The sequence below is a fragment of the Allobosea sp. FW305-C-101 genome (assembly GCF_058783685.1).
Window position 1 is genome coordinate 838403 of sequence record NZ_JBYSYT010000001.1, and the last position, 113495, is coordinate 951897.

Below are 113495 nucleotides of genomic sequence, written 5' to 3' on the forward strand. Positions count from 1 at the left end.
CTTCGCCTGAGCCGACATCAATCGCATCAGGCTGGAATCCCGCATCGGCGTCAGCGGGTGGTCCTTCATCGAGCTTTCATGCAGCGGCACGGCGCCGACAAAGAGATAGCCTTGGTAGATCGAGCGACCATTGGCCGGAAAGGCCGGGCAGACGATGGCGAGCTTCGCGCCAAGGCGCTCGGCCAGCGCATTCGCCACCGGCCCAATATTGCCCTCGGCGGTCGAGTCGAAGGTCGAGCAGTATTTGAACAGGATCTGGCGCGCGCCGCGCTTGAGCAGCGCCTCGCAGGCTGCAAGCGAATCCGCGACCGCCTCGGCCACCGGATTGGTCCGTGATTTCAGCGCGACGACGACGGCATCGGCTTCAGGCAGGGCGGAGCCGGCCGGCGGCACGCCGATGACCTGGACGGTACGCATGCCCGCCCGGTTCAGCATCAGCGCGACATCGGTCGCGCCCGTCATGTCGTCGGCGATCACGCCCAGCAGCATGCTCATTCTCCCTCACGCTTCTATCGAGCGTCGTTCTAGTGCCTGCCGCCCGTCGAGGCGACCGCCATGGCCGCATCGTGCATGTCCTCCCCGGACATGGAACCCCGGTTTCCGGGCCAAGTCATATCTGCCTAAGGGACAGGCAAACTTGCCTGCGAATTGATGCGGCGCATCATCGACGGCGGGCGCGATCTGAGTCAGATTAGTGCCACAAGGAACGAATTGAGCAGGACGATCCGCGCATGACGCGCCGGGAACGTTCGCCGAAAACCGTCCGGAACGAGGGGAAATCATGAAGCTGTTGAAGGTTGCGATCTCGGCCGCCGCACTTGCGCTCGCGATAGTGCCGGCGCTGGCACAGGCGCCGTCCACCCTGCGGATCGGCCTGCAGGAAGATCCCGACATGCTCGACCCGCACAAGGCGCGCACCTTCGTCGGCCGCATCGTCTTCATGGGCCTGTGCGACCGGCTGGTCGATATCACGCCGGAATTGAAGCTGGTGCCGCGGCTGGCGACGGAATGGAACTTCTCCGCTGACGGCCTGACGCTGACGATGAAGCTGCGCAGCGATGCCAAGTTCCACGATGGCGAAGCCTTCAACGCCGAGGCCGCCAAGGCCAATCTGGAGCGGGCCCGCACCCTGCCCGACTCGCTGCGCAAGGCCGAGCTCGCCTCGGTCGACACCATCGAAGCGCCTGATGCCAACACGCTGGTGATTAAGCTGAAGCGCCCGGACGCGACGCTGCTCTCGCAGCTCACCGACCGCGCCGGCATGATGCTCTCGCCCAAGATCCTGACGGGCGACGTCGGGGCGAAACCGGTCTGCTCCGGCCCTTACAAGTTCGTCGAGCGCGTGCAGAACGACCGGATCGTGCTGGAAAAGTTCAAAGAGCACTGGGAGGCCGACAAGTACAATTTCGACCGCGTGCTCTATCGCTCGATCCCCGATACGACGGTCCGCCTCGCCAACCTGCGCTCCGGCGAGCTCGACATGCTGGAGCGATTGGCGCCGACCGACGTGAAATCGGCCCAATCGGACAAATCGCTCAAGATCGAGAGCATCGCCAATCTCGGCTACCAGGGCATCACCATCAACACCAACCATGGCGAAGCCGCCAACCAGCCGATGGGCAAGGACAAGCGCGTGCGCCAGGCGCTCTCGCTATCGATCGACCGCAAGGTGTTGAGCCAGGTCGTGTTCGAAGGGCTCTATGCGCCGTCGAACCAGCCCTTCAACCCCGGCAACTTCTTCGTCAGCGCCGATCTGCCGGTGCCGGCCCGCGACCTCGCCAAAGCGAAGGCGCTGCTCAAGGAAGCCGGGCAGTCCAAGGTCTCGGTCGAGCTCTTCGTCACCAACAACCCGGTCGACGCCCAGCTCGGGCAGGTGATCCAGGCGATGGCGCAGGAAGCCGGCATCGACATCCAGATCCGCTCGACGGAGTTCGCCAGCCAGTTGCGCGACCAGCAGCAGGGCAAGTTCCAGATGAGCCGCGTCGGCTGGTCCGGCCGCATCGATCCGGACGGCAACATCCACCCCTTCGCCCATTCGAAGGGCAACCAGAACGACGGCAAATACGCCAATGCGGAGGTCGACAAGCTGCTCGACGAGGCCCGCACGATCTACGAGCCGGCCGAGCGCAAGAAGCGCTACGACGCCGCGCAGAAGATCCTGCAGGACGAGCTGCCGATCGTCTATCTCTATAACCAGACGGTGTTCTTCGCGATGCGCTCCAATCTGCAGGGCTTCGCGATCAATCCCGACGGAATCATCCGGCTGGCGGGAATGAAGCGCTCGTGAGGGGAGCTTTCAGCTTCACAACCGCGCCGTCATCCCGGGCGGCCGAAGGTCGACCCGGGATCCATCGTAGAGCGCAGTTCTCTACGATGGATCCCGGAGTTCCGCTTCGCTGCATCCGGGATGACGGAGCAGGTTCGAGCGCACCATGTTCACCCTGATCCTCCGCCGCTTCCTGATCGCGATACCGACGCTCTTCCTGGTATCGCTCTTCGTCTTCGCCCTGCAGCGCGCGCTGCCGGGCGATCCCTTCCTCGTCATCGCAGGCGAGGAACGCGACCCCGAGGTGATCGCGCGGCTGCGCGAGATCTACCGGATGGACGATCCGATCTTCGTCCAGTTCTTCGCCTGGCTCGGGCAGGTCGTACAGGGCGATTTCGGCCGCTCGCTGCGCACCGGCGAGCCGGTGCTCGGGCTCATCCTGCAGAAGCTGCCGGTGACGATCCAGCTCGCCACCGCCTCGATCCTCGTCGCGGTCGCGATCGGCATTCCGATCGGCATCCTGGCGGCGCGGCACAAGGGCACGATCGTCGATTATTCCGCCAGCGCGGCCGCCCTGTCGGGACTGTCGATCCCGAATTTCTGGTTCGGGATCATGCTGATCCTGCTGGTCTCGGTTCACCTGAAATGGCTGCCGTCATCGGGCTATGAATCGATCTTCGAGCACCCCTGGGAGGCGATCAAGCGCCTGATCATGCCGGCCTTTGTCCTTGGCAACGGCCTTGCCGCCTTCCTGATGCGCCATACCCGCTCGGCGATGCTGGAGGTGCTGCGCTCGGACTATGTCCGCACCGCCCGCGCCAAGGGGCTCGACGAGGATACGGTCGTGCACCGCCATGCGCTCCGCAACGCGCTGGTGCCGATCATCACGCTGACCACGCTGCTCTTCGGCGAATTGCTGGCGGGCGCAGTGCTGACCGAGCAGGTCTTCACCATTCCCGGCTTCGGCAAGCTGATCGTCGATGCCGTGTTCAACCGCGACTACGGCGTGGTGCAGGGTGTGGTGCTGTGCACCGCCATCGGCTTCATCCTGATGAACCTGATCGCCGACATCCTCTACATCCTCGTCAACCCGCGCCTGAGGACCGGCTGATGGCATCGCTCGATTCCATCGCCTCCGCCGGCGCATCGGCCGGCTCCAAAGGCCGGCCCGGCGTTCTGGCGCGCCTGATCCGCAACAAGTCCGCGCTGCTCGGCGGCGGGCTCGTCCTGATCTTCGTGCTGATGGCGGTACTCGCGCCGGTGTTGCCATTGGCCGATCCGTTCAAGTCGAACTTCCTCGCCATCCGCAAGCCGCCGTCGGAGCTCTACTGGTTCGGCACGGACGAACTCGGCCGCGACCAGGTCACGCGGCTGTTCTTCGGGGCGCAGGCCTCGCTGCTTGCCGGCATCGTCTCGGTTCTGATCGCGGTCGCGATCGGCCTGCCCTTCGGCCTGCTGGCCGGCTGGTATGGCGGCTGGATCGACATCGTGATCTCGCGCGTCACCGAGGCCTTGCTTGCCTGCCCCTTCCTGATCCTCGCCATCGCCTTTGCCGCCGTGCTCGGCCCGTCGCTGACCAATGCGATGATCGCGATCGGCTTGTCAGCCGTGCCGATCTTCATCCGGCTGATCCGCGGACAGGTGATGAACGTCAAGGCGGAGGATTTCGTCGAGGGCGCGCGGGCAGTCGGCGCGCGCGATCTCAGGCTGATGTTCCGCCATGTCCTGCCCAACACCCTGTCCCCCATCGTGGTGCAGTCGACATTGTTCATGGCGCAGGCGATCATCCTGGAAGCCGCCCTCTCCTTCCTCGGCCTCGGCCAGCAGCCGCCGGCGCCTTCCTGGGGACAGATGCTCAACGTCGCCAAGAACTTCATGGAGCAGGCGCCGTGGATGTCGGTGGCGCCGGGTGTCTGCATCTTCCTCGCCGTGCTCGGCTTCAACCTGCTCGGCGACGGCCTGCGCGACGCGCTCGACCCGAAAGAAAACTAGGCTTCAGGGATACGCCCATGTTCACGACCCGCCCCGAAATCCTCGGCACCTTCGGTGTCGTGACGTCGACCCACTGGCTCGCCACCGCCTCGGGCATGGCGATGCTGGAAAAGGGCGGCAACGCCTTCGACGCCTGCGCCGCCGCCGCCTTCGTGCTGCAGGTGGTGGAGCCGCATCTCGTCGGCCCGGCTGGCGACATGCCAGCCGTGTTCTATTCAGCCGAGACCGGGAAGGTCGAGACACTCTGCGCGCAGGGACCCGCCCCGCAGGCCGCGACCATCGCGGCCTATAAGGCGCTCGGCCTCGACCTGATCCCCGGTTCCGGCCTGCTCGCGACCGTCATCCCCGGCGCCTTCGGCGGCTGGATGACGCTGCTGCGCGACCGTGGCCGGCTCAAGCTGCGCGACGTTCTCGAACCCGCGATCGGCTATTTCGAGAACGGCCACCCGATGCTGCCGCGCGTCTCGGATTCGATCCGGGAGCTGACCGACCTCTTCAGCAATGAATGGGCGACATCGGGCGCGGTCTACCTTCCCGGCGGCAACGTGCCGGAGGCGCGCAAGCTCTTCGCCAACAAGGCCGCGGCCGAGACCTACAAGCGCATCCTCGCCGAGGCTGAAGCCAAGGGCAGCGACCGGCAGGAGCAGATCCAGGGCGCCTATGACGCCTGGTACAAGGGCTTCGTCGCCGAGGCGATGGACCGCTTCTGCCGCACGCAGGAGGTGATGGATTCCTCCGGCCGCCGCAACAAGGGCCTGCTGACCGCGCAGGACATGGCGAATTACAAGCCGACCTATGAGACGCCGACCTCCGTGACCTATCACGACTGGGAGGTCTTCAAGATCGGCCCGTGGGGCCAGGGTCCGGCCTTCCTGCAGACGCTGAAGATCCTCGAAGGCGTCGATCTCGCCGGGATGGGCCCGGCCAGTCCCGAATTCGTCCACCATGTCGTCGAGGCGATGAAGCTCGCCTTCGCCGATCGCGAGGCCTATTACGGCGACCCGGATTTCGTGAAGGTGCCGCTGGCGACCCTGCTCTCCGAGGATTATGCGGCCGGACGGCGCGGGCTGATCGGCGAGCGCGCCTCGCTGGAGCTGCGGCCGGGCGTCGTCTCCGGCTACGAGGCGCAGGTCGCGCATGCGATGAGGGCGCTCGGCGCCATCGCCCAGCCGACCCAGGGCGGCGCTAGCGTCGGCGAGCCGACCATGGCCTCGATGGTCGCGGCCGGCCGCAAGGGCGACACCGTCCATATCGACGTCATCGACAAATGGGGCAACATGATCGCGGCGACGCCCTCGGGCGGCTGGCTGCAATCCTCGCCGGTCATCCCGGAACTCGGCTTCCCGCTGAATTCCCGCGCCCAGATGTTCTGGCTGGAAGAAGGCCTGCCCTCCTCGCTCGCGCCCGGCAAGCGCCCGCGCACGACGCTGACGCCCTCGATCGCCTTCGAGCACGGCAAGCCCCGCCTCGCCTTCGGCACGCCGGGCGGCGACCAGCAGGAGCAGTGGCAGCTCGGCCTGTTCCTGCGCCGCGTCCATCACGGCCTCAACCTGCAGGAGGCGATCGACCTGCCGCTGTTCCACACGCAGCACTTCCCGTCCTCGTTCTATCCGCGCTCGTCGCGGCCGGGCCACATGATGATCGAGGAGAGCATCGGCGCCGCCGCACTCGCCGAGCTGGAGCGCCGCGGGCATGCCGTCGAGAAGGCCCCGGCCTGGACGGTCGGGCGCCTGACTGCGGCAGAACGCGGCGATGACGGCCTCTTGCGCGCCGCCGCGACGCCGCGTCTGATGCAGGCCTATGCCGCCGGCCGATAGAGCGGGGTGCGAAAAAGTGGGAACCGGTTTTTCGCATGAGCCCCGCTCTGAACATTTAGAATTGATGACGATGACTTCGGATCGCCCCGATCCGAAGTCATCGTCATCTTGGGAACTGACCGCATGACCTGGTCCATCGTCGCCCGCGACGCCGCGACCGGCGCCTATGGCGTCGCCGTCTCGACCTGCGCCTTCGCCGTCGGCGCCCGCGTGCCCTATGGCGGCGGGCGGATCGGCGCGATCGCGACGCAGGCCTTCGTCAATCCGCTCTACGGGATCGACGGCCTCAGGCTACTGCAGGAGGGCCGCTCGGCGGTTGAGATCATCGCGACGCTGACGGCAGCCGACGAGGGCCGCGCCCATCGCCAGCTCCATGTCATCGACCGCGACGGCAAGACCGCCTCGCATACGGGCGCGGCCTGCATCGACTGGTGTGGCGCCGTCGATGGGCCGCAGGTCTCGGTCGCCGGCAACATGCTCGCCGGGCCCGAGGTCGTGCAGCAGACCCTGAAGGCCTACATCGCCGCCTCGGCGCTGGATTTCGACGAGCGCCTGCTGGTCGCTCTGGAGGCCGGCGAGAAGGCCGGCGGCGACAAGCGCGGCAAGCAATCCGCTGCGATCCGCGTCTGGGCCGGCGAGCCGGTGCCCAGCCTCGACATCCGCGTCGACGACCACACCGACCCGCTGGCGGAGCTGCGCCGGCTCTGGCGCGTCGCGCATCAGCGCTCGGTGCCGTTCCAGCAGGCCTCGCCCTCGCGCGGGCGCCCGGCCGGCGTCACCGACCGCGCCGAGCTCGACCGGCTCTGCACGGAATACGCAACCGCCTGGAACGCCCGGCACCCGGAGAGCTGACCGGCCAAATGCATTCTCGCCACCTCAGGCGCATGATAGGCTGACGCTTCGTCACCCCATCATGCCGACGAGAAGGGGAATGCGATGGCCGACCCAAGCACCGAAGCCCTCCAGAAGCGCATCGCCACGCTGGAAGCGCAGGTCGCAGCCCTGCTTCAGGCGATCTCAGCGGATCGCGGCGGCAATGTCGTGATCAACGCGCCGGGCTCGCTGACGATCACTTGCGGGATGGGCATCGCGCTGACGGCCGGCAGCGCAATGACGCTGACCTCCGGCGGCAATCTCGCCGTGACCGCGGGCGCCAATGCCACCATGGTGATCGGCAACCGGCTGCGCGTCAGCAGCGGCCATGAAGCCTCGTTCGAAACGCGCAGCTTCAACGTCAGCGCGGCGGTGGGCTGCGATATCGACAGCGGGCAAAACTTCGCCATCACAGCCGGCAAGGAGATGGCGATGAGCGTCGGGGCGGGCATGGCCGTCAGTGTCGGCAAGACGCTTGCGATCGAAAGTGCCGATGCCGCTTCACTGAAAAGCGGCGATGCCAGGCTGAACATGAAGAAGGACGGCAGCGTCCAGCTGCAAGGGCGCGATATCACGCTCAGCGCCTCCGGACGCCTCGAAGCCAAGGCGTCCGGCAATGTCACGATCAAGGGATCGAAGATTCTACAGAACTAGCTCAGGTGAGGCGGCCGCGCGCCGCGACCGGCAGTTCCCCGATCAGCTTGTCGCCGCGCACGGTGATCAGGCGATCGACCATGTTGACGACGACGCAAACATGGTTCGGCACGACGCGCACGACCTCGCCGACGAGCGGGCGCTTGTTCGAGGCGGAGAGGTCGAGGAAGCCATGCTCCTCGGCGAATTGCGCGATCCGCGCTGCCGGATATTCGAGGATATAGCCGTGGCCGTCGAGATTGCCCTTGTCGCTGGTCAGCGTCTTCGAGCCTGAATCGAGGATGCCGCGCTCGGGGCCGGCCCGGCTCACCACCGTCGCATAGACGGTCAGTGCACAATCCTCGAGCGTCGCGACCCCGGCCGCGATCTGCATGCGATCGTTGAAGATCGAGGTGCCCGAGCGGTGCTCGGTCGCGCCCTTGAGCTTGCCCATGTTGGGGATGTTGGGCGAGCCGCCGGTCGAGATGATGTCGGCCTTGAGGCCGGCATCGCGCAGGCCGGCATTGGCGGTGTCGAGGAAGACCTGCGTGCGCTCCCAGCCATCCTCCGGCGGGTACATCAGGAAGCCGGCGAAGCGCAGCCCCGGCGATGCCGCGACCATCTTGGCGAGTTCGACCGCCTCACCGGGTGTCTCGACGCCGGCGCGCTTGCGGCCGGTATCGCATTCGATGACCACTTCCAGGTCACGACCGGCGATCTCGCCCGCAAGCGGCAGGCCGGAGATGGTGACCGGGTTGTCGGCGGCGACGATCATCCGGACGCGGCGCTGGAGGGCGCCGAGGCGGCCGAGCTTCTCCTCGCCGAGGATGTTGTAGCTGATCATGATGTCGTCGATGCCGCCATCCGCCATGACCTCGGCCTCGCCGAGCTTCTGGCAGGTGATGCCGCGCGCGCCCGCCTCGACCTGGAGCCGTGCCAGAACCGGCGATTTATGCGTCTTGATATGCGGGCGGTTGGCGACGCCTGCCGCATCGCAGGCGGCCTGGAGGCGCGCGATATTGGCATCGACCTTGTCGAGGTCGATCACCACGGCGGGCGTGCCGTAAACGCGTGCGATCTCGGCGGCGAGCGGGGTCGCGGCCGGCTGGTCGACGGATTTGGAGGTGGTCGCGGTCACACTCATGGATGCACCTTGATGATGACTTCGATCTCGACGGTCATGCGGTTGGGAAGCGAACCCATGCCGACGGCCGAGCGGGCGTGGCGGCCACGGTCGCCGAGCACGGCGACGAACAGGTCCGAGCAGCCGTTGATGACCTTGGGATGATCGGAGAAATCGGGGGCGGCGTTGACCATGCCGAGCAGCTTGACGACCTCGACCTTGTCGAGCGAGCCGACCGCTTTCTTCATCGCGGCAAGCAGGCCGAGGCCGGTCTGCTTGGCGTGCTCATAGGCCTGCTCGATCGTGACATCGGCGCCGACCTTGCCGGTCGGATAGGTGCCGTCGGCTCGCTTCGGGCCCTGGCCCGAGAGATAGACCATGTCGCCGACCTGCTTGAAGCTGACATAGGTCGCGACCGGCGTCGGCACGTCCGGCAGGATCAGCCCCAGTTCCTTCAGCTTGTCTTCGGCGCTCATGGCGTTCCTCTCCTCAAATCCCGCCGGCATCTCTGGTGCCGGCCTATTCTGTCAGTCGTTCAGCTCGCGGCGCATGTAGCGGGCCGCATCGTCATAGCTTGCAAGCTTGCGATCAAGCGCGGGGTCATGCATCTCGCGAAAACCCTGCAGCCGCCAGAAGCCGGTCGAATCGTTGACTGCGACCAGCGCCAGGCTCGTATAGCCGCTTTCGGCGGCCTGACGGGCGATATCGGCGACGATCGCACCCGCCGCGCCGCTGCCCCGCCCGGAAGGCAGCAGGGCGAGGTCGTGCAGATACCAGTTCGCGACACCCTGCGGGATATCGCCGAGCAGGGAGTTCAGGGTGGGGACGGTGCCTGCCGGCCAGGGATGGCTGACGAGATAGCCCTGAAGCGCCCCGTCTCCCGCCGCCAGCACATGGCAACCCTCGGGCGCCAGACGCAGACGCTCGGCGAAGACCGCCTCGTCCTCGGGGTAGTCCGGGTGCACGACGGCCGCGATTTCCATCACGGCCGTCAGGTCGGCCGGCGCCATGCGGCGCCAGCCCGTTTCGCGTGACATGAAAGCTTACGCCGCGACCTTCGGGAACTTGCTGGTCCGCTTCGGGTGCCACCACTTGCCCTTGAGCACGACGCCTTCGGACACGATCTTGCGGTCGCCGGTCAGGATCTCGCCGACGACGTCCTCGTAGGCGAACTTGCCTTCCTTGACGGTCAGGATCGTCGCGTCGCCGAGCGAGCCGACCTTGAGCGAGCCGTATTCCGGGCGCTTCAGCGCCATGGCGGCGTTCACGGTAGAGGCGGCGATGACGTTGTTCAGGGTCATGCCCATGCAGAGGAACTTCGACATGGTGGTGACCTGGTCATAGGCCGGGCCATCGATGCAGAGCTTGTGCACGTCCGACGAGATCACGTCCGGCTCGAAGCCGTTGGCCAGCATGGCGCGCGTGGTCTTGAAGGAGAACGAGCCCTTGCCGTGGCCGATATCGAAGATGACGCCGCGCTTGCGGGCGGCCAGCACCTCCGGCTTCACCGTGCCCTGCGCAGTGGCCGGGGCGTTCGGGAAGGGGCGGAAGGCGTGGGTCAGCACGTCGCCCGGCCTGAGCATGCCGATGACTTCCTCATAGGACGGCGGCGGATGGTCGATATGGCACATCAGCGGCATGCCGACCTCGTTGGCGACCTGCAGCGCGATGTTCAGCGGCGCAGTGCCCTGCTCGCCCGAGGCATGCAGGCCGACGCGAACCTTGATGCCAACGATGTAATCGCGGTTCTTGTCGGCAACCTCGGCGCAGTCGATCGGGTTCATCAGGCGCAGGTCGCCGCTCTCGCCGACCATGACGCGATGGTCGAAGCCGTAGATGCCGGCATGCGAGACGTGGAGATAGGCGAGGATGCGCGCCTGGCTCTGCTCGATGACGTGCTTGCGGAAGCCCGGCCAGTTGCCGGGGCCGGCCGAACCGGTATCGACCGAGGTGGTGACGCCGGAGACGCGGCAGAACTCGTCGGCATCGATGCCGAGCGAGGTGCCACCCCAGTAGACATGGGTGTGCAGATCGATCAGGCCGGGCGAGACGATATAGCCGGAAACGTCGCGGATCTCCTTGGCGCCCTTCAGGTCCTTGCCGAAGCCGGAGACCTTGCCGTCCGTGAAGGCGACATCGAGGATGCCGTCATGCTTCTGGGAGGGGTCGATGACGCGGCCACCCTTCAGGATGAGATCGTGGGTCACTTTTTTGTCCTTTGGAGGCTGATCAAACCGGGGAGACGGCGCCCTTGCGCTCGACGAGCAGGCCGTAGGCCTGGGGCTCGCGATGCCTGGCGAAGTTGAAGGTGGAGGCCTTATAGCTCTTTCCGAGGTCCATGTCGCAACGGGCGACGACGAGTTCGTCGCCCTCCGTCACGGCCTGCGCGACCACCTCGCCGGTGGGCGCGATGATGCAGGAGCCGCCGATCTGGTCGACACCGGCCTCGAGCCCCGCCTTGGCGACACCGACGACCCAGGTGGCGTTCTGGTAGGCACCGGCCTGCATCACGAGCTGGTTGTGGAAATTGCCGAGCCGGTCATGGTCCGGGGCCGGCGGGTTATGCTTGGGCGTGTTGTAGCCGAGCACGATCAGCTCGACATCCTGCAGGCCCATCGAGCGATAGCTCTCCGGCCAGCGGCGGTCGTTGCAGATCATCATGCCGATATTGGCATCCATCGTCCGCCAGACCGGCCAGCCCAGTTCGCCGGTCTCGAAATAGCGCTTCTCCAGGTTCTGGAAGGGCGCGGCGGGGCGATGCTCGGGATGGCCCGGCAGATGGATCTTACGGTACTTGCCGACGATCGTGCCCGCCTTGTCGACGAGGATCGCGGTGTTGAAGCGGCGCTTGCGGCCCTGCTCGAAGGCAAGCTCGCAATAGCCGAGGTGGAAGCCGACGCCGAGGCGCTTGCTCTCCTCGAAGAGCGGGGCGGTCTCGTTCGAGGGCATGGCACTCTCGAACCAGCTGTCGATCTCGGCTTCGTCGTCGATCCACCAATGCGGGAAGAAGGCGGTGAGCGCCGCTTCCGGATAGACGACGAGATCGGCACCATGGCTCTTGGCCTGCCGCATCAATTCGACCATGCGGGCGACGGCCGAGGCCCGGCTCTCATCACGCTGGATAGGGCCGAGCTGGGCGGCGGCGACGGTCAGGATGCGGGTCACGTCATAGGCTCCGGGTCAGGATCACCCTGCTGGCAAGGCTTTCAAGCACTGAGCCGGCGCGTCAAGCGCCGGCAATGCGGGGCGTGGGTTGTCCCAGCTGCGGGGCAGGCCCTCAGAGGGTCTTGGCGAGCCTTGGATCGAGCGAGTCGCGCAGCCCGTCGCCGAGCAGGTTAACCGCGAGCACGGTGATCGAGAGGAACACCGCCGGGAACAGGATGATATGCGGCCGGACCTGCCAGAGCGCCCTGCCCTCGGCCATGATGTTGCCCCAGGACGGCGTCGCCGGCGGCACGCCCGCGCCGATGAAGGACAGGATCGCCTCGACGATCATGGCGCTGGCGCAGATATAGGTCGCCTGCACGCTCATCGGCGCGAAGGTGTTGGGCAGGATATGCCTGAGGATGATGCGCGGCACGCGCGCGCCGTTGGCGACCGCCGCCTCGACATAGGGCTGCTCGCGCAAGGACAGCACGACGCCGCGCACGAGGCGGGCCACGCGCGGGATCTCCGCGATGGTGATGGCGATGATGACGTTCTGGATCGAGCCGCGGGTCAGTGCCATCAGGGCGATGGCGAGCAGGATCGGCGGGATCGACATCATGCCGTCGATGACGCGCATGATAATGCCGTCGGCCCAGCGCACGAAACCGGCGAAGAGGCCAATGGTGAGCCCGATGATCGAGGACAGGACCGCGACGCTGAAGCCGACGAGCAGCGAAACGCGGGCGCCGTAGACCACGCGCGAATAGACGTCACGGCCGAGCATGTCGGTGCCGAACCAGTAGAGCTCGGACGGCACGCGGGTGCGGCGGGCCGGCGAGATCGCGGTCGGGTCGGTGGTCCAGAGCAATGGCGCGAAGATGCCGATCAGCGCCATCAAGACGAGGAGCCCGCCGCCGATCGCCACCGAAGGATGGCGGCGCAGGTAGCGGCGGAAGCGGGCGGCACGGCTCAGTTCAGCCTTCACCGGTTCAGCGGCTGGTGCCGCAAGGGTCGATTGCGCGGTCAATAGCGGATCCTCGGGTCGACGAGGGTATAGGTCAGGTCGATCAGCAGGTTCACGAGCACGTAGACCAGGCTGAACATCAGCACGACGCCCTGGATGACGGGATAGTCGCGACGCAGGATGGCATCGACGGTGAGCCGGCCGAGGCCGGGAATGGCGAAGACGCTCTCGGTGACGACGGCGCCGCCGATCAAGAGCGCGATGCCGATGCCGATGATGGTGACGATCGGCACGGCCGCGTTCTTGAGCGAATGCAGGAACAGCACGTCCTTCTGCGCCACGCCCTTGGCCTGGGCGGTGCGGACATAGTCCTGCTGCAGCACTTCGAGCATGGTGGCGCGGGTGATGCGGGCAATCAGCGCGATATAGACGAGGCCGAGCGTGACGGCCGGCAGGATGAGGTTCCTGAGCCAGGGCCAGAAGCCCTGCGAGAACGGCGTGTAGCCCTGCACCGGCAGCCAATCGAGCTTGAGCGCGAAGAAATAGGCGAGCAGGTAGCCGACGACGAAGACCGGCACCGAGAAGCCGAGCACGGCGAAGCCCATCGCCGCCTTGTCGATCCAGCTGCCGGCCTTCCAGGCCGCGACAACGCCCATCGGCACGGCGACCACGACGGCGAAGATCAGCGTCAGCACCATCAGCGAGAGCGTCGGCTCGATGCGCTGCCCGATCAGCTGCGTCACCGGCAGGTTGGTGAAGATCGAGGTGCCGAGATCGCCCTGGATGACGCGGAAGGACCATTCGGCGAAGCGCACGAGATAGGGCCGGTCCAGGCCCAGGCTGGCGCGGATGCGCTCGACATCGGCCGGCGACGCCTGGTCACCGGCGATGATCGCGGCAGGATCGCCCGGCGCGATGTAGAGCAGCGAAAACACAAACAGCGCCACGAAGGCCATCACGGGGATGGTCGTAATGATGCGCCTGACGACGAAAGCGAGCATAAGGCAGTCGGACCTCGATCACGGCAAATCCGGGAGCCGCGGCCGGGAATTCTTCCGGGTCGCGGCAAAGCGAGGCAGCAGAGCCGAGCGGGCTCCGCAAAGGCGGAGCGGCTTTGCCGCTCCGCGAAAGGGACTTCAGCCCTTCTTGACGTCCCAGAAGAACGGCAGCGGCCCGCTGACCACGCCGGTGACGTTCTTCCGCCAGGCCTGATAGCTGAGATAGAAGCCGGTCGGCGCGAAGACGACGTTCTCGACCGCCGCCTTGTTGAGCCGCCCCATCGCCGCCTTCTCCTCGGCGAGGTCCTTGGCGTTGAACCAGTTGGTGACCTCGGTCTCGACCGCGGGCACGTCGGGCCAGCCGAACCAGGCCTTCTCGCCATTGGCGCGGATCGCGGTATAGGCGGCCGGATTGATGCAGTCGGCGCCGGCATGCCAGGTGTGGAACATGCTCCAGCCGCCCTGGCCCGGAGGCGTCTTCTGGGCGCGGCGGGAGCCGACCGTGCCCCAGTCGGTGGCGACGAAGTCGACGTTCATGCCGATGCTCTTGAGCAGCGAGGCGGTGACGTCACCCATCGACTTGGTCGCGGCCATGTCCTGCGCGACGACGCAGACCACCGGCTCGCCCTTGTAACCGGCCTCGGCGAGGAGCTTCTTGGCCTCGGCGACATTGCGCTTCTTGAGGATGTCGCCGCCTTCCTCGGTGTAGAGCGGCGTGCCCGGCGTGAAGAAGCCCGGCAGCGGCTTCCAGAGCTTCTCATCGTCGCCGACGACGGCGCGCATGTAGTCTTCCTGGTTCAGCGCCGTCAGCACGGCCTGGCGCACCTTCACGTTGTTGAAGGGCGGGAACAGGTGGTTCATGCGGAAGGCGCCGACATTGCCCAGCGGATCGCCGATATCGACGTTGATATCCTTGTGGCCCTTCAGCACCGGCACGAGGTCGGCGAGCGGGGTTTCCCACCAGTCGACCTCACCGTTCTGGAGCGCGGCGGCGGCGGTCGCCGGATCGGGCATGATCACCCATTCGATCCGGTCGACGAGGATGTTCTTGCCGCCGGCGAGCCAGTCCGCCTTCTCGGAGCGGGGCTTGTAGTCGGCGAATTTCTCGAACACCGCCTTGGCGCCTGGCACCCAGTCGCTGCGCAGGAACTTCATCGGACCCGAGCCGACGAACTCGGTGATCTGCGTGAACGGGTCTGTCTTGGCGATGCGCTCCGGCATCACGAAGGAACAGGGCGCGTTGTTCTTGGCCAGCGCCAGCAGCATCTTCGGGAAGGGCTGCTTCAGCGACCATTTCCAGGTCAACTCATCGACGGGAGCGAGCTCGACCTGAATGGCGCGCAGCATCAGGCCCATCGGATCGCGCGCCGACCAGCGCACGAGGCTCGCCACCACGTCCTTGGAGGTCACCGGCGTGCCGTCATGGAATTTCAGGCCGGAGCGCAGCTTGAAGGTCCAGGTCAGGCCGTCGGAGGAGACCTCCTCGGCCTCGACCATCTGGCGCTGCGGCTGGAACTTCGAATCGATCCCGTAGAGCGTGTCCCAGACCAGCGCCGCGGCGTTGCGGACGACGTATTGCGTTCCCCAGATCGGGTCGAAATTCGCGAGATTGGCCTGCGGCACGAAGCGTAGCGTCTTGGCTGGACTTTGCGCGAGAGCCGGCATCGCCAGCCCACCGGTCGCAGCGGCCATGCCGGCGCCCGTCGCGGATTTCAGAAACGTCCTGCGATCCATCATGCTCTCCCCTGAAGCGGCGCCTCTGAACGGGCTGCCTTGCCGCAAGTTTGGGCAGAAAAAATCCGCCTGACAACACGCAGCAGCACCCGACCGAGGCCGGATCTTCGCCTGCACGGTTCGTGCCAGACGGAACTTTCGGGGGAGAACCCGGTGTTTCGGCTCCCGGACGGGCTTTTTTAGCCCGTTCCGGGAAAAGCGAAAAATATTCGCGGGCTAAATCGGTTTGACCGGTTCATTGACGCGGGCGAAGGGCCGCGCCTGCTCGAAGGCCGCCGCGGCCCGCAGCACGAGCGCATCCTTGCCGAAAGCGCCGACAATCTGGAGCCCGGCGGGCAGGCCCGCCTTGGTCAGCCCGCAAGGCACCGAGACCGCCGGCTGCTCGGTGATGTTGAACGGGTAGGTGAAGGGCGTCCAGCGCGTCCAGTCCTCGCCATAGGCGCCGTGCTCGGGCGTATCGCGCCCGACAGCGAAGGCCGGCAGCGGCAGGGTCGGCGTCAGCAGCAGATCGTATTGCTGGTGGAACTGCGCCATGCGGTAGGCCAGTGCGTTGCGCTGGTTCAGGAGCGCATCGACATAGGCCGAGGCCGGGATGCGCTCGCCCTGCTCCGCCACCGCGACGAGGCCCGGGTCCATCTGCCTGCGCCCGGCCGCATCGATGCTCTTCAAGGCCAGCGCAGCCCCAGAAGACCAGAGCGTCATCAGGATCTCGATTGGATCGTCGAAACCGGGATCGACCTCCTCCACCGTCGCGCCGAGCTCGGTGAAGGCCTGCGCGGCAGCCGCCGTCAGGGCGGCGATCTCGGGATCGACGGTCACATTCTGGCCGAGGCGCGGCGACCAGGCGACGCGCAAGCCCCTCATGCTGCCCTTGAGACCATCGACATAATCCGGCGGGCGATCGAGCAGCGCCGTCATGTCGCGCGCATCGGGCTGGCCGATCGCCTTCATCGCTAGCGCCGTATCCATGACGGTGCGGGTCAGCGGCCCGAGATGAGCTAGGAAGCCCATGACCGAGATCGGCCAGGCCGGGACGCGGCCATAGCTCGGCTTCAGGCCGACGACGCCGGTGAAGGCCGCGGGAATGCGCACGGAGCCCGCCCCGTCGGTGCCGATATGAATGCAGCCGAGATTGAGCGCCGCGCAGACCGCCGCGCCCGAGGAGGAACCGCCCGGCCCCGTGCCGGTGTTCCAGGGATTGCGGGTGATGCCGGTCGCGGGCGAATCGCCGACGCCCTTCCAGCCATATTCCGGCATGGTGGTCTTGCCGAGGAAGACCGTGCCGGCTTCGCGGAGCCGCGCCGTGACGGGGGAATCCTCAGCGAAGGGCGCATCCGACGCGATGGCCGAGCCACGCTGCATCGACCAGCCGGCGACGCCGAGATTGTCCTTGATGGTGACCGGCACGCCATCGAGCGGGCCGATCGCCTCGCCCTTCAGCCAGCGCGCCTGCGAGGCTTCGGCCATGGCGAGCGTGATCGCTTCGTCGCGGACGGCGAAGGCATTGACCTCAGGCTCGAAGCGCTCGATGCGGGCGAGCGTGTCCTTCGCGACCTCGACGGGGGAGAGTTGCTTGCTGGCATAGAGCGGGCCGAGTTCGGCGGCGGAAAGCGTGGCGATCGTCGTCATGCGGAGACCTCTCAGGCGTTGGCGACGCGCCAGGCGGTGGTGAGCAGGATATTGGCGCCGGCGACCATGTCGTCATCGGTGCTGAACTCGGCCGGGTTGTGCGAAAGACCGCCGATCGAGGGAATGAACACCATCGCCGTCGGGCAGAGACGCGCCATCATCTGGGCATCGTGGCCGGCGCCGGAGATCATGCGGCGGATCGGCAGGCCGAATTCGCCGGCGCTACGCTCGACCTCGGCGATCAGTTCCTCGGCGAAGGGCGTTGCCGGGAACCGGGCGAGGTCGCGGAAGGAAATCTCGATGCCGTCGCGCTCGGCGAGCTCGGCACAGAAGGCGCGAACCGCAGCCTCGGCCTGGGCGAGCGGTTGATCGAGCGGATTGCGCAGGTCGAGCGTCATGACCACAGTCTCCGGCACGACATTGACGTTGCCGGGCTGGACGCGGATGACGCCGCTATTGGCGAGCTGGTGCGGGATGGTCTTGGTCAATTCGTTGGCGAAGATGTTGATGCGCGCGGCGGCCAGCCCCGGGTCCTTGCGATAGGCCATCGGCGTCGTGCCGGCATGGCTCGGGCGGCCCTTCAGGGTGAGTTCGAGCCAGCAGATCGCCTGGATGCCGGTGACCGCGCCAAGCCCGCCGCCCTCGTTCTCGAGGACCGGGCCCTGCTCGATATGCATCTCGATATAGGCATGGGCCGGCAGGAAGCCCGGCTTCTCGGCGCCCTCATAGCCGATGCGCTTCAGTTCGGCGCCGAGGCCGACGCCCTCGGAATCGACCTCCCGATGTGCCGCCTCGACGCTCATGCCGCCGGCCCAGACATAGGAGCCGAGCATGTCGGGGTGGAAGCGCGCGCCCTCCTCGTTGGTGAAGGCGATCACCGCCATGTCGCGCTTCGGCGTCAGGCCGGCATCGCGCAGGGCCGCGAGAACCTCGACGCCCGCGACGACGCCGAGCGCGCCGTCGAAGCGTCCACCCGTGCCGACCGTGTCGATATGCGAGCCCATGATGACGGCCGGGCCGCTCTCCTGCCCCTTCAGGATGCCGACGATATTGCCGATCGCATCGACGCGGGTATCGAGGCCGAGCGCCTTCATCTGACTGAGGAGCCAGTCGCGGCCCTGCTTGTCCTCATCGGTCAGGGCGAGGCGGCGGCAGCCGCCTTCCGGCGTCGCACCGATCTTCGAGAGTTCGGCCAGGCGCGAGGTCAACCTCGCGCCATCGATCCTCAGATTGGTGCTCATCGCCTCAGGCCCTCCAGCAGTCTGCGAGGCAAGATGCAGACCACGGCGGGACTTGTCGACCCGCGTGCAGCGCATCGGCTCAGGGCGGTGAACAGCGTGGCAGCGACTGTTTCGACTTTGCAATCGGCGGTAGAAGCGGCGCCCCATGTCTGCAATCGCCGCATCCCGCTCCGATCATCCCTGGCTCATCGAGGCGCGCGCCATGCTCGCCCTGTGCTGGCCGATGGTGCTGACCAATATCGCGCAGACGGCGATGATGGCGACCGACGTCATCATGATGGGCCAGCTCGGCCCCGAGGCGCTGGCGGCGGGCGCGCTTGGCACCAATCTCTATAGCGCCGCCCTGATCTTCGGCATCGGCGCGATGGGGGCGGTCGCGCCAATGATCGCGATCGAGCTCGGCCGCAACCGGCATGCGGTGCGCGATCTGCGCCGAACGGTCCGGCAAGGTTTCTGGGCGGCTGCGACCATGGTCGGGCCGATGTGGCTCTTCCTCTGGCAGGCCGAGTTCATCCTGAAAGCGATGGGCCAGGACCCGGCCCTCTCGAAGGCAGCCACGTCCTATGTCCACACGCTGCAATGGGGCCTATTGCCCTTCTTCCTCTACCTGTGCCTGCGCGGCTTCGTCGCCGCGTTGCAGAGGCCGCGCTGGGCCTTCATCGTCGTGCTCTTCGCAGTGGTGTTCAACGCCTTCGCCAACTGGTGCCTGATGTTCGGGCGGCTCGGCTTCCCGGCACTCGGCCTGCCCGGCTCGGGGCTGGCGACGGCCATATCCTCGGCGCTGATGTTCCTCGGCCTCGCGCTCGTCGTCTCGCTCGACCGGCGTTTCCGGCGCTACCAGGTGTTCGGCCGCTTCTGGGTGCCGGACTGGCCGCGCTATCGCGCCTTCTGGCGCATGGGCCTGCCGATCTCGCTGACGCTCTCGTTCGAATCGCTGATCTTCTACGGCGCCGCCTTCATGATGGGACTGATCGGGTCGACCGCGCTCGCGGCCCATGCCATCGCGATCCAGATCGCCTCGCTCGCCTTCATGGTGCCGCTCGGCATCGGACAGGCCGGGACCGTGCGGGTCGGGCGTGCCTTCGGCTCCGGCGACAAGGAGGGCATCCGGCGCGCCGGGATGATGGCGCTGATCCTGGCACTGAGCTTCATGTGCTTCACGGCCGTCCTGATGGCGATCGTGCCGCATTGGCTGATCGCGCCCTTCCTCGACCGGTCGAAGCCGGGCGCGGAAGCGGTCGCCCAGATCGCCACGGTCTTCCTGTTCTATGCGGCTGTCTTCCAGATCGCCGACGGGGCGCAGGTCATCGGCTCGTCGATCCTGCGCGGCCTCGGCGACACCCGCCTGCCGATGATCCTCGCCGGCATCGGCTACTGGGGCATCGGCCTGCCGCTCTCGGCCGTGCTCGGCTTCATGACGCCGCTCGCCGGCAGCGGCATCTGGATCGGGCTGGTGACCGGGCTCACCGTCGTCGCCGTGATGATGCTCTGGCGCTGGTGGGATCGCGAAAGGCTGGGTCTGCTGAAGAACCTGCGCGTCGTCAGGTTCTGATCAGAACTCCTCCCATCCGGAATCGCTGGCCCGGCCGCCGCCGCCATTGGCGACCTTGCGCGGTGCGGGGGCTCGGGACTGGACGAAAGCGGCCTCGGCCAGCTGGCGCAGGCGCTCCGGCTCGCCGGACGAGGCTGCGGAAGCAGGCGCGGGCCGCCCGGCTGCACGCATCGGCGCCTTCACCGCACGCGGAGCCGTGGCCGGCTGGGCGTAACCCGCCTGGCCTGCGGCCTCGCGGCCGGTCTTGAACGCCGCGACCAGCGCGTTGAGCTGCTCGATCCGGCCGGAGAGCGAGCCGGCCGAGGCCGCGCTCTGCTCGGACAGGGCCGCGTTCTGCTGGGTCATCTCGTCGAGATGCGCCACCGCCTGGCTCATCTCGTCGATGCCGTTGGCCTGCTCGCCGGACGCCGCCGAGATGTCGGCGATCGTCGCCGCGACCTTCTGCGAGGCCGCGAGGATGCGCGCCAGCTGGTCGCCGGCCTGACGCACCAGCTTGACGCCCTCGCCGACCTCGACATTGGACGAGGAGATCAGCCCCGAGATGTCCTTGGCCGCGGAGCTCGAGCGCTGCGCCAGCGTGCGCACTTCCGAAGCAACGACCGCGAAGCCCTTGCCGGCATCGCCGGCGCGGGCCGCCTCGACCGCGGCGTTGAGCGCCAGCAGGTTGGTCTGGAAGGCGATGTCGTCAATCACCCGGATGATGTCGGAGATCTTCTGCGAGGCGGTCTCGATGCGGGCCATGGCATCGACCGCCTGGCCGGCGATGGTGCCGCCGGACTGCGCCGCCTGCATCGCCTCGTCGGCGATCCGCGCTGCATCCTTCGAGGCCTGGGCCGAAGCCTTGACGGAAGCCGCGAGTTCCTCGGTCGTGGCGGCCGTCTCCTCCAGCGAGGAGGCCTGTTCCTCGGTGCGCTTCGACAGATCGTCGGCGCCCATGTTGATCTCGCGCGCGGCGAGGCCCACATCGGCCGAGGTCGTCTGGATCGTCGCCACCGTGTCGGAGAGCCGGTCCACCGTCTCGTTGAAATCGTCGCGCAGCTTCACATAGGCGGCCGGCATCTCGGCCTCGATGCGATGGCGCAGATCGCCTTGCGAGAGGGCCGAAAGCCCCTCGGCCAGCGCGGCGACAACATCCTCCAACTCCCGAGCCTGCTCAACCTGCTGTTGTGCCGCGGCCTGTCGCTGGGCCTCCGTCTGACGGCGGGTTTGGCCCATCAATTCGGCCTGCGCCGTGGCGTCCTGCTCCAGTCTGACCTTCTCGATCGAGGCCTGACGCAGCACCTCGACGGCGCCGGCCATGGCGCCGAACTCGCTGCCGCCACCGAAAGCGGGAACCGGCGTGTCGAGATCGCCCTCGGCGAGACGCCTCAGGGCTGCGCTTAGGCTGCCAAGCGGTCTCATCATGCGGCGGACCAGCCAGAACAGCAGGCAGCCAGCGACGGCCGCGATCGCCAGACCGGCGATGATGTTGGCGCGGATCATCTCGCCGATGACGGTCAGGAACTCTTCCTGCTTGATGCCGACATAGAGAATGCCGATCACGTTGCCGTCCGACTTCTGGACGATCGGCTCATAGATCGTGAAATAGGGCACGCCGAGAATGTCGGCGGCGCCGGAATAGGTCCGCTTCTCCTTGAAGACGGCATCGTAGGCCGGGCCCTGCGCCAGCTTGGTGCCGACCGCTCGCGTCCCATCCGGCTTGGTGACGTTCGTCGTCACCCGGGTGTCGCCCATGAAGACGGTGGCCGTTCCGCCCGAGAGCGCCTTGACCTTGTCGACCGCCGCGAAGTTGTCGTTGATGGTTTCGCTGCCGAAGATGAGCTTGCTGCCCTCAAGCCTCGGCTCGCCCTTGGTCAGCAGGATGTCCCGCAGCAGGTTGATGTTGATGGCCAGGCTCGACTGGGCGCGTTCGCGCATGGCGCTGTCGGCTGCGCGCAGCGACACCGCGACCGAAGCCGCGACGGCGACGCCGACGATCAGCACGGCCAGTATCGCCAGACGCGTCGCGATCGGCAGACGCAGCGAAGGCAGTTTCAGCATGGAGGCCCATCTCCCGGGAAGAGCGACATGATGCAGCGCTCTCCGGAGTGGCGCGCCGCCAGCAACACGTAGGCATAGGCGGCAGGCAATCGTCTAAACTCGCATGGCTTCGCCGGTGATCAGAAGACTGATGTAAAGCGGCAGCGGCTATCGACGAAACAGGGTCACTATTGAGCCTCATCGTCAAAAAATATTTAACTGATCGGACATGCCCGGGCGACAACACGGCAGCCATCGCGGCCCGATCTGGAGCGGGCTGCCGATGCCTGGCATCTGCCTGTCCCGGCAACTCACCTGTTGCCCGATCGCAACAGGCTCCGCCAACCACATTTTTGCCACATCACGTTCACCCCACGGCCATCTCGGCCACCTTGAACGGAGGTCAACAGCGGCGCATGGAACCAACGCACCGTCCTGCCGTTCATTTTTGCCCGTAACGCCGAGTTTTCCGTCGATGTCCCCCGACCGTCCGTCCGCCTCCCCCCTCGCCCGGCCGACCCGCCGCGTCTTTGCAGCCCTGAGCCCGCTCTTCCTGGCGGCTTGCGTCGCCAATCGGCCGCCGGAGCCGTTCGAGGTTGCGCATCAGGGGCCGCATATCAGCGCCGAGTACCTGGCGATGTATGGCGAGCGGCCGGATGAGCAGCACCCGTTGCCGGCGACGGATCTCTCGGAAGTCGAGCCGCAGTTCCTGCGCCGCATCGTCTCCTACCCGACCCGCGAGCAGCCCGGCACGATCGTCGTCGATACCGACAACCGCTATCTCTATCTCGTGATGGAAGGCGGAAAGGCTGTCCGCTACGGCATCGGCGTCGGCAAGCAGGGCATGTCCTGGCGCGGCCGCGCCACGGTCGCCCGCAAGGCGCAGTGGCCGCGCTGGACCCCGACGGCGGCGATGATCGCCCGCGAGCCGGAGCGGAACCGCCCCTGGGCGGCCGGCATGGCCGGCGGGCTCGAGAACCCGCTCGGCGCCCGCGCGCTCTACCTCTACCAGGGCAACCGCGACACGCTCTACCGCATCCACGGCACCTCCGAGCCGTGGTCGATCGGCAAGTCGGTCTCGTCCGGCTGCATCCGCCTGTTCAACCAGGACATCATCGACCTCTACAGCCGCGTTCCGTCCGGCACGACAGTGGTGGTGCTGAACCGCGGCTCGCTGCAGGCCCCCTCCGATGTCGACGAGATGCCGCCGCCGGACGACGATCTCGGCAGCATCTGAGGCCGATTGGACCTCTTCGCCGCATCGGATTCGGGAAAGGCGCAATGCGTTTCCCGGCCCGATGCGCGTACGTCACGGCGACGCCTTGATACCGTCACAGGCCGATCCCACCTCTTGAGCACGGCGCAACCGCGCCGCGCAACGAGAGGAGATGACGATGACGCCGCAAGAACGCGACGTGATCGCCGGGATTTTCGACCGCCTTCGGCAGGCAGCCAACCAGCCCCGCGACCCCGAGGCTGAGAATTTTATCGCGGAACGCCTGCGCGAGCAGCCCTATGCGCCCTATGCCATGGCTCAGGCGGTCTATGTGCAGGAGCAGGCGCTCGCCAACCTGAACCAGCAGGTCGAGAGCCTGCAGGCGCAGTTGCGCGAGGCGCAGACGCGCGCGAGCGAAACGGCGCAGCCGCAGGCCGGCGGCTTCCTGTCCGGCATCTTCGGCGGTGGATCGGTGCCGCGCACCGGCTCGGTTCCGCCCGTGCCGCCGCGCACTGACGCCGCAGCACCGTCCGGCGCCTGGAACACGCAGCCGCAGGCCGCTGCCCCGGCTCAGGCCATGCCGATGCAGGCGCAGGGCCAGCCCGGCCCGTGGAGCAACCAGCCGCAGCAGGCGCCCGGACGCGGCGGCGGCTTCATGGCCAGCGCGCTGACCACGGCGGCCGGCGTCGCCGGCGGCATGATGCTCGGCAATGTGCTGACCAACGCCTTCGGCGGCGGCAGCAAGCCTGCGGCGCAGACTGCGAGCGACACCGGTGCCGGCTCCAATGCCAGCCCGGCTGCGCCCCAGCAGGCGGCCGCCGACCAGAGCGCCAGCGCCCAGCCGGCGTCCAACCAGACCGCGCAGGACAACGGCTACGGCCAGGGCTATGACGGCGAGGCCAATTACCAGAACGCGAGCCACGATGATGCCGATCCCGGCTTCGACGATGGCAACGCGGATGATGACAGCTGGGTCTGACGGCGCCTTTCGCCCCTGACCGGCTAAGATACGAAAAACGGCGGCCCGCGATGCGTGGCCGCCGTTCTTCATGGTTCGTCGACGAGGACTTGCCTCAGATCACCAGCACCTTGGCGCCGACGCGGACGCGTTCGTAGAGGTCGGTGACGTCGTCATTGGTCATGCGGATGCAGCCCGAGGACACCGCCTGCCCGATCGTGTTCGGCTCGTTGGTGCCGTGGATGCGATAGAGCGACGAGCCCAGATACATGGCGCGCGCGCCCATCGGATTGTCGGGACCGCCGGTCATGAAGCGCGGCAGGTCGGGCCGGCGCTTCAGCATCTCGGCCGGCGGCGTCCAGCTCGGCCATTCCGCCTTGCGGCTGACGGTCTTCATGCCGGCCCAGGAGAAGCCCGGCCGGCCGACGCCGATGCCGTAGCGCAAGGCCCGGCCGCCCGGCTGCACCAGGAACAGGAAGCGCTGCGGCGTGTCGATGATGATCGTGCCCGGCTTGTGGGGACCGTCATAGGCGACCTCCTGCTTGCGGAAGCGCGGATCGACGATGTGCTGGATGCCCTGCTGCGGCTCGACAGGCTCGCCGAGCGCGGCCATGCGGCGGCCGGCATGCGGCTGGCGCGCCGCCTCGAACGGGTCTTCATAGCCGCCCTGCGGCTGCACTCGCTGGCCATAGGCATAGCCGCCGGGGCGGTTATAGACCGCGCCGCCACGGCCCGCAGGCGTCGGGTCGCGGCCGGTCATCAGCATCTCGATGAAACCGCCGCCATAGTTGCCGCGCCCGCCGCCTGAAGCCATCGGATCGTTCGGCGTGGCGTAGCCGTAGTTCTGGCGATAGCCCTGCGCGAGGGCCGGCCCCGCCACGGCCAGGGCTCCGGCAGCAGCGAGGAGCGGAAGGACAATCTTTCGACGCATGACGCAATACTCTCGACATCGACTGCCTGAAAGCCTGCGGCGTGCCCTGAAAGGAATGGTGAATCGTTGACTCTCCGGCGCGGAAACCGGCCTTAACCGGCGCAATTCGCGGAATTAACCTTAGCGAGCAGTCAAACGACAGGGTGAAGGAAACCTTGCTGCCTCACCGGCGCGCGGAGCGCCGGGCGAGCCAGCGCAGCTTCAGGCCGGTGCGCCAGCGGCCAACATCGCAGGCCAGGATCACTCCCGCATAGACCAGCCCGCCGAGCCCGATCTGCAGCGGCAGTTCGAGGGCAGCCGGAAGCGTGCCGCGCAACGGCCAGATCGCAAGGCCCATCGCGACACCGGCGGCGAGAACGCAAGCGATCTCCCGCAGCGGCGGCAGGACCGGAAGCGCGCGCAGGGGGACCACGGTCATGACCAGCAGCGCCGTCAGATAGGCGGCGCTTTGCGCGATCGAGACCGTCGCGGGCGCGAGCGTTCCCGGCAGCGCGAAGATGACGGCGAGATTGACGGCGAGCCCGATCAGGGAGGCGAGGATCGCGACGAGCGTGCGCTTCGCCAGCAGGAAGACGGGCGCGAGACCGGCCTGAAACAGCGCGATCGCCGCGAAGCCCGGCAGCAGCAGCGCCATATGGCCAGAGAAATGGCCACGGAAGCTCGCCGGCACGAAAAGCCGCTCGAAGGCCGGCAGGATCAGCCAGAAGCCGAGCGCCGCCGGCAGCACGCAGGCGATCACGGGCACCATGTTGCGGGCGATGCGCTTCTGCGCGGCGATCGGCCCCCGCGTCTCGTCGAGGCGGATGACCTCGCGCAGCAGCACGATCTCCAGCATCGAGGCCAGCACCGGGAAGAGCCTGAGGCCGATATCGGAGGCCAGCGAGAAATAGCCGGCCTCGGCGTAGCCAAGCCTGTCGGCGAGGATGGCGCGGTTGAGCAGCGGGATCGCGGCATAGACCGCGTTGCCCGCGACCAGCGGTAACGCGTACCGCGCGAACCCACGCATCAGGTCGGTCCGGAGCGCGCCCGGCGCGGGTTTCATATCGGCGAGCCGGTTGCGATTGGCGACAACCGCAGCAACCGCGCTGAGCACGCCGCCCAGCAGCACGACGGCCGGATCGCGCGTCCACCAGGCGCCGCCGACCATCAGCAACAGGGCCGCGACGCTGCGGACGAGGACGAGCCGGGCATAGGCCGCATCGAGGAAGCGGGCCCGCGCGATGGCCGCGTGATAATCGAACCAGCCCGCCGCGATGCCGCCCGCGACCGAGACCATCAGCAGCGCGGCCGGGAGCCCGGCATCGACGCCCGCCAGCAGCGCAGCGGCGAGGAGCGCGCAAAGCGACAGGCTGACGCCGGCGAAGAGCAGATCGAGCGTCGCCCGGATGCCGGGATCGCTCTCGCGGGTTTCGACCGAGTAGAAGCGGACGATGGAGAGCTTCAGCCAGTCGAGCAGCGCCGTGTTGACGAGTACGATTGTGGCGGCGCCGATCGCATAGAGCCCGAACGCCTCCGGGCCAAGGAACAGGGCAACGAGCAGCCCGAGGACGAAGTTCAGCCCGGCATTGACGATGAAGGGCAGAAGAACGGTCATCGGGCCTTCGTCACTCCCTTCCGATCCTGCGGCTGCCACGCCGAAGCGCACGACTCATCGGCGCTGACGCCGTCTAAACCGGGGGTAGCCGGACGAAACCGGTTTTCCAAGAGGCGTTGCGAAGCATCACCCTCTTCGCCCTGTCGCCACGGCATTGGGCGATGCCATTCCCGCATCTTCACGGCGACAGGATTTGACCGTAAGGCCAACATCATGACGACGCCCATCCGGCCTGCCCGTGACGACGATTCCGGCCCGCTCTCCGCCCTCATCGCGGCGAGCTTCGCGGAATATCCGGGTTGCATCTTCGTCGAGGACGAGCTGCCGGAACTGCGCCGGCCGGCCTCCTATTTCGCAGCCAAGGGCGGCGAACTCTGGATCGTGGACGGACCGGACGGGCGCATCGCCGGCTCGCTCGGCATCGTGCCGGTGCCAGAACAGAATGCGGTCGAACTCGCCAAGGTCTATGTCGACGGCGCCCTCCGGGGCACCGGGCTGGCGCAGGCGCTGTTCGCCAGGGCGATGGATTTCGCCGGACAGGGCGGCTTCACCGAGATGACGCTGTGGTCGGATACGCGCTTCACACGCGGCCATCGCTTCTACGAGAAGCTCGGCTTTACCCGCTGGCCGGGCGAGCGCTATCTCGGCGACGTCTCGGCAAGCTGGGAATACCATTTCCGCAAGCCGCTGCACGTCAGCCCATGACGCTCTCCGTTGCCTTCCGGGCCGCGCTCGGCATCGCCCTGCTCACCGCCATGGACGGGGTGATCAAGGGCCAGATGCAGGAGCACCCGTTCATCGTGGCGCTGTTCATGCGCTTCCTGATGGGCGGCATCTGCGCGCTCATCGTGCTCGCCATCGCCCGCCCGCCCCGGCCGACGCAGGCCAGCCTGATCGGCAATCTCGCGCGAATTCCGCTGGTGGTGCTGACCGCCGGCAGCTTCTTCTATTCGGTCTCGGTGCTGCCCCTGGCGGAGGCGTTGACGCTCTCCTTCCTCGCGCCGGTCTTCGTCGCGCTGCTCGGCGGGCTCCTGCTCAAGGAGAAGATCGACAAGCGCATCCTGCAGGCGCTCGGCTTCGGGATCGCCGGCATGCTCGTGATGGTCTGGCCCCGCCTGCAGGGCCATGTCAGCGGCGCCGGTCTCGGCGTCGCCGCGGCACTGTTCTCGGCAGTCAGTTATGCCTTCAACCTGATCCTGCTCAGGCGCATCGCGGTCAGGGAACGTCCGACCGTCATCGTCGCCTTCCAGAATGTCGGGCCGGCGGTCTGCCTCGCCATTCCGGCTGCGCTGGCCTTCGTGCCGATGACCTGGACGGATCTCGGCGCCTATCTCTTCGCGGGCGCACTCGGCGTCGCCGGACACCTGACGCTGACCTCGGCCTATGCGCGGGCCGCTGCCTCGCGCCTGGCTCCGATCGAGTACACGGCGCTGATCTGGGCGAGCCTGCTCGGCTTCTTCGTGTTCGGCGAGGTGCCGCTCTACACGACCTATCTCGGTGCGTTGCTGATCGTCGCGGGCGCGATCGCCGTCAGCCGGCGCTAGGCTTCGCCGGGAAGACCAGGCAGGTCTCGGTGCCATGCGCGAGCAATTTGCCGCGCGCATCGACCAGCTTGCCCTCCGTCGTGATCACCGAGCTGCCGCGATGGATCAGCTTGCCTTCGCAGCGCACCGGGCCGCTATCCGGCATGACCGGGCGGACATAGTTCAGCTTCATCTCCAGCGTGGTGTAGCCCTCGCCCGGCTTCAGCGTCGCATGGGCAGCGCAGGCCATGGCGGAATCGAGGATCGTCGCGGTCCACCCGCCATGGATCGTGCCGAGCGGATTGAAGAAACGCGCCGAGGGCTGGCCGACGAAGACCACCCTGCCCTCGTCGGCCTCTGCCAGCTCGAAATCCATGGCGTCGGCGAAGGGCGGCGCCGGATTGGTGCAGGCGATGATCCCGCGCAGGAAACTCAAGCCATCGCCCGCGACCAGTTCCTCGCGAGACACCACCCCAACCGCGCGCTTCATGCCGATCTCCATTCGTGTATCTGCACGATAGAGATGTGACCGGGCGCCGGTCAACCGATCGTCGCTGCTTCAACGCTCGCCGCGCGCCGCCCGGCGCAGGGCCTTGAGACCGTCGCGGGTCTCGCGCCAGCGGTCCTCACCGAAGCCGCCCTCGATCTTGTCCTGCGCCTCCCGCCAGTACGGGATCGCGGCCTCGATCGCGGCCCTGCCCTTCTCGGTCACTGCATAGACCGAGGCCCGGCCGCGGCATTCGACCGGCTCGACCATGCCCTCGGCCGCCAGAAGCTGGAGGTTGCGCGTCAGCGAGGTCCGCTCCAGCGCGAAGCGTTCGGCCAGCTCGGTGACCGACTTCCATTGCCCGGTTGAGAGCGCCGAAAGCAGCACGAACTGGGTGATCTTGAGCCCGCTCGGGCGCATCGCCTCGTCATAGGCCCGCGTCACGGCGCGTGCGGTCATGCGGACATGCAGCGCGACGCAGGAGCGGGCGATGGCGTCGAGGCGCGGGTCGGGCGAGGGCGTCGTCATTCCGCCATGTTAGCGTGTTCAAGCGCTGCTGCCAGCAGGTCCGAGGCCGCCTGCGACACCGCATCCGCCGCGTTCACTTTATCGCCGGGTGCTTCCTTGACTCTCCGGACCCCCGCGCCTATCTCCGCTGGCATCTGTTAGCACTCTCACTTGGTGACTGCTAACAGCCTCCCCCGGGAGCCCTTCAGAGGCACCCGAAACGAATAAGACCGAGAGGAAGACAGAACCATGAAGTTCCGTCCGTTGCATGACCGCGTTGTGGTCCGCCGCCTTGACAGCGAAGAGAAGACCAAGGGCGGCATCATCATCCCCGAGACCGCCAAGGAAAAGCCCCAGGAGGGCGAGGTCATCGCCGTCGGTTCCGGCGCGCGTGACGAGGCCGGCAAGCTCGTTGCCCTCGACGTCAAGAAGGGCGACCGCGTCCTGTTCGGCAAGTGGTCGGGCACCGAGGTCAAGATCGACGGTCAGGACCTCCTGATCATGAAGGAATCCGACATCATGGGCGTCGTCGGCTGATCGCCGCCTGACCGCTCTCTTCCGTTTCAAGTTCTAAGGAGTAGCTCTCATGGCTGCCAAAGACGTCAAATTCGGCACTGAAGCCCGCGACAAGATGCTGCGCGGCGTGGATGTCCTCGCCAATGCCGTGAAGGTCACGCTGGGTCCGAAGGGCCGCAACGTCGTGATCGAGAAGTCGTTCGGCGCTCCGCGCATCACCAAGGACGGCGTCACCGTCGCCAAGGAGATCGAGCTCGCCGACAAGTTCGAGAACATGGGCGCCCAGATGGTCCGCGAAGTCGCTTCGCGCCAGAACGACCATGCCGGCGACGGCACCACCACCGCCACCGTTCTCGCCCAGGCGATCGTCCGTGAAGGCGCCAAGTCGGTTGCGGCCGGCATGAACCCGATGGACCTGAAGCGCGGCATCGACCTGGCCGTCGAGGCCATCGTCGCCGACCTCAAGAAGAACTCGAAGAAGGTCACCTCGAACGCGGAAGTCGCGCAGGTCGGCACCATCTCGGCCAACGGCGACTCGTCGGTCGGCGAGATGATCTCGAAGGCCATGCAGAAGGTCGGCAACGAGGGTGTCATCACCGTCGAGGAAGCCAAGACCGCCGATACCGAACTCGACGTCGTCGAGGGCATGCAGTTCGACCGCGGCTACCTCTCGCCGTACTTCATCACCAACTCCGAGAAGATGGTCGCCGAGCTCGACGACCCCTACATCCTCGTCTTCGAGAAGAAGCTGTCCTCGCTCCAGGCGATGCTGCCGATCCTCGAGGCCGTCGTGCAGACCGGCAAGCCGCTCCTCATCATCGCCGAGGACGTCGAGGGCGAGGCCCTGGCCACGCTCGTCGTCAACAAGCTCCGTGGCGGCCTGAAGGTCGCGGCCGTCAAGGCTCCGGGCTTCGGCGATCGCCGCAAGGCCATGCTCGAGGACATCTCGATCCTGACCGCCGGCCAGATGATCTCGGAAGACCTCGGCATCAAGCTCGAGACCGTGACGCTCAACATGCTCGGCCGCGCCAAGCGCGTGCGCATCGAGAAGGAGAACACCACGATCATCGACGGCGCCGGCAAGAAGAAGGACATCGAGGCTCGCGTCGGCCAGATCAAGGCCCAGATCGAGGAGACCTCCTCGGACTACGACCGTGAGAAGCTCCAGGAGCGTCTGGCCAAGCTCGCCGGCGGCGTCGCGGTCATCCGCGTCGGCGGCGCGACCGAGGTCGAGGTCAAGGAGAAGAAGGACCGCGTCGACGATGCCCTGAACGCGACCCGCGCTGCGGTCGAAGAAGGCATCCTGCCGGGCGGCGGCGTCGCCCTCCTGCGCGCCCTGTCCTCGGTCAAGGGCATCAAGACCCAGAACGACGACCAGAAGACCGGCGTCGAGATCGTCCGCAAGGCGATCGCCGCTCCGGCGCGCCAGATCGTCGACAACGCCGGCGATGACGGCGCGGTCGTGATCGGCAAGCTGCTGGAGTCGAAGGACTACACCTACGGCTACAACGCCCAGACCGGCGAGTACGGCGATCTGGTCAAGGCCGGCATCATCGACCCGACCAAGGTCGTGCGCACGGCGATCCAGGACGCGGCTTCGATCGCTGGCCTGCTGATCACCACCGAGGCGATGGTCGCTGACCTGCCGAAGAAGGACGCCCCGATGCCCCCGATGGGCGGCGGCGGCATGGGCGGCATGGACTTCTGATCCAGCCTCTCAGGCAATCAAGGAAGGCCCGGCGCAAGCCGGGCCTTTTTCGTTTCACGGCACTGTCATCCGCCTGCCATCCGGCCGTCGTCGCGTGCGCGCATCGAGGCGCGATCAGATCATCGCGCCAGAGACCATCATGCCGACACGCCGCTTCGTCCTCGCCGGCCTTGCCGCCGGCAGCATCGCCCCCGCCTTCGCGCAGGCACCGGACTGGCGGCAGGGCATCAAGGAAGTTCGCTTCGGCGTTTCCTCCGCCGAGAACGAGGTCGGCGCCATCGCCCGCACCCAGCCGATGGTCGACTACCTGTCGCAGCGCCTCGGCGTGCCCGTGCGTTTCTTCCGGGTCTCGGACTATGCCGGCCTCGTCGAGGCGATGCGGGCCGACCAGGTCGATTTCGCGCGCTTCGGGCCGGCGGTCTACGCGCTCGGCCGCCGGGTGCTCGGCGACAAGCTCCAGCCGCTGATCCGCGACGTCGATAACCAGGGGCAGGAAGGCTACTACTCCGTGCTGCTGGTGCGGGCGGAGAGCCCCTATCAGAGCCTTGCCGATCTCAAGGGCAAGGTCATGGCCTTCGCCGACCCGAACTCGACCTCCGGCTACGCCTTCCCGTCCTATTTCCTGCGCAAGCAGGGCATCGACCCGAAAGCCCATTTCAGCGGCACGGTCTTTTCCGGCGGCCATGACAATTCGGTGCTCGCGCTGGTGCGCGGCCAGTTCGACGTCGTCGCGACCTATCAGGTCAATGCCGAGCATGGCGTCGCGCAGCGACTCGCCCAGCGCGGCATGATCCCGGCCAGCTCGACCCGCGTGCTCTGGACCTCGCCGCTGATCCCGGCGAGCCCGTTCTCGACCCGCGCCAACCTGCCGCAGGGGCTGAAGGACGATTTCGTCGCCGCCATGAACGCGATGAAGGAGGCCGCTCCGGAGGCCTGGAAGAGCTTCACCGACGGCCATGTCTCGCGCTACGCGCCGGCCCGCCACGAGGATTATCTCGACGTGATCGCCGTTACCGAGGAGCTGGAAGCCCAGCGCAAGGCCCGCAACGGCTGAATGCGGATACTGCCTGCCGCACAGCCATGCATTTGCCGACAGGGCTGATGAAAGCTTGGGCAGTGCCCTCGGACGGCATCCTGGCCTATACAGGCGGCAAGCGATCCCGCGCGGGATCGCGCGCTAAAGTTGCATGTCGTAGGGAGATGCAAATGAAAAATTCCCAACTCCTATCGGGCGCCGCGCTCGCCGCCGCCCTCTTCCTCTCTGCCCAGGCCGCACAGGCCGACATCACCATCGGGCTCGTCGCGCCGCTGACCGGCCCGGTCGCCGCCTATGGCGACCAGGTCAAGAACGGCGCCCAGACCGCCGTCGACGTGATCAACAAGAATGGCGGCGTGCTCGGCGAGAAGCTCGTGCTGAAACTCGCCGACGATGCCGGCGACCCGAAGCAGGGCGTTTCTTCCGCCAACCTGCTCGTCGGCGACAAGGTCAAGTTCGTGGTCGGGCCGGTGACCTCCGGCGTCGCCATGGCGGTCTCGGACGTGTTCGCCGAAAGCGGCGTACTGATGGTGACGCCGACCGCGACCTCGCCGGCGCTGACGACGCGTGGCCTGACCAATGTCTTCCGCACCTGCGGCCGCGACGACCAGCAGGCCGACATCGCCGCCTCCTATGTCCTGAAGAACCTCAAGGACAAGAAGATCGCGATCGTCCATGACAAGGGCACCTACGGCAAAGGCCTGGCCGATGCTTTCCAGAAGGGCATCAATGCCGGCGGGCTCAAGGAAGTGGCGGCGCTGACCGTCAATCCCGGCGACAAGGACCTCTCGGCCGTGGTGACGCGCCTCAAGGCCGCGAATGTCGAGGTGATCTATTTCGGCGGCTATCATCCGGAAGGCGGCCTGCTCGCGCGCCAGCTCGCCGATGCCGGCGTCAAGGCGGTGATCATCGGCGGCGAAGGCCTGTCCAACACCGAGTTCGCGGCGATCGGCGGCGATCATGCCACCGGCACGCTCTTCACCAACGCGACCGACGCGCTGAAGAACCCCGACTCGGCCCAGGCCGTCGCGGCGCTGAAGGAGAAGGGCATCCCGCCCGAGGCCTTCACGCTGAACGCCTATGCCGCGGTCGAGGTGCTCAAGGCCGCGATCGAGAAGGCCGGCAAGCCGGGCGACGCGAACGGCGCCGCCAAGGCCCTGCAGTCGGGCATGCCGGTCAAGACCGCGATCGGCACGCTGACCTATGGCAAGACCGGCGACCTGAGCTCGCCGAGCTTCTCGATGTACAAGTGGGACGCCGGCAAGATCGTCGCCGCCCCGTGATCGGCTAGAGCCAAACCTTCCAGCTTCGCGCCCCGGACGAGCCCCGCTCGCCCGGGGCGCTGCGTTTCAGGCCCCTTGGCTCGCCGCCAGCTCTCCACGAGATGACAATTTGCTCATCCGGGCGCGCCGCCATTGAAAGGCCACTCCCGCTGCGACATGGTCCGAATCGTGGCTCTCACCGTTTCCCGCCAGGATTCCCATCTATGCGCTTGTTGAGCATTCTCGTCGCCGCGCTGGCGGCAGCCGCGCTGGTCGGCGGCCAGCAGGCCGGATCGGCCGGCGTGATCGGTATGGGCGTGATCGGCCTGCTGCTGGCGGTCGTCACCTTCCGCTCGCCGGCACTGCCCTTCTTCCTGCGGATCTTCTCCAGCGTCTTCGCGATCGAATATCTCGTGTTCGGCGCATCCGCGATCGCGGCGCAATTCGGCTGGTGGCCGGCGGCTCTCGGCATCCCGCCGATCCCGACGAGCCTGCCGACAACGGTCGGCGTCTTCGCGATCCTGATCTACGCGATCTCCTTCGTGCCGGTGATCGCGCGGATCGCCCGCATCGCCTCGCCTTATTTCGAATCCGACCAGATCACGACTGCCAATCTCTGGCCGGTCGGGCCGTTCAGCATCCGGCTCGGCACGCTCGCGGTCTCGCTCTTCGTCTTCCTGATCGTGCTGAATCAGGTGCAGGTCGGCATCACGCTGCGCCTCTCATTCTTCAACCGCGACATGTACGACGCGCTGCAGAACAAGGACGCCGCGGCGTTCTGGTATCAGCTCTTCTACGTGTTCTGCGTCTGGGCCGCGCTGTGGGTGGCCTCGAACCTGATCGAGCTGTTCGCCAACTATACGATCCTGATCCGCTGGCGCCAGTTCATGGCGAACGAGTACACGAAAGCGTGGCTCGACCATGCGACGCATTACCGGATCGCGCTCGCCGGCACAGTCGACAACCCCGACCAGCGTATCGCCGAAGACACGCGCTCCTTCGTTAACTCGACCTATGGCTTCGCGCTGCCCCTGCTCTCGCAGGTTTCCACGCTGGTGTCGTTCTCGATCATCCTCTGGAACATTCCCGTCGCCTTCACCCTGCCGGGTACCTCCTTCGCGGTTCCCGGCTACATCTTCTGGGTAGCATTCTTCTATGCGGCAGCTGCGACCTGGCTGACCCATATCATCGGCCGCCCGCTCATCCGCCTCGAATTCGAGCAGGAGAAGCGCGAGGCGAATTTCCGCTTCTCGCTGGCGCGCTTGCGCGAGTATTCCGAGCAGATCGCGCTGATGGTCGGCGAACCGACAGAGCGCGGCCAGCTCGCGCAGCGCTTCCGCGACATCGTCGAGAACTTCTACCGGCTGGTCTGGCGCCGGCTGAAGCTGACCAGCTTCACGCTGTCCTACAACCAGCTCAGCGTCGTCCTGCCCTACATCATTCTGGCGCCGTACTATTTCGCCGGCACGATCACGCTCGGCGTCATGATGCAGGTCGCCGGCGCCTTCGACCGGGTCCAGACGGCCCTGTCCTTCATCATCAACAGCTACTCCTCGATTGCTTCCTATCTCGCCTCGATCAACCGCCTGACCTCCTTCGAGACCGCGATTACTGATGCGCAGCACGGTTCGATCAGCGAGGAGGCGCTCGGCCGCGAGACCTCGCGCGACGAGAGCCTGCATATCCGCGACGCCACCCTGCTCCTGCCGAACGGCAAGCCGATCGTGAAGCTCGGCGCGCTCGATCTCGGCACCGCGCGCTCGACGCTGCTGATCGGCCCTTCCGGCTCGGGCAAGTCGACGCTGTTCCGCGCCATTGCCGGCATCTGGCCCTTCGGCGACGGCAAGGTCGGCATCCCCGCCAACGCCGAGATCATGCTGTTGCCGCAGCGTCCCTACCTGCCGCAGGGCTCGCTCCGGGCCGCGCTCGCCTACCCGGCCGAGGAAGGCGACTATGACGATGCCGCGATCCGGGCCGCGATGGAGAAGGTCAAGCTCGGCCATCTCGCTGACAAGCTCGACGAGGTCGATCTGTGGGGGCAGCGGCTCTCGGGCGGCGAGCAGCAGCGGCTGGCCGTTGCGCGCGCGCTGCTGAGCAAGCCGGACTGGCTCTTCCTCGACGAGGCGACCGCCTCGCTCGACGAGAAGCTGGAGGGCGAAATCTACGCGACGATCGACCGCGAACTGCCGCAGACCCGCATCGTCTCGATCGGCCACCGCACGACGCTGCGCAACATGCACGACGCCCTCGTCACCATGGAGCCGAATGCGGACGGCACCTTCACACCGACACCGACTGCGAAAGCCCCGGCCGCCTGAGGGCAGCCGCGGTGCAACGCAACAAAAAGGGTCGCTCGCGCGACCCTTTTTGTTGTCCGTCGATGGCGTCGAAAGCCTCTCCCGAGGAGAGGAACAGCCTCAGAGCGAGCGGCTGAGGGTCAGCTCGCCGGCCCCACCCTTCAGGACGAGTCGGCCGCTGACCAGATCCCATTTCTGGGTCGCGCGCAGCGCCATCAGGAAGGCTCGTTCGAAATCGAGCATGCCCTTGTCGCAGCTGCGGCGGGTCACGGCGATCGGACCGACCGCGAAGCCCTGCTGGCGCAGCGGATAGGCCGCGGCCGAGAAGGTGTTGCAGCCGCCGAAACCGGTGCCGCGCAGGTTCTGGTCGACGAGCAAGGTCGCGCGACGGTCCTGGACCGGCTTGCCGTTCAGCGCGACAACGCTCCAGCTCGCACCGAGCGGGAAGGTCTTCTCCTGCTGCGGCATCGGGATCGGCGTATTCCCGCCGCCGAGTTCCGTACGCGACGGCATCTTCTGGCGGCTCTGCGCCATCGCCTCACCGTACATCAGCATCGGCGCGGCAAACACCGCAAGGACGGCCGCAAGGCCAAGGCGTCGGATCATGATCGTCTTACCTGCATTCACTCGCACGGCCGCGCCGCGTGCCGCCAAACCGGTTAACACGCCTAGAGGCCAATTCGTTCGGGATCAAGGCTGAACAGCGGGCGATCCCGTCATTCCGATGCTGCCACGCAGCATCAGATGCGGGCGTTCAAGCGCTCCAGCAGGCGGTTCGCGCGGCGGAAGACATAAGCCGGGGCGCTGACAGTGATATCGTCGGCGCCGAGGCCGTCGAGATGCTCGACCAGCGCGAAGACGGCCTTGTCCGGGCAATGCAGCGTCAGCGGCGTGCCGCTGGCTGGCGCTCCGAACGGCAAACGCGCGCCAAAGCGTTCTTCCAGTGCGGCCAGCGCATCCGTCGCGAGATCGAGCCGCGCCCGGACCTCGCGGAGCGTGCGCCCCTCTTCCTCCGCCGCAATGCGCGACAGGATGGTCTTTGCCGCCGCCTTCGCCCGCGCGCCCCACGGAGCCTGCATCGAGGCGACGAGATTGGCCTCAGACGCCAGCATCACGCCGTCATCAAGAACTTTCAGCGCATTCGCCGAGAGCGTCGCGCCGGTCGTAGTGATGTCGACGACGATCTCGGCCGTGCCGGCAGCCGGCGCGCCTTCGGTCGCGCCGAGGCTTTCGACGATGCGGTAATCGGCGAGGCCGTGCTGCGCGAAGAAGCGCCGCGTCAGGTTCACGTATTTGGTGGCGACGCGCAGCTTCTTGCCATGGCGCGCCCGCATGGCCGAGGCGACGTCATCGAGATCGGCCATGGTACGCACGTCGATCCAGGCCTGCGGCACGGCGACGACGACATTGGCGTGGCCGAAGCCCAGCGGGGTCAGCATCTCGACCGCAGCATCGGCATCCGAAAGCTGCTCGCGAACCAGATCCTCACCGGTGATGCCGATATGGGCGGCGCCGGACGACAGCTGCGCGACGATCTCGGAGGCCGAGAGGAAGGCGACCTCCGCTCCATCGACCCCGGCGATGGCGCCACGATAGTCACGCTCGCCGCGCGACTTGACGAATTTCAGCCCGGCCCGGCCGAAGAAGGCGGTGGCATTCTCCTGCAGGCGGCCCTTGGAGGGCACGGCGAGGACAAGCGGGGCGTCGTTATCCGGCATCTGGCTCATGCGGCGTCTCCCGTCAGGCGGTCGAGCCAGAGCGAGGCGCCCACGGCCGGGATCGGCCGGCTCGCGCCGAGGCGTCCGAGGACGTTGTCGTAGCGGCCGCCGCCGGCCACGGGCTTGCCGTCGCCGCGGGCCGTGTCGTGAAGCTCGAAGATGAAGCCGGTATAATAGTCGAGATTACGGGCGAAGCCGGCCGAGAAGCGGATCGCTCCGATATCGACGCCGCGCGCGGCGAGGAAGCCGGTGCGCTCGTCGAAGGCGTCGAGCTGCCGGCCGATATCGAGCGAGGCCTGGTCGGCGAGCGCCCGCAGCGAAGCCGAAGCCGCATCGGGATCGCCGGAGACAGCGAGCACCTGCGCCAGCAGCGCCTTGACGTCGCCATTGACCGGGTTCTCGCGCTCGGCGGCACGGGCCAGAAAGCGCTCGGCGATATCGGCGGCGGAGCGTCCGCCTACAGTCGAGATGCCGGCGATCGAGAGCACATCCTCGACGAAAGCGCGGGCGGCCTTGGGGTCCTGCCCCTCGAGCGCCTTGAGCAGCCCGGCATGAGCGGCATCGCCCTCGGCAGCCGGAGGATCGAGCGCATCGACGGCGTCCGTGCCCTTGCCCTGCACCACGGCGCGGACCAGACGGCGACGGGCACCCTGCGGCACATTCAGACCGTCGAGCAGCGCGCCGAGCACGGCGACATCGCCCATGACGATGCGCGGTTCAGCGAGGCCGAGCATGGCCGTCGCGTCGATGGTCAGCGCCATGATCTCGGCGTCAGTGGCGGTGAAATCGTCGCGACCGAAGGATTCAAGCCCTGCCTGCAGGAACTCGCCCGGTTCGCCGGAGCGCATGCGGAAGACCGGGCCGGCATAGGCATAGGCCGCAGGCTCGGTCGAGCCCGAGGCGATGTGATCAAGGGCTACCGGGATGGTGTATTCCGGGCGCAGACACCAATCGCGGCCATCGGCATCCTGCGTCATGAAGATGCGGCGGCGGATATCCTCGCCGGAGAGATCGAGGAAGACATCGGCCGGCTGCAGGATCGCCGGCTCGGCATGGGCGTAACCCTCGCCGGCGAAGAGCGCGATCACGGTCTCGATGCTGGCGCGGCTTGCGGGCACGGCTCGTCCTGTCCTGTTGCGAGCGCCGTCCTAGCAGTCGCGTCGCCGGTTTTCGAGGGATTTGAATGAAATGGGTGAACGGGATTTTGAGTGTCGGATGGAGCGTCATGCTCGGGCTTGACCCGAGCATCTCATGCAGAAGGAGGCTCGCCCACTTCTTCCCGCCTGGGTTTCCCGATGCTCCGCTACATTTCAGCCAAGAATGACGGCGGATGGATATCCCCAAACAGGTCACCCCAATCCGGATTGCTCTTTTCGATCAGCTCGATCTTCCATTCCCTGGACCAGCGCTTGAGGCTCGTCTCGCGCTGAATCGCCAATGCGATATCACTGAACGTCTCGAACCAAACCAGCTTGTCGAGATTGTAGCGAGCTGTGAAGGAACGTCCCGCACCCAGCTTATGCTCACTCACGCGCCTCACGAGGTCAGCCGTCACGCCAAGATACAGCGTGCCCCGCGGCTTGTTCGTGACGATGTAGACGAAGGACGGTTCGAGGTTCACGTCATTCTCGGGCGAAGGGAGCGCAGGCCCGAGACTCTCCGGCAAGAGATGCTCGGGTCAAGCCCGAGCATGACGCCCTTCAAACCTCTACGAATGTCGCGCCAGCACCCGCTTCACGCCTTCGACCAGCTCCGCGACCGGCACGGCGAACTGGGCTTCGGCCTGCTTGGCCTTGTGCTCGGCGGAATCCTTGACGTCGCGGCTCGCGGCGGCGAGTTCGGCGCCGAGGATCAGGTCCTTGATGACGACCGTGCCGGCCTCGCGCTCCGATGAGCCCTGAATGATCGCGCAGACCGCGCCGCGGCGGTCGGCATATTTCATCTGGGCGTTGAAGCCGGAGGCGCCGAGATAGAGATCGGCGCGCAGCAACGGCTTGCCGTCGGCATCCTTGGCCTGACGCAGCGCCGAAACCATCGCCTGATAGCCTGGCATGAACTCAGGCGACTTGTTGTCCATCGCGGTGACCACGACGAGCGGAAGCTCGTTGCGGCTGTCGACGATCGGCGACTTCACCGCCTTCAGCGCCGAGAACAGCCGGGAGACGCCGATGGAGAAGCCGGTCGCCGGCACGGGCTCGGGCCGAAAGCGGCCGACAAGGCCGTCATAGCGCCCACCGCCGGCGACCGAGCCGAAGCGCACGACCTGTCCGTCTTCGTTGGTGACAGGGAAGGTCAGCTCCACCTCGTAGACCGGGCCGGTGTAATATTCGAGACCGCGGACGACCGAGGGGTCGATGATGACCCGCCCGAGATAGCCAGCCGCCGTGATCAATTCGCGGATCTGCTCCAGTTCCGCGATGCCGGCCTGACCGTTCTCGGCGCCCTCGACGAGAGCGCGCAAGTCGGTGAGGGCTGCGGCGGAGAGCTTGGCGGAACCTTCGCTATCCTCGGCATTGGCCTTGCCCAGCTCAGCGAGCTTCTGACCGAGTTCGAGATAGCGCAGGATGCGGTCGGACTGGGCATCGGACAGCCCGGCGCCCTTGGTGAAGTCGCCGCTCTCGTCCTTGCGGCCCTCGCCGAGGAGCTTGCGGACTTCTTCCAGCGGGAACTTGTCGGCCTTGTCGATCGCCCGGAGCACAGTGAGGCGCGCGGCAGGGTCGATCCCAGCAGCATCCATCACACCATCGAGCACCTTGCGGTTGTTGACCTTCACGACATAGTCGCCGCGCCTGATGCCGAGCTTCTCCATCGTGTCGGCGGCGAGCATGCAGATCTCGGCATCGCCCGCGACGGTGCCGGAGCCCACGATATCGGCATCGAACTGCATGAACTGGCGGAAGCGGCCCGGCCCCGGCTTTTCGTTGCGGAAGACGTAGCCGACGCGGTAGCTGCGATAGGGCTTCGGCAGCGCGTCGAAATTCTCGGCGACATAGCGGGCGAGCGGCGCCGTCAGGTCGTAGCGCAGCGAGAGCCACTGCTCGTCATCGTCCTGGAAGGAGAAGACGCCCTCGTTCGGCCGGTCCTGATCCGGCAGGAACTTGCCGAGCGCGTCGGTGTACTCGACGAAGGGCGTCTCGACGGGATCGAAGCCATAGACCGAGAAGCTCTCGCGGATGACGGAGAGCATGCGTTCGGTGGCGGCGACATCGGCCGGGCCGCGATCGACGAAGCCGCGCGGCTGGCGGGCCTTCAGCTTGGCAGGGGCGGATTTGTCGGCGGACATGGGGCGAACTCGGATTGGGGCGTGCGGTACAAAACGTACGAGGCGGGTTAGACCGCCGCGACGCAGGGAGCAAGTCACGGGGCGTCATTCTCGGGCGGAGCGAAGCGCAGACCCGAGAATCTCACGACGAGAAGGCGCCTACGCCCCCTTCGGCAGGAGATGCTCGGGTCAAGCCCGAGCATGACGCGTTTGTTGGCTATTCGGCCGCCGCCAGCGCCTTTTCCCGCAACGGCCGATCCTCGATCCCGGCCCGCGCCAGCTTCTCCGGCAACGGCCCGCCGGTCGCCCAGTCCAGCAGTTCGGCCGTATGCACCACCGGGGTCGCGGCCCCCTTGTCCGCAAACCCCTTCGCGAGCTGGGTCATGCAGCCGATATTGCCGGTCGCGACCAGCATCGGCTTGGTGCGCTCGATATTGCCGATCTTGCGCTCGCGCAGCTTACCCGCGATCTCGGGCTGGAGGATGTTGTAGACGCCGGCCGAGCCGCAGCAGATATGGCCTTCCGGCACCTCCTTGACCTTGAAGCCGGCGCCCGACAACAGCCGCTTCGGGCCATCCTTAAGCTGCTGGCCGTGCTGCATCGAGCAGGCGGAGTGATAGGCGATCGGCATCGCGACGTCGCGGACCGGAGCGAGCTCCAGCGTCTCCAGGAACTCGGTGACGTCCTTCGCCAAGCCTGAGACCTTCGCCGCCTTCTCGGCATAGGCAGGCTCGCCACGGAACATGAAGCCGTAATCCTTGATCGTCGTGCCGCAGCCGGAGGCCGTGATCAGGATCGCGTCGAGCCCCTCGCCGTCGATCTCCGCCATCCAGGCGTCGATATTGGTGCGGGCGAAGGCGAGTGCATCGTGCTCCTGTCCCATATGGTGGACCAGCGCGCCGCAGCAGCCCTCCCCCTTCGGCAGCACGACCTCGACGCCATGGCGGTTGAGCAGGCGGATGGTCGCCTCGTTGATGGCGGGATCGAGCACCGGCTGGGCGCAACCGGAAAGCAAGGCGACGCGGCGCTTGCGCTCGGCCGGCGGCAGAAAGTTCTGCGGGCCTTCCATGGCGGAACGGGTCGGCAGGCGCGCGGGGGCCAACGCCAGCATCGCCTTCAGGCGCGAGCCGATTACAGGGATGACGCCGAAAACGGGCGCCAGCGGCTTGGCGACCAGCGCCATCAGCATCGCCGCGCGGAAGCGGCCGGGATAGGGCAGGATCGCCGCCAGCACCTTGCGCAGCAAACGGTCATGCCAGGAGCGGGTGTAGGTTTCCTCGATATGGGCGCGGGCGTGGTCGACGAGGTGCATGTAGTGCACGCCTGAAGGGCAGGTCGACATGCAGGAGAGGCAGGAGAGGCAGCGGTCGACATGCTTCACCACCTCGGGGGTGGCGGGCTTGCCGTTCTCCAGCATGTCCTTGATCAGGTAGATGCGCCCGCGCGGGGAATCGAGCTCATCGCCGAGCAGCAGATAGGTCGGGCAGGTCGCGGTGCAGAAGCCGCAATGCACGCAGGTGCGCAGGATCTTCTCCGAAGCCGGCATGCGCGGATCGGAGGCGAGGCGCTCGGGGGTGAAGTTCGTCTGCATCGCTCAGGCTCCACCCTGCCAGGCTTTGATCCAGTCCATCGGCCAGAGCAGCATGATGACGTTGAGGGTCAGGTTGTCGCGGATCAGCCAGCCGACGACGAGCTCCATCGCCAGCGCGCTCGTCACCGTCAGCCAGACCGGCGCGAAGCGGGCAAAGAAGAAGCCCAGCACCATCGAGAGGATGTCGCTGACCGAGTTCAGGACGCTGTCGCCGTAATAATCGAGCGAGATCGTCGCCGAGCGATAGTGGTTGATCACGGCATTGGTGTTCTCGGCGATTTCCCAGGCGCCTTCGAGCAGGATCGAGAGCAGGAGCGCAAGGCCGAAGGAGATCGGCAGGCCGGTGATGCGGCGGATCAGCCAGAACAGGCCATAGAACAGGAAGCCGTGGATAATGTGCGAGAAGGTGTACCAGTCGGCGATGTGCTGGGAATTCTCGGAGGACATCACCGTGCCCTGCCAGAACTTGATCGTCCCGCATTTGCAGATCGGCTCACGCCCCATCCAGAGCAGGATCGCGGCGACGCCGGCGATCAGCAGCGCGGCGGCCAGGGCGAGCGCGACGGGGCTGAGCCGGTTGGGGGCCCAGCTGGCGCGGGTTTCAGTAGGAAGGCTATCGGCGAGCGTCATCAGATCCCCGCATAGATCCGGCCGGGCTCGAAGATGCCGGCGGGATCGAAGCTCTTCTTGATGCCGGCCGTTACCCGCATCAGCGGCTCGGCCAAGGGCTGGAACACGTCCACGGCAGCGCGGATCGAATCGGGCGCGCGGACCAGCGTGGCATGGCCGCCGAGCGGCTTCAGCGCGGCGCGGATCGCGGCGGCGCCGGCATCGCCATAGGCGGGAACCGCGAGCCAGACCAGTCCGCCGCCCCAGTCGTAAAACCAGCGTGCGGCCGGGATCATCCGCGCGATCGCAGCCGCGGCCTTCGGGCCGTTGGTCGGGGCCAGAGAGAGCCGCCAGACCGCGTCATCGCTACCGGCGAAGAAGGCCGCATCGCGGATGTCGACCCAGAGCTCGGTCGGGGCTGCTCCTTCCAGCCGATCGGGCGTGCCATAGTCGTCGAGCAGCAGCGCAAGTTCATCGGCACGGTAATCGATCGAGTCCGAAAAATTCTCCAGACGCAGCAGGGTCAGCGCCTCCTCGCCAGCGATCCGGGCAGGGAGATGCGCCGCCGCCATCGGCTCGAAGGGCGAGCCCAGCGCTTTCGCCAGCAGCGCAACTCCCACTTTGTCGGAGAGGCCGCGCCATTGCAGCGTCGCGACACGCTCCGGCCGCGGCAGCACGCGGAAGGTGACTTCGGTGAGGAAGCCGAGCGTGCCGTGGCTGCCACTCAGCAGCTTCACGAGGTCCAGCCCAGTGACGTTCTTCATCACGCGCCCGCCCGACTTGATCATCTCGCCGCGGCCATTGACCAGCCGGACGCCGATCAGGGAGTCGCGGGCGGCGCCGGCATTGATCCGGCGCGGGCCGGAGATGTTGCAGGCGGCGACCGCGCCGATCGTCGGCTCGCCCTCGCTGCCATAGAGGGCGCGATGGTCCATCGGCTCGAAGGGCAGCATCTGGCCGCGTTCCGCGAGGGTTTCCTGCACGAGCGCGAGCGGTGTACCGGCGCGGGCGGCAATGACCATCTCGGCCGGCTCGTAAAGGGTGATGCCGGTCAAGGCGGCGCTGGAGAGAGTGCTGGCGGCCTGGGCCGGGCGGCCAAGGCCAGAGCGCGTACCACCGCCACGCAAGGTGAGCGGCACGGCATTGTCGATGACCGATTTCACGACGGCGCAAGCCTGCGCCTCGGTGGTGGGAGTGTGGACGATCACGCCGCCACCCTGCCTTCCAGCGGGAAGACCTTCGCCGGGTTGAGCAGCCAGCGCTCGTCGAACACCGCCCTCACCCGCATCTGCTGGGCGAGGTCCTCGGGATTGAACTGGAAGGTCATCAGGTCGCGCTTCTCGATGCCGACGCCGTGCTCGCCGGTGAGGCAACCACCGACCTCGACACAGAGCTTGAGGATGTCCATGCCGGCATCCTCCGCCTTCTGTGCCTCCACGGGATCGTTGCAGTTGTAGAGGATCAGCGGATGGAGATTGCCGTCGCCGGCGTGGAAGACATTGGCGACGCGCAGGCCATAGCCCTTCACGATCTCGTCCATGCGCTTGAGCACATAGGGCAATTGCCCGGTCGGGATCGTGCCGTCCATGCAGATATAGTCGGCGATGCGGCCGGTGGCGCCGAAGGCGGATTTGCGGCCCTTCCAGATCGCAGCCGCCTCCATCGCCGATTTCGATTCCTTGACGGTCTTGACGCCGTGCTCCCTGGCGATCGTGACGATGCGGGCGAGCTGGGCGTCCATCTCGTCATCCGAACCCTCGACCTCGATGATCAGCAGCGCCTCGACATCCATCGGGTAGCCGGCCTTGGCGAAGGCCTCGCAGATCTCGATCGCCGGCTTGTCCATGAATTCCATCGCGACCGGGATGATGCCGGCACCGATGATGGCGGCGACAGCCGCCCCCGCCTGCTCGCTGGTCGGGAAGCCGAACAGCACCGGTCGCGCGCCCTCGGCCGCGCGCAAGATGCGCACCGTCGCCTCGGTGACGATACCGAGCTGGCCTTCCGAGCCGTTGATCAGGCCGAGCAGGTCGTAGCCCGGTGAATCGAGATGGGCACCACCCACTTCAACGACCGAGCCGTCGAGCATGACCATGGTCACGCCGAGCACGTTGTTGGTGGTGACGCCGTATTTCAGGCAATGCGCACCGCCCGAGTTCATGCCGATATTGCCGCCGATCGAGCAGGCGAGCTGCGAGGACGGATCGGGCGCGTAGAAGAAGCCCTCGGCCGAAACCGCCCCGGTGACGGCAAGGTTGGTCACGCCGGCCTCGACCCGCGCGACGCGGTTTGCGTAGTCGATCTCGAGGATGCGGTTCATCTTGGAGACGCCGATCACGACCGCATCCTCCTGCGGGATCGCGCCCCCCGCGAGCGAGGTGCCGGAGCCGCGCGGCACCACCGGCACGCCCTCGTCCCGGCAATAACGCAGCACGGCCGCCACTTCCTGCGTCGTCGAGGGCAGGACGACGGCGAGCGGCATGCGGCGATAGGCGGTCAGCGCATCGGTCTCATAGGGACGGCGCTCGTCGTCGCTGGTGATCAGCGCCTGCGGCGGGACCAGCCGTGCCAAGCCGGCGATAATCGATTCGCGGCGGGCGAGGATGCCGGCATCCGGCACCGGAAAAGCTATCGCGCTCATCTCTCCCCTCCCATCTCCACGACTCGCGGCACGCCACGCACATATTCTGTCTGCGCGGCAGATTAGATCAATTCAATGGCACTTGCAGTGCGGCCAAAGCCAGCCATTATTTCCAGATTGGAAAAGGTGGCGTGGCGATGGACCGGTTCGGCGATCTCGACGTGTTCGCACATGTGGTGACGACCAAGAGCATGTCGGCGGCGGGGCGGCAGCTCAACCTGTCGCCGGCCGTGATCTCGAAGCGCATCCGCCGGCTGGAGGAGCGGCTCGGCGTGCGCCTGCTCCAGCGCACGACGCGGCAGCTTGCCCTCACCGAGGCCGGACAAGGCTTCTACGAGCGCGTCGTCTCGATCCTGTCCTCGATCGAGGAGGCCGAATCCTGGGTGTCGAGCGGCGCCGGACAGGTGCGCGGCACGCTGCGCGTTTCGGCGCCGACCTCCTTCGGCCGGATGCATGTCGCGCCGCATCTCAAGCGTTTCCTCGACGTCAATCCGCTGGTGACGGTGGAACTCGTGCTGAGCGATGCCTTCGTCGATGTCGTCGGCGAAGGCTTCGACCTCGCGATCCGCATTGCCGACCTGCAGGATTCGAGCCTCGTCGCCAAGCGCCTCGCCCGGAACCACCGGGTGCTCTGCGCGACGCCGGGCTATCTCGCCGAGCACGGCATGCCGGCCGATATCGCCGAGCTGTCGCGCCATACCCTGATTGCGCACAATACCGACCACTGGCGGCTCGACGGGCCGGAAGGTCCGGTCTCGGTGCGGGTCAACGGCCCGTTGCGCACGAATTCGAGCGAGGTCGTGCGCGAGGCGCTGCTCGGCGGCGTCGGCATTGCCCTGCGCTCGACCTGGGACGTCGGACCGGAGCTGAAGTCGGGGGCGTTGCAGCGCGTCCTGCCGGCCTATGCGGTCGGCTCGCGCGTCGCGGTTTACGCGGTCTATCCGAGCCGCCGGCACATGGAGCAGAAGGTACGCGCCTTCGTCGATTATCTCGCAGAGCTCTACGGCGCCACGCCCTATTGGGATGCGGGGCTTGCGCTGTAGGGCATTGCCCTGCGGTACATCGCGCCGTCATGCTCGGGCTTGACCCGAGCATCTCAAGACAAGAAGGCTCCTCATTCTGCCTGAGATTCTCGGGTCTACGCTGCACTTCGCCCGAGAATGACGATCGGGCATTCAGGGAGATTTGGCATGTTCGGCCTGCTCGAAGGCACGGGGGTTACGGTCCTCGATCCGCGCTTCCATCGCGTCATCCCGGGCTCGGCCCTGGTCGAGCGGCTCTGGACGGGCGCACGCTGGTCGGAGGGACCGGCCTGGTTCCCGGCCCATAACACGCTCATCTGGTCGGATATCCCGAATGACCGCATGCTGCGCTACGACGCGCTGAGCGGCCAGGTCGGCACCTTTCGCCAGCCGGCGCGCAACTCCAACGGCAATACGGTCGACCGCGAGGGGCGGCTCGTCACCTGCGAGCATGGCGGGCGGCAGGTGACGCGCACGGAGCATGACGGCTCGATCACCGTGCTCGCCAGCCACTTCGGCGGCAAGCGACTGAACTCTCCGAACGACGCCGTGTTGAAGTCGGACGGCTCGATCTGGTTCACCGATCCCGATTACGGCATCCTCAGCGACTACGAGGGCGACAAGTCGCCCTGCGAGATCGGCGCCTGCAACGTCTATCGCATCGACGGCCAGACCGGCGAGATCGCCATTGTCGCCGATGATTTCGTCAAGCCCAACGGCCTCGCCTTCTCACCGGACGAGAGCATCCTCTACATCGCCGATACCGGCGGAAGCCATGATCCCGAGAACGGGCCGCGGCATATCCGCAGCTTCAGGATGGGGCGCGACGGCATCGCACTCGGCGAGTCAAAGGTGTTCGCCACCTGCACGGCCGGGCTGTTCGACGGCTTCCGCCTCGACATCGAGGGCCGCATCTGGACCAGCGCGGCCGACGGCGTCCATATCTACCACCCGGACGGCACGCTGATCGGCAAGGTCTCAATCCCGGAGATCGTCGCCAATGTCTGCTGGGGCGGACCGAAGCTCAACCGCCTGTTCATCTGCGGCACGACCTCGCTCTATTCCGTGATGACGCACACGAACGGAGCGATGCGGCCGGCCTAAGGACGCGCGTTCAGGCCGTCAGCGCGGCGGCGCGTTCTTCACGCGGCTGAGCACCAGCGGCATCGCCAGCCCGATCGCGACGAAGCGCACGAGATGGTGCGCGCCGACATAGAGCGTATCGAGCCCCATCGCGAAGGCGAGCATCGCCATCGCTTCCAGACCGCCGGGCGCGAAGGCCGCCATGCCGCTGGCATAGGACACGCCGGCGAGCCAGGCGGCCGGCCAGGCGAACAGGAAGGCGACGCCGATCGAGACGGCGAAACCTCCGATGGCGAGCGGAAACAGGCCCTTCAGCTCGTCGCGCGGGATATGGGCAATGCGCCCGCCCATGGTGGTGCCGAGCAGTATCTGCACGACGATCTGGATCGGCATGGGTAACGAGCCCTCGACGAGGCCGCTGCCATGCAGGGCCGCGCTGGCGAAGGTCGCGCCGAACATCAGTGGGGCGGAGAGGCCGAGCCGCTCGAAGACGAGCCCCAGCGCCAGCCCCGCCATGGCGACGCCGAACATGGTGCCGGCATCGACCGACTTGATGTCGGGAACCGGCATGCCGGCAGCAGCACCGCTCAACTGCATCACGCTCGGCAGCAGCGCGACCAGCACGAGCAGGCGAAACAATTGGACGACCGAGATGCGGCCGATATTGGCGCCCTTTTCCTGAGCCACGGCGAGCACGGTCGACAAGGCGCCGGGTGCGGAGGCCAGCAGGGCATCGATCCAGGGCCAGCGCGCGACATGGCGCAGATAAGCGCCGGTCGCGAGCATGATCGCCGTGGCGCCGACGAGAAGCAGAACGAGAGAGGCGGGATAGCGGGCGGCAGCCGCGAGCGCCTCCGGCGTCACCGCGGAGCCGAGGATCGCACCGGAGAGCACCATGGTCGCGTCGAACCAGGGCCGGCGCAGGTTCGGCAGCGGGCGCACCAGCGCGACTGCCGCGCTGATCAGCATCGAGCCGGAGAGCCAGGCGGCGGGCATGCCGAGCAGGGCGAAGGCCCCGCCCCCGACGGTCGCCAGCGCGATGACCAGAATTTCCCGCCAGAGGATGACCAGCCGGTTCGTGGGGTAGCCGAACGGTTTCATCGCGTTCCCGCCGCGCCAGGAACAGTCGGCACTGGGCGTTCATGGCGATGGTCCGGCAGCGGGTCAACCGACCCGCTCCCCACCAGATGCAAGGCGGCGTTGCGCCGCCCGCCTTGGCCTCAGGCCGCGGCCAGGGCCTTCTGCAGGCGCGCGACGGCCTCGACCAGGTCAGAGGATTTGCGGGCGAAGCAGAGACGAAGGCCTGTCTCGCCGCCGGGGCCGAAGGCCGTACCGGGCGCGAGGCCGACATTGGCGCTGTCGACCAGGTCGAGCGCGAGCTTGCGCGAATCCTCGCGGCCATCGACCGAGAAGAACTGGTAGAACGCCCCGACCGGCGCCGAGAGCGTGACGCGGTTCGTCGCCTTCAGACCCTCGAACACGATGCGGCGCCCTTCGGCCGCACGCGCGATCTGCTCGGCGACGAAGCCCTCACCCTCGTCGAGGGCGGCGATGGCGCCGCGCTGGACGAAGACCGGAGAACCCGAGGTCGAGTACTGGATCAGGTTCTCGACGACCTGCCCGAAGGCGAGAGGCACCTCGATCCAGCCGATGCGCCAGCCGGTCATCGCCCAGTTCTTGGAGAAGGTCTGGACGAAGATGACGCGGTCCTCCGCCTCCATGATGTCGTGGAAGGAGGGCGCCCGCTCCGAGCCGTCATAGATGAAGCGGCCGTAGATCTCGTCGGCGACGATCCAGATGCCATGCTTGCGCGAGAGCGCGAGCAGCGCCTCCTGCTCTGCCTTGCTCGCGGTCCAGCCCGTGGGATTCGACGGCGAGTTCACCAGGATGCCGCGGGTGCGCGGCGTGATCGCGGCGGCGAGCCGGTCGAGATCGAGGGTGAACTGGCCTTGCTTGTAATCCATCGGGACGCAGACGGTGCTCGCACCGCTGATCGAGACCGCCGCGCCGAAATTCGGCCAGGCCGGGGTCGGGATCAGGATTTCGTCGCCGGGGCCGGCGATCAGCCGTACCGCGATCTGGACCGACTGCATGCCCGATCCGGTGACGTAGAAGCTCTCCGCCGAGAACGGGCGGCTATAGAGGCGCTGGTGATAACGGGCGAGCGCCTCGCGCAATTCGGGAATCCCGCGCTGCCAGGTGTAGAAGGTCTCGCCTGCGGCGAGCGAGCGCGCCGCCGCGTCAGCGATGAAGGCGGGGGTGGAAAGATCGCCCTCGCCGACCCAGAGCGGGATCAGGCCCGGCTTGAGCCGGCCGTGATTGACCACCTCGACGATCCCGCTTTCCGGCGCGTTCCGGGCTTCCGGACGAAGCTCGGCAAGCAGGGTGCTGCCCGGCAGGATGGCGCTGTTCATGGGGTTCGGCCTCGCGAAATTCAGTGCCCCACCTTTAGCCGATCACGGCGCGGCGAGGCATGAAATCGCGAGATCGGGTCGATCGGCGGCCGTGATGATTCACGGCCGCGCGGGGGCAGGATCAGGCCTGCTTCTGCTTGAGCAGGTCGCGGATTTCGCCGAGCAGGACGACATCCTCGGGCTTGGCCGCGGGAGCCTCTTCCTTCGGCGGCTGCTTCTTCTGCAGCTTGTTGATGCCCTTGACCACGAGGAACAGGACGAAAGCGATGATTATGAAGTTGATCGCCACCGTGACGAAGTTGCCATAGGCGAGGACCGCGCCCTGCTTCCTGGCTTCCGAGAGGATCGGCGAGGTGACGGCGCTGTTGAGGCCGAAGAAGTAGTTCGAATAGTCGACGCCGCCGAGCGCGCCGATGAACGGCATGATGATATCGGAGACGAGCGAGTCGACGATCCGGCTGAACGCGGCGCCGATGATGACACCGATGGCGAGATCGACGACATTGCCCTTCAGGGCGAATTTCTTGAATTCTTCCAACATGAAACACCCCTTGAGAATCGGCAAGGCTACCCCAACAGCCTGTCCCGGACGCTAGACCAGCGGCGCAGAACAGGGAAAGCCCGAAAACGCAGCAATGCCGGCGCTGATCGGCCTGGAACGCAAAGAACTGGGGACGAATTCGGCCTGAGGACTTGCGCCAATGGCCTATGGCGAGCCGACAAGCCGTCCGATACTCTGCGGCAAACCAAGAAGCGGAATTCCATGGCGCCTGCATCCCGGCCTCGTTCGCATACGGCACCCGCGAGGGCGGCATGATCCCCGCCTGGTCCGTGGTGCTGGTCGCGCTGGCCTATCTGTGCGGGCTCTTCGCCGTCGCGCATATGGCCGACACCTCAGGGCGCAAACTGATGACCGGCCGGGCGCGCACGACGGTCTATGCGCTGGCGCTCGGCGTCTATTGCACCTCCTGGACCTTCTACGGCTCAGTCGGCTTCGCCAATCGCGCGGGCTTCGACTTCCTCGGCATCTATGTTGGGCCGATCCTCGTCATCGGGCTGGGCCACCGCTTCGTCGGCCGCATCGTCACCATCGCCAAATCGCAGAACATCACCTCGATCGCCGATTTCGTCGGCGCGCGCTATGGCAAGAGCGAGCGCGTCGCGGCGCTGGTCTGCCTCGTCGCGGTGATCGGCGCCCTGCCCTATATCTCGCTGCAACTGAAGGCCGTCGCCAACTCGCTCTCGGTCTTCCTGGCTGCGACCGGCGGCCATCCGCCGACGCCGGACGTGCCGGTATTGAGCGACCTGCCCTTCCTCGTCGCGGTCGTGCTCGCTGGTTTCGCCTGCGCCTTCGGCACCCGCCATATCGACGCGACCGAGCATCAGGACGGGCTGGTGCTGGCGATTGCCGTCGAGTCGCTGATCAAGCTCGTCGCCTTCCTCGTGCTCGGCTTCTTCATCGTCTACGGGCTGTTCGGCGGTGCCGGCGACCTGCTGGCGCAGGCGGCCCATCCGGCCAACGGCGCCCTGCCGATCTGGGAGCGCACCTCGAGCTGGCCGAATTTCCTGACGCTGACCTTCCTGTCGAGCTGCGCGTCGCTGCTGCTCGCCCGGCAATTCCATATGACGATCGTCGAGAACCGCGACGTGCGCGACGTGCGCCGCGCGGCCTGGATGTTTCCGCTCTATCTCGTGCTGATCAACCTGTTCGTTCTGCCGCTGGCGGCCGCTGGCGAGGTCCTCATCCCCGGCAGCGGCATCGACCGCGACATGACCGTGCTGCTGCTACCCTTGCAGCGCGAGGCCGGGATGATCGCGCTGCTCGTCTTCGTCGGCGGGCTCTCGGCCGCGACCGCGATGGTGATCGTCGCCTCGGTCGCGCTCGCCATCATGATCTCCAACCATCTCGTCATGCCGCTGCTGCTGCGCGGCCGGCGGGGCCTGAGCGATCCCGGGCGCGCCGTGCGGCTGTTCGGCAGGCGCGGCGACGGCAACAGCAATCTCGGTGGCGATCTCGGCTCGCAGGTGGTGGTCATCCGGCGGATCAGCATCTTCGTCGTGATCCTGCTCGGCTATCTCTACTACCGCGCCTCCGGCGAGGCGGCGCTGGTCTCGATCGGCCTGCTCTCCTTCGCGGCGACGGCGCAGATCGCGCCGGCTTTCTTCGGCGGCCTGTTCTGGCGGCGCGGCACGGCGCTGGGCGCTGCGGCCGGGCTGACGGTGGGAACGCTGGTCTGGGCCTATACGCTCTTGATGCCGAGCCTCGCCCTGCCCGGCGGCTGGTGGAGCGAGATCGTCGCCCATGGCCCGTTCGGCGCCGGCATCTTCCGGCCGGAGGGGTTGTTCGGGCTTGAATGGCCGGCACTGCCGCACGGCGTGTTCTGGAGCCTGAGCTTCAACGTCCTCGCCTATATCGGCTTCTCGCTGCTGCGGCCCGCCAACGCGATGGAAAGGCTGCAGGCCAATGCCTTCGTCGAATCCCAGCCGACGACGATGGCGCAATCCTTCTCGCTCTGGCGTACCACCATCACCGAGGGCGAGCTGCAATCGACGATCGCGCGCTATCTCGGGGCGGAGCGCACCCAGCGCGCCTTCGAGGGCTTCAACAGCGGCCGCGGCGAGGCCTCGGAAAGCGGCCGGCAGGCCGATATCCACCTGCTGCGTTTCGGCGAGCACCTGCTCTCCTCGGCGATCGGCGCGGCCTCCTCGCGCCTCGTGCTCTCGCTGCTGCTCAAGCGGCGGAACCTCTCTACCGAGGCCGCCTTCAAGCTACTCGACGACGCCTCCGCCGCGCTCCAGTACAATCGCGACATCCTCCAGCACGGGCTCGACCATGCCGGCCAGGGCATCACCGTGCTCGACCGGGACCTGCGCCTGCTCGCCTGGAACCAGGCCTTCATCCAGCTCTACGACCTGCCGGCCTCGCTGGTCCGGTTCGGCACGGGGCTCGACGAGATCGTCCGCTTCAACGCAGCCCGCGGCGCCTATGGCACGGGCGCGCGCGACGAATTGATGGCGGCGCGGCTGGAAAGCTTCATCAACGACCGCGAGCCGGTGCGCCTCAAGCTCTATCCGTCGAAGAAGGTCATCGAGGTCCGCACCAACGCCCTGCCGGATGGCGGCTTCGTCACGACCTATACCGACATCACCGACACCGTCGCCGGCGAGGAGGAGCTCGAACGCGCCAACGAAGGCCTCGAACGCCGCGTCGCCGAACGCACCGAGGAGCTCCTCCACGTCAATGCCGAGCTCCAGCGCGCCAAAGCGGAAGCCGAGGCGGCCAATGCCTCGAAGACGCGCTTCCTTGCCGCCGCCAGCCACGACATTCTGCAGCCACTCAACGCCGCGCGGCTCTACGCGACCTCGCTAGTCGAGCGTGATCGCAGCGGCGGGCAGCCCGAGCTGGCCGAGAATATCGACGCCTCACTCGACGCGGTCGAGGAAATCCTGACGGCGCTGCTGGAGATATCACGGCTCGATGGCGGCGCGCTCAAGCCGGAACTCTCCTCCTTCCGGCTGGACGAATTGATGCGCCAGCTCCAGCGCGAATTCGAGCCGAGCGCCCAGGAAAAGGGCCTGAAGCTGATCTTCATGCCCACCAGCCTGACGCTGCGATCGGACCGGCGCCTGCTGCGCCGCCTGCTGCAGAACCTGATCTCCAACGCGATCAAGTACACGCCGAACGGCAAGGTGCTGATCGGCTGTCGCCGCCGGGGCAGCCAGGTTGCGGTCGAGGTGATCGATACCGGGCTCGGCATCCCCCAGAGCAAGCAGAAGACCGTGTTCCGCGAGTTCCAGCGGCTCGACCAGGGCGCGAAGGTCGCACGGGGCTTGGGCCTCGGGCTCTCGATCGTGCAGCGCATCGCGCGCGCGCTCGACCACGGGCTGACGCTCGATTCGGCACCGGGACGCGGCACGCGCTTCTCGATCTCGGTGCCGCGCGCCGCCCCGCTGCCGGCGATGACCACGGCAGCTGCGCCGCGCAACGCCCCCGCGGGGCAACTCGCGGGCATGCGGCTGCTCGTGCTCGACAACGAACCTGCCATCCTCGACGGCATGAAGCGCCTGCTTGAAGGCTGGGGCTGCCGGGTCACCATTGCGGCCAGCCTTGAAGAGGCGCTGCCCCATGTCGGCAGCAAGGGCGAGGCCGATGTCCTGATCGCCGATTACCATCTCGACCACGGCAACGGACTGACCGCGATCAGCGCGCTCCGGGCGCGAGCCCGCACGCCGATGCCGGCGATCCTGCTCACCGCCGACCGGACGCCGCATGTGCGCGAGGCGGCGAATGCGCTTGACGTCCACCTGCTCAACAAGCCGCTGAAACCGGCCGCATTACGGGCGCTGCTGGCGCAATGGCGCGCGACGCGGCTCGCGGCGGAGTAAGCACCGCTCTACGTGCTCGGAACCACGACCGTCATCCCGGGCTTGCCCCGGGATCCATCGTAAAGCGCAGAGCCCTATGATGGATCCCGGAGTTCCGCTTCGCTCCATCCGGGATGACGGTAGAGGTTCGTGCGCTCTCTCAGGCCGCAGAGGCGGCGTTGCGCATTGCGTCTTCCGAAGCGAGGAAGGCCGCAACCTCCGGGCTCGGCTCCGGGCTCTCCGCGGTGACGCCGATCTCGCCGAGCAAACGCGCGACCGGGACATAGGCCCGCGCCTTCTTGTCGTAGAGGGCGGCGCGGACCAGCGCGACCGCAGCGACGATCTCGGTACCGTCACGGCCAGCCATCAGCATGCGGTGCTGCATCACCAGCCAGCTCTCGCTCCAGCAGATGATCTTCGTCTCGACACGGAACGGGCGGAACAGGCGCATCTCGCGGCGGAAGCGGATCGTGCCGGCATTGACCACCGGCAGCCAGCGATGGCGCAGCACCGCGCGCCAGAGGCCGCTGCGCAGCATCAGGTCGAGCCGGCCGAGGTCCATCAGCGTCCAGTAGCGGCCGTTGTTCATGTGCAGGCTTGTGTCGAGATCGTGGAACCAGACCCGGAAGGGCAGGACGGACGCGTCTGCCGGCAGGTCGAGCCGCGGGCGGAAGCGCGTCGTCAGCAGGAGCCAGATCAGGCGGAACCAGAGATTCATGGGGAGCTTTTCGGCGCTGGATCGATCGGAGCTGTGCCTCCATGTCATGGAGATGCCGGCACTGTCGATCATGCTATCGTCTGCCACTGCTCCGGAGCCCGTCCTTGCCCACCCTCCACGTTTCCCCGCTGTCGCGGCTCGACGAGACAGTCGCAGCCGTCCGCGCTCGACATCTCGTGACGCTGATCAATGTCGGCACCACGGTCGCACGGCCGCCGGGAATCACGGCCGAGCGGCACCTTTTCCTGGGGATGTCCGACATCAACCAAGCGCTCGACGGCCATGTCCTTGCAGGGCAGGAGCATATGGCGCGGCTCCTCGCCTTCCTGCGCGACTGGGATCGCGCGGAGCCGATGGTGATCCATTGCTGGGCTGGGATCAGCCGTTCGACGGCTGCCGCCTATATCGCCGCCTGCGCGCTTGGCCCCGACCGAGACGAGGATGAGGTGGCCGGCGCCCTGCGCGCCGTTGCCCCGTCCGCCACGCCGAATGCCCGGCTCGTCGCGCTGGCCGATACGGCGCTCGGACGGCGCGGCCGGATGATCCGCGCGATCGAGCGAATCGGGCGCGGCGCCGACGCCTTCGAAGGCACGCCCTTCGCCATGCCGCTCGCCTGAATCCCCGCTTGGGATCACGCAGCTTCCTGCGCGCTTTCCGAGCAGGGGCTGTGAATGCTACGGCGTCTACGCCAGATCGCTGCAGAAGATTGCTTGCCTCGAACGAATTTTGCGACGATGCATCGCGCGGGAGGCCTTCATTGTGACCACGACGATCGAGCTCGATTCGCGCGACCGCTCCATCCTGCGGATTCTCCAGCAGGACGGGCGCATCACCAATTCAGACCTCGCCGAGAAGGTGCATCTGTCGCCCTCGGCCTGCCTGCGCCGCGTGCGCCAGCTCGAGGAAAGCGGCCTGATCCGCGGCTATGCGATGATGCTCGACGACAAGATCGCGGGCTTTCCCGGCACGGCCTTCGTCTTCGTCACGCTCGACCAGCAGGGCCGCGCCTCGCTGGAGAGCTTCGAGCAGGCGGTGCAGAGCCTGCCGGAGATTCTCGAATGCCATCTGCTGGCCGGCGCGCATGATTATCTGATGCGCGTGATCTATCGCGACAGCGCCGATTTCGAGCGCATCCATACCGACATCATCACGCAATTGCCGGGCGTCACCCGCGTTCAGTCGACGCTGACCTTGCGCACGATCAAGAAGACTTCGGCCCTGCCGGTCTGAGTCAGGAGCGCCCCGAGACGGGTTGCGGCCGGACGCGCTCCAGCCGATAAGCTCACCCGCAAAGAGGAATCAGGCCGTGAGCGAAGAGAAGACCAACGCCGATGTCGCCGCCCTGCCCTTCGAGGCGGCGATGAAGGAACTCGAAGCCATCGTCGCGCGGCTGGAGCGCGGCGACGTACCGCTCGAGGAATCGATCGCCATCTACACGCGCGGCGAGGCGCTGAAAGCGCGCTGCGACGCGCTGCTGAAGCAGGCGGAGGCCCGGATCGAGCGCATCACGCTCGGTGCCGACGGCAAGCCGACGGGCGCCGCCCCGCTCGACGTCGAGAACTGAGCTGGCAGAGCGCCAAGGCGCTTTAAGACGGGATCACCACGCAATGCCGCGGCGCCCCGGGTGTCGCGGCATTGCATTTCTGCCAGCGGCCGGTTGCGGCCGGGCGCTTGCCTGCGCGCCTCTCCGGAGCGAGATTCGGCCTCAACCAAGGAGGCCCTCATGTCGCAACTCCCCGCCGACGATCCGATCCTGGGCGATGCCCGCTCCTGCGAGGCGATCGAGAAGGTGATCGTCCCCCGCTCCCATGATCTCGGCGGCTTCCAGGTCCGCCGGGCGCTCCCGGCGATCGGCCAGCGCATGGTCGGCCCCTTCATCTTCTTCGACCAGATGGGCCCGGCCGAGTTCCATCTCGGCGAGGGGCTGGACGTGCGCCCTCACCCGCATATCGGGCTCTCGACCGTGACCTATCTGTTCGACGGCGAGATCATGCATCGCGACTCGCTGGGCACGGCGCTCGCGATCAAGCCCGGCGCGGTGAACCTGATGACGGCCGGACGCGGCATCGTCCATTCCGAGCGCACCGGCATGGAGGCGCGCGCCACCGGCCCGAAGCTCTACGGCATCCAGGCCTGGCTCGCCTTGCCGAAGACACATGAGGAGGTCGCGCCCGAGTTCAAGCATCACGGCGCAGGCGATCTGCCGCGCATCGTCGAGGGCGGCAAGCGTATCAGCCTGATCATGGGCTCGGCCTATGGCCAGACCTCGCCGGTCCAGTTCCCGTGGGATGCGCTCTATGCCGAGGCGGTGCTCTCGCCCGGCGCGATCCTGCCGCTCGATCCCGACTATGACGAGCGCGCGATCTATATCGTCTCCGGCAAGGTCGACATCGCCGGCGACGAGTTCGGCGCAGGCCAGCTCCTCGTCTTCAAGCCGGGCGACCGCATCTCGATCCTCGCCATCGACCAGGCCCGCGTCATGATCGTTGGCGGCGAGCCGATGGACGGCCCGCGCAACATCTGGTGGAACTTCGTCTCGTCCTCGAAGGAGCGGATCGAGCAGGCCAAGCACGAGTGGAAGACCGGCCGCTTCGACACCGTGCCCGGCGACGAGAGCGAGTTCATCCCGCTTCCCGAGGGCTGATGACGCCTCAAACGGCCTCGGAAATATCCCGCAGGCGCGGCACCCGCGAGAAGCCGATCAGGAGCAATTGGACCAGGAAGCCTGCCGTCGCCAGCGCAAGGCAGGCGGCGATGCCGAGGTTTGCTGCGACGGAGGCGCCGATCGCGGCGCCGATCGGCCGCGCGCCGAAGGTCGCCGTCATGATCAGGGCGGAGACACGGCCCAGCATCGCGTTCGGCGTCACCGCCTGCCGCAATGTCATGGTCGAGATCGTCCAGATGATCGGCCCGACGCCGAACAGGAAGAAGCTCGCGGCGACCAGATAGACCGAGGGCATCCAGAGCGTCGCGAACATCACGCCGGCCGCGCATAGCCCGGCGAAAGGCCCGAGCAGGATCAGCGTTCCGAAGGTGACTTGCCTCGCGATGGCCGGTGCGAGGATGGCGCCGACGATCATGCCAGCGCCGTAGATGCCCAAGGAGATACCGACCTGCGTGGCGCTCAGGCCCAGATTCTGGACGGCATAGGCGACATAGACCGCCTGGAAGATGAACCAGGAGACATTGAAGAACACGGCGGTCATCAGGATCGGCCGGAGCAGATCATGGCCGGCGACGAAGCGGGCGCCCTCCTTCAGGTCATGCAGCAGGTCGCGGCGCGGGCCTGACGGCGCCTCGTCCTTCGGTAGTCCGGCCAGCAGCATCGCGGCGAGGATCGAGAGCCCGGCCGCCAGCCCATAGGCCGTCGAGACGCCGATCCAGCCGACGAGCGCCCCGCCCAGCGCCGGGCCGCCGGCATAGGCGGCGCTGCGCGCCAGCTCCAGCCAGCGATTGGCGTCGGCAAGTCGCTCGCGCGGCACCACCGAGGGAACGAAGGCCGGCGCGGCGACGCTGTAGCAGACCGTGCCGATGGCACCGAGCGCGCCGAGCAGTGCGAGCCAGCTCAGGTTGAGGCTGCCAGCTGCGAGTAGAAATGGGATTGCGAGCAGCGAAACGGCGCGCAGCACCTCGGTACCGACCATGAGCCGGCGCCGCGAGGCGCGATCGACCATCAGGCCGGCGGGAATCGACAGCAGCAGGAAGGGCAAGGTCTGCGCCGTCTGCAGCCAGCCGGTCTCGGCCGGCCCGGCCGCGAGCAGGAGCACGGCCGCCAAAGGTGCAGCGGCAAGCGCGATCTGCTCCGAGAACTGGGCGAAGAGATTGGACCAGCCGATGCGGCGGAATGCCGTAGGCAAGGGCGTGGCATCGGTCGGTTGCATGGTCTGATATCCCCGGAAGCGGTCGTGTACGCACTGAAATGCGTTGCCGGCGCCGGAACCACCCGTTTCGTGGCAAGGCGACGCGCGCCGTCGACTTGGTCGAAAACGCAACTGCGGTTTGCAAGCGCGGCGCGCAGGCTCTATTTCGAGGGCATTCCAGCGAAGGATCAGACAGCCTCGTGCCCCGTCCCGCCACGCCGCTCCTCGACACGATCCACGACACCGCCGACCTGCGGGCCCTCGACGACGCGAAGCTGCGCCAAGTCGCCGACGAGCTCCGGCTCGAGACGATCGACGCCGTCTCCGTCACGGGCGGGCATCTCGGCGCCGGGCTCGGTGTGGTCGAGCTCACCGTCGCGCTGCACCACGTCTTCGACACGCCGCGCGACCGCCTGATCTGGGATGTCGGCCACCAGGCCTATCCGCACAAGATCCTGACCGGGCGGCGCGAACGCATCCGCACGCTGCGCCAGCCGGGCGGCCTGTCCGGCTTCACCAAGCGCACCGAGAGTGCCTACGACCCGTTCGGCGCGGCGCATTCCTCGACCTCGATCTCGGCCGGGCTCGGCATGGCGGTCGGGCGCGATCTCGCCGGCGAGCGCAACAACGTCATCGCCGTGATCGGCGATGGCGCCATGTCGGCCGGCATGGCCTATGAGGCCATGAACAATGCCGGCGCGCTTGGCTCGCGGCTCATCGTCATCCTCAACGACAACGACATGTCGATCGCTCCGCCGGTCGGCGCCATGTCGGCCTATCTGGCACGCCTCGTCTCGGGCCGGACCTATCGCTCGATCCGCGAAGTCGCCAAGCAGCTCGCCGAGAAGCTGCCGCGCTTCTTCCATGACAAGGCCAAGCGTACCGAAGAATATGCCCGCGGCTTCTGGACGGGCGGGACGATGTTCGAGGAACTCGGCTTCTATTATGTCGGGCCGATCGACGGGCATAATATCGACCATCTGCTGCCCGTGCTGCGCAATGTCCGCGATGCCGAGAGCGGCCCGATCCTCGTCCATGTCGTGACCCAGAAGGGCAAGGGCTACGCCCCGGCCGAGGCCAGCGCCGACAAGTATCATGGCGTGGTCAAGTTCGACCCCGTCACCGGCCAGCAGGCCAAGGCGCCAGCCAATGCGCCGAGCTACACCAATGTCTTCGCCCAGGCCCTGATCAAGCAGGCGCGCGAGGACGACAAGGTCGTCGCCGTCACTGCCGCGATGCCGTCCGGCACCGGGCTCGACGCCTTCGGCAAGGAGTTCCCGGGCCGCACCTTCGATGTCGGCATCGCCGAGCAGCACGCCGTGACCTTCGCGGCCGGCCTCGCGACCGAAGGCTACAAGCCGTTCGTCGCGATCTACTCGACCTTCATGCAGCGCGCCTATGACCAGATCGTGCATGACGTGGCGATCCAGAAGCTGCCCGTGCGCTTCGCGCTCGACCGCGCCGGGCTCGTCGGCGCCGATGGCGCGACCCATGCCGGCTCCTTCGACATCGCCTATCTCGCCTGCCTGCCGGACATGGTGGTGATGGCGGCGGCGGATGAGGCCGAGCTCACCCATATGGTCGCGACCGCCGCAGCCTATGAGGACGGGCCGATTGCCTTCCGCTATCCGCGCGGCGAAGGCGTCGGCGTCGAGATCCCCGACGTCGGCGTACCCCTCGAAATCGGCAAGGGCCGCATCGTCCGCGAGGGCTCGCGGATCGCACTGCTCTCGCTCGGGACGCGTCTGGCCGAATGCCTCAAGGCCGCGGATTTGCTGGCGCAGCGTGGCCTGTCGACCACCGTCGCCGATGCCCGCTTCGCCAAGCCGCTCGACGAGGCGCTGATCCTGAAGCTCGCCCGCGAGCATGAGGTTCTCGTCACGGTCGAGGAAGGCTCGGTCGGCGGCTTCGGCAGCCATGTCCTGCATCTGCTGGCGCAGAACGGTGCGCTCGATGCCGGCCTGAAGATCCGGAGCCTGACGCTGCCCGACGTCTTCCAGGACCATGACAAGCCGGACGCGATGTATGCCGCCGCTGGGCTCGACGCCGCCGGGATCGTCAAGGCCGTCGAGACTGCGCTTGGCCGGCCCAGCGCAGTGAAGCTGGCCTGACGGCGCCGGCATGAAGAGCCGGGCCGACCAGTTGCTCGTCGAGCGCGGCTTCTTCGAGAGCCGTGCGCGGGCGCAGGCCGCGATTGCGGCGGGGCTGGTCACCGTCAACGGGACGCCTGTGCGCAAGGCCTCGGAAATGGTGGCCCATGATGCCGAGCTGACCGCGCAGGCGCCGCATCCTTACGTCTCGCGCGGCGGGCTGAAACTGGCGGGTGCACTCGATGCCTTCGGCTTCGATCCGCAGGGGCTGACCTGCCTCGATGTCGGTTCCTCGACCGGCGGCTTCACCGACCTGCTCTTGAAGCGCGGCGCGCACCATGTCGTCGCCGTCGATGTCGGGCGTGACCAGCTCCATCACTCGCTAAGGACCGATCCGCGCGTCACCAGCTTCGAGGGGCAGGATATCCGCACGCTGGAGGTCGAGGCCCTGCCCGAGCGGCCGAGCCTGGCTGCGATCGATGTCAGCTTCATCTCGCTCAAGCTGGTGCTGCCGGCAGTCGCTGCCCTGCTTGCGCCGACCGCCGGCATCGCGGCGCTGATCAAACCTCAGTTCGAGGCCGGCCGCGCTGCGCTCAAGAAGGGCATCGTGCGCGACGAAGCGATCCAAACCCAAGTCTGCGACGAGATCGTCGCGACATTGCAGGGGCTGGGCTTCGCGGTTGAAGGTCCGATCCCCTCCCCGATCGAGGGCGGCGACGGCAATCGCGAGTTTCTCGTGGGAGCGCGGCGCTAGCATCGGGCCGAAAAGTGGCATGCACTTTTCGGAATGATCCGATGCTGCAACGAATGCCTAACTAGCGCGCCAGCAAGGCGTCGATCTGCGCCTGGAGGGCCGTATCCTCGAACTTTCCGATATCGATCGAGCCATTCGCGTTGATGAACTGGGTTGTGCGGGCGATCTGCCGACGCAGGGCCTCGCTGGCGACCTCGATGATGACCGGCAGCTCGGGCTGAGGCGGCGTTTCCGCGAGAAGCGCCGTCACCGTGCGCACCAGCCGCGTCATCGCATGGCAGGCCTCGTCGAAGGCCCGGGCCCGGTTCGGGTTCAGATCGTCGTAAGCAGCGAGAGCCGAGGCGGCGCAGCGCAGGGCCGATGCGGCGAAATGCTCGCGATAGCCGACGGATTGCCAAGCCTGGAGATCGGCGAGGATGGTCTCGTCCATCGCGACCATCTCGATCAGCATCAGGGCTTCGCTGTAGCGGTTGAGAAAATCGGTCGACAGACGCGGGTGGGCACCGGCATCGAGCCGTTCGGCCACCGTTCCCGCCAGCATGTCCGTCGCGATGACGCTCATCCGCTACCCCAAATCGGCGCGACTATGTTGGTGCAACCGCAAATAAAGTGTTGATTCCGAGCGCTCGTCTCGACGTAAACAGCGGGCATGTGCGGACGCTATGCGATCACCCTGCCACCCGAGGCGATGCGCGAGACCTTCGGCTATCGCGAGCAGCCGAATTTCCCGCCGCGCTACAATATCGCGCCGACGCAGCCGGTGCCGATCGTCAGGCTGCATGACGGCGCGCGGCAGTTCATGCTGATGCGCTGGGGCTTCATTCCCGGCTGGGTCAAGGACCCCAAGGATTTCCCGCTCGTCATCAATATCCGCATGGAGAGCGCGGCCGAAAAACCCTCCTTCCGCAACGCCCTGACGCGGCGGCGCTGCCTGCTGCCGGCGGATGGCTTCTACGAATGGCGGCGCAGCGGCACCGGCAAGGAAGCCCGGAACGAAGCCTTCCTGTTCCGCAAGCCGGATCGCGGTCTCTTCGCCTTCGCGGCGCTGTGGGAGACCTGGCATTCGCCTGACGGGTCCGAGATCGACACGGTCGCGATGATGACGGGGCCGGCGAACGGCACGATGGCCCCGATCCATCACCGCAGCCCGATCATCCTCGATCCCCGCGACTACCAGGCCTGGCTCGATCCGCAGGCCACGCCTGAACAGACCGGGCGCCTGCTCAGGCCGCCGCCGGACGAGCTGCTGGAGGCCGTCGCCATCGGCAACGCGGTCAACAAGGTCGCGAATGACTCGGCCGAAATTCAATTGCCGCTGGCCGAGCTTCCGCATCAGGAAGCGCCCGAGGAGCCGAAGCGCCATGCGCGCAAAGCGACCCGGCCTCCCGCGGATGACGGGCAAGGCAGCCTGTTCTAGCGCCGGATTCGTGCTCTGATCCCTGTCAGAAGACGACGAGGAGACGCTGACATGCACGGCCGCCGCCCCACCATGACCTCCCGCCACGGCATGGTCGCCGCCGCCCATCCCCTGGCGGCACAGGCCGGCGCAAAGCTACTGGCACAGGGCGGCAACGCCTTCGACGCCGCTGCCGCCACCGCCGCCGCGCTCAACGTGGTCGAGCCTTTCATGTCGGGGCTCGCCGGCATGGGCCTCTCGACGATGTGGGTCGCGGCCGAGAAGCGCGTGCGCGTGCTCGATTTCGTGCCGCCGATCCCCGCGAGCTTCCCGGCTGACCGGTTCAGCCAGCGTACCGATCTGGAGCGCGGCGCGCTCGCCGTCGCCTCGCCCGGCAATCTCGCCGGCTGGTGCGAGCTGGTGAAGACCTATGGCCGCAAGTCTCTAGCCGAGGTCTTCGCGCCGGCCATCGCGCTGGCGCGGGACGGTTTCGCGCTGGCCGAGTTCGGCGCGGCGGAGTTCGAGGAGAACGACCCGCTCTTGAAGGCGATTCCCGCGCTCTATCCGGCCTGGTCGAAGAATTACCAGCCCAACGGCCCGATGCATCTGGGCTCCGTGCTCGTCCAGTCGGATCTCGCGAAGACGCTGAGCGAGATCGCCGAGAAGGGGCCTGAGCATTTCTATCGCGGCGCTCTCGGCGAGAAAGTCATCGCGCATCTGCAGGCGCTCGGCGGCTCGCTGACCATGGCCGATCTCGCGGCTGTAAAAACGGTCTGGCGCGAGCCGATGGCGGCGAGCTTCCAGGGGCTCTCCGTGCATGTGCCGCCGCCGCCCTGCGAGGGCTTCCAGTTCCTGCTGACCTTGCGCCTGCTCGACGGGATCGACCTCGCTTCGAAGCCGCGGGACGGGGCTGATCATCTCGACCTGGTCTATCGCGCGATCCGCCTCGCGGCGGGCGAGCGCATCGCCCATAACAACCCCTCGCCGGAGAAGCTCGCCGAGATCATGTCGGAGGCCTCGGTCGCGCGCCTGCGCCAGCGCCTGACCGACGGCAAGCCAGTGACCGGTCCCACGGAGCAATGGGTGCCGCAGGACAAGGAAGACCCGGCGCACACCACCTCGCTCTCCGTCGCTGACGCCGAGGGCAACCTGATCTGCATCACGCAGAGCCTCGGCAGCCCGTTCGGCAGCGGCGTGGTCGTGCCCGGCACGGGGCTCTGCTTCAACAACTTCCTGTACTGGGCCGATGTCCAGCCCGGCAGCCCGAACCGCTCGAAGCCCGGCGACGAACTGCCAATGTGCATGTCGCCCACGCTCTCGACCCGCGACGGCAAGCCCGTACTCGCGCTCGGCACGCCCGGCAGCTACGGCATCATGCAGACGCAGGCTCAAGCCATGGTCCAGCATCTCGTCTACGGCCTGCCGCTGCAGGAGGCGATCGAGGCGCCGCGCGCCCGGCTCTGGGACGGCCGCCTCGTCGAGCTCGAGAACCGGATCACGCCCGAGACGATCGCCGAGCTGGTCAGGCGCGGACACGAGGCGCGCGCCTTCGATGTCGGCTGGACGATGCGCTGCGGCGGCATGCAGGCGGTCGCGGTCGATCCCGCGACCGGCGTCTTCACCGGCGCCGCCGACCCGCGCCGCGACGGCTACGTCGCGACGCCATAGCTCAGGCGACGATCTCGCCGCGGAAGGCCCAGCGGGTCATCCGCCGCTCGACCAGGGCGCAGAGCGCATAGAGCGCGATGCCCATGATGGCGATGGAGAACAGGCCGGCGAAGGTCGTCGGCGCGTCGTTGCGCGCGCCGGCCGACAGCATCAGGAAGCCGATGCCGCGATTGCCGCCGACCGTCTCCGACAACACCGAGCCGACGAAGGCCAGCGTCACCGCGACCTTCAGGCTGGCGAAGAGATAGGGCATCGCGCGGGGCACGCCGACCTTGGTCAGGATTTCCCATTGGCTGGCGCCGAGCGAGCGCATCACGTCGCGCATCTCGGGCTCGATGGTGGCGAGGCCCGTGGCGACGTTCACGACGATCGGGAAGAACGAGATGACGAAGGCGGTGATCACCGCCGGCAGCGCCCCCACGCCGACCCAGATCATCAGGATCGGCACGATCGCGACCTTCGGGATCGCGTTGAAGGCGATCAGCAGTGGATACAGGCCCGAATAGACGAAAGGCGATGCGCCGACGGCCAGGCCGAGCAGCAGGCCGAAGCCGATCGCCAGCGCGAAGCCGATCAGCGTCGTCCAGAGCGTCTCCAGGCAGAAGCGCAGCAGGATGTCCCAGCGCAGGATCATCGTCTCGATGATGCGGCTCGGGCGCGGCGCCAGGATTTCCGGCACGTCGAAGACGATGCAGGCGATCTCCCAGGCCAGCAGCAACCCGCCCATGGCAAGCCAGGGCATGGCGAGAAGCAGGATGCGCTTCTGAGGTTCCGTCATGATCTTTGTCCTGCCGGGGGCCGCATCACGCATGCTCCATATGGATGCGCTCGCGCAGTTCATGGACGATATCGACGAACTCGACGGTGAAGGTCGTCTCCAGCGTGCGCGGACGCGGCAATTCGATCTTGCGGATCTTGACGATCTTTCCGGGGCGCCGGCTCATCACATAGACCGTGTCGGCCAAATAGACCGCCTCGCGCAGGTCGTGCGTGACCAGAACCGCGGTGAAGCGACGCTCCATCCAGAGCTTCTGCATCACGCCCCAGAGCTCCTCGCGCGTGAAGGCGTCGAGCGCGCCGAAGGGCTCGTCGAGCATCAGGATATCGGGCTCGTGGACGAGCGCGCGGCACAGGCTCGAGCGCTGCTGCATGCCGCCCGAAAGCTGCCAGGGATATTTCTGGCCGAAGCCGCCGAGGCCGACCGAAGCCAGCAGCGCCTCGCCACGCGCGACATACTCGGCCTTGTTGGCGCGGAAGCGGCGCTTGTGCGGCTCGACCACCTCCAGCGGCAGCAGGATGTTGTCGAGCGTCGTGCGCCAGGGCATCAACGTCGGCGCCTGGAAGGCCATGCCGACGCCGCGGATCGGGCCCTTCACCACCTGCCCGTGCACGCGGACCTCGCCGCCGGTCGGCGGCAGCAGCCCGGTGACGAGCTTCATCAAGGTCGACTTGCCGCAGCCGGACGGGCCGACCACGGCGATGAACTCGCCCTTGGCGATGGAAAGCGTCGCATCCTCCAGCGCCTGCATGCGGCCGGGGCCGCTGCCATAGGCGAGGCTGACCTGCCGCAGTTCGACGAGGGGACCTTCGTGTGTTTCAGCCATCCGGGCGTCGTCTCGGGCTTGCCCCGAGAAGCTCGGGGAGGAAAAGGCTCGGGCACGATGGCCGGGTCTGGCCCGGCCATGACGGCTGAGGATCAGGGGCCGAGCATCCGATCCGCCTTCGGCGGCAGGAATTTGCCGGTGAAGACCTTGTCCGGCTCAGGCGCGGACGGCAGCCCGAAGGCCTCGGCGACATCCTTGACCGAGCGGGCGAAGCGCGCGGGATCGACATCACCCATGCCGTTTGCCTTCACGAAGGGGGTGAGCACATTGAGCCTGAGCGACATGTCGAGGCGCTCGGCCTCCAGCTTCTCGTCGATCAGGGGATCGCGCTTCTTGGCGGCGGCGATGCCGATGGCCGGGTTGGCAGCGACTTCCCGCCAGGCCTTGGCGGTAGCGCGCAGGAAGCCGGTCACGACCTCCGGCTTCGCGGCCAACGCCGGCGAGACGATGATGCCGTTGCCGTAAACGTCCATCTTGTAGTCTGAGTAGTTGAAGGAGACGACATCCTCCGGTTTCACGCCGCGCGCCTTCAGGTCGAGGATCGACGAGAAATAGTGGCCGGAGATGAAATCGACCGTGCCTTGCACCAGTGACTGCTCGCGCAATTGCGGGGTCAGGTTGACGTGCTGGACGGAGGCCGCGTCGATGCCGTTCTTCTTGGCGAAGGCCGGGAAGAGGCGAAACGAGGCGTCGAAGACCGGCGCGCCGAGCTTCTTGCCGGCGAGGTCGGTCGGCTTGGTGATGCCGCTCTTCTTCAGCGCGTGGACGCCAAAGGGCGGAAAGTCATAGGCCATGAAAACGCAGAGGATTTCCTTGCCGACGTTCTTGGCGTTGTACTCGATCAGCGAGTTCACATCGGCGAAGCCGATGTCATAAGCGCCGGTCGCGACGCGCTGGACCGCGCCGGCCGAGCCCTGGCCGGGATCCATCGTCACATCGAGCCCCTCGGCCTTGTAGTAGCCCTTGTCGAGCGCGACGAGGAACGGCGAGGTCGGGCCCTGGAAGACCCAGTCGAGCGTGAACTTGATCGGCGCCTGGGCGGCCGCGGGCAGCGCACCGGCCATCGCAGCCGCTCCGGCCAGAGCCAGCGCGGCGAGCGCGCGGCGCGTCGGCCCCCTGCCCCGCTTGCGCGCACAATTCGACAGCATCCGCTTCACGCCGATCATAGCAGCCAACCCCTCATGTTATCGTTATGAGGGCGAAGGCTAGAGATGCCGCGAAAAGCGGTCAATCGAGCGGCCGGGCCATCCTGCCAAATTTTTGAGCAGGAGCCTCCGGCGACAGCCTTTCCCGGTGCAGGCTGCCGATTGGACGGTCAGGCTTGCGATCCGTGGCTCAGTCCTGCGCCAGCACGGCGCCCGGATTGAGAATCCGCTTGGGATCGAGCGTGCGCTTCAGCGTCCGCATCAGGTCGAGCTCGACGGGATCCTTAACGCCGGGCAGCAGGTCGCGCTTCAGGCGGCCGATACCGTGCTCGGCCGAGATCGAGCCGTGCAATTCGGTGACGATGGCGTGGACCGCCTCGTTCATCTCGCTCCAGCGCGCCAGGAAGCCGGCCTTGTCGGCGCCGACCGGCTGGCTGACGTTGAAATGGATGTTGCCGTCACCGAGATGGCCGAAGGGAACGGGCCGGCAGCCCGGCACCATCGCCTCTACCGCTGCGATAGCCCGCGCCAGGAACTCGGGCGTCGCGTGGATCGGCACGGAGACGTCGTGCTTGATCGAGCCGCCCTCATAGGTCTGCACCTCCGAAAGCATCTCGCGCAGCTTCCAGAAATCGGCACGCTGGGTCAGCGAGCCCGCCAGCGCCGCGTCGGTGACGATACCCTTCTCCAGGGCCTCGCCGAGGAAGGTCTCGACATGCTCGTCGAGCCCCGAGGCCTGTTGGGCCGAGACCTCCATCAACACATACCAGGGCGAGGGCTCGGAGAGCGGATCGCGCGTGCCGGACGCATGGCGCAGGACGAAATCCATGCCGATGCGCGGCATCAGTTCGAAGGTCGTGAGCGTGCCACCGGCGCCGGCCTTGGCGGCGTTGAGCAGTTCTAGCGCAGCAGCCGGATCGGGCACGGCGAGGAAGGCGGTGGCGCGGGCCGCCGGCGCGGGGAAGAGCTTCAGCACCGCCGCGGTGATGATGCCGAGCGTGCCTTCGGCGCCGATGAAGAGGTTCTTCAGATCGTAGCCGGTATTGTCCTTGCGGAGCTGGCGCAGGCCGTTCCAGATGCGCCCGTCCGGCAGCACGACCTCCAGGCCCATGCAGAGTTCGCGGGCATTGCCATAGGCCAGAACGGCGGTGCCGCCGGCATTGGTCGAGAGGTTGCCGCCGATGGTGCAGGAGCCTTCCGAGGCCAGCGAGAGCGGGAAGAGCCGGCCGGCGGCCTCCGCCGCATCCTGCGCCCGCTTCAGGGTGACGCCGGCCTCGACGATCATCGTGTCGCCATCGGTGTCGACGGCGCGGATCTTGTCGAGGCGCTGCAGCGAGAGGATGACCTCCCGGCCCTCGGAGATCGGTATCTGGCCGCCGACGAGACCGGTATTGCCGCCTTGCGGCACCAGCACCGTTCCGGTCTCGGCCGCAAGTTTCACCAGCTCGGCAACCTCGGCGGTCGAACCGGGGCGGACGACCCCTTGAGCCTTGCCGCGGAAGAGATCGCGCCATTCCTTGAGATAGGGCACCATCGCGTCGGCGTCGGTGATGACGTTCTTCGCGCCGACGATACCGGCCATGCGATCGAGAATTGCGCTCATCCTGAAGCCCTAGCCCTTCCTGCCCCGCCGGAACACGCCGACGAGCTCGACATGAGCGGAATAGCGGAACTGGTCGACCGGCGTCACGGCCTCCAGCGCATAGCCGCCCGCAACGAGGGTCGCGGCGTCGCGCGCGAAGCTCGCCGCATCGCAGGAGACGTAGATCACATCCTTGACCTTGGAGGCCGCCAAGCGCTTGACCTGCGCCTCCGCGCCGGCCCGCGGCGGATCGAGCACGATGATTTCGAAGCCGTTGAGCTCATGCTCCAGCAGCGGGCGGCGGAACAGGTCGCGCGTCTCGGTCGCGATGGGTTTGAGCCCTTGCGTCGCACCGGCGCCCTTGGCCAGCGCCAGCATTGCCGCCTTGTCGCTTTCGACGGCGAGCACCTGCATCTTCTCGGCGATGCGGAAGCTGAACGGGCCGCAGCCGGCGAAGAGATCGGCCGCGCGCTTGCCCTTGGGCAGCGCCGCCATGACGAGCCCGGCCAGCACGTCCTCGCCCGCGGCCGTCGCCTGCAGGAAGCCGCCCGCGGCCGGCGCCACCAGCGCCTTGCCCATGTGCTGCAAGGGCGGGCGGCGCTCGACGACGATCTCGCCATGGTTCGAGAGCCGGGCGAGATCGAGCCGCTCGGCCAATTGCGTCAGCGCGAGCCGAAGCTTGTCACCGAGCGGGCCATGGCCGCGCATATCGACATCGAGCCCGGCTTCCGAGGCGGTGACCTGGATATCGAGCGGCTTGTTGGCGCCGCCCATCCGGTTCGCCAGCATCAGGGCGACGGCAGGCGCGCGGTCGAGCCCCGGCGCCAGCACCGGGCAGGCTTCGACCGAAATCAGATCATGGCTGCGGGCTGCCATGAAGCCGACGACCATCGCTTCGCCCTGGCGGCGGGCATGGAAGGTGACGCGGCGGCGACCTGCGCCATGGGCATCGACGAGATCGGCGACCGGCGCATCGATGCCGGCGCGGCTGAGCGCGGTGACGACCTGCTGCCGCTTCCATTCGCGGTAGAGGCCGGGCGCCATGTGCTGGGCCGCACAGCCGCCGCAGCGGGTAAAGAGCGGGCAGATCGCGGCGATGCGGGACTCGGAGGGCGCGATGATCTCGACGAGCTGGCCCCGCTCGCCATCGACCACGGCGCGCACGGTCTCGCCCGGCAGCGTGTAGGGAATGAAGATGCTGCCGGAGGCGGCCTGCACGATGCCATCGCCCTTCTGGCCAAGGCGATCGACGGTGAGAACTTCATTCATGGCGAGCTTCGGAGAAGAAATTTCTCCGGCTTGCGGCTTGGCAACTGGCATTGTTCCGAACTCGGGGCGAAAGGCCCGCTCACTGATGACCTCGGTAGGGCTTTCGCCTATCAGGTCAGGGACGAATTGGGAAATCCTGCCATGACTATCCGCGCGAAGATCGACATGAAGGATGGCGTCATCGAAGCCATCGGCAACACCCCGCTCATCAAGCTCGAACGCGCCTCGGCGGAGACCGGCTGCACCATTCTCGGCAAGGCCGAGTTCATGAATCCCGGCCAGTCGGTGAAGGATCGCGCCGCGCTCGCGATCATCCGCGATGCCGAGGCGAAGAGGCTGTTGAAGCCCGGCGGCGTCATCGTCGAAGGCACAGCCGGCAATACCGGCATCGGCATCGCGCTCGTCGGCAATGCCTTGGGCTATCGCTCGGTCATCGTCATCCCGGAGACGCAGAGCCAGGAGAAGAAGGACATGCTGCGGCTGGCCGGCGCGACGCTGGTCGAGGTGCCAGCGGCTCCTTACGCCAATCCGAACAATTACGTGAAGGTCTCCGGCCGCCTCGCCGAGGAGCTGGCGAAGACCGAGCCGAACGGCGCGATCTGGGCCAATCAATTCGACAATGTCGCCAACCGGCAGGGCCATCTCGACACGACCGGCCCGGAAATCTGGGAGCAGACGGCAGGTCAGGTCGATGGCTTCATCTGTGCGGTCGGCTCGGGCGGGACGCTGGCCGGTGTCGGCATGGCGCTCAAGGCGCGCAATCCCAAGGTGACGATCGGGCTGGCCGATCCGATGGGCGCGGCGCTCTACTCCTACTACACGGCGGGCGTTCTCAAGGCCGAGGGTTCCTCGATCACCGAGGGCATCGGCCAGGGCCGGATCACCGCCAATCTGGTGGATGCGCCGGTCGATGTTGCCTTCCAGATCCCGGATGCGGAAGCGGTGCAGATCGTCTTCGACCTGCTGGAGCGAGAGGGCCTGTGCCTCGGCGGCTCATCGGGCATCAATGTCGCCGGGGCGATCCGGCTGGCGCAGCAGATGGGTCCAGGCCACACCATCGTGACGGTGCTCTGCGACTACGGCACGCGCTACCAGTCGAAGCTGTTCAATCCGGAATTCCTGCGCTCCAAGAACCTGCCGGTTCCCGGCTGGCTGGAGCGTGACGGTTCGGCGCTGAAGCAGGTCGTCGCGAAGGTGATGGCCTGAGCATCCCAAGACCATGACAGGGCGTCATTCTCGGGCTTGACCCGAGAATCTCTGGACGCTGAGGCGCAAGAGCCTCTTTCGGCACGAGATGCTCGGGTCAAGCCCGAGCATGACGAGGGTGTGCCTTTGCCTTCACGCCGCGCGGGGCGTCGCGTCGATCACCTCGATATCGCCGGCACGGTCATACTGCGCCTGGTCGAGCATGCCCTGACGCTTGGCGACGAGGGTCGGCACCAGCGCCTGACCGGCGACGTTCACCGCCGTGCGGCCCATGTCGAGGATCGGGTCGATGGCAAGCAGCAGGCCGACACCGGCCAGCGGCAGGCCGAGCGTCGAGAGCGTCAGCGTCAGCATCACCGTCGCGCCGGTGAGGCCGGCGGTAGCGGCCGAGCCGATGACCGAGACGAAGGCGATCAGGACGTATTCCTGGATGCCTAGCGGCACGCCGTAGAACTGCGCGACGAAGATCGCCGAGATCGCCGGATAGATCGCGGCGCAGCCGTCCATCTTGGTGGTCGCGCCGAGCGGCACGGCAAAGGCGGCGTATTCGCGGGGCACGCCGAGGCTCTTCTCGGTCACAGCCTCGGTCACCGGCAGAGTGCCGATCGAGGAGCGCGAGACGAAGGCGAGCTGGATCGCCGGCCAGGCGCCCGCGAAGAAGCGCGCCGGCGACAGCCCGTGCAGGATGAGCAGCGCCGGGTAGACGACGAGCAGCACGATAGCCAGGCCGAGATAGACGGCAAAGGCATACCAGGAGAGCTGCTCCAGCGTCTGCCAGCCATATTGCGCGACGGCGTTGCCAAGCAGGCCGATGGTGCCGATCGGCGTCAGGCGGATCACCCACCACAGGACCTTGCGGACGATCGCGAGGAACGACTCGTTCAGCGCAAGGAAGCTGTTGGCGCGCTCGCCGACCTTCAGGGCCGCGACGCCAACGACGATCGAGATCACCAGCAATTGCAGCACATTGAAGCCGAGGCGCGTGGTCGCGCCGCTACCCTCGACGCGCGTCGTCGCCTGCAGGGCGAACATGTTGGCAGGCACCAGCCCCTTCAGGAAATCGAGCCAGGAGCCGACCGAGCCCGGCGCCTTGGCGCTGGCGGCGGCGACGCCGGCATTGATGCCGGGCTGGATGATAAGGCCGAGCGCGATGCCGATCAGCACGGCGATGAAGGCAGTGATCGCGAACCAGAGCAGCGTCTGCCAGACCAGAGCGGCGGCATTCGAGAGCTGGCGGAGGTTGCTGATCGAGGCGACGATCGCCGTGAAGATCAAGGGCGGCACCAGCGCCTGCAGGAGCTGCACGAAAATCGAGCCGGTGGTCGCGAGCGTGACGGTCAGCCAGTTCGGCTGGCCGGGCGCGACCGGGCCCATGTTGCGCGCGACCCAGCCCAGCACGAGGCCGATCACCATGGCCGCCAGCACCTGGAAGCCGAAGCTCGAATAGAACGGTTTTGAACCGGCCCCGGCTGTGCCGGTCCGGGGAATTGCGGTGGTCATGACAGGATCTCTTCTGCTTCGGCCCATGGCCGTAGATGAATGTTCCTATACACCTCCGGAACCGGCCGCTGCAAAAGCGGATATTTTCATTCTTTGGCGATCTGGCGATAAAAATATTCTCCCTGATCCGCTTGAGACTCGCTTACCTGTCATTCCGGGCTTCGCGGAGCGAAGAACCCGGAACCCACGACTGGGTGAGGCATTCCATGTCGGGTTATAGGCGGCTCGCCCGGTCGTGGGTTCCGGGTTCGCGCCTTTGGCGCGCCCCGGAATGACAGGGGGCGCGGATGCGCGCGGCGGCGAGTGTCCCCTCGCCGCATCATCCCATTTGCCGGAAAAGTGTTTCCCACGGAGATCGAACGGTTCTAGCCTGCACTCCGATGATCCAGCGATCGGCGAGGTGGTCGCATGTCAGTCTCGGAAGTCCGGCTCACGTCCCCCGCCCCGCGGGCTACGCCGCACGCCGCCATGCCGCCCGAACAGGAGCATCCGCACCAGGACGGTGTCGTCGCGTCCGGCGTCTATGTTCATGGCGTGCGGGTTGCCGATATCCCGGTCGCCGAAGCCGGCGAATGGGCACGCAAGGACGACCATGTCGTCTGGATCGGCCTGTGCGAGCCGGAGCCTGCGCTGCTGCGCTGTGTGCAGCAGCAGTTCAACCTGCACCCGCTCGCGGTCGAGGACGCGACCAACGCGCATCAGCGGCCCAAGCTCGAGCAATATGGCGACGCGCTCTTCGTGGTCGCCCGCACCGCCCAGTTGATCGACGGGCGCATCGCCTTCGGCGAGACCCATATCTTCGTCGGGCGCGGCTATATCGTCAGCGTCCGGCACGGTGCCTCGACCTCGTACAAGTCGGTCAGGCAGCATTGGGAGACCTGCCCGACCTCGCTGGCGAAGGGCGAGGACTTCATCCTCTACGCGATCCTCGATTTCATCGTCGACAACTACATGCCGGTGCTCGAAGCGATCCATGACGAGGTCGAGGAGATCGAGGACAAGATCCTGGCCAAGCCGATGGGACGCTCCGATATCGAGCGGCTCTACATGCTCAGGCGTGACCTGCTGCGCCTGCGCAATGCGGTGGCGCCCTTGGTCGATGTCTGCCAGCGCCTGATGAACGGCACGGTGCCGCAGGTCCGTCCGACGCTCGCGCCGATGTTCCGCGACGTGACCGACCATGTCCGCACCGTGCAGGAGAAGATCGACAGCCTGCGCGAGGTTCTGGCCTTCGCCTTCGAGGCGAGCCTGCTGGTCGGGCAGAGCCAGGAAAGCCTGATCACCAAGCGACTGGCCTCCTGGGCCGCGATCCTGGCCGTGCCCACGGCGGTGGCCGGCATCTACGGCATGAATTTCGAGAACATGCCGGAACTCAAGATGTATTACGGCTACTATTCCGTGCTGACGCTGATCGTCTGCACCTGTTCGATCCTGTACTGGCGCTTCAGGCGGAACGGTTGGCTGTAGCTACCTCAAGGGCCAGACCAGCAGGATCATCGGCACCGCGAGCAGGATGACCAGCAGGGACAGCGGTGCGCCGAGCCTTGCATAATCGCTGAAGCGATAGCCGCCTGGCCCCATCACCAGCGTGTTGCACTGATGGCCGATCGGCGTGAGGAAGTCGCAGGCTGCGCCGATCGCCACCGCCATCAGGAAGGCATCGGGATTGTAGCCGAGGTTTTTCGCGAAGCCCGCGCCGATCGGCGCCATGACCAGCACCGTCGCGGCATTGTTGAGGAAGGGCGTCACCGCCATAGCTGCCACGAGGATGAGCGCGACCGAGGCCCAACCCGGCAAACCGCCTCCGATCATGGCGAGCCAGGAGGCGAAGAGATCGGTCGCGCCGGTGGTCCGCAGGGAGTCGGAGACCGGGATCAGCGCCGCCAGCATCAGCAGGATCGGGGCATCGATGCTGTGATAGGCCTCGCGCAGGGGCACGCAGCGGAAGGCGATCAGCAGCACGGCGGCAGCGAAGAAGACGAGCGGCACCGGGGCCAACCCCGCCGCCAGTGCGATGATGGCGGCCAGCACGATCGTCACGGTCAGGACGACGCGGCGCGTCGAGCCCAGCGGCACCAGCCGGTCCGCCAGCGGCAGCAGGCTGAGCTCGGAGAGCTTTTCGGGCAGCAGCTTCTCGTCGCCCTGGATGACGACGATATCGCCGGCCCGCAGGCGGATATCGCGCAGGCGCTGGCTGAAGCGCTCGCCCGATCGGCTGATCGCGATCATGTTGACGCCGAAGCGGCTATGCAGGGCGATATCGCCGGCCGACTGGCCGATCAGGGTCGAATCCGGGCCGATGATCGCCTCGGCGATGCGGTCGGGATCGAGCGCATCCTCCTTTTGGGTCGGGCGGTCCTTGCCGGTGAGGTCGAGCCCGCCTTCGGCGACGACCCGCTCCAGCACGGCAGCGTCACCGCGCAGCAGCACGATGTCGCCGGCTTTCAGCGAGGCATCGGGCAGCGGCGCCTGGACGCGGCGCTCGTTGCGCAGGATCGAGACGATCTCGATGCCTTCGCCAATCGCCTTGAGATCGGCGACCGTCTTGCCGGCAAGCGGCGATTTCCCGTTGAGCTTGGCCTCGGTCAGGTAGTCCTTGATGTCGATCGCCTGATCGAGCGAGACCGCACCGCGGCGATCGCGCGGCAGGAGGCGGTAGCCGAGGCTAAGGAAGAGGCAGCCGGCGACGGCCACGACGATCCCTACGGGTGCGAAATCGAACATCCGGAACGGCTCGCCGCCGAGTTCCTGCCGGACGCGGGCGACGATGACATTGGGCGAGGTACCGACCAGCGTGACGATGCCGCCGAGCAGCGAGGCGAAGGCCATCGGCATCAGGAAGACAGAGGGCGATGTCCCGTTCTTGCGGGCGAGCTGATAGGCGATCGGCAGCATCATCGCGAGCGCGCCGATATTCTTGATGATCGCCGACATCACCGCGACGACGAAGACGAGCAACGGCACCTGCAATTGCGTCGAGGTCAGGCCCGAGCCCAGCTTCGCGAATAATCGCTCGATGATGCGCGAGCGCGCCACGGCGGCGCTCAGCACCAGCGCGCTGCCGACGATGATGACGATGTCGTCGGAGAAACCCTTGAAGGCCTCAGCCGCCGGCACCAACCCGAGCGCGACGGCGGTGAGCAGTGCCAGCATCGCGACGATGTCGTAGCGCAGCCGCCCCCACAGGAAGGCGGCCATCATGCCGGCGACGAGAAGGACAGAGAGAATCTGCGGCTGAGTCATCCGGCTTGCAGCGTAGCGCGCGCGGCCAGTGCCTCACAGCCACTTCTTCCAGCGGAAGAACAGGTAGGGCAGGATCGCGGCCACCACCATGATGCCGAGCGACAGGGGATAGCCAATCTCCCATTTCAGTTCGGGCATCTTCTCGAAATTCATGCCGTAGATCGAGGCGACCAGCGTCGGCGGCATGAAGACCACGGCAACGACCGAGAACAGCTTGATGATCTTGTTCTGCTCGATCGAGACGAGGCCGAGCGTCGCGTTCAGCATGAACTGCAGCTTGTTCGACAGGAAAGTGGCGTGCTCCTCGATCGCCTGCACGTCGCGAATCGCGGCGCGCCATTCCGGGGTGAAGCCGCTCGCCGCCTTCTTGGTGCGCTTGAAATTCGCCGAGAGGTACAGGAGCACCCGCTCGATCGAGACCATGCTCTCGCGGACATTCGAGATGATGTGCTCGTATTGGCCGATCTTGCGCACCACCGCCTGGTAGACGCGGCCCTGCTCGACGCTGGCGCTGTTGCCGTCGAAGATCTGGCGCGAGCGCAGGTCGATGCGGTCGCCGACGCCGCGCAGCACCTCGGCGGCACGGTCGACGATCGATTCGACCAGCCCTTCGATCACCCCCGCCGGCTCAAGCTCGCAGCCGCCCGGCTTGGTCGCCCGGTTGAGGAAGATGTTGAAGGCACCGGGCTCGTCATAGCGCACCGTGACCAGCGCCTTCTCGGTCAGGATGAAGGTGACGTCGGCGAGCCGCGGCACGTTGCTTTCCGAATGACAGATGACGCGCGCCGTCATGTAGTGCGCGCCGTCCTCGGCATAGATCGTCTCGGACGGCTCGAGGTCGTGCATCTCCTCCCGCGTCGGGATCGAGATACCGAGATGCTTCTCGACCTTGGAATCCTCCGTGCCGCTGGGATTGAGCAGGTCGATCCAGATCGAGCCGGGCGGAATCTCCTCCTCTTCGGCCAGCGAACGGTGAGAAAGCTTGTCACCGTTCTTGGGACAGATTCCGTGGATCAGAAGCATGGCTGGTCATCCGGGAGCGTGGCGTTGCTCGGCGCGATTTGCACTGCACCAACTCCAAACTCCCGGCGGTGTCAAACCGATGACGGCGTCAGACGCCGCCCTTCACGCCCTGCGGCGGCAGGCTGTCGGCCGGCACGAAGAAATCCGGCATCAGCGGCACTGAGGGGTCGACGCGGTAGGGGCTGAAATCGGTGACGCCCTCGCCGGCCATGAAGCTGTCATCGATCAGGAAGTTGCCTGAGAACTCGCGCGAGGGCTTCGAGAAGATCATATGGGCGGCGTCGGCGAGGATCTCCGGCGTGCGGCTCGCCTGCACCATCTTGTCGCCGCCGAGCAGGTTCTGGACCGCGGCGGTCGCGATCGTCGTGCGCGGCCAGAGCGCGTTGACCGCGATGCCCTGGCGCGCCAGCTCGCCGGCAAGGCCGAGCACGCAGAGGCTCATGCCGTATTTGGCGATCGAGTAGGCCAGATGCGGCGCGAACCACTGCGTCTTCATGTCGAGCGGCGGCGACAGCATCAGGATATGCGGGTTCTCAGCCTTCGCCAGATGGGGAATGGCGTATTTCGAGACCATGAAGGTGCCGCGCGTGTTGATCTGATGCATCAGATCGAAGCGCTTCATATCGGTCGTCTGCGTGTTGCTCAGCTGGATCGCGCTGGCATTGTTCACGACGATATCGATGCCCCCGAAGGTCTCGGTGGTCTTGGCGATCGCCTCGGCGACGCTCTGCTCGTCGCGGACATCGACCATCAAGGGCAGGCACTTGCCGCCGGCCGCCTCGATCTCGGCGGCGGAGGTGTAGATCGTGCCGGGGAGCTTCGGATGCGGCTCCGCCGTCTTGGCGGCGATGGTGACATTGGCGCCGTCCCGCGCTGCCCTGAGCGCGATGGCCAAGCCGATGCCGCGCGAGCCGCCGGTGATGAAAAGCGTCTTACCCTTGAGCGACATCGCCGCCTCCCTGTTGATTATCGATGACGTAGCGAGCCGGTTGCGAACCGTCCCGGTCGGTGAAGCCATAGGCACGCGCGAGATCGGCGACATGCAGCACTCGCCCGGCATGCCAAGCGACGTCGGGGTCGCCAGCCAGCGCCGCGACGGCCCGGCCGGCATAGAGCGGGGTCTCCGTGGTCTGATCGCCCAAGCCCGCATCGCGGACGCGCTCGGTCAGGACATGACCGGGCGAGAGGCCCAACGCCGTAACGCCGAAAGGCTTCAGCTCTTCGGCCATCGCGAAGCTCAGGCGGTTCATCGCCGCCTTGGCGAGGTCGTAGAAGACATCGCCGAGATAGAGGCCGCCCATGTCGAAGCTCAACGTGACGATGATGCCCGCGCGGGCCTGGATCATGGCCGGGGCCACTGCCCGCGCCAGCAGCAACTGGGCATAGACGCCGCTCTCGAAACTCTCGCCCAATCTGGCCGCCGGGCGGCGCCAGAACGGCGTGCCGAAGCTTGAGCCGTCGGGATAGCGCTCGCCGTCATAGCCTTCATTGCCGCCCCAGACCGCATCGACGACGCAATCGAGCCGGCCGAAGCGACGGAGGGCCCAGGCGACGAGCCCGTCGACATCACGTTCGCTGGTATGGTCGCAGAGATAGGGATAGCCCTTGCCGCCGGCGGCCTCGACCTCGCGGGCCGCGTCCTCGAAGGTCTCGGAGCGCTGGTCGGTGCGCGGCCCGGCCTCGCTGGAGCGGCCGGTGACGATGACGGTCGCGCCGGCTTCGCCGAGCGCCCTGGCGATGCCGCGCCCGAGCCCGCGCGAAGCGCCGGCGACGAGGCAGATGCGGCCGGAGAGGGACGGTTGCTCCGCGCTCATGGGCAATCCCCACGAAACGCCGCTAGCCACATTCCATCCTCTGCTCTATAGCCCCGCTCCCCTCGCAACGGAGCAGCACCATGGACAGCACCGATGTCGCCGCTTGCTGGGAGGCCAATGCCGAGACATGGACCCGGCATGCGCGGGCCGGCTACGACCTCTATCGCGACGCGCAGAACACGCCCGTCTTCCTGGCGAACCTGCCCGACATCACTGGCCTGAACGGGCTCGATATCGGCTGCGGCGAAGGCTCGAACACGCGCAAGCTCGCCGAAGCTGGCGGACGCATGATCGCCGTCGATATCGCGCCGACCTTCATCCGTCACGCGCAGGAGGCGGAAGCCGCGAAACCGCTCGGCATCGATTACCGGTTCGGCGACGGCACCGCCCTGCCCTTCCCGGACGCGCAGTTCGACTTCGCCACGGCCTTCATGTCGCTGATGGACATGCCGGCTCAGGACAAGGCGCTGGCGGAGGCTGCGCGCGTGCTGAAACCCGGCGGTTTCCTGCAGTTCTCTATTCTCCACCCCTGCTTTGCGCCGCCCTATCGCAAGGTGCTGCGCGACGACGCCGGCAATATCCGGGCGATCGAGGTCGGCCGCTATTTCGACGGCGTCGACGGCGAGGTCGAGACCTGGCGCTTCGGCGCCGCCCCAGTCGAGGTCAAGGCCAGCGTCGAGCCGTTCCGCGTGCCGCGCTTCCACCGCACGCTGAGCGAATGGGTGGCGATGATCGTGGCGGCCGGGCTCACGATCGAGCATATGGCCGAACCGCATGTCGATGCGGAGACGGCGCGGGCCATCCCCTATCTCGCCGACACGCATATCGTCCCGCTGTTCCTGCATATCCGCGCCCGCAAGGGCGCGGCGGCCTGAACGGGGCGCGGCTGCGCTCACGCGGCGAAAACCGCGGCCGCGTCGGCAATCGCACCGGCGCCCTCCGTGACCGCAAGTTCGAGGGCAGGCGCCTCGGTCGCGATGCATTCGGCGTAGAAGCGGGCCGTGGCGAGATCGGCAGTGCCCTCGGCTTCCGAGCGGGTGGCGAGCGCCTTCTTCGCCAGCCCCGTGCCGCCCTGCGCCAGCGCGAAGAGCTTGAGATAGGGCGTGGCGCCGGCCAGCGCGTCGGCCGGCTTGCCGCCGAGCGCGCCGAGCATCCATTCCGTGGCGCACTCCAGGGAATCGACGGCAGCACCGAGGCGGGCGGCGGCATGGCCGAAGCCCGGATTATTGGCGCGCTCGACCTCGGCGACGATGCCGCGCATCTCGTTGATCAGGGCATGCACGGCATCACCGCTGGACAACGGCAACTTGCGGGTGACGAGGTCGATCGCCTGGATGCCGTTGGTGCCCTCGTAGATCGCGGCGATACGGGCATCGCGCAGATGCTGGGCGGCGCCGGTCTCCTCGACGAAGCCCATGCCGCCATGGACCTGCACGCCGGTCGAGGCGACGTCGATACCGATATCGGTGGCATAGGCCTTGGCGATGGGGGTGAGGATCGCGGCGCGCTCGGACGCCGCCTTGCGCCTGGCCTCGTCGGTCTCGCGATGCGAGCGGTCGAGCGCTTCCGCGACCTGATAGGAGATGGCGCGGGCGCCTTGCGTCTTGGCGCGCATGTCCATCAGCATGCGGCGCACGTCCGGATGGACGATGATCGGGCTCATCGGCGCGCCCTTCGGCGCATCAAGCGCCGCGCCCTGCTTGCGCTCATGGGCGAAGGCCAGCGCCTGCTGATAGGCACGCTCGGCGATGGCGACGCCCTGCAGCGCGACATTGAGGCGGGCGTTGTTCATCATCGTGAACATGCAGGCGAGGCCGCGATTCTCCTCGCCGATCAGCCAGCCGATGGCGCCGTCATTGTCGCCGAAGGCCATGGAGCAGGTCGGCGAGGCATGGATGCCGAGCTTGTGCTCGATGCCAGAGCAGCGCAGGTCGTTATGCGCGCCGAGCGAGCCGTCGGCATTGACCATGAATTTCGGCACGAGGAAGAGCGAGATGCCGCGCGTGCCGGGAGGGGCATCGGGCAAGCGCGCCAGCACCAGGTGGATGATGTTCTCGGTCAGATCATGTTCGCCATAGGTGATGAAGATCTTCTGGCCGGTGATGCGATAGGTGCCGTCACTGAGGCGCTCGGCCTTGCTGCGCAGCGCGTTGAGATCCGAGCCGGCCTGCGGCTCGGTCAGGTTCATCGTGCCCATCCACTCGCCGGAGACGAGCTTGGCGAGATAGGTCTCCTTGAGATGGTCGGAGCCATGCGCATGGATCGCCTCGATCGCGCCGACCGTCAGCAGCGGGCCGAGCGCGAAGGCGAAGGCGGCCGAGTTCCACATCTCGATGCAGGCCGATTGCAGCAATGCCGGCAGGCCCTGCCCGCCATAGGCTTCCGGCGCCGGCAGCGCGTTCCAGCCGGCCTCGGCCCAGGCCTTGTAGGCTTCCTTCCAGCCCGGTGGCGTGGTGACGGCGCCGTCCTTCAGCTTCGAGCCGGTGAGATCGCCGACGCGGTTCAGCGGCGCGATCACGTCGTTGGCGAATTTCGCGGCCTCGTCGAGCACGGCTTCCGCCACGCCGCCTTCGAGCTCCGGCGCCAGCCCGTCTGCGATCAGCCTGTCGAGACCCGCGACGTTGCGCATGGTGGAGAGCATGTCCGAAACCGGGGCGCGATAGCTCATAACCGTCTCTCCCTGAGGCCGGCACTTGCCCTTGAAGGCAGCCGCAGCCTGCATTTGCCGTTGCCGCGATGGTAGCGAGGAACTATCGCCTAAGCCACGCGCAAGCGAGCGCGACCTTCGTCCCGTGCCGCACTCCTCAGTTAGTTTATATATAAACCATCTTTGGTCAATCGCATCGTGAACCAGCCCGTGTCTCCTCCTCGCCAGACGAAGCTCCTTGCCGCCGATGCCTCCGGCATCACTGAGGCTGCGACACTGCTGCGCGCGGGCGGGCTCGTGGCGATGCCGACCGAGACGGTCTACGGGCTTGCGGCCGATGCGACCTCCGGCACGGCGGTTGCCGGCATCTACGCGGCCAAGGAGCGGCCGAGCTTCAATCCGCTGATCTCGCACCTGCCCGATCTGGCTAGCGCGCGCCGGCAGGGCCTGTTCGACGCGAACGCGCTGGCGCTGGCGCAAGCCTTCTGGCCGGGCCCGTTGACGCTGGTCGTGCCGGCCTCGTCAGGCTGCACGGTGAGCGATCTCGCTCGGGCCGGGCTTCCGTCCGTTGCCTTGCGCGTTCCGGCGCATCCCATCGCGCATGCCGTACTGGAAGCCGCCGGGCGACCGATCGCGGCGCCTTCCGCCAACCGTTCCGGCCGGATCAGCGCCACCAGCGCTGCGCATGTGATCGCGGATCTGGAAGGGCGCATCGATGCCATCCTCGATGCCGGCCCGACCGAGGTCGGCGTCGAATCGACCATCGTCGCCTGCCTCGACGGCGCGCCGCGCCTGCTCCGCCCCGGCGGGGTGCCGCGCGAAGCGATCGAGCATGTCATCGGCCGGCCGCTGGTCATCGCCGGCGATGCAGGCCATGCGCCGATCTCGCCCGGCATGCTCGCCTCGCATTACGCCCCGGCGGCGCGGGTTAGGCTCGATGTCGAGGCGCCCTATGACGGCGAAGCCTGGCTCGGCTTCGGTCCCGAGGCCCAAGCGCACCCGGCCTCGCTCAATCTCAGCCCGAGCGGCGATCTGCGCGAGGCTGCCGCCCATCTCTTCGGCTATATGCGCCGGCTCGACGAGATGGGACGGAAGACCATAGCGGTCGCTCGCATCCCCGAGCATGGGCTGGGCGAAGCCATCAACGACCGTCTGCGGCGCGCGGCGGCGCCGCGCTGATCCCTGCTCTCCCGAGATTTGAATTCCTCCAGCTTGCATCATTGCAAGATATCGGCTTGCGTGCCCGCAGGAGGATGCCTTGCCGATGAATGCCAAGCTTGCCTGGGACGATTTCCGGCTGATCAAGGCCATTGCCGATCATGACGGGCTGACCGGGGCGGCGGCGGCGCTCTCCGTCAACCATTCGACCGTGTTCCGGCGGCTCGGCCAGATCGAGGAGCTCGTCGGGCTGCCGCTCTTCGAGCGGCGCAAGACGGGCTATGTCGCGACGGTCGCCGGGGCCGAGATGGCGGCGCTGGCGAGCCGGATGGACGAGGACGTCACCGCCTTTGCCCGGCGCCTCGCCGGGCGGGACGTCGCGCCCTCAGGCGAATTGCGGATTACCACGACCGACACGCTCTACCAGAACGTGCTGCTGCCGATCTTCGCCGCCTTCCGCAAGGCGCATCCGCTGATCCGACTGGATGTCGTCATCGGCAATCAGGCGCTCAACCTGTCGAAGCGCGACGCCGATATCGCGATCCGCGCCAGCGACACGCCGGGCGAGACGCTGGTCGGACGGCGCATCGCCACCATCGCCTGGGCAATCTATGGCCGCGCCGCGGACGGGATCACGCCCGAGGAGGAAGCCAGCCCCGCCCTGCTCTACCAGCGCGACTGGGTCGCGCTCGGCGACCAGCTCTCGCATGTGAAGGCGGCCCGATTCGTGCGCGAGCATGTCGCGCCGGAACGGATCGCGCTGAAGAGCTCGGCCGTGCTGGGGATCGCGGAAGCGGTCGCGCAGGGTCTCGGCATCGGGCCATTGCCCTGTTTCATCGCCGACCAGCGGCCGGAGCTGATCCGGCTCCTGCCGCCCAATCCGGATTTCGCCACGGGCCTCTGGGTGCTGACCCATCCCGACATCCGGCATGTGCCGCGCGTGCGCGCCTTCATGGATTTCTGCAGCAACGAGCTGGCGCGGCAGCGGGCGCTGTTCGAGGGGTAGCCCTCAGCCGATCTCGACGACCACCCTGCCCTTGACCTTGCCCTCGACGATCGCCTTGCCGGTCTCGATCACAGCATCGAGCGGGATCGTCGTGGTGATCAAAGCGAGCTTGTCGCGGTCGAGATCGCTGGCGAGGCGCTGCCAGGCCTCGAGCCGGCGCGGCTTCGGGCACATCACCGAATCGACGCCGAGCAAGGCGACGCCGCGCAGGATGAAGGGCGCGACAGAGGCCGGTAGGTCCATGCCCTGCGCGAGGCCGCAAGCGGCGATGGCGCCGCCATACTTCGTCATCGAAAGCAGGTTCGCGAGGGTATGCGAACCGACGGCGTCGACGCCGGCGATCCAGCGCTCCTTGCCGAGCGGGCGGCCGGGCGCCGCCAACTCGTTGCGGTCGATGATCTCGGCTGCACCGAGGCTCTTGAGATAGTCGGTCTCCTCGGCCCGGCCGGTCGAGGCGATGACATGCCAGCCGGCCTTGGCGAGCAGGGCGATCGCGACCGAACCGACGCCGCCGGCCGCGCCCGTGACCACGACCGGGCCGTCAGAGGGTTTCAGGCCGTGCTTCTCGAGCGCCAGCACGCAGAGCATGGCGGTGTAGCCCGCCGTGCCGATCGCCATCGCTTCGGCGGGCGTCAGGCCCGCCGGCAGCGGCACCAGCCAGTCGCCTTTCACCCGGCTCTTCTGGGCGTAGGCACCGAGATGGGTCTCGCCGGTGCCCCAACCGTTCAGGACAACGAGGTCACCGGGCTTGAAATCAGGATGGTCGGAGGTCTCGACCCGGCCGGCGAAGTCGATGCCGGGGATCATCGGCCAGCGGCGCACCACCGGCGCCTTGCCGGTGACGGCGAGCCCGTCCTTGTAGTTCACCGTCGAATGGGTGACGCGGACGGTGACGTCGCCCTCCATCAGGTCGCTCTCGGCGAAATCGGTAAAGGCGAGGTTCGGCCCGGCCTCGCCCTTGGTCGCCACGAGGGCCTTGAACGTCGTCATCACCATCTCCCGAGCGCTGGGCATCGGACCGAAAAGTGGAATCCGGTTTTCGGGAATTCCGATGCCGCTTCAAAAAAGCACGAAGGCCGACAAGGTTGCAGCGGCGTGCCGCCACCGCAACCCCATCGGCCGTGTGCAGGTTCGTCTTCCCGATCAGGCGGGCTGTGCTTCCGGCCGGTTCACCGGCCGCTCGACGATCGGCAGGTTGATTAGGGCCGAGGCGACGCCGAGCGCGACCGAGAGCCACCAGACGAACTGGTAATTGCCCATCGATTCGTAGAGCACGCCGCCAAGCCAGACGCCGAGGAAGCCACCGACCTGGTGCGAGAAGAAGGCGAAGCCATAGAGCATCGCCATGTACTTTGTGCCGAACATCAGCATGACCAGCGAGGAGGTCGGCGGCACGGTCGAGAGCCAGAACAGGCCGATGACGATGCCGAAGGTGATCGCGGTGGTCGGGCTGGGCGGCAGCAGGATGAAGGCGGCGATCGCGACCGCGCGGCCGAGATAGATCCAGGCGAGGAGATGGCGCTTCGGCATCCGCGTCGAGAGCCAGCCCGAGGAGAGCGAGCCGACGGCATTGGCGAGGCCGATGACCGCCAGCGTCCAGCCACCGACCCAGGCCGGCAGGCCGGCGTCCTTGAGATAGGCCGGCATATGCACGGTGATGAAGGCGAGCTGGAAGCCGCAGGTGAAGAAGCCGAGCACGAGCAGGACATAGCTGCGATGCTTGAAGGCCTCGCTTAGCGCCTGCACGATCGTCTGGTTCGGCAGGTTGGCCGCAGCGGCGCCGGCCGCAGCACCGGTCTTGCGCGTCGCCATGACGATCGAGATCGGCAGGATCGGCAGTAGCGTGAAGGCGAAGACGATCAACGCCTGCTGCCAGCCCAGCGTTTCGATCAGGATGTTGCCGATCGGCGGGAAGAGGAACTGGCCGAAGGAGCCGGCCGCCGTGCCGGCACCGAAGGCCATCGGCCGCCACTGCTCCGGCAGGAGCTTGCCGAAGGCGGCGAGCACGAGGTTGAACGAGCAGGCGGAGAGGCCGAAGCCGATCAGCACGCCGGCGCCGAGATGGAGCTGCAGCGGCGTCGTCGCATAAGCCATCATCACGAGGCCGGCGGCGTAGAGAAGCGCGCCGACGCAGAGCACGCGCACGGTACCGTAGCGATCGGCGATGGCGCCGGCGAATGGCGCGCCGAGACCCCAGAGCAGGTTCTGGATCGCCAGCGCCAGACTGAAGGTATCGCGGCCCCAGTTGAACTGGATCGTCATCGGGATCTGGAACAGGCCGGCGCTGGCACGCGGGCCGAAGGTGATGAGCGCGATCAGGCAGCCGGCCGCGACGATGATCTCCGGAGCGTAGCTGCGCGCTGGCGTGGACGTCATGGCTATCTCCGAAACGTCGAATGTGTGGCTACACGTTATCGCCCTGCCCGCACGGCAACCAGCGCGATTTCGTGACATTTCGCATCACGGCAAAGCATGGAAGGCAAGGCGCGTTCGCGCGTCTCCCGTCTGGGAGAAAATAGCGCGACGAAGCCGAAACGACGAGGGGTGGCGTGCCGCCGCATCATCGTCCCCTACGAAGCTCCGCTGTCGTTAACCGGCGCTCAACCTTACCGAGGCGATAACGGATTCCAACGAAGGCGCTCAGAGTTCGGCAGCGTCTTTCGTTCCGTGCGATCGGGACGGGTGTGTCGCTTTGAGTCATTGGCGTGTGCACAGGCATGGGCGGAAGGCGCGCCCCCTCGGCATCAAATGGGCCGCGAGCACCGTCGCGCCCTGGGCCCTGTCCGTCGGCATGCTCGTCTCCTTCACCGCCTCCGCCGGCCAGAATTTCGGCCCGACCGGCCTGCCGTCGAGCGCCATGGCCCGGGTCGCGCCCGGCCCCGTCTCCGAACTGGCGGAAGGCCCCTCGATGCTGGTCGCCGCCAGCGCCTTCCGTCTGCCCGGCCTTGCCCTGACATCCGCCGTCACGCAGGCGAAGCTTTCCTTCGAGGACCCGGAGCGGCGCATCGTCGTCGACCCGCGCGCGCCGCGCGAGGACATGAAGCGCTCCGTGGCCGCGAGCTTCCCCGAGGTCGACCGCACCGCCAAGGGCGACATGCTGCCGAGCCTGCGGCCGGGCCTCTCCGAACATCCGTCGATCGAGCTGGAGCGCGTCGTCTTCGGCGACACGCAGCCGAAGCTGATCTCGGGCGGCTTCTCGCTCGACGCGATGCGCGCGGCCGAAGCCGTCGACGGCCCGCAGACCGGCTTCGAGCCCTATGCCAACGACGAGGGGCTGACCGATCCGGCCCTGTCCGATTCCTCGCCGGTCTCGCCGTTCAAGCCGAAGATCCTCTCGGCGCGACAGGCGGAGCTTCATCTGGAAAGCATCGACGGCTCGTCGCCGTCAGTGCCGCAGGCAAGCCAGGCCTCGTCCTCGACACCGCTCGTCGGCTCGGTCATCGGCACGCTGACGCCCTCTGCCCTGCCGGCTCAGTCCGCCCCGCAACAGCGCGGGCGGATCGCGCTGGCCTCGGCGCCGGCCAATCGCGACCTGCGCCTGGCCGAGCCCGGCGTGAAGCAGGACTACACCAAGCTGATCGCGCCGGAGAACATGGCGAAGGAGCAGCGCTGCCTCGCGGAAGCCATCTATTTCGAGGCCCGCTCGGAGTCACTCCAGGGCCAGGCAGCCGTGGCGCAAGTGGTGCTCAACCGCGTGAAGAGCGGGCTTTATCCGAGCAGCGTCTGCGGCGTGGTCTACCAGAACAGCAACCGCTACCTCGCCTGCCAGTTCACCTTCACCTGCGAAGGCAAGTCCCTGCGCATCACCGAGCCCGCTTCCTGGCGCGACGCTGTCAGGATCGCGCGCGAGGTCCATGACGGCACGACCTATCTGCCGGAAGTCGGCGCCTCGACCCATTATCACGCCAATTACGTGCGGCCTTACTGGGCGAAGCGGCTGAAGAAGATGGATACGATCGGTCAGCACGTCTTCTACCAGCTGCGGCCGGGGCAGACCTGACGGAGCAGACCGCCTGTGGCCTCATCCACCTTGACGTGGCAGGCCGGCGCGGGCGCTACCCGAACAGGAAATGCCAGACGCCGTAACCGATGACGCCGACCCAACCGAACGTCACGACCGCGGTCAGGCCCAGGTAGAGCGCGATGAAAGCGTTGTCCTTGATATCGTCCATAAGGCCCTCCGCGGCGCGCGACCCGGCCACTCTCGCGAGTGACCGGGCCAGCCCAAACGGATGCGGCATGAAGGCTGGGCCAAGCCTCGCGAATGTCATAGCCAGGCAATTCCGGTGCCGGCGTCCTTTGTTCGAAGGGCGCGCGGCCTTTATGGATGACCTCCGGCCAATGACGCCGGTCAGGACTGCCGGTCACCGCGATCGGCTCTCTCCGTTAATGGAGCCGCGCTCCCAGATCGCCGCTCGGCCAGTGCCCGACTGACTAGAATCCGAGCGTTTTCCTTTACTTGGGCGCAATCTGCGTGAATGCGCGCACCAGCACCGAATTGGTTAATTTTACCTTGTTTTAGCGTTTACCTTGCGTTCATCACTTCGAGCAGGCTTCCTGTCCCCAACGAACGGCGCCCGGCGCCGTAACCGACAGGTCAGGTCAACATGGTGCGTTCGCTTTCTTCAGGCATCATCGCCGCTTCCAGCCTCACCGCTGCGCTCGTGCTCGGCGCATCAGTCGCCCAGGCCGGCGGCGGTTGCCGCGGCTCCGCTTGCTACAACCTCGTCAACACGCCGCCGGTCTACGGCACGATCGACGAGACCTATCAGGTCCGCCCGGCGCAGGTTCAGCGCCGCGTCGTGCCGGCCGAGTACGAGACGGTCACCGACACGGTGATGATCGCTCCCGAGCGCCGCATCCCGCATCACCGCGCCGCCGTCTATGAGACGGTGACCGAGAAGGTGCTGATCTCATCCGCCACTCGCCGCTGGGAAGTGACGCGCGACGCCTGGGGCAATACGGTCGGCTGCTGGGTCGATGTGCCCGCCCGCTACGGCTACCAGAGCCGCCGCGTCGAGGTTTCACCGGCTACCATCGATTACGAGACGGTTCCGGCCGTCTACACGCAGCGTCAGCGCCAGGTGATGGTGCGCCCCACCCAGGTCGTGCGGGAGGAGATTCCCGCCGCCTATGAGACCCGGCAGCGCCAGGTGATGGTCAGCGCCGGTTCGCAGTACTGGTCCCGCTCGCGCTACTGAGCGGACCGACAGAGTTTCATGCAGACCCTTTTATACCCACGGAACGACCACTTTCACCCCGGCCCTCGCGCCGGGGTTTTTTCCTGGCCGGTTTTCCCAAGGCGCAGAGCGCCGTCATTCCCAGGCATGGCAAAGCCGTGAGCCCGGAATCAGGAACCGCTGAATCTGATCGAAACCTGCGCAGATCGGCAACACCCCGAAAGGCGGCGGTTCCGGACCCCGGAATGGCGGCTATGCGCGATGTAACAGGGAGCGTCCGCTCAGGCGAGCTTGTCGCCGAGCAGGAGAACGCAAACGCCGACGACGAAGGCGAGGAAGCGAGCGGGCATGCGGACCAGCGTGCCCGGAGGACGGCCCGTCGCAAAACCGACGAGCAATTCGACGATCCCCAGACCGAACAGCACGATGGCGAAAGGCGGCAGGGCTCCGTCCGGGGCGATGAGGCCGGCCCGGACCGCCCAGGCGACGATCGTTCCGAGAACGGCGCCCAGCGCGATGAACAGAAGCTCGTTTCGCGACAGGCGCATCGCTTCGTCAGCGCCGGCGGAAGTTCTGGCGCGGAGCGGACGGACCGGGGCCCGCGGTCTTCTGGCGGAAGTTGATGCGGCCGCGATCAAGGTCGTAGGGCGACATCTCGACGATGACGCGATCGCCCGCGATGGTGCGGATGCGGTTCTTCTTCATCTTGCCGGCGGCATAGGCCAGGATGATGTGATCGTTGTCGAGCTTCACCCGGTAGTTGCCGTCCGGGAGCACCTCGACCACGGTGCCGTCGAATTCAAGCAGTTCTTCTTTCGCCATCTGTCGTCCTTCGTGAGCCCTAGGGCGCGTGGGCGAGCCTTCGTCTCAGAGGCTCGCCCTTGGTTCTGGTCGATCGCGCGTCAGCGCGCGCGCCGCCGGGCGCCGTTGGTGCGTGGTTGCTGTGTTCTTTGCTGCAAGAACGCGACGCCGCCAAGCCCTTCTTTTGCGGAAACGCCGTCTTTTCGCTGTGCCGCCTGCTCAGGGCGCGGGGCACGCTCGGGATGGCGCGGACGCTCGTGACGCTCCTGGCGCTGGCCGCCATTGGCAGGCTGGTTGCGCTGGCCGCCCTCAGCGGGCTTGCCACCGCGCGGCTGCTGCTGCCCTTGCGGGCGAGCCTGCTGCTGGCCCTGCGGACGGGCACCTTGCTGGCCCTGCGGGCGGCCTGGACCACCACGTCCGCCACCGTTCTGCTGCTGGCCACGCCCGCCGCCGCGCTGGTTCTGCGGCGGCTTCTTCGGCGTGCGGCCATCCCAATAGGGCACCGCGCCGATCGGGGTGATCGCGACCTTGGTCAGCTTCTCGATGGCAGCGAGATCGCCGCGCTCTTCCGGCGTGCAGAAGGCGATGGCGAGGCCCGACGCGCCGGCGCGTGCGGTGCGGCCGATGCGGTGGACATAGGTCTCCGGCACGTTCGGCAGGTCGAAATTCACGACATGGCTGATGCCGTCGACATCGATGCCGCGCGCCGCGATGTCGGTGGCGACGAGGATGCGCAGGCTGCCGTCGCGGAAAGCGCCAAGTGCCCGCTCACGTTGGCTCTGGCTCTTGTTGCCGTGGATCGCGGCCGCTTCGATGCCTGACGCGCCGAGCTGACGCACGACCTTGTCGGCGCCGTGCTTGGTGCGGGTGAAGACGATGGCGCGCTCGAGCTCGGGCACGTTCAGCGTCTTCGCCAGCAGTGCCGGCTTGTCGCCCGGCTCGGTGAAGATGACGCGCTGGTCGATCTTCTCGGCGGTGGTCGCGACCGGCGCCACCGCGACCTCGACCGGATCGGTGAGATAGGCGGAGGCGATCTCGCGGATCGGCTTCGGCATGGTCGCCGAGAAGAGCAGCGTGTGGCGCTCCTTCGGGATCAGGGTCGCGATGCGGCGCAGCGCATGGATGAAGCCGAGGTCGAGCATCTGGTCGGCCTCGTCGAGGACGAGGAACTCGATCTCGCGCAGCGAGACGGCGCGCTGGTCGACGAGGTCGAGCAGGCGGCCGGGCGTGGCGACGAGGATGTCGACCTTCTCACCGAGCGCGCGGATCTGCTTGCCGACGGGCACGCCGCCGAAGATCACCGTCGATTTCAGCGAGGTGTAGCGGGCATAGGTGCGGATGCTGGCTTCGATCTGGGCCGAGAGCTCACGCGTCGGCGACAGGATGAGCGCACGCACGCTGCGGGCCGGCATCTGGCGCGGCTTGGCGAGCAGGCGATGCAGCATCGGCAGCGAGAAGGCAGCGGTCTTGCCGGTGCCGGTCTGGGCGGCGCCGAGCAGGTCGCGGCCCTGCAGAATATGAGGGATCGCCTGCGCCTGGATCGGCGTCGGCGTTTCATAGCCCTCGGCCGCGAGCGCCTTGAGAAGGGGCTCGGCGAGGCCGAGATCGGTAAACTTGGTCAAGAAGGATCTTTCCGGACGCCGCGATGCGAGGGGCGCATGTGGGTTTCGGCTGCGCCGCAGGCTCGCATCCGGCCTGAATTCAAAAATAGTCGGACCTGCCGGCGAACCGCTAGCCACAGCGCCGGCAGGCTTGTCGTGGACCGGGGCCGCTATAGCATCGGACCGAAAAGCGGGTTCCACTTTTCGGAGAACTCCGATGCGATAACTAAGAGATCGATCATCGTGACCGCGTCCTATCGGACGCGCGATGATCTGGGCTCTCCCGGTCGATCAGGTATCAGCTCAGGCGACGACGAGGTTGCCGGCCGAGGTCTTGCCGGTCTTGCGATCGGCAACGAGTTCGTAGGAGACGACCTGGCCGTCGCGCAGCTCGCGGAGACCCGCGCGCTCGACAGCGGAGATGTGGACGAACACGTCCTGGCCGCCGTTCTCAGGGGTGATGAAGCCGTAGCCCTTGGTGGCGTTGAACCACTTCACGGTGCCCTTTTCCATAGTTCTGGAATCCTTACGTTTCAGATCCGCGTATCGTTGCGACCCAGAGCTCGACGCGCGGACGTCTTGCAGTGGTATTGTAGCGATGTGTGGTGGATCTGAATCGTGCCCGCCGACCGGATTGCCCGCGCGGAGGATTGGCCAGAACCCGGCCGCATCTCGTCATACATCGGTGCGGATAGCACGAAATGCAAGAAGGGTCCAGCAAGGGGCCTGAACCAGGCGCCTTACCTAGACAAGGTCATCCGACTGCACATGCAGGGCCTGGGCGATCCGCTCCAGCTTCTCTGCCGCCGCGCGCCGCGTGCCGGTCTCGATCTGGCTGAGATAAGGCTGCGACAGGCCAGCCGCCTGTGCGAGACCGCTGACGCTCAGGCCGCGATGCTCCCGCCAAACGCGGATCGGGCTTTCGCCTGCGAGAAGGCGTTCGACCATGGCAGCCGGCAGCAGCTCCTCCTCGCCCGCCTCCAGCCGCTCGCGGAAAGCCCGCACCGCGGCGCTATCGGCAGCGTCCTCGGCCGCGGCCAGCAGGAGCTGATAGTCCGCTTCCGAGAGCATCACCATCCGCTCACCATTGGGGGTCGTGAAGATTTGCGCGTTCATCGCCTCAACCTCCTATTCGTAGACGGAGCCACGCGGCGCGATCCTCAGGATGGCGATGACGCGACCGTCCTCGGAAAACAGGATGCGCCAATCACCGACCCGTAACCTGAAGATGCCGGCTTCGCCCTTCAATGCTTTCACATTGTTGGCCAGCGAGCCCGGATCGGCGGCATACTGGTCGATCTTCAGGCGGATCGTCGCGGCGACATTGGCAGGCATCCGCCGCAACGTGCGCACGGCCTCCCTGCTGTATGTCACCAGCTTCATGGCCAATCTATAGCAAAACTATTGCTGATTGCAATAGATTTGCTCAACGCAGGCGCTGCACGACGCTGCACAAACCGCCCAGGTCGGCCAGCTTGACGAAGCGATCATGCCCCGCCGGCTCCTCGGCATGTTCAAGCACCCAGGTCAATTCATGCGGGACGTGGACGGCCCAGGAACCGGCCTCCAGCGCCGGCAGGATGTCGGATTTCAGGGAATTGCCGACCATCATCGCCCGCCCTGCCCCGTCGCCATGGCGATCGAAGATGCGGCCATAGGTCTCCGGCTTCTTGTCGCTGACGATCTCGACCGCGTGGAAGAAATCGCCGAGGCCGGACTGCGCGAGCTTGCGCTCCTGGTCGAAGAGATCGCCCTTGGTGATCAGCACCAGCCTGTAGTCGCCCGACAGCGCGGCAAGCGTCTCCTGAACATGCGGCAAGGTCTTGACAGGATGGGCCGCCATTTCGCGCCCCGCGGCGAGGATCTCGCCGATGACGGAAGCCGGGACCTGCCCCCGCGTGATCTCGATCGCCGTCTCGATCATCGAGAGCACGAAGCCCTTGATGCCGAAGCCGTAGAAACCGAGATTGCGCTTCTCCGCTTCGAGCAGGCGGCCGGAAATCTCGGCCGCCTCGCCGTGCTCGCCGAGCAGTGCGACGAAGCGATCCTCCGTCATTCGGAAGAACTGCTCGTTCTGCCAGAGCGTGTCGTCGGCATCGAAGCCGATGGTGGTAAGGCTGGACATGACGCAACTATGGTAGAGGTACCGAGCAACGGCAACGATCTGGCAATCTCAAGATGGCTCGCTCAGAATCCCCCATGCGAGATAACCGGCTAGGATTCATGGCGACCCATCAAGTGCCCGAAGATTTCGACCGCATGGGAGCGGAGGAAATCGAAGCTCTATTCCTCCGCAACCCCATCTACCCAGAGGCAGCGATTCCTCAACCATCCTTCGGCTTGATCGCGCCGAGCGCCGCCTGCGCGGCGGCAAGCCGGGCGATCGGCACGCGGAAGGGCGAGCAGGAGACGTAGTCGAGGCCGACGCTCTCGCAGAATCCAATCGAGGCCGGGTCGCCGCCATGCTCGCCGCAGATGCCGAGCTTGATACCCGAACGTGTCTTGCGGCCGCGCTCGGCCGCGAGCTTCACCAATTCGCCGACGCCGTCCTGATCGATGGTGACGAAGGGATCGGCGTCGAGCAGGCCCTTGGCCGTGTAGGAACCGAGGAAGGAGGAGGCGTCGTCGCGGCTGATGCCGAGCGTCGTCTGCGTCAGGTCGTTAGTGCCGAAGGAGAAGAACTCGGCGCTCTCGGCGATCTCGGCGGCGCGCAAGGCGGCGCGCGGCAATTCGATCATGGTGCCGACCTGATAGTCGATCTTCGTGCCGCTCTCCTCGATCACGGCCTTGGCCATGGCGTCGATGCGGGCCTTGACGAGGTCGAGCTCGGGCTTGCCCATGACGAGCGGCACCATCACCTCCGGGATCACCGGCTTGCCGGTTTCCTTGGCGGCGATCACCGCCGCCTCGAAGATGGCGCGGGCCTGCATCTCGGCGATCTCGGGGAAGGCCACCGCGAGACGGCAGCCGCGGAAGCCGAGCATCGGGTTGAACTCGTGCAGTTCGGCGGCGCGGTGCTTCAGCGCGTCCGGGGTGACGCCGAGCGCAGCCGCAACCTCGCCGATCTCCTTCTCGCCATGCGGCAGGAACTCGTGCAGCGGCGGATCGAGCAGGCGGATTGTCACCGGCAGGCCGCTCATGATGCTGAAGAGCTGGACGAAGTCCTGACGCTGCACCGGCAGGAGCTTGGCGAGCGCGGCCCGCCTGCCCTTGTCGTCATGGGCGAGGATCATCTCGCGAACGGCCTGGATGCGGTCCCCTTCGAAGAACATGTGCTCGGTGCGGCAGAGGCCGATGCCCTCGGCGCCGAATTCGCGGGCCGTCTTCGCATCCTCGGGGGTCTCGGCATTGGCGCGGACCTTGAGGCGGCGGACCTTGTCGGCCCAGCCCATCAGCGTCGCGAACTCGCCGGAGAGCTCCGGCTTCTGCATCTTGATCTCGCCGAGCAGGACCTGGCCGTTGCCGCCGTCGATGGTGACGAAATCGCCGGCCTTCAGCGTGGTCGGACCGACGGTGAGCGTGCCCTTGGCATAGTCGATGCGGATCTGGCCGGCGCCGGAGACGCAAGGCTTGCCCATGCCGCGCGCCACGACCGCCGCATGCGAGGTCATGCCGCCGCGCGAGGTCAGGATGCCCTCCGCGGCATGCATGCCGTGGATGTCCTCCGGCGAGGTCTCGACGCGGACGAGGATGACCTTGCGGCCAGCCTTCTTCGCAGCTTCGGCATCGTCGGAATTGAAGACGATCTCGCCGGCGGCGGCGCCGGGCGAGGCCGGCAGGCCGGTGGTCAGGACGCGGCGCTCGGCCTTCGGATCGATGGTCGGGTGCAGGAGCTGGTCGAGCGCACCGGGCTCGACGCGGCCGACGGCCTCTTCCTGCGTGATCAGCCCTTCGGTCGCGAGCTCGACCGCGATGCGGAGCGCTGCCTTGGCGGTGCGCTTGCCGGACCGGGTCTGCAGCATCCAGAGCTTGCCCTCCTGGATGGTGAACTCCATGTCCTGCATGTCGCGGTAATGCTTCTCGAGGATGCCGTAGATCCGGCAAAGCTCGGCATAGGCCTCCGGCATCTCCCGTTCCATCGAGGGCTTGTCGGAGCCCGCCTCCTTGCGGGCGGCCTCGGTGATGTCCTGCGGCGTGCGGATGCCGGCGACGACGTCCTCGCCCTGGGCGTTGATCAGGAACTCGCCATAAAGCGCGTTCTCGCCGGTCGAGGGATTGCGGGTGAAGGCGACGCCGGTCGCGGAGGTGTCGCCCATATTGCCGAACACCATCGACTGGACGTTGACCGCCGTGCCCCAGCTCGCCGGGATGCTGTTCAGCTCGCGATACTTGATGGCGCGGGCGTTCATCCAGGAGGAGAACACGGCGCCGACGGCGCCCCAGAGCTGCTTCTCGGGCTCCTGCGGGAAGTCGGAGCCGAGCTCCTTCTTCACGATCTCCTTGTACTTGCCGACCAGCAGCTTCCAGTCGGCGGCCTTGAGATCGGTGTCGAGATGGAGGCCCTTGCGCTCCTTGTAGTCCTCCAGCGCCTCCTCGAAGAGGCCGTGGTCCACGTCGAGCACGACGTTGGAATACATGGTGATGAAGCGGCGATAGCTGTCCCAGGCGAAACGTTCGTCGCCCGAGGCCTTCGCGACAGCCTCGACCGTCTCGTCGTTGAGACCGAGATTGAGGACAGTGTCCATCATGCCCGGCATCGAGGCGCGGGCACCGGAGCGGACCGAGACGAGCAGCGGATTGGCCGGGTCGCCGAAGGTCTTGCCGGTGAGCTTGCCCATGCCGGCGAGCGCGGCCTTGACCTGCCCGTCGAGCTCGGCCGGGAAGCTTTTGCCGTTGTCGTAATAGGCCGTGCAGACCTCGGTGGTGATGGTGAAGCCGGGCGGAACGGGCAGGCCCAGATTGCTCATCTCGGCGAGGTTCGCGCCCTTGCCGCCGAGCAGGTTCTTCATTCCCGCCTCACCCTCGGCCTTGCCGTCGCCGAAGGTATAGACCCACTTCCCACCTGCCATCACATAGCCTCTTCTGTTCAACCGGACGAGGCAAACGCCGCGCCGGCGTGAAAGTTTCGTGTGCGTGCCGCCAATGACTCAGGGTCATCGGCCGCGGGGATGAGGCGCTCATGCCCAAAACGACATGAACAATCAATGAGCGTGTGCAGCATCGGCTGATGCAGCGCAATAGCACGGCTGGGTTGCGTCAGGCTCCCTCCCCGCGCGCGGCCCGGGGCCAGCGCAGCGGCCAGTTGACGATGCGCTCGGCGACCTCTTCCTCGGGAACCTCATCCTCGTTGGCGAAGACGCGGCCGCGCACGGAGACGCCGGCCGCAACCACGGTCTCAGGGTCGCCCGAGACCAGCGGATGCCACCAGGGCAGGTCCTTGCCTTCGGCAACGAGGCGATAGCCGCAGGTCGGCGGCAGCCAGGGCAGCGTGCGCACCTCCTCGGGCGTCAACGTCACGCAATCCGGCACTTTCTGCGAGCGGTTCGGGTAGTCCCGGCAGCGACAGGTGCCGGCCTCGAACAGGCGGCAGCCGACATCGGTCGCGAAGATGCGGCCGGTATCCTCATCCTCCAGCTTGACGAGGCAGCAGCGGCCGCAGCCGTCGCAGAGCGATTCCCATTGCTCGCTCGACATCGCCTCCAGCGGCGTCGTCAGCCAGAAGGGCTGATCTTTCGGCGGGGTCTGCGTCATGGCAGGCTTATGCGCCGACGGAAGCGAAGATGGAAGACCATCGAGCTCCACCCTCGGTCGGAATGGCACAGCATTCGTCGCAGTTTACGGTCCCAAAGGCGAAATTTACCGTCCCGCCTCTTATCCGGGCGCTAGCGATGCCTATGTGTCCATTCCCTGGCGCTCGCCTGTTGCCAAGACGCCAAGCTCGCGGCAGGACTTAGGCGGGGGCCATTCGGAAAGCCTGGAACGCCATGGAGTTCAGGAAGGCGGGCTGGAGGACGCGGCTGAAGCGCTTCGCGCTGGCCGCCGACTCATGGCTGGACGCCAGCCTGTGGGGCGCCGGGCGCCGCGCCGGCGAAATCCATGAGCGCATCCGCAGCATCGCCGATCGCCTGACTGTCAGCGGCGGCAAGCGCATCGCCGCCGAAGTCGCCAGCGAAGGGCTTAATATCGGCATCGTCGGCGCCATTTTCGTGCTGGCGCTGGCGCTGCCCTCTTTCCGGATCGGCAACGAGGAAGCGCTCAAGAACCAGGTCTTCGCCGTCACCTTCCTCGATCGCTACGGCACGCCGCTCGGCCATCGCGGCGCTCGGCATGACGATTCGCTCAAGCTGGAGGAGATGCCGGACCATCTGCTCAAGGCCGTGCTCGCCACCGAGGATCGCCGCTTCTACGACCATTTCGGCATCGACCTGATCGGCACCTCGCGGGCGCTGCTGGTCAATACACGCGCCTCCGGCGTCGTCCAGGGCGGCTCGTCGCTGACCCAGCAGCTCGCCAAGAACCTGTTCCTCAACAACGAGCGCTCGCTCGACCGCAAGATCAAGGAAGCTTTCCTCGCCCTGTGGCTGGAAACGCGGCTGAGCAAGAACGAGATCCTCAAGCTCTATCTCGACCGCGCCTATATGGGCGGCGGCACCTTCGGTGCTGCTGCGGCGGCGGAATACTATTTCGGCAAGTCGGTGCGGGACGTCACGCTGGCCGAGGCCGCTATGCTCGCCGGCCTGTTCAAGGCACCGACGAAATACGCTCCGCATGTCAACCTGCCGGCGGCGCGCGCGCGCGCCAACGACGTGCTCAACGCCATGGTCGATGCCGGTTTCATGACGGCCGGCCAGGTCGACAGCGCCAAGCGCAACCCGGCAACGCCGATCGACCGCAAGCGCGATTCCAGCCCGGATTACTATCTCGACTGGGCCTTCGACGCGGTGAAGGAGCTCGCGTCCGAGGGCAAGCTCGGCGCCGACCGCGTGCTGACGGTGAAGACGCCGCACGACACCGCGATCCAGGAGCGCGCCGACGAGGCGATCGAGTCGATCCTGCGCCAGCATGGCCCGGCCTATCGCGTGAAGCAGGCGGCGACCGTCGTGATGGACCCGGACGGGGCCGTGCGCGCCATCGTCGGCGGCCGCGACTACGGCGCGAGCCAGTTCAACCGGGCAACCGCGGGGCAGCGCCAGCCCGGCTCCTCGTTCAAGCCCTTCGTCTATGCCGCCGCGCTCTCGGCCGGGCTCTACAAGCCGAACACCATCGTCACCGACCGGCCGGTCTGCATCGGCAACTGGTGCCCGAACAATTACGGGCGCTCCTATGCCGGCTCGATGCCGCTGACGGTGGCGCTGGCGAAGTCGATCAATACGATCCCCGTGCAGATGTCGATCGCCATCGGCCGCGCCACGGGCGAGACGCATGAGGCCCGCGCGGCCACGATCGGCCGCAAGAAGATCATCGAGACGGCCCATGCCATGGGCCTGACCACGCCACTGACCGACACGGTCTCCCTGCCGATCGGCGCGGGCGAGGTCACGGTGATCGACATGGCCGCCGGCTATTCCGTGCTCGCCAATGGCGGACGCCGGGCCAAGCCCTATGCCGCGCTCGAGATCGCCAATTCGCAGGGCGAGGTGATCTACCGCCATGACCGCGACGAGCCGGAGCCGAAGCAGGTGCTGAGCCCGCAGGTGGCGCAGGACATGAACTTCATGCTCTCGAAGGTGCCGACCGAAGGCACCGCCCGGCGCGCCGCGCTCGACGGCGTCGTCACCGCCGGCAAGACCGGCACGACCAACGGCTACAAGGACGCCTGGTATGTCGGCTATTCCGGCAATCTCGTCGGCGCCGTCTGGTTCGGCAACGACAATTCCGCCGAGACCGCGAACATGACCGGCGGCTCGCTGCCGGCGATGACGTGGAAGGAGATCATGCAGTTCGCCCATCAGGGGCTGGAGCTGAAGCCGATCCCCGGCGTGCCCGCAGTCGATCCGAAGAGCGCAGCGATCGCCAAGGCCGGCAGCGCCGCGACGCCGGCAACCACGGTATCCGGTCCCGGCGCCGGCCATATGCCGCGCCAGTCCTTCGAGGTGCTCTCGGCCGTCGGCTCGCTGTTCAAGGCCGTGGAGCCACGGCGCGTCGCCAGCCGCCCGGTGCAGGTCGGCATCCGCGAGATCTCGGGGAACGAGCCGCGGGTGCGCTGAGGCTGTTGACGTCAGCGGGTGCGGCGGATCAACTCCGCCGCGGAAGCCTCTCCCAGGCGGAAGGACAGCGTGCGGATTCTCGATCTCGCCTATATCCTCGCCCTCGGGGCCGGGCTCGGCCTCGGCTCCGCGCATTGGGCCGTTGCCGGGCGCCCCGCCATCGGCAAGGTCGAGGTCGGCGCCTGGACGGCGTGGCCGCGCAGCGGCAGCCGCGAGGTCGATCCCTATATGCGCGCCTATCTCGCCCGCGGCGTGCATCTGCCGTTCGGCTCCGGCGAGGGGCTAGAGCTGATCGCCGAGCGGGACGATGCGGGGCAAGCGCTGGACGGGCGCTGCCGCTACCGGCTCTCCGGCGCGACGCCGACGACGCGCGGCTGGACCGTCGGCATCACCGATGGCGACGGGCTACCTTTCCGCCTGCCGCTTGAGCGCACAAGCTTCACCGATTCGGAGATCGTTCGGCCGGAGGACGGCAGCCTCGCCATCTTCGCTTCCGCCGCGCCGGAAGCAGGCAACTGGCTACCGCTGCCAGCGAGCGGGCGCTTCCAGATCCGCCTGCGGCTCTACGACACGCCGATCTCCAGCCAGACCGGCGAGACACGCGCCGGCAACCTGCCGCGTATCACGCGCGTCGATTGCCGATGAGTGCCGTCAGCCATGATCCGCCGGAACGGCGCAACTTGCCCTTCGCCGGCTGGCGGCCGCGCCTGCGCGCCGGGTTCGCGCGTTTCGTCATGACGACGCTCGCCGGGCTCATCCTCGCGGCGATCGTGCATATCGTGACGGTCCTGGCGATTCCCTCTCTCTCCCGGCACGATGCCGCCCATGCCTATCGCGAGCTTGGCAACGAGGGGCATGCCGAGCCGGTGCCCTCGCCTGGCAACAGCCAGGGCCTGCCGGCCTTGCGCGAGGCCGATCCCGATGTCGTCACCGCGATCTGCAGCTACGACCTCTCGGCCGGACCGATGCGGATCGTCGCCCGCACGGGCACACTACCGCTCGGCCTGACGCTGCACCGGCAAGGCGGTGGCGTGCTCTATGCAATCACCGACCGCGCGGCGATCCGCGGCACGCTCGAATTCCTGGTGATGACCGAGGCTCAACGCGACGAACGCATCGCCGCCGACGAGGAGGGCGAGACCAGCCGGGAACTGCGCATCGTCTCCGATACCGACCAGGGCCTGATCGTCGCGCGGGTCCTGCAGCGCCTGCCCTCCGACCGGGCCGATGCGGAGGCGCTTGCGACAGGCGTCGCCTGCGGGGCGGCGAACTAAGAGGCTCTAAGCTAGCCCTTGTAGACGACCGGGCGCTTGCCGCCTTCGCCGAAGGAGCCGTTGAGCTGCATCTGGCAGAGCGGCTTGGCTTCCATCTCCAGCGCCATGATCGCGCGCTCGGCCTTCACGGCCTCGCGCGACGCCATCTCGACGACGAGATTGGCGAGCGCATAACGGTAGCTGCGGATGCGGAAATCGATGCGCTCGCAGACCCAGAAGACGAGCCCTTCGTTTTCGACGACGCGCGCCATCGCCGGCTCCTGCTTGTCGGCCGGAACGTCGGGAGAGGATTCGGCCGTGCGCATGCGCACCCGGTCCATGTTCACGACGCGCCCCGCATTGGCGCGGAAGGGGCCGATCAGCAGGCGGTCGGCATTGGCGTCCTCCGCCAGCCGGTTGTAGCGCGAGGCCTGCGAGGCAAAGGACATCGAAGTCAGCGCCCGGAAATAGTCGCCGACATCGGTCGACTGGACCGCGACCGGCAGGATGCGGGTATGGGCGAGATTGGAGACCTCACCCTGGAAGACGCTGCGCTCGTGGCCGGGCATGACGAAGCGCCAGGCGCGGTCGCGCATCTGCTCCTCGTCATCGGTCAGGCGGAAATAGGATGTCTGCTCGCCGCGCATGGTGGCGGACCAGAAACCCGCTTCGGGCGCGATGAGCTGCGTCCAGACCGTCGGACGCGGACGGCCGAGGTCGCCCGTGGTGGCGGTGCAGGCCGAAACCGACGCAGCCGCCAGCAAGGCGAGCAGCAGCTTGGCCGGCCCCTGTGTCACGCAGGCTGCCTGCGGGCGCTCTTGCGCGGGGCGACCTTGCGGGCCCGCCCGGCGGAGGAGGTCTTGGCGGCCGGCTGCCGGGCCTCGGGCGCGCGCTCGTAACGAACGCCCGTGAAAAACAGGATTTCCGCCGTCTGCGGCGGAAGCGAAGAGGCCAAAGCCTGCTGCGGGCGCCGCTGCGGCGCAAAGGGGATGACGACGGCCATGATGCGCCTCCTTATCCAGCGCCAGAGTTGCAACGCGAAGGCAGGCGAGGTGCGGGCAGCACCGAGTCGCAAGGCCCCGCAAGCTCATCAGGCCCGGACATGGTTAACGCGGCCTTAACGGTCGGGGATTAATAGTGCTGCATCTTCGGTTTCCCGGTCCGAGTCTGCCATGCCTGCATCCGTTTCCCAGGAACTCGCCGACCTCGCCCGCCTCGCGCGGGATGGCGGGCTCGACCTCAGCCCGATCTCGCTGCGGGTCAAGGCGGATCTGCTGCTGTCGTCGCCACAGCCCTCGCCTGCCGATCTTGCCGCCTTCAGCGAGATGGCCGAGGCGCTGCTACCGGGCATCGACGAGGCGACGGCGCTGATCCTGGCCCGCAAGCTCGCCGGCTGGCCGCAGACGCCCGCGCCGGTGCTCACCGGGCTCGCCGCGAAGGGCGGCGCCGTGCTGGCCGAGCTCCTGCGCCATGGCATGCCCGTCGCGGAAGCAGAGATCGAACGCCTCGTCGAAACCGGCGACGAGGCGATGCGCGCGGCGCTCGCCGTCCGCTCCGACCTTTCGGCCCAGGCCGTCCTCATGCTGGTCGCGGATGAAAGCCGCGCGCTCGACCTCGCCCTGATCGCCAATCACAATGCCCCGATGCCACGCGCGGCCGTCGACAGCCTGATCGCGCGGGCGCGGACGGAGCCCGCCTACCGGCCCGGCCTGCTGGCACGTCCCGATCTGTCCAATCTCGAGCTCGCGCCGCTCTTCCTCCATGCCGGCGCGGAGCGGCGCCTCGCGGTCCTCGAATCGCTGATGGCGCGCGAGGCCCTGCATCCCAGCGAAAGGCGGCCAGCCCTGACCGGCGCGGTCTTCGCCGGCTGGCTCGACCTCGCGGCTGAGGATCGCGGCAGTGCCTTTGCGGCCATCGCCGAGCATCTCGGCGGCGGCGGGGCACTCGCTGCCGCCATGGCCGGCGACGCGTCACGGGACCTTGCGGCGCTTGCGCTGACCGCCAGCGGCACCACGGTCGAGGAAGCGACGCGATTTCTGATCCGGCTCGGCGACGATGCCGCCCATTCGGTCGAACGGATCTTCGCGCTGGTCGCACTGATGCGCTCGGTGAGGCCCGCCATCGCTTTCCGTCTGACCATGCTCATCGCCGGCACGGCCACTGCCGCGCCGCAACGCCGGGGCCAGCATCAGCCGGCCATGGATCCCAGCGGAACGCCGGCACGCGCCGGCGCCGCCCGGCCCGATGCTCAGCCGGCGATGTCGGACGTTCTTGGAAAGATCGGCCGGCGCGAGCGCGGCTGAGCCGCCGCGCTTCGGCGGGCTCTGTCAGCTCTCGACGAGCTGGAGGCGCGGGTCCCCGGCCCGGTTTTCGATCTCGACAAGCCAGAGATCGCTGTCGAAACGCAACTCGCGATCGACGCGGTCTTCAACGGCGAGCGGATCGGCATCGAGCAGGAGCTGGAAACGGCGCTCGCCATCGTCCTCGGCCAGCGCCTGCGGGGCCGGGCCATAGAGCGCGGCGGTGCCGTCCAGCCGGTCGAGCTTGACGAAGATGGCGCCAGCCTCGCGTGCGCCGCGACGCCGCAGCACGGCAACGAGACCTTCGAGCCCCGCCTGGCGGATATAGGCCGAAACCCAGAAATCGCTGGTCAGGCGCGCCATCTCAGGCGCCCCGGATCACGTGCGAGGCGTCGCAGCGGAGCGGTTGGCAGACTTCACATCCGCCGGCGGACGCAGGTCGCCGCCATTGATCAGGTCGGCGATCGGATCGCGCGCGGGAGCCGCTGCAGCACGGGGCGCCGCAGCCGGGGCAGCCGGTGCAGCAGCGCGCGGCGCGGCCTGGACGGGCGCGGGCGGGCGCGGTTGAGCCTCACGGGCAGCCTGCGTCTGCGAGAGGTCGGTGGGGCGCGCCGGCGGACGGATCGGCTGCGCGGGCGCTTCTGCCGCCGGAGACGGTGCGGGCGCCGGCTCCGCACGGCGTTCGGTCGTCGTCCGCGACTGGGAGGCCGGCGTAGAGGCGGAGAGCATCGGGGCGGGATGGCGCGCCTTCTGGAACATCAGCGCATTGGCGACGATCGCGACCGAGACGATGCCGAAGGTCAGCAGGATGAGCGCCCGGCCCGGCCGCTTGCCGGCAGCGCGCGCGACGCGGCCGAGCCAGGACGTCTTGCGGCGCGCCGGCTGGGCACGGCGCACCGGAGCGGAGAGAGAAGCGCCGGAATGGGCGCGGGCTGCCATGGTCATCGACATTACGTCAGCTCGTCTTCAAGCGGTCAGGCGGAGAGGTTCTTTGGTTTCGAGGCCCCGGCGCGGAGCCCGGGCGAAAGTCACGATCTTGGCAGGCTGCTCGAGGCCCTCGGTGCCGCCGACCGGCAGCCGGACCGAGACGCGCGTGCCGACGCCCGGCGCGCTCTCGACCGTCAGGCGGCCGCCATGCAGGCCGACGAGCCCGCGTACCACGGAGAGGCCAAGCCCGGTGCCCTCATGGGTCCGGTCATAGGCGCCCTTGGCCTGGAAGAAGGGGTCGCCCAGCTTGGGCAGGTCGGCGGCGGCGATGCCGATGCCGGTATCGGCGACGGACAGGTCGATGGTGTCGCCGTCACGCACGACAGCGAGCGTCACCCGGCCGCCGGCCGGCGTGAACTTGATGGCGTTGGACAGGAGGTTGAGCACGACCTGCTTCAGCGCGCGCCGATCGCCCTCCATCGCGGGTAGCGCCGGCCCGACCACGCGCTCCAGCGCGATGCCGCCGGTCTCGGCCCGCAGCGCCATCAGCGTGCAGCAATCTTGCGTCATCGCGGCGAGATCGAGCGGCTCGCGCTCGATGGTCATCGCGCCGCTCTCGATCTTCGAGATGTCGAGCAGCGTGTTCACGACCTCGAGCAGGTGATGGCCGGAGGCGTGGATGATACGGGCGTATTCCAGGCGCTTTTCGGCATCGAGCCAGCCATTGTCCTCGGTGCTCAGCATCTCCGAGAAGCCGATGATGGCGTTGAGCGGCGTGCGCAATTCGTGGCTCACCGTCGCCAGGAACTGACCCTTGACGTCGTTGGCCCTGAGCGCCTCGGCATGGCCGCGCTCGCGGGTCTCCTCGTCGGCACGCCGCGCGGTTACGTCGCGCATCACGCAGACGACGGCGGCGCCATCCGCGGCGGCGGCGCCTGCGACGCGACAAGCCTGCATCTCCAGCCAGAGCGAAACCGGCAGGCGGGCGCCGCCCGCGACCTCACGCGGCACGAAGAGCGTGCGGAAGCAGACCGTCACGCCTTCCCGGCCATGGGCGGCATCGCTCAAAGCCTTCAGGAAGAGCGGCCGGTCGGCGATATGGACGCGCTCGAACAGGCCGCGCCCGAGCAATTCGCGCGGATCGGCACCGGCGAGCGTGCGCGCCGCCGCATTGGCGAAGACGACCGCGCCGCTGGCGTCGTGCCAGGTGACGAGATCGCCGACATGATCGAGCAGGAGCTGCGAACGCGCATCGGAGACGCGCTGCTCGCGCTCCTCGGCATGGCGCCGGCGCAGCAGCACGGCCGTCACGACCAGGGCCTGGGCGAGCGCGGAAACAGCCAGAAGCGGCACGGCCTCGCCAGTCCAGAACGTCGCCTCAGCGAAGGCACCGAGCCAGTGCAAGCCCATGGCCGCGAACAACGCCGCCACGGCGATCCATCCAGCCCGCAGCATGAAGCCACGCGAACCGAAGAAGGCTGCCTCGACCGGCACGACGGCCAGCCAGAGCAGCAACGGCGACGACACGCCGCCGGTCGCGCCGGCCAGTGCCACGATGAAAAGCGACAGTGCCGCGGAAGACAGCGCATGCGCCGCGCCGAGACGACCGGTGCGGGAGACGAAGGCGACGGATAGGACCGCGAGAGCGGCGGCGACGATCATCGCCGCCTCGAAGGCGCCGGGTGCGCCGCGCCAGGCCAGATAAGCGGGAGCGAGGCCGAGCATGCCGCCGCCGACGAGCAGGCGCGACAGAACGAAACGTTCGTGACGCTGCCTTTCCGCCGGGTCCGACTGCACCGATGCATGCACCAGTGCCGCCGCCTGTGTCCTCAATGCTGTCATCGCCATACGGAACGCAACGCCTTACTCTTGCGGATACCCCCATCCGCTTGGCTCAATCTCGTCATGGCGGGTTTAAGCGGGGCTTAAGGCGCCCGGCAGCGAAAGAGCCAACCAGATCGAGAGATCGAATTTTCCGACGTCTTTTCATGTAGTTATCTCAATTCGACTTGATTTTTCCGGTTCGGCCGATGTTCATGGCAAGGTGAATGGAACCTGAAGATCATCTGCCGCATTCGACTCGCATTTGAGCGTTCGGAATGACGCGATTTTTCGATATCCCGGTCTAGGTTGTCCTCGCGGCGCACAGGAAGGCGCCGGCGACGGAGACCGACATGGCCTATCTGCTGCGCAAGATCGCGATCATCGGCCTGATCGCCGTGAATTCGCCCGTGCACAGCGGCAAGCCGGCCGATGCGGCCTTGCCGCAGGCCGTGCGGCAGGTCACCGAAACCGTTCGCACGGAGAGCCGCACCGTGGCCGGCAGCCTGACGGCCGCGCGCGAGGCGGCCGAAATCCTGGCAGGCATGGACCCCGCCCTGCGCGAGCGCATCCTGAACGCTGCGGCGACGGCCATGGTCGGGAAACAGGGCGCACAGCGCTGACCGCTTGACGCCCTCCTGCAATCGCGGGAAGAGGCCGACATGACGACAAGCCTCGACGACATCGTCGCGAATTTCGAACTGCTCGAAGAGTGGGACGATCGCTATCGCTACCTCATCGAACTCGGCAAGAGCCTCGAGCCCCTGCCCGAGGAAGACCATGTCGACGCCAACAAGGTTCGCGGCTGCGCGAGCCAGGTCTGGCTCGTCGCGCATCGCGCGGGCGGCAACGGGCCGCAGACGCGGCTACGCTTCGTCGGCGACAGCGACGCCCATATCGTGCGGGGGCTCGTGGCGCTGGCGCTGGCGATCTTCTCCGGGCGGGAGGCTTCCGAAATCCTCGCGACCGACGCCTTCGCCATCTATGAGCGCCTCGGCCTCGCCGCCCATCTCACGCCGCAGCGCTCGAACGGCGTGCGCGCGATGATCGACCGGATCAAGCGCGACGCCCAGGCAGCGGCCGCGGCCTGAACGCATTCAGCCGGTTGCCGGGAACTCGCTCGGCCGGGCGCCATCTGCCTGCCAGCTGCGTAATCCGGCCTGCCGACTGCGGCGATCAAGGCCGTAATGCGTCACCAGCGCCGCCAGCGCGACGCGCAGCACGACCTTGGCCGAGCGCGGCGGCCAGCGGCGCTCCTTCTCGACGAGATCGAGCCCCTTGAGAAAGCCGCAGATGTCGATCGCCAGGCCCGAGAGCTCCGGCCCGAGGCGATCGCAGGCGAGCCTGACGCGCTGACGCGCCGCAAGCGCCGTGTCGGACGAACCTGCGACGTCGCGCGGCCCTGCACTGGCCTGATCCGGCGTGAAGGCGGCATCCCAGTTCATCGTCGTGCGCGGCAGCATACCCGCCAGGGTGATATCGGCCCGGAAACGCTCCCCCGCCGCGAATTCCGCATCGCTGATCTGCGGCCTGCCATCCTTGCCCGGCCGGCGATGCAGCCAGAGCAGCGGGCTCTCGCGATCATCCATGGCGGGGGCCTGCGGCCTATCCGCCTGAGACCGGGTCTCCTTCGTGGGTGTCGAGCCCGGCTCCGACGCTGCGAGGCCGAGCCGGGCAGCGCCTCCCTTGGCCGACCAGGCCACGAGGCCTTCGGCCTCCAATGCCGCGACCGTTTCCGGAGAGACATAGCCGGCGCCGAGGCTGGTTCCGCTGACAGTGCGGAAAAGCGCGATGCGGCCGCAGCCCAGAGGCGATTCGAGGCCGTAGCACCCCGGCCCTGCGAGATGTTTCAGCAGCCGATTGCGCTCGTTGCGTTGGGTTTCGCCGGTCATCGCCCGGCCTCCACGACCGGACCGCCGAGCTTCGCCATCGTGGCGAGGAGAGCAGCTTCGAGCGCCGTCAGACCGAACTCGAGCCGGGGATCGTCGCGACGGTCCTCGATGAGAGCGCAGGCATGGCGGACGGTCGTGCGATCCCGGCCGAAACAGATGCCGACACGGGTCAGGCTGAGGCCGAAGGCCACATGCGAAAGATACATCGCCGTCTGACGGGCGAGCGCGATCGGTTTCCGGCCCCGGCTCGCGGAACGCAGGCCGGCCAGCGAGATGCGGGCCGCCGCCACGGTCGTCACTTCCGCCAGGCGCGCGCCGGCCGTTGCGCGCAGGACAGCTTGCGGTTGGTCGCCTTGAATGTTCATGATACGTTCCTATTCGAGCCTGCCACGCCTGCACGGCGAGGCATCACAGAAATAGGATTATATTCTTAATTCTCGCTTGGCAAGCCCGCAGCCTGCCTTATCCCCGCCCCTCCCCGCGAGGCACAACAAAAAAGCCGCCGAGATCATCGGCGGCTTTTTCATCTTGAAGTATTCCGAGCCTCTCGGCGCTCCTCCGAGCAACCGAAGCAACTCACCGATGCGGCGTGCCTTACGCCGGAGCCATTGCTCAGCGGCGCTTGCGGCGTTGCTGGCCGAGGCCCATCTTCTTCGCAAGCTGAGAGCGCGCCTCGGCATAGTTCGGCGCGACCATCGGATAGTCCGGCGGCAGGCCCCACTTCTCGCGATACTGCTCGGGCGACATGTTGTACTGCGTGCGCAGGTGGCGCTTCAGCGACTTGAACTTCTTGCCGTCCTCCAGGCAGATCAGGTAGTCGGCCGTGATCGACTTCTTCACGGGGATGGCGGGCTTGGGAGCCTCGACCTGCACCACCGGCGCGGCGCCGCCGATCACGCGGCTCAGCGCCGAGTGAACTTCGCTGATCAGGGCCGGCAGATCGGAGGCCGGCACGGAGTTGTTGGAGACGTAAGCGGAAACGATATCCGCCGTCAGTTCAATGAAATCCGCTCCATCGGTCTCGGTCATGGCGATGTCTCTCCTTATCGTTCTTGGTAACGTTTTACGCTGATCGCCCACCGCCTCGCACCCGACAGCCTGATAAATACTACCAATAGTGGGTCAAGCACCATCGGCCCAGAATCGGACAATGCGGACTGATCGAGGTATGCGTTTATTCGATACTGTTTAGTTGTGCAAGTCAGCATATCTCAACAATTGAGACACTCAAAGCTCAACAAATCATCATTCAGATGCTGCGCTGCACTGGCCGGAAAACCAAAGCCGCTGCGGCCTGAATGTCTTGCAAGCTGTTCCCGCCGCCTCTACCTGTCGCGTCCCAAGTCGGAGATCGTCATGAGCACGGATCAGGCACGCCACGCCCCAAGCAAAGCGCCCCGCAGGCGGGGACGCCTGCCGTCGCCGCCACTGGCTGAGGTCCGGACGACGGAGACCCGGGTCCATGGCGTCACCTTGCGCGACGATTATGGCTGGCTGCGCGCCAACAACTGGAAGGATGTCCTGCGGGAACCCGATGTCCTGCCTGCCGACATTCGCGGCTATCTCGAGGCCGAGAACGCCTATTGCAAGGCGTTAATGGCACCGACCCGGGCCTTGCAGAAGGACCTGATCAAGGAAATGCGCGGCCGGATCAAGGAGGACGATTCGAGCGTCCCGCAGCCGGACGGGCCGTTCCTCTACTATTCACGTTATCGCAAGGGCGCCGAACATCCGCTGATCTGCCGCAAGCCGCGCGGCATGGCAGGCAAGGCCGGCAGAGCGGGCGAACAGATCATGCTCGATGCCGATGCCCTTGCGGAAGACAAGGATTTCTTCGACCTCGGCGATGCGCAGCACAGCCCCGACCATCGCCTCCTGGCCTGGAGCTCGGACGAAGCCGGCTCGGAGCTGCATGCGATCCGCATCAAGGATCTGGAAAGCGGCAGCGAGCTGCCCGATCGCGTCGAGGATACCACCGGCGAGATCATCTGGGCTCGCGATTCCCGCTCGTTCTTCTATGTCGCGCTCGATGACGATCATCGCCCGTCGCGGGTGAAGCGCCACCGCCTCGGAGAGCCCGCCGAGACCGACGAATTGCTCCACGACGAAGCCGATGCCGGCATGTTCGTCGATATCGACAAGACCCAGTCCGGCCGCTTCCTGCTGATCACGATCGGCGACCACGAAACCTCGGAAACACGCATCCTCGACCTCGACCGGTCAGATGCGCAGCCGGTGATCGTCGCAGGCCGCGAGCCGGGGCGTCAGTATAGTCTGGAGCATCACGGCGACGTCTTCGCGATCCTGACCAACGCCGACGGGGCCGAGGACTTCAAGATCGTCACGGCTCCCGTCGACGGCCCGGTTCCGGCGAACTGGCGCGACCTGATCGCGCACAAGCCGGGGCGCCTCGTCCTCGACCATGTCTGCCTGAAGGGGCGCCTGATCCGGCTCGAACGCGAGGACGGACTGCCGCGCATCGTCATCCGCGATCTCGCGAACGGCTCGGAAAGCAGCATCGCCTTTGACGAGGAAGCCTACGGGCTCGGCATGGACGCGGGCTACGAATTCGATACCGATACGCTGCGCTTCATCTATGCCTCGATGGCGCGGCCGGCCGAAACCTATGATTACGACCTCGCCACCGGCGAGCGCACCCTGCTGAAGCGGCAGGATGTACCATCCGGCCATGATCCCGCGAAGTATAAGGTCCGTCGCATCTTCGCCACGGCGGCGGACGGGGCAAGCGTGCCGATCTCGATCCTGCACCGGGCCGATCTCGCGCTCGACGGTAGCGCACCCTGTCTGCTCTACGGCTACGGCTCCTATGGCTCGGCGATGTCGGCCTCGTTCCGGACGCGGCCGCTCAGCCTGGTCGATCGCGGCTTCGTCTACGCGATCGCCCATGTGCGCGGGGGCACCGAGAAGGGCTGGGGCTGGTATCTCGACGGCAAGCGCGAGAACAAGCGCAACACCTTCACCGATTTCATCGCGGCTGCCGGAGCGCTGACCGACGCCGGCTTCACCCGGCGCGGACGCATCGTCGCCGAGGGCGGCAGCGCCGGCGGGATGCTGATGGGTGCGGTCGCCAACATGGCGCCTGAGCTCTTCGCAGGGATCGTCGCCGAAGTGCCCTTCGTCGACGTGCTCAACACCATTCTCGACGACACCTTGCCGCTGACGCCACCGGAATGGCCGGAATGGGGCGACCCGATCCGCGACGTGAAGGCGTTCGAGACCATCCGCAGCTATTCGCCCTATGACAATGTCACCGCACAGGCCTATCCGCCGATCCTCGCGATGGGCGGGCTGACCGATCCGCGCGTGACCTATTGGGAACCGGCGAAATGGGTCGCCCGGCTGCGCGCCACGATGACCGGCGGCGGGCCGGTGATGCTGCACACCAATATGGAAGCCGGCCATGCCGGCTCGGCCGGGCGCTTCGACTCGCTGAAGGAGACGGCGCTGGCCTATGCCTTCGCCATCCACACGGTCGGCGAAGGCTGGGACGCGGCGAAGGGCGTCTGATCAGACGCCCAGCCGGCTCTTCTCGCTGGCGAGATAGACCTTGAGCTCGTCCATCGAGGCGAAGCTGTACTCGCCATCGGGCGTCCGCGCCCAGATCGAGCCATCGGCGTAGATGGTGAAATGCGCGTCGCCGACCTGATAGGCGCCGACGATGCCCTCATCGGACGCCGGACGGGAATCCGCGGCAGCCGGAGCCTCGTCGACAGGCGGTTCCTCGGCAACGACAGGCGCGGCTGCTTCCGCCGGCTCGAAATCGTCCGCTTCTTTATCAGCAGGCGTGTCGGCAGCGGCTTCCGGTTCGGCAGCAACGGCCTCGGCTGGCGCATCGAAGGCGGGAGCTTCGGTTCGCGGCGGCCAGATCGGAGCCTCCTCGGCCGCAGCCGGCTCCGGCTCTTCGGCCGGCGGCGTGTCGAGCCAGGGCTCGCGGCGCGGCGAAGCGCGATCCATCCAGGACTCCGCCACGGCGAAGGGGTCCGGTTCCGCGGAAAAGGAGGGCTCGATACGGCCGGTTTCGCGTTCCCGCTCGTTCAAATGGCCCGCGAGGCTCGCGCGCAAGGCGCTAAACTCGTCGAGTTCGCCTTCGCCTTGGGCCGCAACCGGTGTTTCCGCCGCCTCGACAGGCTTTGCCGGCTGCTCGTCTGCGGCGGGTTCATCCGAAGCCCGATCGTCGACGGGAATCTGTTCATCACGCCGCGTGAAGGCCCAATCCTCGTCCGAAAATTGGACTGTGGCCTTGGCTCGTTCGGCCGGCTCATGCAGTTCGGCCTCGATCTCGACCGGAGTCTCGGCGGGCTCCGGCGGCAATGCCGGCAGATCTTCCGGCAGCGACAACGGCGCTTCGTCGAACATGTCGGGCAGCGGTTCGGCCGGTTCGACCACAGCGGGAACGGCTTCATGAGCCTCCTCGGACTCATCCTCGGCAGCCGGCTCCTGCTCCTCCAGGCTGCGCGTCACGAGCGCGCCGAACAGATCGCGGTCCGTGGAGGCGGGCGCCGGCGGGGCTTCGTCGTCGGAGGCGGCTAGAGCCTGTGCCACGGCGCCCGTCGCAACAACGCCAGCCGCCGCACCGATCGCTGCTGGAGCTGCCACGCGCGCGAAGGAGGGATACTCAGCCGGCATGGATGCAGCCGGCTGGGGCTCCGCCACCACGACCTCCGGAGCCGGCTGTTCGGGACGAAGCGCCAGCGCCTCGACCAGCGCGCGCCGGACTGCCCTGATTTCCTTCAGAACCCAGGCGAGCGAAAGCAGGATCAGGCCGGCGCTGCTCGCGATCGAGCCGATAATGACCTGGGTGAACCCCCGCTCGAGCACCAGATAGGGCCAGCCGTCATAGATGGCATAGGCACCACCGCCGGACAGGATCAGGCCCAGAATGGTAAAAATCGCGATCAATTCGGTATCCTTGCAGGGCCTGACCGGCGCCGGGCCGTAGCGAGCGTCGCGTCACTATCTAACGTATTGAATAAGGGAGAGTTTCCAATCGAGAGGGCTTAGGGCGAGAAATCTGGCGCGATTGTGGCGGCCTGTCGAGAAGACATATGCTTTTCGCAGCAGGAGCGGTTGTGGACCGGCCCGCAGGCGCTTAACTATCGCGGGGAATGGCAGGGCCTCCACGGCTCAGCCTGCCCCCGGCA

103 protein-coding genes (1 of these 103 cut by a window edge) are annotated in these 113495 nt (G+C 67.1%); 41 read left to right on the plus strand and 62 right to left on the minus strand.

Annotation, left to right across the window (positions count from 1 at the left end; genetic code table 11):
* A protein-coding gene (otnK, locus tag AC3WMA_RS03980; RefSeq protein ID WP_492284095.1) for a 3-oxo-tetronate kinase crosses the window boundary here: on the minus strand, nt 1-495 show its 5' portion. It extends 777 nt beyond the left edge of the window; 495 of the gene's 1272 nt are visible here — the first part of the coding sequence; the start codon lies at nt 493-495; its stop codon lies beyond the left edge, outside the window.
* A gap of 286 nt (nt 496-781) precedes the next feature.
* Here otnK and AC3WMA_RS03985 point away from each other — a divergent pair, with 286 nt between their 5' ends.
* The 6 genes from AC3WMA_RS03985 to AC3WMA_RS04010 all read left to right on the plus strand — a co-directional run bounded on the left by AC3WMA_RS03985 (nt 782) and on the right by AC3WMA_RS04010 (nt 7602).
* Nucleotides 782-2287, plus strand: coding sequence for an ABC transporter substrate-binding protein (locus tag AC3WMA_RS03985; RefSeq protein WP_492284096.1), 1506 nt, complete (start codon nt 782-784; stop codon nt 2285-2287).
* 145 nt (nt 2288-2432) lie between these two features.
* Complete coding sequence (locus tag AC3WMA_RS03990; protein ID WP_492284097.1) at nt 2433-3377, plus strand: ABC transporter permease; 945 nt, start codon at nt 2433-2435, stop codon at nt 3375-3377.
* Entirely contained in the window at nt 3377-4258 is an 882-nt protein-coding gene (locus AC3WMA_RS03995; protein WP_492284098.1) for an ABC transporter permease, read from the plus strand. The genes AC3WMA_RS03990 and AC3WMA_RS03995 overlap by 1 nt, the downstream gene beginning before the upstream one ends.
* A gap of 17 nt (nt 4259-4275) precedes the next feature.
* Nucleotides 4276-6075: a gamma-glutamyltransferase family protein gene (locus AC3WMA_RS04000; RefSeq protein WP_492284099.1), complete on the plus strand. Its 1800-nt coding sequence runs from the start codon at nt 4276-4278 to the stop codon at nt 6073-6075.
* A 123-nt stretch (nt 6076-6198) separates the two neighbouring features.
* Nucleotides 6199-6927, plus strand: a complete 729-nt coding sequence (locus AC3WMA_RS04005) for a DUF1028 domain-containing protein (RefSeq protein ID WP_492284100.1) — start codon at nt 6199-6201, stop codon at nt 6925-6927.
* Between the two features lie 84 nt (nt 6928-7011).
* Nucleotides 7012-7602 (plus strand): hypothetical protein, encoded by a 591-nt coding sequence (locus tag AC3WMA_RS04010; RefSeq protein ID WP_492284101.1) that lies wholly within the window; start codon nt 7012-7014, stop codon nt 7600-7602.
* Between the two features lies 1 nt (nt 7603).
* On the opposite strand, the gene AC3WMA_RS04015 is transcribed toward AC3WMA_RS04010, so the two are convergent.
* The 10 genes from AC3WMA_RS04015 to AC3WMA_RS04060 all read right to left on the minus strand — a co-directional run bounded on the left by AC3WMA_RS04015 (nt 7604) and on the right by AC3WMA_RS04060 (nt 18417).
* A complete protein-coding gene (locus AC3WMA_RS04015) occupies nt 7604-8725 on the minus strand; it encodes an alanine racemase (protein WP_492284102.1) in 1122 nt (373 codons plus the stop codon).
* Nucleotides 8722-9180, minus strand: coding sequence for a RidA family protein (locus AC3WMA_RS04020; protein WP_492284103.1), 459 nt, complete (start codon nt 9178-9180; stop codon nt 8722-8724). The genes AC3WMA_RS04015 and AC3WMA_RS04020 overlap by 4 nt, the downstream gene beginning before the upstream one ends.
* Before the next feature lie 51 nt (nt 9181-9231).
* A complete protein-coding gene (locus tag AC3WMA_RS04025; RefSeq protein WP_492284104.1) occupies nt 9232-9741 on the minus strand; it encodes a GNAT family N-acetyltransferase in 510 nt (169 codons plus the stop codon).
* A 6-nt stretch (nt 9742-9747) separates the two neighbouring features.
* Nucleotides 9748-10911 (minus strand): amidohydrolase/deacetylase family metallohydrolase, encoded by a 1164-nt coding sequence (locus tag AC3WMA_RS04030; protein WP_492284105.1) that lies wholly within the window; start codon nt 10909-10911, stop codon nt 9748-9750.
* A gap of 22 nt (nt 10912-10933) precedes the next feature.
* The gene (locus AC3WMA_RS04035) at nt 10934-11869 is read right to left on the minus strand and encodes an N-carbamoyl-D-amino-acid hydrolase (RefSeq protein WP_492284106.1); all 936 of its coding nucleotides are present in this window, start codon (nt 11867-11869) and stop codon (nt 10934-10936) included.
* A gap of 112 nt (nt 11870-11981) precedes the next feature.
* Nucleotides 11982-12836, minus strand: coding sequence for an ABC transporter permease (locus AC3WMA_RS04040; protein ID WP_492284742.1), 855 nt, complete (start codon nt 12834-12836; stop codon nt 11982-11984).
* Nucleotides 12837-12874: 38 nt separating this feature from the next.
* Nucleotides 12875-13816 carry an ABC transporter permease gene (locus AC3WMA_RS04045; RefSeq protein WP_492284107.1) on the minus strand — a complete coding sequence of 314 codons (942 nt, stop codon included), beginning with the start codon at nt 13814-13816 and terminating at the stop codon, nt 12875-12877.
* Between the two features lie 135 nt (nt 13817-13951).
* Nucleotides 13952-15547, minus strand: coding sequence for an ABC transporter substrate-binding protein (locus AC3WMA_RS04050; RefSeq protein ID WP_492284108.1), 1596 nt, complete (start codon nt 15545-15547; stop codon nt 13952-13954).
* 216 nt (nt 15548-15763) lie between these two features.
* Complete coding sequence (locus AC3WMA_RS04055; RefSeq protein WP_492284109.1) at nt 15764-17176, minus strand: amidase; 1413 nt, start codon at nt 17174-17176, stop codon at nt 15764-15766.
* Between the two features lie 11 nt (nt 17177-17187).
* Nucleotides 17188-18417: a M20 family metallo-hydrolase gene (locus tag AC3WMA_RS04060; protein ID WP_492284110.1), complete on the minus strand. Its 1230-nt coding sequence runs from the start codon at nt 18415-18417 to the stop codon at nt 17188-17190.
* A 145-nt stretch (nt 18418-18562) separates the two neighbouring features.
* Between AC3WMA_RS04060 and AC3WMA_RS04065 the strand changes: the two genes are divergently transcribed.
* Complete coding sequence (locus tag AC3WMA_RS04065; protein WP_492284111.1) at nt 18563-19969, plus strand: MATE family efflux transporter; 1407 nt, start codon at nt 18563-18565, stop codon at nt 19967-19969.
* Here the strand turns inward: AC3WMA_RS04065 and AC3WMA_RS04070 are convergent, their stop codons facing one another.
* A complete protein-coding gene (locus AC3WMA_RS04070) occupies nt 19970-22009 on the minus strand; it encodes a methyl-accepting chemotaxis protein (protein ID WP_492284112.1) in 2040 nt (679 codons plus the stop codon).
* Nucleotides 22010-22463: 454 nt separating this feature from the next.
* On the opposite strand from AC3WMA_RS04070, the gene AC3WMA_RS04075 reads away from it, so the two are divergent.
* Together AC3WMA_RS04075 and AC3WMA_RS04080 are read left to right on the plus strand one after the other, a co-directional pair.
* Nucleotides 22464-23225, plus strand: a complete 762-nt coding sequence (locus AC3WMA_RS04075) for a L,D-transpeptidase (protein ID WP_492284113.1) — start codon at nt 22464-22466, stop codon at nt 23223-23225.
* A gap of 157 nt (nt 23226-23382) precedes the next feature.
* Complete coding sequence (locus AC3WMA_RS04080; protein ID WP_492284114.1) at nt 23383-24183, plus strand: DUF2076 domain-containing protein; 801 nt, start codon at nt 23383-23385, stop codon at nt 24181-24183.
* A 94-nt stretch (nt 24184-24277) separates the two neighbouring features.
* On the opposite strand, the gene AC3WMA_RS04085 is transcribed toward AC3WMA_RS04080, so the two are convergent.
* Nucleotides 24278-25093 carry a L,D-transpeptidase gene (locus AC3WMA_RS04085; protein ID WP_492284115.1) on the minus strand — a complete coding sequence of 272 codons (816 nt, stop codon included), beginning with the start codon at nt 25091-25093 and terminating at the stop codon, nt 24278-24280.
* 163 nt (nt 25094-25256) lie between these two features.
* Nucleotides 25257-26687: a lipopolysaccharide biosynthesis protein gene (locus AC3WMA_RS04090; RefSeq protein WP_492284116.1), complete on the minus strand. Its 1431-nt coding sequence runs from the start codon at nt 26685-26687 to the stop codon at nt 25257-25259.
* Nucleotides 26688-26900: 213 nt separating this feature from the next.
* On the opposite strand from AC3WMA_RS04090, the gene AC3WMA_RS04095 reads away from it, so the two are divergent.
* Together AC3WMA_RS04095 and AC3WMA_RS04100 are read left to right on the plus strand one after the other, a co-directional pair.
* Complete coding sequence (locus tag AC3WMA_RS04095) at nt 26901-27392, plus strand: GNAT family N-acetyltransferase (RefSeq protein WP_492284117.1); 492 nt, start codon at nt 26901-26903, stop codon at nt 27390-27392.
* Nucleotides 27389-28231, plus strand: a complete 843-nt coding sequence (locus tag AC3WMA_RS04100; protein ID WP_492284118.1) for a DMT family transporter — start codon at nt 27389-27391, stop codon at nt 28229-28231. The genes AC3WMA_RS04095 and AC3WMA_RS04100 overlap by 4 nt, the downstream gene beginning before the upstream one ends.
* On the opposite strand, the gene AC3WMA_RS04105 is transcribed toward AC3WMA_RS04100, so the two are convergent.
* Entirely contained in the window at nt 28218-28700 is a 483-nt protein-coding gene (locus AC3WMA_RS04105; protein WP_492284119.1) for a PaaI family thioesterase, read from the minus strand. The genes AC3WMA_RS04100 and AC3WMA_RS04105 overlap by 14 nt on opposite strands.
* A gap of 69 nt (nt 28701-28769) precedes the next feature.
* Nucleotides 28770-29225: a MarR family winged helix-turn-helix transcriptional regulator gene (locus AC3WMA_RS04110; RefSeq protein WP_492284120.1), complete on the minus strand. Its 456-nt coding sequence runs from the start codon at nt 29223-29225 to the stop codon at nt 28770-28772.
* Between the two features lie 228 nt (nt 29226-29453).
* On the opposite strand from AC3WMA_RS04110, the gene groES reads away from it, so the two are divergent.
* The 5 genes from groES to AC3WMA_RS04135 all read left to right on the plus strand — a co-directional run bounded on the left by groES (nt 29454) and on the right by AC3WMA_RS04135 (nt 36044).
* Entirely contained in the window at nt 29454-29741 is a 288-nt protein-coding gene (groES, locus tag AC3WMA_RS04115; RefSeq protein ID WP_047576256.1) for a co-chaperone GroES, read from the plus strand.
* A gap of 49 nt (nt 29742-29790) precedes the next feature.
* Nucleotides 29791-31428 carry a chaperonin GroEL gene (gene groL, locus AC3WMA_RS04120; protein WP_492284121.1) on the plus strand — a complete coding sequence of 546 codons (1638 nt, stop codon included), beginning with the start codon at nt 29791-29793 and terminating at the stop codon, nt 31426-31428.
* A gap of 139 nt (nt 31429-31567) precedes the next feature.
* Nucleotides 31568-32482 (plus strand): phosphate/phosphite/phosphonate ABC transporter substrate-binding protein, encoded by a 915-nt coding sequence (phnD, locus tag AC3WMA_RS04125; protein ID WP_492284122.1) that lies wholly within the window; start codon nt 31568-31570, stop codon nt 32480-32482.
* Between the two features lie 152 nt (nt 32483-32634).
* On the plus strand, nt 32635-33747 hold the full coding sequence (locus AC3WMA_RS04130; protein WP_492284123.1) for a branched-chain amino acid ABC transporter substrate-binding protein: 1113 nt from the start codon (nt 32635-32637) through the stop codon (nt 33745-33747).
* A gap of 203 nt (nt 33748-33950) precedes the next feature.
* Complete coding sequence (locus AC3WMA_RS04135; protein ID WP_492284124.1) at nt 33951-36044, plus strand: ABC transporter ATP-binding protein/permease; 2094 nt, start codon at nt 33951-33953, stop codon at nt 36042-36044.
* Between the two features lie 99 nt (nt 36045-36143).
* Here the strand turns inward: AC3WMA_RS04135 and AC3WMA_RS04140 are convergent, their stop codons facing one another.
* The 9 genes from AC3WMA_RS04140 to AC3WMA_RS04180 all read right to left on the minus strand — a co-directional run bounded on the left by AC3WMA_RS04140 (nt 36144) and on the right by AC3WMA_RS04180 (nt 45844).
* Nucleotides 36144-36629: an META domain-containing protein gene (locus AC3WMA_RS04140; RefSeq protein WP_492284125.1), complete on the minus strand. Its 486-nt coding sequence runs from the start codon at nt 36627-36629 to the stop codon at nt 36144-36146.
* 134 nt (nt 36630-36763) lie between these two features.
* Nucleotides 36764-37741, minus strand: coding sequence for an ATP phosphoribosyltransferase (gene hisG / locus AC3WMA_RS04145; protein ID WP_492284743.1), 978 nt, complete (start codon nt 37739-37741; stop codon nt 36764-36766).
* A gap of 5 nt (nt 37742-37746) precedes the next feature.
* Nucleotides 37747-38859, minus strand: coding sequence for an ATP phosphoribosyltransferase regulatory subunit (locus tag AC3WMA_RS04150; protein WP_492284126.1), 1113 nt, complete (start codon nt 38857-38859; stop codon nt 37747-37749).
* Nucleotides 38860-39044: 185 nt separating this feature from the next.
* Nucleotides 39045-39362, minus strand: a complete 318-nt coding sequence (locus tag AC3WMA_RS04155; protein ID WP_492284127.1) for a GIY-YIG nuclease family protein — start codon at nt 39360-39362, stop codon at nt 39045-39047.
* Between the two features lie 87 nt (nt 39363-39449).
* The gene (gene hisS / locus AC3WMA_RS04160) at nt 39450-41024 is read right to left on the minus strand and encodes a histidine--tRNA ligase (protein ID WP_492284128.1); all 1575 of its coding nucleotides are present in this window, start codon (nt 41022-41024) and stop codon (nt 39450-39452) included.
* Nucleotides 41025-41220: 196 nt separating this feature from the next.
* A complete protein-coding gene (glcF, locus tag AC3WMA_RS04165; protein ID WP_492284129.1) occupies nt 41221-42594 on the minus strand; it encodes a glycolate oxidase subunit GlcF in 1374 nt (457 codons plus the stop codon).
* 3 nt (nt 42595-42597) lie between these two features.
* On the minus strand, nt 42598-43224 hold the full coding sequence (locus AC3WMA_RS04170) for a DUF2585 domain-containing protein (RefSeq protein WP_492284130.1): 627 nt from the start codon (nt 43222-43224) through the stop codon (nt 42598-42600).
* Nucleotides 43224-44411 (minus strand): FAD-binding protein, encoded by a 1188-nt coding sequence (locus AC3WMA_RS04175; RefSeq protein ID WP_492284131.1) that lies wholly within the window; start codon nt 44409-44411, stop codon nt 43224-43226. The genes AC3WMA_RS04170 and AC3WMA_RS04175 overlap by 1 nt, the downstream gene beginning before the upstream one ends.
* Nucleotides 44408-45844 carry an FAD-binding oxidoreductase gene (locus AC3WMA_RS04180; RefSeq protein WP_492284132.1) on the minus strand — a complete coding sequence of 479 codons (1437 nt, stop codon included), beginning with the start codon at nt 45842-45844 and terminating at the stop codon, nt 44408-44410. The genes AC3WMA_RS04175 and AC3WMA_RS04180 overlap by 4 nt, the downstream gene beginning before the upstream one ends.
* A gap of 137 nt (nt 45845-45981) precedes the next feature.
* Between AC3WMA_RS04180 and AC3WMA_RS04185 the strand changes: the two genes are divergently transcribed.
* Both AC3WMA_RS04185 and AC3WMA_RS04190 read left to right on the plus strand, forming a co-directional pair.
* Complete coding sequence (locus tag AC3WMA_RS04185) at nt 45982-46887, plus strand: LysR family transcriptional regulator (RefSeq protein WP_492284744.1); 906 nt, start codon at nt 45982-45984, stop codon at nt 46885-46887.
* A gap of 147 nt (nt 46888-47034) precedes the next feature.
* Nucleotides 47035-47970, plus strand: a complete 936-nt coding sequence (locus AC3WMA_RS04190; RefSeq protein WP_492284133.1) for an SMP-30/gluconolactonase/LRE family protein — start codon at nt 47035-47037, stop codon at nt 47968-47970.
* Between the two features lie 18 nt (nt 47971-47988).
* On the opposite strand, the gene AC3WMA_RS04195 is transcribed toward AC3WMA_RS04190, so the two are convergent.
* From AC3WMA_RS04195 to mscL, 3 genes are all read right to left on the minus strand, one after another.
* A complete protein-coding gene (locus tag AC3WMA_RS04195; RefSeq protein WP_492284134.1) occupies nt 47989-49050 on the minus strand; it encodes an AbrB family transcriptional regulator in 1062 nt (353 codons plus the stop codon).
* 119 nt (nt 49051-49169) lie between these two features.
* Nucleotides 49170-50363 carry a pyridoxal phosphate-dependent aminotransferase gene (locus AC3WMA_RS04200; protein WP_492284135.1) on the minus strand — a complete coding sequence of 398 codons (1194 nt, stop codon included), beginning with the start codon at nt 50361-50363 and terminating at the stop codon, nt 49170-49172.
* A gap of 121 nt (nt 50364-50484) precedes the next feature.
* Entirely contained in the window at nt 50485-50904 is a 420-nt protein-coding gene (gene mscL, locus AC3WMA_RS04205; RefSeq protein WP_492284136.1) for a large conductance mechanosensitive channel protein MscL, read from the minus strand.
* A gap of 272 nt (nt 50905-51176) precedes the next feature.
* On the opposite strand from mscL, the gene AC3WMA_RS04210 reads away from it, so the two are divergent.
* Nucleotides 51177-54749 carry a hybrid sensor histidine kinase/response regulator gene (locus tag AC3WMA_RS04210; RefSeq protein ID WP_492284137.1) on the plus strand — a complete coding sequence of 1191 codons (3573 nt, stop codon included), beginning with the start codon at nt 51177-51179 and terminating at the stop codon, nt 54747-54749.
* A 139-nt stretch (nt 54750-54888) separates the two neighbouring features.
* Here AC3WMA_RS04210 and AC3WMA_RS04215 read toward each other — a convergent pair whose 3' ends face one another.
* The gene (locus tag AC3WMA_RS04215; protein ID WP_492284138.1) at nt 54889-55446 is read right to left on the minus strand and encodes a thioesterase family protein; all 558 of its coding nucleotides are present in this window, start codon (nt 55444-55446) and stop codon (nt 54889-54891) included.
* 104 nt (nt 55447-55550) lie between these two features.
* Between AC3WMA_RS04215 and AC3WMA_RS04220 the strand changes: the two genes are divergently transcribed.
* The 4 genes from AC3WMA_RS04220 to AC3WMA_RS04235 all read left to right on the plus strand — a co-directional run bounded on the left by AC3WMA_RS04220 (nt 55551) and on the right by AC3WMA_RS04235 (nt 58090).
* On the plus strand, nt 55551-56063 hold the full coding sequence (locus AC3WMA_RS04220) for a tyrosine phosphatase family protein (RefSeq protein ID WP_492284139.1): 513 nt from the start codon (nt 55551-55553) through the stop codon (nt 56061-56063).
* A gap of 142 nt (nt 56064-56205) precedes the next feature.
* Nucleotides 56206-56676, plus strand: coding sequence for an Lrp/AsnC family transcriptional regulator (locus AC3WMA_RS04225; protein WP_265058406.1), 471 nt, complete (start codon nt 56206-56208; stop codon nt 56674-56676).
* Nucleotides 56677-56752: 76 nt separating this feature from the next.
* Nucleotides 56753-57010, plus strand: a complete 258-nt coding sequence (locus tag AC3WMA_RS04230) for an exodeoxyribonuclease VII small subunit (RefSeq protein ID WP_199086949.1) — start codon at nt 56753-56755, stop codon at nt 57008-57010.
* A gap of 159 nt (nt 57011-57169) precedes the next feature.
* On the plus strand, nt 57170-58090 hold the full coding sequence (locus tag AC3WMA_RS04235) for a pirin family protein (RefSeq protein ID WP_492284140.1): 921 nt from the start codon (nt 57170-57172) through the stop codon (nt 58088-58090).
* A gap of 7 nt (nt 58091-58097) precedes the next feature.
* On the opposite strand, the gene AC3WMA_RS04240 is transcribed toward AC3WMA_RS04235, so the two are convergent.
* Nucleotides 58098-59327 (minus strand): MFS transporter, encoded by a 1230-nt coding sequence (locus tag AC3WMA_RS04240; RefSeq protein ID WP_492284141.1) that lies wholly within the window; start codon nt 59325-59327, stop codon nt 58098-58100.
* A 179-nt stretch (nt 59328-59506) separates the two neighbouring features.
* On the opposite strand from AC3WMA_RS04240, the gene dxs reads away from it, so the two are divergent.
* Both dxs and AC3WMA_RS04250 read left to right on the plus strand, forming a co-directional pair.
* Nucleotides 59507-61417: a 1-deoxy-D-xylulose-5-phosphate synthase gene (gene dxs, locus AC3WMA_RS04245; RefSeq protein WP_492284142.1), complete on the plus strand. Its 1911-nt coding sequence runs from the start codon at nt 59507-59509 to the stop codon at nt 61415-61417.
* A 10-nt stretch (nt 61418-61427) separates the two neighbouring features.
* Nucleotides 61428-62150, plus strand: a complete 723-nt coding sequence (locus AC3WMA_RS04250; protein ID WP_492284143.1) for a TlyA family RNA methyltransferase — start codon at nt 61428-61430, stop codon at nt 62148-62150.
* A 61-nt stretch (nt 62151-62211) separates the two neighbouring features.
* Here the strand turns inward: AC3WMA_RS04250 and AC3WMA_RS04255 are convergent, their stop codons facing one another.
* Complete coding sequence (locus AC3WMA_RS04255) at nt 62212-62712, minus strand: hypothetical protein (protein ID WP_492284144.1); 501 nt, start codon at nt 62710-62712, stop codon at nt 62212-62214.
* Nucleotides 62713-62799: 87 nt separating this feature from the next.
* On the opposite strand from AC3WMA_RS04255, the gene AC3WMA_RS04260 reads away from it, so the two are divergent.
* Entirely contained in the window at nt 62800-63567 is a 768-nt protein-coding gene (locus tag AC3WMA_RS04260; protein ID WP_492284145.1) for an SOS response-associated peptidase, read from the plus strand.
* A gap of 51 nt (nt 63568-63618) precedes the next feature.
* On the plus strand, nt 63619-65214 hold the full coding sequence (locus tag AC3WMA_RS04265; protein ID WP_492284146.1) for a gamma-glutamyltransferase family protein: 1596 nt from the start codon (nt 63619-63621) through the stop codon (nt 65212-65214).
* A 1-nt stretch (nt 65215) separates the two neighbouring features.
* Here the strand turns inward: AC3WMA_RS04265 and AC3WMA_RS04270 are convergent, their stop codons facing one another.
* The 5 genes from AC3WMA_RS04270 to AC3WMA_RS04290 all read right to left on the minus strand — a co-directional run bounded on the left by AC3WMA_RS04270 (nt 65216) and on the right by AC3WMA_RS04290 (nt 70814).
* The gene (locus AC3WMA_RS04270; RefSeq protein WP_257732576.1) at nt 65216-65992 is read right to left on the minus strand and encodes an ABC transporter permease; all 777 of its coding nucleotides are present in this window, start codon (nt 65990-65992) and stop codon (nt 65216-65218) included.
* Nucleotides 65993-66017: 25 nt separating this feature from the next.
* Nucleotides 66018-66818, minus strand: a complete 801-nt coding sequence (locus tag AC3WMA_RS04275; RefSeq protein WP_492284147.1) for an ABC transporter ATP-binding protein — start codon at nt 66816-66818, stop codon at nt 66018-66020.
* 92 nt (nt 66819-66910) lie between these two features.
* Nucleotides 66911-67966: an ABC transporter substrate-binding protein gene (locus tag AC3WMA_RS04280; RefSeq protein WP_492284148.1), complete on the minus strand. Its 1056-nt coding sequence runs from the start codon at nt 67964-67966 to the stop codon at nt 66911-66913.
* Between the two features lie 187 nt (nt 67967-68153).
* A complete protein-coding gene (locus tag AC3WMA_RS04285; protein WP_492284149.1) occupies nt 68154-69566 on the minus strand; it encodes an FAD-binding oxidoreductase in 1413 nt (470 codons plus the stop codon).
* A 9-nt stretch (nt 69567-69575) separates the two neighbouring features.
* Nucleotides 69576-70814, minus strand: coding sequence for a class I SAM-dependent RNA methyltransferase (locus tag AC3WMA_RS04290; RefSeq protein WP_492284150.1), 1239 nt, complete (start codon nt 70812-70814; stop codon nt 69576-69578).
* A gap of 141 nt (nt 70815-70955) precedes the next feature.
* On the opposite strand from AC3WMA_RS04290, the gene AC3WMA_RS04295 reads away from it, so the two are divergent.
* Nucleotides 70956-72020 carry a cysteine synthase A gene (locus AC3WMA_RS04295; RefSeq protein ID WP_492284151.1) on the plus strand — a complete coding sequence of 355 codons (1065 nt, stop codon included), beginning with the start codon at nt 70956-70958 and terminating at the stop codon, nt 72018-72020.
* A 132-nt stretch (nt 72021-72152) separates the two neighbouring features.
* Here AC3WMA_RS04295 and AC3WMA_RS04300 read toward each other — a convergent pair whose 3' ends face one another.
* Nucleotides 72153-73520: a dicarboxylate/amino acid:cation symporter gene (locus AC3WMA_RS04300; protein WP_492284152.1), complete on the minus strand. Its 1368-nt coding sequence runs from the start codon at nt 73518-73520 to the stop codon at nt 72153-72155.
* Nucleotides 73521-73988: 468 nt separating this feature from the next.
* On the opposite strand from AC3WMA_RS04300, the gene AC3WMA_RS04305 reads away from it, so the two are divergent.
* Nucleotides 73989-74987 carry a magnesium and cobalt transport protein CorA gene (locus tag AC3WMA_RS04305; protein ID WP_492284153.1) on the plus strand — a complete coding sequence of 333 codons (999 nt, stop codon included), beginning with the start codon at nt 73989-73991 and terminating at the stop codon, nt 74985-74987.
* Here the strand turns inward: AC3WMA_RS04305 and AC3WMA_RS04310 are convergent, their stop codons facing one another.
* The 4 genes from AC3WMA_RS04310 to AC3WMA_RS04325 all read right to left on the minus strand — a co-directional run bounded on the left by AC3WMA_RS04310 (nt 74988) and on the right by AC3WMA_RS04325 (nt 79600).
* Nucleotides 74988-76763, minus strand: coding sequence for an SLC13 family permease (locus tag AC3WMA_RS04310; RefSeq protein WP_492284154.1), 1776 nt, complete (start codon nt 76761-76763; stop codon nt 74988-74990). It lies immediately after the preceding gene.
* 33 nt (nt 76764-76796) lie between these two features.
* Nucleotides 76797-77786: a magnesium transporter CorA family protein gene (locus tag AC3WMA_RS04315; RefSeq protein ID WP_492284155.1), complete on the minus strand. Its 990-nt coding sequence runs from the start codon at nt 77784-77786 to the stop codon at nt 76797-76799.
* Nucleotides 77787-77874: 88 nt separating this feature from the next.
* Complete coding sequence (locus AC3WMA_RS04320; protein ID WP_492284156.1) at nt 77875-78735, minus strand: SDR family oxidoreductase; 861 nt, start codon at nt 78733-78735, stop codon at nt 77875-77877.
* Complete coding sequence (locus tag AC3WMA_RS04325) at nt 78719-79600, minus strand: SDR family NAD(P)-dependent oxidoreductase (protein ID WP_492284157.1); 882 nt, start codon at nt 79598-79600, stop codon at nt 78719-78721. The genes AC3WMA_RS04320 and AC3WMA_RS04325 overlap by 17 nt, the downstream gene beginning before the upstream one ends.
* Nucleotides 79601-79680: 80 nt before the next feature.
* Here AC3WMA_RS04325 and AC3WMA_RS04330 point away from each other — a divergent pair, with 80 nt between their 5' ends.
* A complete protein-coding gene (locus AC3WMA_RS04330) occupies nt 79681-80475 on the plus strand; it encodes a class I SAM-dependent methyltransferase (RefSeq protein WP_492284158.1) in 795 nt (264 codons plus the stop codon).
* A gap of 17 nt (nt 80476-80492) precedes the next feature.
* Here the strand turns inward: AC3WMA_RS04330 and AC3WMA_RS04335 are convergent, their stop codons facing one another.
* On the minus strand, nt 80493-82268 hold the full coding sequence (locus AC3WMA_RS04335) for an acyl-CoA dehydrogenase family protein (RefSeq protein ID WP_492284159.1): 1776 nt from the start codon (nt 82266-82268) through the stop codon (nt 80493-80495).
* A 177-nt stretch (nt 82269-82445) separates the two neighbouring features.
* Between AC3WMA_RS04335 and AC3WMA_RS04340 the strand changes: the two genes are divergently transcribed.
* Both AC3WMA_RS04340 and AC3WMA_RS04345 read left to right on the plus strand, forming a co-directional pair.
* Nucleotides 82446-83426: an L-threonylcarbamoyladenylate synthase gene (locus tag AC3WMA_RS04340; protein ID WP_492284160.1), complete on the plus strand. Its 981-nt coding sequence runs from the start codon at nt 82446-82448 to the stop codon at nt 83424-83426.
* Between the two features lie 85 nt (nt 83427-83511).
* Nucleotides 83512-84411 carry a LysR family transcriptional regulator gene (locus tag AC3WMA_RS04345; RefSeq protein ID WP_492284161.1) on the plus strand — a complete coding sequence of 300 codons (900 nt, stop codon included), beginning with the start codon at nt 83512-83514 and terminating at the stop codon, nt 84409-84411.
* Between the two features lie 3 nt (nt 84412-84414).
* On the opposite strand, the gene acuI is transcribed toward AC3WMA_RS04345, so the two are convergent.
* Nucleotides 84415-85401, minus strand: coding sequence for an acrylyl-CoA reductase (NADPH) (gene acuI / locus AC3WMA_RS04350; protein WP_492284162.1), 987 nt, complete (start codon nt 85399-85401; stop codon nt 84415-84417).
* 153 nt (nt 85402-85554) lie between these two features.
* Nucleotides 85555-86787: an MFS transporter gene (locus tag AC3WMA_RS04355; RefSeq protein ID WP_492284163.1), complete on the minus strand. Its 1233-nt coding sequence runs from the start codon at nt 86785-86787 to the stop codon at nt 85555-85557.
* A gap of 316 nt (nt 86788-87103) precedes the next feature.
* Between AC3WMA_RS04355 and AC3WMA_RS04360 the strand changes: the two genes are divergently transcribed.
* Together AC3WMA_RS04360 and AC3WMA_RS04365 are read left to right on the plus strand one after the other, a co-directional pair.
* Nucleotides 87104-88411: a cell wall hydrolase gene (locus tag AC3WMA_RS04360; RefSeq protein ID WP_492284164.1), complete on the plus strand. Its 1308-nt coding sequence runs from the start codon at nt 87104-87106 to the stop codon at nt 88409-88411.
* Between the two features lie 607 nt (nt 88412-89018).
* Nucleotides 89019-89612, plus strand: a complete 594-nt coding sequence (locus AC3WMA_RS04365) for a hypothetical protein (protein ID WP_492284165.1) — start codon at nt 89019-89021, stop codon at nt 89610-89612.
* A gap of 260 nt (nt 89613-89872) precedes the next feature.
* Here the strand turns inward: AC3WMA_RS04365 and AC3WMA_RS04370 are convergent, their stop codons facing one another.
* The 9 genes from AC3WMA_RS04370 to AC3WMA_RS04410 all read right to left on the minus strand — a co-directional run bounded on the left by AC3WMA_RS04370 (nt 89873) and on the right by AC3WMA_RS04410 (nt 97684).
* Nucleotides 89873-90139 carry a hypothetical protein gene (locus tag AC3WMA_RS04370; RefSeq protein ID WP_492284166.1) on the minus strand — a complete coding sequence of 89 codons (267 nt, stop codon included), beginning with the start codon at nt 90137-90139 and terminating at the stop codon, nt 89873-89875.
* Nucleotides 90140-90146: 7 nt separating this feature from the next.
* Complete coding sequence (infA, locus tag AC3WMA_RS04375; protein WP_492284167.1) at nt 90147-90413, minus strand: translation initiation factor IF-1; 267 nt, start codon at nt 90411-90413, stop codon at nt 90147-90149.
* An 80-nt stretch (nt 90414-90493) separates the two neighbouring features.
* Complete coding sequence (locus tag AC3WMA_RS04380) at nt 90494-92014, minus strand: DEAD/DEAH box helicase (RefSeq protein WP_492284168.1); 1521 nt, start codon at nt 92012-92014, stop codon at nt 90494-90496.
* Between the two features lie 282 nt (nt 92015-92296).
* Nucleotides 92297-92506, minus strand: coding sequence for a cold-shock protein (locus AC3WMA_RS04385; protein WP_047578161.1), 210 nt, complete (start codon nt 92504-92506; stop codon nt 92297-92299).
* 231 nt (nt 92507-92737) lie between these two features.
* Nucleotides 92738-93109 carry a helix-turn-helix domain-containing protein gene (locus AC3WMA_RS04390; RefSeq protein WP_492284169.1) on the minus strand — a complete coding sequence of 124 codons (372 nt, stop codon included), beginning with the start codon at nt 93107-93109 and terminating at the stop codon, nt 92738-92740.
* Nucleotides 93110-93121: 12 nt separating this feature from the next.
* On the minus strand, nt 93122-93376 hold the full coding sequence (locus tag AC3WMA_RS04395; protein ID WP_492284170.1) for a type II toxin-antitoxin system RelE family toxin: 255 nt from the start codon (nt 93374-93376) through the stop codon (nt 93122-93124).
* Nucleotides 93377-93419: 43 nt separating this feature from the next.
* Nucleotides 93420-94118 carry an HAD family hydrolase gene (locus AC3WMA_RS04400; protein WP_492284171.1) on the minus strand — a complete coding sequence of 233 codons (699 nt, stop codon included), beginning with the start codon at nt 94116-94118 and terminating at the stop codon, nt 93420-93422.
* A gap of 199 nt (nt 94119-94317) precedes the next feature.
* The gene (gene ppdK / locus AC3WMA_RS04405) at nt 94318-97002 is read right to left on the minus strand and encodes a pyruvate, phosphate dikinase (RefSeq protein ID WP_492284172.1); all 2685 of its coding nucleotides are present in this window, start codon (nt 97000-97002) and stop codon (nt 94318-94320) included.
* A gap of 187 nt (nt 97003-97189) precedes the next feature.
* Nucleotides 97190-97684: a YcgN family cysteine cluster protein gene (locus AC3WMA_RS04410; protein ID WP_492284173.1), complete on the minus strand. Its 495-nt coding sequence runs from the start codon at nt 97682-97684 to the stop codon at nt 97190-97192.
* Nucleotides 97685-97917: 233 nt separating this feature from the next.
* Between AC3WMA_RS04410 and AC3WMA_RS04415 the strand changes: the two genes are divergently transcribed.
* The 3 genes from AC3WMA_RS04415 to AC3WMA_RS04425 all read left to right on the plus strand — a co-directional run bounded on the left by AC3WMA_RS04415 (nt 97918) and on the right by AC3WMA_RS04425 (nt 101414).
* On the plus strand, nt 97918-100140 hold the full coding sequence (locus AC3WMA_RS04415; RefSeq protein ID WP_492284174.1) for a transglycosylase domain-containing protein: 2223 nt from the start codon (nt 97918-97920) through the stop codon (nt 100138-100140).
* 69 nt (nt 100141-100209) lie between these two features.
* Nucleotides 100210-100785: a DUF1214 domain-containing protein gene (locus AC3WMA_RS04420; protein WP_492284175.1), complete on the plus strand. Its 576-nt coding sequence runs from the start codon at nt 100210-100212 to the stop codon at nt 100783-100785.
* Nucleotides 100782-101414, plus strand: coding sequence for a DUF1254 domain-containing protein (locus AC3WMA_RS04425; RefSeq protein WP_492284176.1), 633 nt, complete (start codon nt 100782-100784; stop codon nt 101412-101414). The genes AC3WMA_RS04420 and AC3WMA_RS04425 overlap by 4 nt, the downstream gene beginning before the upstream one ends.
* Nucleotides 101415-101425: 11 nt before the next feature.
* Here AC3WMA_RS04425 and AC3WMA_RS04430 read toward each other — a convergent pair whose 3' ends face one another.
* Nucleotides 101426-102190, minus strand: a complete 765-nt coding sequence (locus tag AC3WMA_RS04430) for a hypothetical protein (RefSeq protein ID WP_492284177.1) — start codon at nt 102188-102190, stop codon at nt 101426-101428.
* Nucleotides 102187-102396: a hypothetical protein gene (locus AC3WMA_RS04435; protein ID WP_492284178.1), complete on the minus strand. Its 210-nt coding sequence runs from the start codon at nt 102394-102396 to the stop codon at nt 102187-102189. Before AC3WMA_RS04435 ends, AC3WMA_RS04430 begins: the two co-directional genes overlap by 4 nt.
* Before the next feature lie 169 nt (nt 102397-102565).
* Here AC3WMA_RS04435 and AC3WMA_RS04440 point away from each other — a divergent pair, with 169 nt between their 5' ends.
* Nucleotides 102566-103696: a DUF2336 domain-containing protein gene (locus tag AC3WMA_RS04440; protein WP_492284179.1), complete on the plus strand. Its 1131-nt coding sequence runs from the start codon at nt 102566-102568 to the stop codon at nt 103694-103696.
* 24 nt (nt 103697-103720) lie between these two features.
* On the opposite strand, the gene AC3WMA_RS04445 is transcribed toward AC3WMA_RS04440, so the two are convergent.
* The 3 genes from AC3WMA_RS04445 to AC3WMA_RS04455 are packed head-to-tail and all read right to left on the minus strand — an operon-like array spanning nt 103721 to nt 106468.
* Entirely contained in the window at nt 103721-104056 is a 336-nt protein-coding gene (locus AC3WMA_RS04445) for a DUF1491 family protein (protein WP_492284180.1), read from the minus strand.
* A 15-nt stretch (nt 104057-104071) separates the two neighbouring features.
* Nucleotides 104072-104644: a hypothetical protein gene (locus tag AC3WMA_RS04450; protein ID WP_492284181.1), complete on the minus strand. Its 573-nt coding sequence runs from the start codon at nt 104642-104644 to the stop codon at nt 104072-104074.
* Nucleotides 104645-104659: 15 nt separating this feature from the next.
* Nucleotides 104660-106468 (minus strand): PAS domain-containing sensor histidine kinase, encoded by a 1809-nt coding sequence (locus AC3WMA_RS04455; RefSeq protein ID WP_492284182.1) that lies wholly within the window; start codon nt 106466-106468, stop codon nt 104660-104662.
* 326 nt (nt 106469-106794) lie between these two features.
* Here AC3WMA_RS04455 and AC3WMA_RS04460 point away from each other — a divergent pair, with 326 nt between their 5' ends.
* Nucleotides 106795-107064 (plus strand): hypothetical protein, encoded by a 270-nt coding sequence (locus tag AC3WMA_RS04460; RefSeq protein ID WP_492284183.1) that lies wholly within the window; start codon nt 106795-106797, stop codon nt 107062-107064.
* A 39-nt stretch (nt 107065-107103) separates the two neighbouring features.
* On the plus strand, nt 107104-107532 hold the full coding sequence (locus AC3WMA_RS04465) for a SufE family protein (protein WP_492284184.1): 429 nt from the start codon (nt 107104-107106) through the stop codon (nt 107530-107532).
* Nucleotides 107533-107538: 6 nt separating this feature from the next.
* Here AC3WMA_RS04465 and AC3WMA_RS04470 read toward each other — a convergent pair whose 3' ends face one another.
* The 3 genes from AC3WMA_RS04470 to AC3WMA_RS04480 form a co-directional block, all read right to left on the minus strand.
* A complete protein-coding gene (locus tag AC3WMA_RS04470) occupies nt 107539-108333 on the minus strand; it encodes a DUF6456 domain-containing protein (protein WP_492284185.1) in 795 nt (264 codons plus the stop codon).
* The gene (locus tag AC3WMA_RS04475) at nt 108330-108698 is read right to left on the minus strand and encodes a helix-turn-helix domain-containing protein (RefSeq protein WP_492284186.1); all 369 of its coding nucleotides are present in this window, start codon (nt 108696-108698) and stop codon (nt 108330-108332) included. The genes AC3WMA_RS04470 and AC3WMA_RS04475 overlap by 4 nt, the downstream gene beginning before the upstream one ends.
* Nucleotides 108699-108945: 247 nt before the next feature.
* Nucleotides 108946-109362, minus strand: a complete 417-nt coding sequence (locus tag AC3WMA_RS04480; RefSeq protein ID WP_257732537.1) for a Ros/MucR family transcriptional regulator — start codon at nt 109360-109362, stop codon at nt 108946-108948.
* Between the two features lie 327 nt (nt 109363-109689).
* Between AC3WMA_RS04480 and AC3WMA_RS04485 the strand changes: the two genes are divergently transcribed.
* The gene (locus tag AC3WMA_RS04485; protein ID WP_492284187.1) at nt 109690-111861 is read left to right on the plus strand and encodes a S9 family peptidase; all 2172 of its coding nucleotides are present in this window, start codon (nt 109690-109692) and stop codon (nt 111859-111861) included.
* On the opposite strand, the gene AC3WMA_RS04490 is transcribed toward AC3WMA_RS04485, so the two are convergent.
* On the minus strand, nt 111862-113253 hold the full coding sequence (locus AC3WMA_RS04490; protein WP_492284188.1) for a hypothetical protein: 1392 nt from the start codon (nt 113251-113253) through the stop codon (nt 111862-111864). It abuts the gene before it with no gap.
* Nucleotides 113254-113495: the final 242 nt, after the last annotated feature.

Coding starts and splice junctions, on each gene's coding strand:
- AC3WMA_RS04065 (WP_492284111.1), top strand. CDS start 18,563: ATGTCTGCAATCGCCGCATCCCGCTCCGATCATCCCTGGCTCATCGAG.
- AC3WMA_RS04485 (WP_492284187.1), top strand. CDS start 109,690: ATGAGCACGGATCAGGCACGCCACGCCCCAAGCAAAGCGCCCCGCAGG.
- glcF (WP_492284129.1), bottom strand. CDS start 42,594: ATGCAGACGAACTTCACCCCCGAGCGCCTCGCCTCCGATCCGCGCATG.
- AC3WMA_RS04190 (WP_492284133.1), top strand. CDS start 47,035: ATGTTCGGCCTGCTCGAAGGCACGGGGGTTACGGTCCTCGATCCGCGC.
- AC3WMA_RS04075 (WP_492284113.1), top strand. CDS start 22,464: ATGTCCCCCGACCGTCCGTCCGCCTCCCCCCTCGCCCGGCCGACCCGC.
- AC3WMA_RS04475 (WP_492284186.1), bottom strand. CDS start 108,698: ATGAACATTCAAGGCGACCAACCGCAAGCTGTCCTGCGCGCAACGGCC.
- AC3WMA_RS04415 (WP_492284174.1), top strand. CDS start 97,918: ATGGAGTTCAGGAAGGCGGGCTGGAGGACGCGGCTGAAGCGCTTCGCG.
- AC3WMA_RS04080 (WP_492284114.1), top strand. CDS start 23,383: ATGACGCCGCAAGAACGCGACGTGATCGCCGGGATTTTCGACCGCCTT.
- AC3WMA_RS04400 (WP_492284171.1), bottom strand. CDS start 94,118: ATGTCCAGCCTTACCACCATCGGCTTCGATGCCGACGACACGCTCTGG.
- AC3WMA_RS04325 (WP_492284157.1), bottom strand. CDS start 79,600: ATGAGCGCGGAGCAACCGTCCCTCTCCGGCCGCATCTGCCTCGTCGCC.
- AC3WMA_RS04195 (WP_492284134.1), bottom strand. CDS start 49,050: ATGAAACCGTTCGGCTACCCCACGAACCGGCTGGTCATCCTCTGGCGG.
- AC3WMA_RS04275 (WP_492284147.1), bottom strand. CDS start 66,818: ATGGCTGAAACACACGAAGGTCCCCTCGTCGAACTGCGGCAGGTCAGC.
- AC3WMA_RS04200 (WP_492284135.1), bottom strand. CDS start 50,363: ATGAACAGCGCCATCCTGCCGGGCAGCACCCTGCTTGCCGAGCTTCGT.
- AC3WMA_RS04370 (WP_492284166.1), bottom strand. CDS start 90,139: ATGCGCCTGTCGCGAAACGAGCTTCTGTTCATCGCGCTGGGCGCCGTT.
- AC3WMA_RS04085 (WP_492284115.1), bottom strand. CDS start 25,093: ATGCGTCGAAAGATTGTCCTTCCGCTCCTCGCTGCTGCCGGAGCCCTG.
- AC3WMA_RS04365 (WP_492284165.1), top strand. CDS start 89,019: ATGGTGCGTTCGCTTTCTTCAGGCATCATCGCCGCTTCCAGCCTCACC.
- AC3WMA_RS04180 (WP_492284132.1), bottom strand. CDS start 45,844: ATGAGCGCGATAGCTTTTCCGGTGCCGGATGCCGGCATCCTCGCCCGC.
- infA (WP_492284167.1), bottom strand. CDS start 90,413: ATGGCGAAAGAAGAACTGCTTGAATTCGACGGCACCGTGGTCGAGGTG.
- AC3WMA_RS04055 (WP_492284109.1), bottom strand. CDS start 17,176: ATGACGACGATCGCCACGCTTTCCGCCGCCGAACTCGGCCCGCTCTAT.
- AC3WMA_RS04300 (WP_492284152.1), bottom strand. CDS start 73,520: ATGACCACCGCAATTCCCCGGACCGGCACAGCCGGGGCCGGTTCAAAA.
- AC3WMA_RS03990 (WP_492284097.1), top strand. CDS start 2,433: ATGTTCACCCTGATCCTCCGCCGCTTCCTGATCGCGATACCGACGCTC.
- AC3WMA_RS04005 (WP_492284100.1), top strand. CDS start 6,199: ATGACCTGGTCCATCGTCGCCCGCGACGCCGCGACCGGCGCCTATGGC.
- AC3WMA_RS04385 (WP_047578161.1), bottom strand. CDS start 92,506: ATGGAAAAGGGCACCGTGAAGTGGTTCAACGCCACCAAGGGCTACGGC.
- AC3WMA_RS04215 (WP_492284138.1), bottom strand. CDS start 55,446: ATGAATCTCTGGTTCCGCCTGATCTGGCTCCTGCTGACGACGCGCTTC.
- AC3WMA_RS04185 (WP_492284744.1), top strand. CDS start 45,982: ATGGACCGGTTCGGCGATCTCGACGTGTTCGCACATGTGGTGACGACC.
- AC3WMA_RS04315 (WP_492284155.1), bottom strand. CDS start 77,786: ATGCTTCTGATCCACGGAATCTGTCCCAAGAACGGTGACAAGCTTTCT.
- AC3WMA_RS04455 (WP_492284182.1), bottom strand. CDS start 106,468: ATGGCGATGACAGCATTGAGGACACAGGCGGCGGCACTGGTGCATGCA.
- AC3WMA_RS04285 (WP_492284149.1), bottom strand. CDS start 69,566: ATGAGCGCAATTCTCGATCGCATGGCCGGTATCGTCGGCGCGAAGAAC.
- ppdK (WP_492284172.1), bottom strand. CDS start 97,002: ATGGCAGGTGGGAAGTGGGTCTATACCTTCGGCGACGGCAAGGCCGAG.
- AC3WMA_RS04045 (WP_492284107.1), bottom strand. CDS start 13,816: ATGCTCGCTTTCGTCGTCAGGCGCATCATTACGACCATCCCCGTGATG.
- AC3WMA_RS04480 (WP_257732537.1), bottom strand. CDS start 109,362: ATGACCGAGACCGATGGAGCGGATTTCATTGAACTGACGGCGGATATC.
- hisG (WP_492284743.1), bottom strand. CDS start 37,741: ATGCCGGATAACGACGCCCCGCTTGTCCTCGCCGTGCCCTCCAAGGGC.
- AC3WMA_RS04070 (WP_492284112.1), bottom strand. CDS start 22,009: ATGCTGAAACTGCCTTCGCTGCGTCTGCCGATCGCGACGCGTCTGGCG.
- AC3WMA_RS04270 (WP_257732576.1), bottom strand. CDS start 65,992: ATGACGGAACCTCAGAAGCGCATCCTGCTTCTCGCCATGCCCTGGCTT.
- AC3WMA_RS04265 (WP_492284146.1), top strand. CDS start 63,619: ATGCACGGCCGCCGCCCCACCATGACCTCCCGCCACGGCATGGTCGCC.
- AC3WMA_RS04025 (WP_492284104.1), bottom strand. CDS start 9,741: ATGTCACGCGAAACGGGCTGGCGCCGCATGGCGCCGGCCGACCTGACG.
- AC3WMA_RS04390 (WP_492284169.1), bottom strand. CDS start 93,109: ATGAACGCGCAAATCTTCACGACCCCCAATGGTGAGCGGATGGTGATG.
- AC3WMA_RS04050 (WP_492284108.1), bottom strand. CDS start 15,547: ATGGATCGCAGGACGTTTCTGAAATCCGCGACGGGCGCCGGCATGGCC.
- mscL (WP_492284136.1), bottom strand. CDS start 50,904: ATGTTGGAAGAATTCAAGAAATTCGCCCTGAAGGGCAATGTCGTCGAT.
- AC3WMA_RS03995 (WP_492284098.1), top strand. CDS start 3,377: ATGGCATCGCTCGATTCCATCGCCTCCGCCGGCGCATCGGCCGGCTCC.
- AC3WMA_RS04345 (WP_492284161.1), top strand. CDS start 83,512: ATGAATGCCAAGCTTGCCTGGGACGATTTCCGGCTGATCAAGGCCATT.
- AC3WMA_RS04210 (WP_492284137.1), top strand. CDS start 51,177: ATGATCCCCGCCTGGTCCGTGGTGCTGGTCGCGCTGGCCTATCTGTGC.
- AC3WMA_RS04295 (WP_492284151.1), top strand. CDS start 70,956: ATGACTATCCGCGCGAAGATCGACATGAAGGATGGCGTCATCGAAGCC.
- AC3WMA_RS04460 (WP_492284183.1), top strand. CDS start 106,795: ATGGCCTATCTGCTGCGCAAGATCGCGATCATCGGCCTGATCGCCGTG.
- AC3WMA_RS04140 (WP_492284125.1), bottom strand. CDS start 36,629: ATGATCCGACGCCTTGGCCTTGCGGCCGTCCTTGCGGTGTTTGCCGCG.
- AC3WMA_RS04240 (WP_492284141.1), bottom strand. CDS start 59,327: ATGCAACCGACCGATGCCACGCCCTTGCCTACGGCATTCCGCCGCATC.
- acuI (WP_492284162.1), bottom strand. CDS start 85,401: ATGACGACGTTCAAGGCCCTCGTGGCGACCAAGGGCGAGGCCGGGCCG.
- AC3WMA_RS04250 (WP_492284143.1), top strand. CDS start 61,428: ATGAAGAGCCGGGCCGACCAGTTGCTCGTCGAGCGCGGCTTCTTCGAG.
- AC3WMA_RS04440 (WP_492284179.1), top strand. CDS start 102,566: ATGCCTGCATCCGTTTCCCAGGAACTCGCCGACCTCGCCCGCCTCGCG.
- AC3WMA_RS04170 (WP_492284130.1), bottom strand. CDS start 43,224: ATGACGCTCGCCGATAGCCTTCCTACTGAAACCCGCGCCAGCTGGGCC.
- AC3WMA_RS04135 (WP_492284124.1), top strand. CDS start 33,951: ATGCGCTTGTTGAGCATTCTCGTCGCCGCGCTGGCGGCAGCCGCGCTG.
- AC3WMA_RS04015 (WP_492284102.1), bottom strand. CDS start 8,725: ATGAGTGTGACCGCGACCACCTCCAAATCCGTCGACCAGCCGGCCGCG.
- AC3WMA_RS04355 (WP_492284163.1), bottom strand. CDS start 86,787: ATGACGTCCACGCCAGCGCGCAGCTACGCTCCGGAGATCATCGTCGCG.
- AC3WMA_RS04095 (WP_492284117.1), top strand. CDS start 26,901: ATGACGACGCCCATCCGGCCTGCCCGTGACGACGATTCCGGCCCGCTC.
- AC3WMA_RS04310 (WP_492284154.1), bottom strand. CDS start 76,763: ATGACTCAGCCGCAGATTCTCTCTGTCCTTCTCGTCGCCGGCATGATG.
- AC3WMA_RS04060 (WP_492284110.1), bottom strand. CDS start 18,417: ATGAGCACCAATCTGAGGATCGATGGCGCGAGGTTGACCTCGCGCCTG.
- groES (WP_047576256.1), top strand. CDS start 29,454: ATGAAGTTCCGTCCGTTGCATGACCGCGTTGTGGTCCGCCGCCTTGAC.
- AC3WMA_RS04305 (WP_492284153.1), top strand. CDS start 73,989: ATGCCGCCCGAACAGGAGCATCCGCACCAGGACGGTGTCGTCGCGTCC.
- groL (WP_492284121.1), top strand. CDS start 29,791: ATGGCTGCCAAAGACGTCAAATTCGGCACTGAAGCCCGCGACAAGATG.
- AC3WMA_RS04255 (WP_492284144.1), bottom strand. CDS start 62,712: ATGAGCGTCATCGCGACGGACATGCTGGCGGGAACGGTGGCCGAACGG.
- AC3WMA_RS04395 (WP_492284170.1), bottom strand. CDS start 93,376: ATGAAGCTGGTGACATACAGCAGGGAGGCCGTGCGCACGTTGCGGCGG.
- AC3WMA_RS04330 (WP_492284158.1), top strand. CDS start 79,681: ATGGACAGCACCGATGTCGCCGCTTGCTGGGAGGCCAATGCCGAGACA.
- phnD (WP_492284122.1), top strand. CDS start 31,568: ATGCCGACACGCCGCTTCGTCCTCGCCGGCCTTGCCGCCGGCAGCATC.
- AC3WMA_RS04010 (WP_492284101.1), top strand. CDS start 7,012: ATGGCCGACCCAAGCACCGAAGCCCTCCAGAAGCGCATCGCCACGCTG.
- AC3WMA_RS04470 (WP_492284185.1), bottom strand. CDS start 108,333: ATGACCGGCGAAACCCAACGCAACGAGCGCAATCGGCTGCTGAAACAT.
- AC3WMA_RS03985 (WP_492284096.1), top strand. CDS start 782: ATGAAGCTGTTGAAGGTTGCGATCTCGGCCGCCGCACTTGCGCTCGCG.
- AC3WMA_RS04410 (WP_492284173.1), bottom strand. CDS start 97,684: ATGACGCAGACCCCGCCGAAAGATCAGCCCTTCTGGCTGACGACGCCG.
- AC3WMA_RS04100 (WP_492284118.1), top strand. CDS start 27,389: ATGACGCTCTCCGTTGCCTTCCGGGCCGCGCTCGGCATCGCCCTGCTC.
- AC3WMA_RS04260 (WP_492284145.1), top strand. CDS start 62,800: ATGTGCGGACGCTATGCGATCACCCTGCCACCCGAGGCGATGCGCGAG.
- AC3WMA_RS04020 (WP_492284103.1), bottom strand. CDS start 9,180: ATGAGCGCCGAAGACAAGCTGAAGGAACTGGGGCTGATCCTGCCGGAC.
- AC3WMA_RS04235 (WP_492284140.1), top strand. CDS start 57,170: ATGTCGCAACTCCCCGCCGACGATCCGATCCTGGGCGATGCCCGCTCC.
- AC3WMA_RS04000 (WP_492284099.1), top strand. CDS start 4,276: ATGTTCACGACCCGCCCCGAAATCCTCGGCACCTTCGGTGTCGTGACG.
- AC3WMA_RS04320 (WP_492284156.1), bottom strand. CDS start 78,735: ATGTCGCTCAAGGGTAAGACGCTTTTCATCACCGGCGGCTCGCGCGGC.
- AC3WMA_RS04425 (WP_492284176.1), top strand. CDS start 100,782: ATGAGTGCCGTCAGCCATGATCCGCCGGAACGGCGCAACTTGCCCTTC.
- AC3WMA_RS04090 (WP_492284116.1), bottom strand. CDS start 26,687: ATGACCGTTCTTCTGCCCTTCATCGTCAATGCCGGGCTGAACTTCGTC.
- AC3WMA_RS04450 (WP_492284181.1), bottom strand. CDS start 104,644: ATGTCGATGACCATGGCAGCCCGCGCCCATTCCGGCGCTTCTCTCTCC.
- AC3WMA_RS04280 (WP_492284148.1), bottom strand. CDS start 67,966: ATGCTGTCGAATTGTGCGCGCAAGCGGGGCAGGGGGCCGACGCGCCGC.
- hisS (WP_492284128.1), bottom strand. CDS start 41,024: ATGTCCGCCGACAAATCCGCCCCTGCCAAGCTGAAGGCCCGCCAGCCG.
- AC3WMA_RS04435 (WP_492284178.1), bottom strand. CDS start 102,396: ATGGCCGTCGTCATCCCCTTTGCGCCGCAGCGGCGCCCGCAGCAGGCT.
- AC3WMA_RS04105 (WP_492284119.1), bottom strand. CDS start 28,700: ATGAAGCGCGCGGTTGGGGTGGTGTCTCGCGAGGAACTGGTCGCGGGC.
- AC3WMA_RS04445 (WP_492284180.1), bottom strand. CDS start 104,056: ATGGCGCGCCTGACCAGCGATTTCTGGGTTTCGGCCTATATCCGCCAG.
- AC3WMA_RS04110 (WP_492284120.1), bottom strand. CDS start 29,225: ATGACGACGCCCTCGCCCGACCCGCGCCTCGACGCCATCGCCCGCTCC.
- AC3WMA_RS04290 (WP_492284150.1), bottom strand. CDS start 70,814: ATGAATGAAGTTCTCACCGTCGATCGCCTTGGCCAGAAGGGCGATGGC.
- AC3WMA_RS04130 (WP_492284123.1), top strand. CDS start 32,635: ATGAAAAATTCCCAACTCCTATCGGGCGCCGCGCTCGCCGCCGCCCTC.
- AC3WMA_RS04335 (WP_492284159.1), bottom strand. CDS start 82,268: ATGAGCTATCGCGCCCCGGTTTCGGACATGCTCTCCACCATGCGCAAC.
- AC3WMA_RS04465 (WP_492284184.1), top strand. CDS start 107,104: ATGACGACAAGCCTCGACGACATCGTCGCGAATTTCGAACTGCTCGAA.